General features: G+C 59.5%; 109 protein-coding genes, 4 tRNA genes, 1 pseudogene and 1 riboswitch (2 of these 115 cut by a window edge). Of the genes and pseudogenes, 32 read left to right on the top strand and 82 right to left on the bottom strand.

Going from position 1 to position 113,585, the window contains the following annotated elements; all coding sequences use genetic code 11:
• The 6 genes from QYH43_RS11900 to QYH43_RS11875 all read right to left on the bottom strand — a co-directional run.
• On the bottom strand, positions 1–4,348 hold the 5' portion of the coding sequence (locus QYH43_RS11900; protein ID WP_301157099.1) for an RHS repeat-associated core domain-containing protein. Its footprint begins 335 nt before the window's first position; the window shows 4,348 of its 4,683 coding nt (coding positions 1–4,348); its start codon is at positions 4,346–4,348; its stop codon lies beyond the left edge, outside the window.
• 181 nt (positions 4,349–4,529) lie between these two features.
• Complete coding sequence (locus QYH43_RS11895; RefSeq protein WP_301157098.1) at positions 4,530–4,964, bottom strand: sel1 repeat family protein; 435 nt, start codon at positions 4,962–4,964, stop codon at positions 4,530–4,532.
• Positions 4,965–5,336, bottom strand: a complete 372-nt coding sequence (locus QYH43_RS11890) for a hypothetical protein (RefSeq protein WP_007898892.1) — start codon at positions 5,334–5,336, stop codon at positions 4,965–4,967.
• Positions 5,333–5,674, bottom strand: a complete 342-nt coding sequence (locus QYH43_RS11885; RefSeq protein WP_095061695.1) for a helix-turn-helix transcriptional regulator — start codon at positions 5,672–5,674, stop codon at positions 5,333–5,335. Before QYH43_RS11885 ends, QYH43_RS11890 begins: the two co-directional genes overlap by 4 nt.
• A 115-nt stretch (positions 5,675–5,789) precedes the next feature.
• Positions 5,790–6,245, bottom strand: a complete 456-nt coding sequence (locus QYH43_RS11880; protein WP_095061689.1) for a YkvA family protein — start codon at positions 6,243–6,245, stop codon at positions 5,790–5,792.
• Between the two features lie 294 nt (positions 6,246–6,539).
• Entirely contained in the window at positions 6,540–7,256 is a 717-nt protein-coding gene (locus QYH43_RS11875; protein ID WP_095061687.1) for an FKBP-type peptidyl-prolyl cis-trans isomerase, read from the bottom strand.
• 268 nt (positions 7,257–7,524) lie between these two features.
• On the opposite strand from QYH43_RS11875, the gene QYH43_RS11870 reads away from it, so the two are divergent.
• Together QYH43_RS11870 and QYH43_RS11865 are read left to right on the top strand one after the other, a co-directional pair.
• On the top strand, positions 7,525–9,327 hold the full coding sequence (locus QYH43_RS11870) for a di-heme-cytochrome C peroxidase (protein ID WP_301157097.1): 1,803 nt from the start codon (positions 7,525–7,527) through the stop codon (positions 9,325–9,327).
• A 29-nt stretch (positions 9,328–9,356) separates the two neighbouring features.
• Positions 9,357–10,493 carry a catalase family protein gene (locus tag QYH43_RS11865; RefSeq protein WP_095061685.1) on the top strand — a complete coding sequence of 379 codons (1,137 nt, stop codon included), beginning with the start codon at positions 9,357–9,359 and terminating at the stop codon, positions 10,491–10,493.
• 188 nt (positions 10,494–10,681) lie between these two features.
• On the opposite strand, the gene QYH43_RS11860 is transcribed toward QYH43_RS11865, so the two are convergent.
• The 4 genes from QYH43_RS11860 to QYH43_RS11845 all read right to left on the bottom strand — a co-directional run bounded on the left by QYH43_RS11860 (position 10,682) and on the right by QYH43_RS11845 (position 11,222).
• Positions 10,682–10,758, bottom strand: a tRNA-Asp gene (locus QYH43_RS11860).
• 19 nt (positions 10,759–10,777) lie between these two features.
• Positions 10,778–10,853 (bottom strand) — tRNA-Val (locus tag QYH43_RS11855).
• Between the two features lie 198 nt (positions 10,854–11,051).
• Positions 11,052–11,128 (bottom strand) — tRNA-Asp (locus QYH43_RS11850).
• Positions 11,129–11,146: 18 nt separating this feature from the next.
• Positions 11,147–11,222, bottom strand: a tRNA-Val gene (locus QYH43_RS11845).
• 160 nt (positions 11,223–11,382) lie between these two features.
• On the opposite strand from QYH43_RS11845, the gene rdgC reads away from it, so the two are divergent.
• From rdgC to sugE, 3 genes are all read left to right on the top strand, one after another.
• Entirely contained in the window at positions 11,383–12,303 is a 921-nt protein-coding gene (rdgC, locus tag QYH43_RS11840; protein WP_007969735.1) for a recombination-associated protein RdgC, read from the top strand.
• A gap of 181 nt (positions 12,304–12,484) precedes the next feature.
• Positions 12,485–13,450, top strand: coding sequence for a bile acid:sodium symporter family protein (locus tag QYH43_RS11835; RefSeq protein ID WP_095061683.1), 966 nt, complete (start codon positions 12,485–12,487; stop codon positions 13,448–13,450).
• A 119-nt stretch (positions 13,451–13,569) separates the two neighbouring features.
• Positions 13,570–13,884: a quaternary ammonium compound efflux SMR transporter SugE gene (gene sugE / locus QYH43_RS11830; protein ID WP_027922462.1), complete on the top strand. Its 315-nt coding sequence runs from the start codon at positions 13,570–13,572 to the stop codon at positions 13,882–13,884.
• Between the two features lie 96 nt (positions 13,885–13,980).
• Here sugE and QYH43_RS11825 read toward each other — a convergent pair whose 3' ends face one another.
• Positions 13,981–15,855: an MFS transporter gene (locus QYH43_RS11825; RefSeq protein WP_301157096.1), complete on the bottom strand. Its 1,875-nt coding sequence runs from the start codon at positions 15,853–15,855 to the stop codon at positions 13,981–13,983.
• A 94-nt stretch (positions 15,856–15,949) separates the two neighbouring features.
• Positions 15,950–17,101, bottom strand: coding sequence for a TDT family transporter (locus QYH43_RS11820; protein WP_301157095.1), 1,152 nt, complete (start codon positions 17,099–17,101; stop codon positions 15,950–15,952).
• A gap of 243 nt (positions 17,102–17,344) precedes the next feature.
• On the opposite strand from QYH43_RS11820, the gene QYH43_RS11815 reads away from it, so the two are divergent.
• Positions 17,345–20,815: a PAS domain-containing hybrid sensor histidine kinase/response regulator gene (locus tag QYH43_RS11815; RefSeq protein ID WP_095061726.1), complete on the top strand. Its 3,471-nt coding sequence runs from the start codon at positions 17,345–17,347 to the stop codon at positions 20,813–20,815.
• 72 nt (positions 20,816–20,887) lie between these two features.
• Here QYH43_RS11815 and rmuC read toward each other — a convergent pair whose 3' ends face one another.
• Both rmuC and QYH43_RS11805 read right to left on the bottom strand, forming a co-directional pair.
• On the bottom strand, positions 20,888–22,252 hold the full coding sequence (gene rmuC, locus QYH43_RS11810; protein WP_301157110.1) for a DNA recombination protein RmuC: 1,365 nt from the start codon (positions 22,250–22,252) through the stop codon (positions 20,888–20,890).
• 175 nt (positions 22,253–22,427) lie between these two features.
• Positions 22,428–22,751 (bottom strand): hypothetical protein, encoded by a 324-nt coding sequence (locus QYH43_RS11805; RefSeq protein ID WP_095061730.1) that lies wholly within the window; start codon positions 22,749–22,751, stop codon positions 22,428–22,430.
• Positions 22,752–23,735: 984 nt separating this feature from the next.
• Between QYH43_RS11805 and QYH43_RS11800 the strand changes: the two genes are divergently transcribed.
• From QYH43_RS11800 to QYH43_RS11790, 3 genes are all read left to right on the top strand, one after another.
• Positions 23,736–23,960 (top strand): hypothetical protein, encoded by a 225-nt coding sequence (locus tag QYH43_RS11800; protein WP_007898912.1) that lies wholly within the window; start codon positions 23,736–23,738, stop codon positions 23,958–23,960.
• A gap of 274 nt (positions 23,961–24,234) precedes the next feature.
• Entirely contained in the window at positions 24,235–24,717 is a 483-nt protein-coding gene (locus tag QYH43_RS11795; protein WP_095060879.1) for a hypothetical protein, read from the top strand.
• 146 nt (positions 24,718–24,863) lie between these two features.
• Positions 24,864–26,132, top strand: coding sequence for an OmpP1/FadL family transporter (locus QYH43_RS11790; protein WP_095060877.1), 1,269 nt, complete (start codon positions 24,864–24,866; stop codon positions 26,130–26,132).
• A gap of 90 nt (positions 26,133–26,222) precedes the next feature.
• Here QYH43_RS11790 and QYH43_RS11785 read toward each other — a convergent pair whose 3' ends face one another.
• The 14 genes from QYH43_RS11785 to cobO form a co-directional block, all read right to left on the bottom strand.
• Positions 26,223–26,774, bottom strand: a complete 552-nt coding sequence (locus QYH43_RS11785) for a glutathione peroxidase (RefSeq protein ID WP_095060875.1) — start codon at positions 26,772–26,774, stop codon at positions 26,223–26,225.
• Between the two features lie 56 nt (positions 26,775–26,830).
• Complete coding sequence (locus QYH43_RS11780; protein WP_256580384.1) at positions 26,831–26,953, bottom strand: hypothetical protein; 123 nt, start codon at positions 26,951–26,953, stop codon at positions 26,831–26,833.
• Positions 26,950–28,158 (bottom strand): MFS transporter, encoded by a 1,209-nt coding sequence (locus QYH43_RS11775; protein ID WP_301157094.1) that lies wholly within the window; start codon positions 28,156–28,158, stop codon positions 26,950–26,952. Before QYH43_RS11775 ends, QYH43_RS11780 begins: the two co-directional genes overlap by 4 nt.
• 51 nt (positions 28,159–28,209) lie before the next feature.
• Positions 28,210–28,614, bottom strand: a complete 405-nt coding sequence (locus tag QYH43_RS11770; RefSeq protein ID WP_301157093.1) for a MarR family winged helix-turn-helix transcriptional regulator — start codon at positions 28,612–28,614, stop codon at positions 28,210–28,212.
• A gap of 118 nt (positions 28,615–28,732) precedes the next feature.
• Positions 28,733–29,464 carry an adenosylcobinamide-GDP ribazoletransferase gene (locus tag QYH43_RS11765; RefSeq protein WP_301157092.1) on the bottom strand — a complete coding sequence of 244 codons (732 nt, stop codon included), beginning with the start codon at positions 29,462–29,464 and terminating at the stop codon, positions 28,733–28,735.
• 2 nt (positions 29,465–29,466) lie between these two features.
• Positions 29,467–30,042: an alpha-ribazole phosphatase family protein gene (gene cobC, locus QYH43_RS11760; RefSeq protein ID WP_301157091.1), complete on the bottom strand. Its 576-nt coding sequence runs from the start codon at positions 30,040–30,042 to the stop codon at positions 29,467–29,469.
• On the bottom strand, positions 30,039–31,094 hold the full coding sequence (gene cobT, locus QYH43_RS11755; RefSeq protein ID WP_301157090.1) for a nicotinate-nucleotide--dimethylbenzimidazole phosphoribosyltransferase: 1,056 nt from the start codon (positions 31,092–31,094) through the stop codon (positions 30,039–30,041). Before cobT ends, cobC begins: the two co-directional genes overlap by 4 nt.
• Complete coding sequence (cobU, locus tag QYH43_RS11750; RefSeq protein ID WP_301157089.1) at positions 31,091–31,612, bottom strand: bifunctional adenosylcobinamide kinase/adenosylcobinamide-phosphate guanylyltransferase; 522 nt, start codon at positions 31,610–31,612, stop codon at positions 31,091–31,093. The genes cobT and cobU overlap by 4 nt, the downstream gene beginning before the upstream one ends.
• 123 nt (positions 31,613–31,735) lie before the next feature.
• Positions 31,736–33,187: a cobyric acid synthase gene (locus tag QYH43_RS11745; RefSeq protein ID WP_301157088.1), complete on the bottom strand. Its 1,452-nt coding sequence runs from the start codon at positions 33,185–33,187 to the stop codon at positions 31,736–31,738.
• Positions 33,184–34,176, bottom strand: a complete 993-nt coding sequence (gene cobD / locus QYH43_RS11740; RefSeq protein WP_301157087.1) for a threonine-phosphate decarboxylase CobD — start codon at positions 34,174–34,176, stop codon at positions 33,184–33,186. The genes QYH43_RS11745 and cobD overlap by 4 nt, the downstream gene beginning before the upstream one ends.
• Complete coding sequence (gene cbiB, locus QYH43_RS11735) at positions 34,169–35,077, bottom strand: adenosylcobinamide-phosphate synthase CbiB (protein ID WP_301157086.1); 909 nt, start codon at positions 35,075–35,077, stop codon at positions 34,169–34,171. Before cbiB ends, cobD begins: the two co-directional genes overlap by 8 nt.
• Positions 35,074–35,724, bottom strand: coding sequence for a 5,6-dimethylbenzimidazole synthase (bluB, locus tag QYH43_RS11730; protein ID WP_095060855.1), 651 nt, complete (start codon positions 35,722–35,724; stop codon positions 35,074–35,076). The genes cbiB and bluB overlap by 4 nt, the downstream gene beginning before the upstream one ends.
• Positions 35,721–37,103, bottom strand: coding sequence for a cobyrinate a,c-diamide synthase (locus QYH43_RS11725; RefSeq protein WP_095060853.1), 1,383 nt, complete (start codon positions 37,101–37,103; stop codon positions 35,721–35,723). The genes bluB and QYH43_RS11725 overlap by 4 nt, the downstream gene beginning before the upstream one ends.
• A complete protein-coding gene (cobO, locus tag QYH43_RS11720; RefSeq protein ID WP_095060851.1) occupies positions 37,100–37,711 on the bottom strand; it encodes a cob(I)yrinic acid a,c-diamide adenosyltransferase in 612 nt (203 codons plus the stop codon). Before cobO ends, QYH43_RS11725 begins: the two co-directional genes overlap by 4 nt.
• Before the next feature lie 81 nt (positions 37,712–37,792).
• Positions 37,793–38,026, bottom strand: a riboswitch (cobalamin riboswitch).
• A gap of 153 nt (positions 38,027–38,179) precedes the next feature.
• On the opposite strand from cobO, the gene QYH43_RS11715 reads away from it, so the two are divergent.
• Both QYH43_RS11715 and QYH43_RS11710 read left to right on the top strand, forming a co-directional pair.
• Complete coding sequence (locus tag QYH43_RS11715) at positions 38,180–38,764, top strand: hypothetical protein (protein WP_095060849.1); 585 nt, start codon at positions 38,180–38,182, stop codon at positions 38,762–38,764.
• Between the two features lie 66 nt (positions 38,765–38,830).
• Entirely contained in the window at positions 38,831–40,144 is a 1,314-nt protein-coding gene (locus QYH43_RS11710; protein WP_301157085.1) for a sorbosone dehydrogenase family protein, read from the top strand.
• Between the two features lie 28 nt (positions 40,145–40,172).
• Here the strand turns inward: QYH43_RS11710 and QYH43_RS11705 are convergent, their stop codons facing one another.
• From QYH43_RS11705 to QYH43_RS11680, 6 genes are all read right to left on the bottom strand, one after another.
• The gene (locus tag QYH43_RS11705; protein ID WP_301157084.1) at positions 40,173–40,826 is read right to left on the bottom strand and encodes an O-methyltransferase; all 654 of its coding nucleotides are present in this window, start codon (positions 40,824–40,826) and stop codon (positions 40,173–40,175) included.
• An 18-nt stretch (positions 40,827–40,844) separates the two neighbouring features.
• The gene (locus tag QYH43_RS11700) at positions 40,845–41,381 is read right to left on the bottom strand and encodes a C40 family peptidase (protein ID WP_095060843.1); all 537 of its coding nucleotides are present in this window, start codon (positions 41,379–41,381) and stop codon (positions 40,845–40,847) included.
• Between the two features lie 166 nt (positions 41,382–41,547).
• Complete coding sequence (locus QYH43_RS11695; RefSeq protein ID WP_095060841.1) at positions 41,548–42,195, bottom strand: NlpC/P60 family protein; 648 nt, start codon at positions 42,193–42,195, stop codon at positions 41,548–41,550.
• Between the two features lie 224 nt (positions 42,196–42,419).
• Entirely contained in the window at positions 42,420–43,124 is a 705-nt protein-coding gene (gene hda, locus QYH43_RS11690) for a DnaA regulatory inactivator Hda (protein ID WP_078470804.1), read from the bottom strand.
• Positions 43,125–43,307: 183 nt separating this feature from the next.
• Complete coding sequence (locus QYH43_RS11685; RefSeq protein ID WP_095060839.1) at positions 43,308–44,375, bottom strand: AI-2E family transporter; 1,068 nt, start codon at positions 44,373–44,375, stop codon at positions 43,308–43,310.
• A gap of 35 nt (positions 44,376–44,410) precedes the next feature.
• The gene (locus QYH43_RS11680; protein WP_301157083.1) at positions 44,411–45,469 is read right to left on the bottom strand and encodes a DUF2066 domain-containing protein; all 1,059 of its coding nucleotides are present in this window, start codon (positions 45,467–45,469) and stop codon (positions 44,411–44,413) included.
• 385 nt (positions 45,470–45,854) lie between these two features.
• Between QYH43_RS11680 and purM the strand changes: the two genes are divergently transcribed.
• The 5 genes from purM (at position 45,855) to QYH43_RS11655 (ending at position 49,768) form a co-directional block, all read left to right on the top strand.
• Complete coding sequence (gene purM, locus QYH43_RS11675; RefSeq protein ID WP_301157082.1) at positions 45,855–46,913, top strand: phosphoribosylformylglycinamidine cyclo-ligase; 1,059 nt, start codon at positions 45,855–45,857, stop codon at positions 46,911–46,913.
• Positions 46,913–47,563 (top strand): phosphoribosylglycinamide formyltransferase, encoded by a 651-nt coding sequence (purN, locus tag QYH43_RS11670; RefSeq protein WP_095060833.1) that lies wholly within the window; start codon positions 46,913–46,915, stop codon positions 47,561–47,563. Before purM ends, purN begins: the two co-directional genes overlap by 1 nt.
• An 8-nt stretch (positions 47,564–47,571) precedes the next feature.
• Complete coding sequence (locus tag QYH43_RS11665; RefSeq protein WP_095060831.1) at positions 47,572–48,285, top strand: DUF3108 domain-containing protein; 714 nt, start codon at positions 47,572–47,574, stop codon at positions 48,283–48,285.
• Positions 48,286–48,428: 143 nt separating this feature from the next.
• Positions 48,429–48,845, top strand: coding sequence for an OsmC family protein (locus QYH43_RS11660; RefSeq protein WP_095060829.1), 417 nt, complete (start codon positions 48,429–48,431; stop codon positions 48,843–48,845).
• A 62-nt stretch (positions 48,846–48,907) separates the two neighbouring features.
• Entirely contained in the window at positions 48,908–49,768 is an 861-nt protein-coding gene (locus QYH43_RS11655; RefSeq protein WP_095152612.1) for a pirin family protein, read from the top strand.
• Positions 49,769–49,947: 179 nt separating this feature from the next.
• Here the strand turns inward: QYH43_RS11655 and QYH43_RS11650 are convergent, their stop codons facing one another.
• The 4 genes from QYH43_RS11650 to QYH43_RS11635 all read right to left on the bottom strand — a co-directional run bounded on the left by QYH43_RS11650 (position 49,948) and on the right by QYH43_RS11635 (position 53,656).
• Entirely contained in the window at positions 49,948–50,676 is a 729-nt protein-coding gene (locus QYH43_RS11650; protein ID WP_095152611.1) for a dienelactone hydrolase family protein, read from the bottom strand.
• Positions 50,677–50,744: 68 nt separating this feature from the next.
• Complete coding sequence (gene htpG, locus QYH43_RS11645) at positions 50,745–52,649, bottom strand: molecular chaperone HtpG (RefSeq protein WP_095060883.1); 1,905 nt, start codon at positions 52,647–52,649, stop codon at positions 50,745–50,747.
• An 81-nt stretch (positions 52,650–52,730) separates the two neighbouring features.
• Positions 52,731–53,183 carry a PaaI family thioesterase gene (locus QYH43_RS11640; RefSeq protein ID WP_095060823.1) on the bottom strand — a complete coding sequence of 151 codons (453 nt, stop codon included), beginning with the start codon at positions 53,181–53,183 and terminating at the stop codon, positions 52,731–52,733.
• Complete coding sequence (locus QYH43_RS11635) at positions 53,180–53,656, bottom strand: PaaI family thioesterase (RefSeq protein ID WP_095060822.1); 477 nt, start codon at positions 53,654–53,656, stop codon at positions 53,180–53,182. Before QYH43_RS11635 ends, QYH43_RS11640 begins: the two co-directional genes overlap by 4 nt.
• A gap of 156 nt (positions 53,657–53,812) precedes the next feature.
• On the opposite strand from QYH43_RS11635, the gene QYH43_RS11630 reads away from it, so the two are divergent.
• Positions 53,813–54,058: a hypothetical protein gene (locus QYH43_RS11630; RefSeq protein WP_095060821.1), complete on the top strand. Its 246-nt coding sequence runs from the start codon at positions 53,813–53,815 to the stop codon at positions 54,056–54,058.
• A gap of 79 nt (positions 54,059–54,137) precedes the next feature.
• Here the strand turns inward: QYH43_RS11630 and QYH43_RS11625 are convergent, their stop codons facing one another.
• The 12 genes from QYH43_RS11625 to sdhC form a co-directional block, all read right to left on the bottom strand.
• Complete coding sequence (locus tag QYH43_RS11625) at positions 54,138–54,539, bottom strand: MAPEG family protein (RefSeq protein WP_095060819.1); 402 nt, start codon at positions 54,537–54,539, stop codon at positions 54,138–54,140.
• Positions 54,539–55,276 (bottom strand): DUF599 family protein, encoded by a 738-nt coding sequence (locus tag QYH43_RS11620; RefSeq protein ID WP_095060817.1) that lies wholly within the window; start codon positions 55,274–55,276, stop codon positions 54,539–54,541. Before QYH43_RS11620 ends, QYH43_RS11625 begins: the two co-directional genes overlap by 1 nt.
• Before the next feature lie 211 nt (positions 55,277–55,487).
• Positions 55,488–56,801 carry a branched-chain amino acid transport system II carrier protein gene (gene brnQ, locus QYH43_RS11615; protein ID WP_095152610.1) on the bottom strand — a complete coding sequence of 438 codons (1,314 nt, stop codon included), beginning with the start codon at positions 56,799–56,801 and terminating at the stop codon, positions 55,488–55,490.
• 408 nt (positions 56,802–57,209) lie between these two features.
• Positions 57,210–58,091, bottom strand: a complete 882-nt coding sequence (gene sucD, locus QYH43_RS11610; protein WP_095060813.1) for a succinate--CoA ligase subunit alpha — start codon at positions 58,089–58,091, stop codon at positions 57,210–57,212.
• Positions 58,091–59,257 carry an ADP-forming succinate--CoA ligase subunit beta gene (sucC, locus tag QYH43_RS11605; RefSeq protein WP_007919879.1) on the bottom strand — a complete coding sequence of 389 codons (1,167 nt, stop codon included), beginning with the start codon at positions 59,255–59,257 and terminating at the stop codon, positions 58,091–58,093. Before sucC ends, sucD begins: the two co-directional genes overlap by 1 nt.
• 196 nt (positions 59,258–59,453) lie before the next feature.
• On the bottom strand, positions 59,454–60,890 hold the full coding sequence (lpdA, locus tag QYH43_RS11600) for a dihydrolipoyl dehydrogenase (RefSeq protein WP_007998079.1): 1,437 nt from the start codon (positions 60,888–60,890) through the stop codon (positions 59,454–59,456).
• Positions 60,891–60,998: 108 nt separating this feature from the next.
• Complete coding sequence (odhB, locus tag QYH43_RS11595) at positions 60,999–62,216, bottom strand: 2-oxoglutarate dehydrogenase complex dihydrolipoyllysine-residue succinyltransferase (protein WP_095060811.1); 1,218 nt, start codon at positions 62,214–62,216, stop codon at positions 60,999–61,001.
• A 42-nt stretch (positions 62,217–62,258) separates the two neighbouring features.
• A complete protein-coding gene (locus QYH43_RS11590) occupies positions 62,259–65,090 on the bottom strand; it encodes a 2-oxoglutarate dehydrogenase E1 component (RefSeq protein ID WP_095152609.1) in 2,832 nt (943 codons plus the stop codon).
• 253 nt (positions 65,091–65,343) lie between these two features.
• Positions 65,344–66,048, bottom strand: coding sequence for a succinate dehydrogenase iron-sulfur subunit (locus tag QYH43_RS11585; RefSeq protein WP_008063297.1), 705 nt, complete (start codon positions 66,046–66,048; stop codon positions 65,344–65,346).
• 11 nt (positions 66,049–66,059) lie between these two features.
• Positions 66,060–67,832, bottom strand: coding sequence for a succinate dehydrogenase flavoprotein subunit (gene sdhA, locus QYH43_RS11580; protein WP_095060807.1), 1,773 nt, complete (start codon positions 67,830–67,832; stop codon positions 66,060–66,062).
• 3 nt (positions 67,833–67,835) lie between these two features.
• Positions 67,836–68,204, bottom strand: coding sequence for a succinate dehydrogenase, hydrophobic membrane anchor protein (gene sdhD / locus QYH43_RS11575; RefSeq protein ID WP_053156804.1), 369 nt, complete (start codon positions 68,202–68,204; stop codon positions 67,836–67,838).
• A complete protein-coding gene (sdhC, locus tag QYH43_RS11570; protein WP_032829628.1) occupies positions 68,198–68,572 on the bottom strand; it encodes a succinate dehydrogenase, cytochrome b556 subunit in 375 nt (124 codons plus the stop codon). Before sdhC ends, sdhD begins: the two co-directional genes overlap by 7 nt.
• A gap of 364 nt (positions 68,573–68,936) precedes the next feature.
• Here sdhC and gltA point away from each other — a divergent pair, with 364 nt between their 5' ends.
• Positions 68,937–70,226, top strand: coding sequence for a citrate synthase (gltA, locus tag QYH43_RS11565; RefSeq protein ID WP_095060805.1), 1,290 nt, complete (start codon positions 68,937–68,939; stop codon positions 70,224–70,226).
• Between the two features lie 1,098 nt (positions 70,227–71,324).
• Here gltA and QYH43_RS11560 read toward each other — a convergent pair.
• The 3 genes from QYH43_RS11560 to QYH43_RS11550 form a co-directional block, all read right to left on the bottom strand.
• A complete protein-coding gene (locus QYH43_RS11560) occupies positions 71,325–72,983 on the bottom strand; it encodes a cation acetate symporter (RefSeq protein WP_095060803.1) in 1,659 nt (552 codons plus the stop codon).
• Positions 72,980–73,291, bottom strand: coding sequence for a DUF485 domain-containing protein (locus QYH43_RS11555; protein WP_095060801.1), 312 nt, complete (start codon positions 73,289–73,291; stop codon positions 72,980–72,982). Before QYH43_RS11555 ends, QYH43_RS11560 begins: the two co-directional genes overlap by 4 nt.
• A gap of 284 nt (positions 73,292–73,575) precedes the next feature.
• Positions 73,576–74,427, bottom strand: a complete 852-nt coding sequence (locus tag QYH43_RS11550; protein ID WP_301157081.1) for a glycine betaine ABC transporter substrate-binding protein — start codon at positions 74,425–74,427, stop codon at positions 73,576–73,578.
• Between the two features lie 287 nt (positions 74,428–74,714).
• On the opposite strand from QYH43_RS11550, the gene QYH43_RS11545 reads away from it, so the two are divergent.
• A complete protein-coding gene (locus QYH43_RS11545) occupies positions 74,715–76,310 on the top strand; it encodes a beta (1-6) glucans synthase (RefSeq protein ID WP_301157080.1) in 1,596 nt (531 codons plus the stop codon).
• 126 nt (positions 76,311–76,436) lie between these two features.
• Here QYH43_RS11545 and QYH43_RS11540 read toward each other — a convergent pair whose 3' ends face one another.
• Positions 76,437–76,805, bottom strand: coding sequence for a hypothetical protein (locus tag QYH43_RS11540; RefSeq protein ID WP_301157079.1), 369 nt, complete (start codon positions 76,803–76,805; stop codon positions 76,437–76,439).
• 225 nt (positions 76,806–77,030) lie between these two features.
• Here QYH43_RS11540 and QYH43_RS11535 point away from each other — a divergent pair, with 225 nt between their 5' ends.
• Positions 77,031–78,329 (top strand): serine/threonine protein kinase, encoded by a 1,299-nt coding sequence (locus tag QYH43_RS11535; RefSeq protein ID WP_095060794.1) that lies wholly within the window; start codon positions 77,031–77,033, stop codon positions 78,327–78,329.
• Complete coding sequence (locus QYH43_RS11530) at positions 78,322–79,110, top strand: VacJ family lipoprotein (RefSeq protein ID WP_095060792.1); 789 nt, start codon at positions 78,322–78,324, stop codon at positions 79,108–79,110. The genes QYH43_RS11535 and QYH43_RS11530 overlap by 8 nt, the downstream gene beginning before the upstream one ends.
• A gap of 60 nt (positions 79,111–79,170) precedes the next feature.
• Here the strand turns inward: QYH43_RS11530 and QYH43_RS11525 are convergent.
• Positions 79,171–80,084: pseudogene (locus QYH43_RS11525) on the bottom strand (DUF808 domain-containing protein).
• Between the two features lie 134 nt (positions 80,085–80,218).
• On the opposite strand from QYH43_RS11525, the gene QYH43_RS11520 reads away from it, so the two are divergent.
• Entirely contained in the window at positions 80,219–80,824 is a 606-nt protein-coding gene (locus QYH43_RS11520) for a TetR/AcrR family transcriptional regulator (protein WP_095060787.1), read from the top strand.
• A gap of 113 nt (positions 80,825–80,937) precedes the next feature.
• Here QYH43_RS11520 and QYH43_RS11515 read toward each other — a convergent pair whose 3' ends face one another.
• Both QYH43_RS11515 and QYH43_RS11510 read right to left on the bottom strand, forming a co-directional pair.
• Positions 80,938–81,396, bottom strand: a complete 459-nt coding sequence (locus QYH43_RS11515) for a transposase (protein WP_301157078.1) — start codon at positions 81,394–81,396, stop codon at positions 80,938–80,940.
• A gap of 198 nt (positions 81,397–81,594) precedes the next feature.
• Positions 81,595–82,035, bottom strand: coding sequence for a heme-binding protein (locus tag QYH43_RS11510; RefSeq protein WP_301157077.1), 441 nt, complete (start codon positions 82,033–82,035; stop codon positions 81,595–81,597).
• 268 nt (positions 82,036–82,303) lie between these two features.
• Between QYH43_RS11510 and gcl the strand changes: the two genes are divergently transcribed.
• The 8 genes from gcl (at position 82,304) to QYH43_RS11470 (ending at position 92,013) form a co-directional block, all read left to right on the top strand.
• The gene (gene gcl / locus QYH43_RS11505; RefSeq protein ID WP_095061633.1) at positions 82,304–84,079 is read left to right on the top strand and encodes a glyoxylate carboligase; all 1,776 of its coding nucleotides are present in this window, start codon (positions 82,304–82,306) and stop codon (positions 84,077–84,079) included.
• A 136-nt stretch (positions 84,080–84,215) separates the two neighbouring features.
• On the top strand, positions 84,216–84,998 hold the full coding sequence (gene hyi, locus QYH43_RS11500) for a hydroxypyruvate isomerase (RefSeq protein ID WP_301157076.1): 783 nt from the start codon (positions 84,216–84,218) through the stop codon (positions 84,996–84,998).
• Positions 84,999–85,121: 123 nt separating this feature from the next.
• A complete protein-coding gene (locus QYH43_RS11495; protein WP_095061637.1) occupies positions 85,122–86,009 on the top strand; it encodes a 2-hydroxy-3-oxopropionate reductase in 888 nt (295 codons plus the stop codon).
• 177 nt (positions 86,010–86,186) lie between these two features.
• Positions 86,187–87,461, top strand: a complete 1,275-nt coding sequence (locus QYH43_RS11490) for a glycerate kinase (protein ID WP_301157075.1) — start codon at positions 86,187–86,189, stop codon at positions 87,459–87,461.
• Entirely contained in the window at positions 87,458–88,873 is a 1,416-nt protein-coding gene (gene pyk / locus QYH43_RS11485; RefSeq protein WP_301157074.1) for a pyruvate kinase, read from the top strand. The genes QYH43_RS11490 and pyk overlap by 4 nt, the downstream gene beginning before the upstream one ends.
• Positions 88,874–89,080: 207 nt before the next feature.
• Complete coding sequence (locus tag QYH43_RS11480) at positions 89,081–89,995, top strand: urea transporter (RefSeq protein ID WP_301157073.1); 915 nt, start codon at positions 89,081–89,083, stop codon at positions 89,993–89,995.
• Positions 89,996–90,016: 21 nt separating this feature from the next.
• Positions 90,017–90,841: an ion transporter gene (locus QYH43_RS11475; RefSeq protein ID WP_301157072.1), complete on the top strand. Its 825-nt coding sequence runs from the start codon at positions 90,017–90,019 to the stop codon at positions 90,839–90,841.
• A 173-nt stretch (positions 90,842–91,014) separates the two neighbouring features.
• Complete coding sequence (locus QYH43_RS11470) at positions 91,015–92,013, top strand: sulfate ABC transporter substrate-binding protein (RefSeq protein WP_095061647.1); 999 nt, start codon at positions 91,015–91,017, stop codon at positions 92,011–92,013.
• Positions 92,014–92,073: 60 nt separating this feature from the next.
• On the opposite strand, the gene QYH43_RS11465 is transcribed toward QYH43_RS11470, so the two are convergent.
• From QYH43_RS11465 to ccmA, 25 genes are all read right to left on the bottom strand, one after another.
• Entirely contained in the window at positions 92,074–92,478 is a 405-nt protein-coding gene (locus QYH43_RS11465; RefSeq protein ID WP_095061649.1) for a type II toxin-antitoxin system HicB family antitoxin, read from the bottom strand.
• Positions 92,478–92,690 (bottom strand): type II toxin-antitoxin system HicA family toxin, encoded by a 213-nt coding sequence (locus tag QYH43_RS11460; protein WP_095061651.1) that lies wholly within the window; start codon positions 92,688–92,690, stop codon positions 92,478–92,480. The genes QYH43_RS11465 and QYH43_RS11460 overlap by 1 nt, the downstream gene beginning before the upstream one ends.
• 118 nt (positions 92,691–92,808) lie before the next feature.
• On the bottom strand, positions 92,809–93,558 hold the full coding sequence (gene phnP, locus QYH43_RS11455; protein ID WP_301157071.1) for a phosphonate metabolism protein PhnP: 750 nt from the start codon (positions 93,556–93,558) through the stop codon (positions 92,809–92,811).
• On the bottom strand, positions 93,549–94,118 hold the full coding sequence (gene phnN, locus QYH43_RS11450) for a phosphonate metabolism protein/1,5-bisphosphokinase (PRPP-forming) PhnN (RefSeq protein ID WP_095061655.1): 570 nt from the start codon (positions 94,116–94,118) through the stop codon (positions 93,549–93,551). The genes phnP and phnN overlap by 10 nt, the downstream gene beginning before the upstream one ends.
• A complete protein-coding gene (locus QYH43_RS11445; protein ID WP_095061657.1) occupies positions 94,118–95,263 on the bottom strand; it encodes an alpha-D-ribose 1-methylphosphonate 5-triphosphate diphosphatase in 1,146 nt (381 codons plus the stop codon). The genes phnN and QYH43_RS11445 overlap by 1 nt, the downstream gene beginning before the upstream one ends.
• Positions 95,253–95,972, bottom strand: coding sequence for a phosphonate C-P lyase system protein PhnL (gene phnL, locus QYH43_RS11440; protein WP_095061659.1), 720 nt, complete (start codon positions 95,970–95,972; stop codon positions 95,253–95,255). Before phnL ends, QYH43_RS11445 begins: the two co-directional genes overlap by 11 nt.
• A 28-nt stretch (positions 95,973–96,000) precedes the next feature.
• The gene (gene phnK, locus QYH43_RS11435; protein ID WP_095061661.1) at positions 96,001–96,807 is read right to left on the bottom strand and encodes a phosphonate C-P lyase system protein PhnK; all 807 of its coding nucleotides are present in this window, start codon (positions 96,805–96,807) and stop codon (positions 96,001–96,003) included.
• Complete coding sequence (locus tag QYH43_RS11430) at positions 96,804–97,676, bottom strand: alpha-D-ribose 1-methylphosphonate 5-phosphate C-P-lyase PhnJ (RefSeq protein WP_301157070.1); 873 nt, start codon at positions 97,674–97,676, stop codon at positions 96,804–96,806. The genes phnK and QYH43_RS11430 overlap by 4 nt, the downstream gene beginning before the upstream one ends.
• Positions 97,669–98,745 carry a carbon-phosphorus lyase complex subunit PhnI gene (locus tag QYH43_RS11425; RefSeq protein ID WP_301157069.1) on the bottom strand — a complete coding sequence of 359 codons (1,077 nt, stop codon included), beginning with the start codon at positions 98,743–98,745 and terminating at the stop codon, positions 97,669–97,671. The genes QYH43_RS11430 and QYH43_RS11425 overlap by 8 nt, the downstream gene beginning before the upstream one ends.
• Positions 98,745–99,335, bottom strand: a complete 591-nt coding sequence (gene phnH / locus QYH43_RS11420; RefSeq protein WP_095061667.1) for a phosphonate C-P lyase system protein PhnH — start codon at positions 99,333–99,335, stop codon at positions 98,745–98,747. Before phnH ends, QYH43_RS11425 begins: the two co-directional genes overlap by 1 nt.
• Positions 99,335–99,784: a phosphonate C-P lyase system protein PhnG gene (phnG, locus tag QYH43_RS11415; RefSeq protein WP_095061669.1), complete on the bottom strand. Its 450-nt coding sequence runs from the start codon at positions 99,782–99,784 to the stop codon at positions 99,335–99,337. The genes phnH and phnG overlap by 1 nt, the downstream gene beginning before the upstream one ends.
• Positions 99,785–99,795: 11 nt before the next feature.
• Positions 99,796–100,500 carry a phosphonate metabolism transcriptional regulator PhnF gene (gene phnF, locus QYH43_RS11410; protein WP_177408863.1) on the bottom strand — a complete coding sequence of 235 codons (705 nt, stop codon included), beginning with the start codon at positions 100,498–100,500 and terminating at the stop codon, positions 99,796–99,798.
• Between the two features lie 39 nt (positions 100,501–100,539).
• Positions 100,540–101,322 (bottom strand): phosphonate ABC transporter, permease protein PhnE, encoded by a 783-nt coding sequence (phnE, locus tag QYH43_RS11405; RefSeq protein WP_301157068.1) that lies wholly within the window; start codon positions 101,320–101,322, stop codon positions 100,540–100,542.
• A gap of 101 nt (positions 101,323–101,423) precedes the next feature.
• A complete protein-coding gene (gene phnD / locus QYH43_RS11400) occupies positions 101,424–102,434 on the bottom strand; it encodes a phosphonate ABC transporter substrate-binding protein (protein WP_095152608.1) in 1,011 nt (336 codons plus the stop codon).
• A gap of 43 nt (positions 102,435–102,477) precedes the next feature.
• Positions 102,478–103,311, bottom strand: a complete 834-nt coding sequence (gene phnC, locus QYH43_RS11395) for a phosphonate ABC transporter ATP-binding protein (protein WP_095061677.1) — start codon at positions 103,309–103,311, stop codon at positions 102,478–102,480.
• Positions 103,312–104,246: 935 nt separating this feature from the next.
• Positions 104,247–104,663, bottom strand: coding sequence for a hypothetical protein (locus QYH43_RS11390; protein WP_301157067.1), 417 nt, complete (start codon positions 104,661–104,663; stop codon positions 104,247–104,249).
• A gap of 14 nt (positions 104,664–104,677) precedes the next feature.
• Positions 104,678–105,880 (bottom strand): c-type cytochrome biogenesis protein CcmI, encoded by a 1,203-nt coding sequence (gene ccmI, locus QYH43_RS11385; protein WP_301157066.1) that lies wholly within the window; start codon positions 105,878–105,880, stop codon positions 104,678–104,680.
• Complete coding sequence (locus QYH43_RS11380) at positions 105,877–106,347, bottom strand: cytochrome c-type biogenesis protein (RefSeq protein ID WP_095059050.1); 471 nt, start codon at positions 106,345–106,347, stop codon at positions 105,877–105,879. The genes ccmI and QYH43_RS11380 overlap by 4 nt, the downstream gene beginning before the upstream one ends.
• A complete protein-coding gene (locus tag QYH43_RS11375) occupies positions 106,344–106,880 on the bottom strand; it encodes a DsbE family thiol:disulfide interchange protein (protein ID WP_095059049.1) in 537 nt (178 codons plus the stop codon). The genes QYH43_RS11380 and QYH43_RS11375 overlap by 4 nt, the downstream gene beginning before the upstream one ends.
• Positions 106,877–108,865, bottom strand: a complete 1,989-nt coding sequence (locus QYH43_RS11370) for a heme lyase CcmF/NrfE family subunit (protein ID WP_301157065.1) — start codon at positions 108,863–108,865, stop codon at positions 106,877–106,879. The genes QYH43_RS11375 and QYH43_RS11370 overlap by 4 nt, the downstream gene beginning before the upstream one ends.
• Before the next feature lie 3 nt (positions 108,866–108,868).
• Positions 108,869–109,324, bottom strand: a complete 456-nt coding sequence (ccmE, locus tag QYH43_RS11365) for a cytochrome c maturation protein CcmE (protein ID WP_060541439.1) — start codon at positions 109,322–109,324, stop codon at positions 108,869–108,871.
• Positions 109,321–109,497, bottom strand: a complete 177-nt coding sequence (ccmD, locus tag QYH43_RS11360; RefSeq protein ID WP_007980758.1) for a heme exporter protein CcmD — start codon at positions 109,495–109,497, stop codon at positions 109,321–109,323. Before ccmD ends, ccmE begins: the two co-directional genes overlap by 4 nt.
• On the bottom strand, positions 109,494–110,249 hold the full coding sequence (locus tag QYH43_RS11355; protein WP_095059047.1) for a heme ABC transporter permease: 756 nt from the start codon (positions 110,247–110,249) through the stop codon (positions 109,494–109,496). Before QYH43_RS11355 ends, ccmD begins: the two co-directional genes overlap by 4 nt.
• 73 nt (positions 110,250–110,322) lie before the next feature.
• Positions 110,323–110,991, bottom strand: coding sequence for a heme exporter protein CcmB (gene ccmB, locus QYH43_RS11350; RefSeq protein ID WP_007980754.1), 669 nt, complete (start codon positions 110,989–110,991; stop codon positions 110,323–110,325).
• Positions 110,988–111,623: a cytochrome c biogenesis heme-transporting ATPase CcmA gene (ccmA, locus tag QYH43_RS11345; protein WP_095059046.1), complete on the bottom strand. Its 636-nt coding sequence runs from the start codon at positions 111,621–111,623 to the stop codon at positions 110,988–110,990. Before ccmA ends, ccmB begins: the two co-directional genes overlap by 4 nt.
• Before the next feature lie 199 nt (positions 111,624–111,822).
• Between ccmA and QYH43_RS11340 the strand changes: the two genes are divergently transcribed.
• Both QYH43_RS11340 and QYH43_RS11335 read left to right on the top strand, forming a co-directional pair.
• Positions 111,823–113,397, top strand: coding sequence for a flagellar hook-length control protein FliK (locus QYH43_RS11340; RefSeq protein WP_301157064.1), 1,575 nt, complete (start codon positions 111,823–111,825; stop codon positions 113,395–113,397).
• Positions 113,394–113,585, top strand: partial view of an EscU/YscU/HrcU family type III secretion system export apparatus switch protein gene (locus QYH43_RS11335; protein WP_301157063.1) — the 5' portion only. It continues 138 nt past the right edge of the window; 192 of the gene's 330 nt are visible here — the first part of the coding sequence; it begins with the start codon at positions 113,394–113,396; the stop codon falls past the right edge of the window. The genes QYH43_RS11340 and QYH43_RS11335 overlap by 4 nt, the downstream gene beginning before the upstream one ends.

Here is a 113,585-nt window from a genome sequence, read left to right as displayed (position 1 = left end):
ACTGCCTAAATGCTCCTCGCCTTGATACTTCCGGAACTGATGGCTCTCCCTCATTAGCCTTAGCGCCAGAAACATCATCCGGCACTGAGCATCCCGGCTTGTATGCACCCGGACAATTCCCACTCAACCCCAACGGATCCACCCACCCCGTCGGGTTCCGCGTGTACTGATACGAATTCAACCCACCCGCCAGCTTCAACGGATCTGGCGTCAAATAACGCCCGATGTCCGGGTGGTAATACCGATGCCGGTTGTAATGCAGCCCGCTTTCCGCGTCGAAGTACTGCCCCTGAAAGCGCAGCGGTTGTTCCAGCTGTTCACCGCCGCCATGGCTCAGTTGGCTGACTTTGCCGTAGGCGCTGTACTGCGCCGACCAGACGATTTCGCCGCTGTAGGCGGTGAGTTCTTGCGGGGTGCCGAGGTGGTCGAGTTGGTAGTAGAACGGGCAGGCTTTTTTCGGGCCTTTGCCGTCGAGCAGGGCCAGCGGGCGGAAGGTGCCGGGTTCGTAGACGTAGCTGCGGTAGTGGGTCGGGCTGCTTTCGGCGACGAGCTGGTCGCCTTGCCAGAAAAACTGGGTGGTCTGGCCGTCGACGGTTTTCTGGATGCGGCGGCCGAAGGCGTCGTAGCGGTAGGACGTTTCGCGGCCGTCGGCGGCGGTGTGGCGGATCAGACGGTGCTGGCTGTCGTAGGCGTATGCCGTGACTGACGTCGGCGTTGTGCCGCGGCGTTCGCGGATCAGGTTGCCGAAGGCGTCGTAGTCGTAGTGGCTGTCGCCGTTGCGAAGCAGGCGATTGCCGTCGAACGCCGTCGGGCCGGGGCGGTCGTGGATCAGCAGGTTGCCGGCCGGGTCGTGGGTGAAGTTTTCCGGCGGTTGTGCGCGGGTGTGGCGCACGCTGGTCAGGCGGTCGAGCGGGTCGTACTGGTACCGGCGCTGGCCGTGTCGTGTGTCGGACAGGGCGTCGAGGTTGCCGTTGGCGCTGTAGGCATAATCGCGGCGGTACAGCGATTGGCGGTTCTGGCTGACAGCATGCGCCTGCAAACGGCCCTGATCGTCGTAGGCGTATTCGCTGAGCAGCAGGCCTTGCTGGCGCTGCTGCTCGCGACCGTGGCTGAAGCTGTGCGCGGTCAACCGTGAACCGTTGAGGTCGATCGCCGTCAGCGCACCGTCCTGGCCATGCCGATATTCGAGCACGCTGGCGTCGGGCAGGCGCAAACGTTGAAGCCGGCCGCAGCTGTCATAACCGTAACGCAGGGTGCCCCAGCCCTGGTGTTCGGTGATCAAGCGGTCCTGGCGGTCGTACTCGAACTCCAGAGGATGGTCGTGGCCGTCGTCGACATTGATCAGCCGCCCAAGGCTGTCGTAGCGGTAACGAACCTCAATGCCGTCGGGCAGGGTCTTGAGCAGCAGGCGTCCGGCGCTGTCCCGCTCGTACGCCGTAACCAACGTAGAGCCGTCATCGCCGAACTCGGTTTTCTCCAGCAACTGGCCGTTGCGGTCGTAGGCATAAGCGGTGCGCCGCCCATCGAAGCCGGTTTCCTGTCGGATCAATCCGCCCGCCGTGTAGTCCAGGCGATAGCGCTCGCCGGACTCGTTCTCGATCTCGGTCAGCAGCATCTGCGCGTGGTCGTAGCGGTAGTTGAGCTGGGTGCCGTCGGGGTTGAGGCGGCGGCTGACCAAGTGCAGGTCGTCGGCGTACTCGTAGCGGGTGATGCGCCCGAGTTCGTCGCGTTCGGCGGTGACCTTGCCGTAGGCGTTGTAGCTGTAGGCGCGGTGGGCGCCGTTGGGCAGGGTCAGTTGCAGCAGGCGGCCGACGGCGTCCCACTCGTAACGGGTCAGTGCGCCGTGGGCGTCCGTTTGGGTAATCCGGCGTCCCAGGACGTCGTAGGAAAAACCCCGCTGACTGCCGTCCGGCAGGGTTTCTTCAAGCAGTTGCCCGAGGTCGTTCCAGACGAATTGATGGCCGCTGCGGTCCGGGTAGCGGATCGTCAGCAGCCGTCCCTGCTGGTCGTAGAAATAGCGGGTGATCTGCCCGTCGGGATCGGTGACGGCGCTGATGTCGCCCTGGGCATTGCGCTCGTAGGTCCACGTCGCCTGCCCGCGATAACGGGCGTGGAGGAAGCCGTCGCGGTATTCGTAGGACGTCGGTTCATCCAGCGGCGGAATCAGCGCAATCAGCCGTCCGACTTCGTCATAGCGGTATTCGGTGACGGCGCCGAGGGCGTCCTGCTCGGCGATCAAGCGGCCCTGTGCGTCGTAGGCCTTGTGCTGTTCGCCGCCGTCGAGCCCGACCTGACGCACCAGCCGCGCCCGCTCATCGTGCTGGTAAAGCTCTTCGCTGCCGTCACTGTTGTGCACCGTGACCTGGCCGTGGTCATCCCAGGTGTAACGCGCCTCCATCTGCGCAAACGAGGCCCAGTGGCGGATGCAGCGTGCCGCCTTGCCGGTGCGCTCCCACTCCCAGAAAAAACTCGCGCCCCCGGCCAGTTGCCGTTGCAGGATGACGTGCTGCTCGTCGTAGTCATAACGCTCGCTTTCACCCGCGGCGTTGCTGGCTTCGATCAGGCGCTGGCAGGCGTCGTAGCGGTAACTGACCAGGGTCTGTTCGGTGCGCCAGGCGTGTTCTTCGGTGGTGGCGCGTTGCCGCACTTGATAGTCGACGGCGATCAGGTGCCGCCGGTCGTAACGCAGCAACAGCGCACGACCGGCGCCGTTATCGAGACGTTGCAGACGATCCAGACGGTCGCGGGACACGCTCAGGCGGTTGCCGTAGGCGTCGCTGATCGCGCTCAGGCGGCCGTCGCGGAAGTGGTAGAAACGCGGCGTGTCGCCGGCCAGGGCGAGGATCAGTTCGTCCGCCACTTCACCCAGATAGATCGCCGCCCGCGACAGGCTGTTGTGGATCACCGGACGTTCGACGCTCGGTCGCGGAAACGGCGTGCGGCGGTTTTCCGGGTCGATCCAGATCACCTGGTCGCCGTCGATTTCCAGGCGCTGGGCCAGGGAATGGCTCCAGCCAAAACCCAGACCGCTGTCGAGTTCGACGGCGCTGCTGCGATAGAGGCGGGTGAAGTCGAACGGCAGGAGACCGTCGAGCGTACCGTCGGTGAGGGTCAGCAGTTCTTCGCCGGTGACCATCGACACCGGGCATTTGTTGGTGGTGGTGTTATCGACGGTGTCGGCGCTGTCGCCGTTGGGGTTGGTGGCCTGTTTCGGGGCATCCTCGTGGTGTTCGTTTGGCTTGAGCGTGGTGTTGCGTTTGGCATTCCAGCGCAGTTGCATCCGGCCTTTTTTAAGGCCAGCGGCCACACCGCGGGCGGCGACGGTTTTGTAGCGATCGACATAGCCGAGGAACTGCTGGATAAGGCCGAAGATCGCTTTGACGAAACCCTGAACGGCGCTCACCAACCGGGCGCCGTAGCGCGCCAGGCGCATCGCCAGATATGCCATCCCCGCCCCGGCCGCGGTGAAGGTGAGGACGACGCCGATCAACAAATCAATCAGCAGATCCACCACCACGACCGCCAGCGTCTCGGCGGCTTGCCCGGCCATCAGGCTCGGCGGCAGCATCTCCAGCCACAGACTGCTAGTGCGTAGCAGCAGGCACATCGCGGCCTCGTCGCTGACCAGCAGTTGCAGACTGGCCATCGTCGCCGGAAACTGTTGCGCCAGATCGGCCAGCTGACCCGCGCCACTGCCCAGGCGCTCGGCGAACTTGTGCGGGTTCTGGAGGATTTCCGAGAGCTCACCGAGGCGGTCCCACACCCCGATAATCGCCGTCCAACCTCCGGCCAGCAGCCCATTACCGGCCGCGGCAACACCCGACTGCGACCATTGCGGCTTGAAACCCGCCCACTCATTGCGCAACCAGCCTTCCAGCGACTGGGTCAGTGCCGCGTAAGACTTGAACAGCTCACCGACTTGCTCCGGGGTGACCTGACGCTGGACATGCACCTTATAAAACTTGCCCGGCGTGCCGCTGAATTGCCCTCGCCCCTGTTCATCCAGGGTGATGACGGTCCGCTCGCCTCCCTCCTGCGCCACCACCTCGACCTGAATGTTCCCCAGCGGAATGTCGTACACCGACTCGAACTGGCTCTCGATCAGCAGCGGGCCACTTTGCGGGCACTGCGCCACCGTCGAGAAAAAATCATCGTCACCGCTGCTGACCACCGTGCTGCTATCACCGAACTTGATCACCCGTTCCATGCCCATCAGCGAGGGCAGGTCCAGCGCGTGGCTGACCTTGTCGGTAGTGCGGTTCAGGAAGCGCCCGAGTTGTTCGCGGTACAGGTTCAGGGTCTGTGGGAAATGGTCGAGCTCTTGCTCGATGCGGGCGATCTGATCCATCAGCGCACCGCACAGCGGGAGAATTCAAGGAAAACCGGGGCAAGCATGAACACTCCCTCGCACAGAAAAATGAGTGCGAGGGACTTTGCGGAGGATCCGCGAGGAAAGAAGTCAGGAAAGGATGATGTTGCTGTAGGGCAATTCGCTAAAGGAGAAACGTGGCGTAGGGACCGCTCTCACATCAGGTCGATTTGTCAGACGAGTCCGTGAAACCTGTAGCGTTGCGGGAAGCCAATTCTTCCAGTTTGATCGGCGCCAATGGATGTCCGGCTTTCGCCGCGATGGTCCAGAACAGTGCCGCTTCAGCAGGATCCGGCGCCCTGCTCGGTGTTCCCGCCAGGCTGATCACGCCGATCTGATACGCCGCCTTGCCATCGCCCGCCAAGGCCGCCAGGCGCAACAAGCGCACGCCCTCCTCACGAGCACCGAGGCCAACGCCGCGAAACGTCAGGATGTGCCCATAGAAGCTCTGAGCGCCGACATCGCCCAGGTTGGCCATGCGTGCGAACTGGCCTTCAAGCCAACTCCAGCCGCGCGGTTGACGGACAAACCACGACCAGTGAAACAGCCTGCGAGCGAGCCAGTAACCGACTCGCGCCTTCAATTGCAGAAACACTCAGGCTTCTGCCGATTCCGGGTATTCGTATTCAAATACCCGCACCACTTCCGAGGCATGCCAGGATGCCGCGGCAACACCGTCGGACGGGCCGGAAAAACGCCCCAGGCGCTCAACACACTCGAAGAACCCGGTACGCGGTAAACGGCTTGCTCCCTGGCTGATCACCAGCGAACTGCGCAACGGCTGTTCGGCCCGGGCGTCGAGTGCAGCCAGATGCTCAAGGGCCGCCGTCAGGGTTTGCATGGCCGGGGTCGGCAACTGCAAACGCTCCAGCAACGCCCGATAAGTCAGAAGATGGCGCTGGCGCCGCGCCTGATCCAGTTCGCCCAGCAATCCATCCCAATGTTGACGACTGATGCGTACGCTCACGATTCATCCCTCCACCCAGGCACCGTCAACTCCCAGGCCAGGCTGCGGCGAATCGCTGCGTCGGGCAGGCGCTCGCCACTTTCGATCATGGCCAGGTAAGACGGGCTGATGCCTACCGTGCGGGCCAGCGCCTCGATGGCGATGCCCTTCCCTTCGCGCAAACTGCGTAATTGATCCAGCCCCGGAAGAACCTGATCGGGTGCTGCTGCTTGAAGCTTCGCGGCTTCAGGCGACGGTTGCTCCTTGATGCCTGCCGCTTTCAACAACGCCTGATATTGAGCCCATGGCAGAACCGCATACTCGGGCTCGCCTTCGCGTGTAATTATCTGAATATCCATGACTACCCCGTAGGACAACAACACTTAGCGAGTCGGCACTTTTCCCTAGAAGTGTAATCCTAACAGCGGCCAAGGTCGCGAGGGGCATCAATCTGTGGGCGAGACGGCATCGAATTCAGTTTTTTTTCGGGCCTTGAAGGTGCAGTTGTGCCGGGGTGTCAGGCAAACGCTCGACTACCGCAAGCTTCTCGGGCATCTGACGCTTGCGCCAGGCACGGAAGGCGTTGAGTTCATCGTCGAGAACCTTCATCAGCCAGGCCAGCACGGCGATGTCATCGATCATGCCGAAGAGGGGAAGAAAATCCGGAATCGCATCCACCGGGCTGAGGAAATACATCAAGCCTGCGACGACCGAGACCAGTGCCTTTGGGCTTATGGCTCGATATTCACCTCGCCAATAAGCCAGGCAGAGTGCCTGCAACAGGCGCAGGTCGTCCTTGATTTTACCCAGGCGATTGCCTTCGCTAGCGCCTTTGCTGGCAACAGCGAACAACAAAGTCGGCAAACGCCCGCGTGCCAGCAAGCGCCCAGCCAGCGGCAGGAAACGAGCGAAACTCCAGGGTGTTTTCATCATTCCTCCCGTTGAAATGTTATCCACACAAATTGTGGATAACCTTGTGAACAGAGCTGATTTTCAGGGCTGGAAGCCCCGTTTCACAAGGGCTCGGCTCAGATCGGGCGTTTTTTGCCCATCCAAAAAATCCCATAATTTCATTGACTTGGCAGGCCGACGCGGCTACCCCCACCGTCTACATTGGCTATGACTGCCGCCTGGAGCATCTGTTCGCTTTTGTTTACCCGTACCGAACGCCAGATGCAACAACGCCCCGCATAAGCGAGGCGTTGTTCTTGAAGCAGTCGCTGATTACTTGGCAGCGGCGTCTTCTTTTGCCGGATCCTTGATCGCCAGCAGTTCCAGGTCGAATACCAGCACCGAGTTGGCTGGAATCGCCGGGCTTGGGCTTTGCGCGCCGTATGCCAGGTCAGCAGGAATGTACAGTTTGTACTTCTCGCCAACGTGCATCAGTTGCAGGCCTTCTACCCAACCCGGAATCACACCGCTGACTGGCAGATCGATCGGGCTGCCGCGCTCGACGGAGCTGTCGAATACGGTGCCATTGGTCAGCTTGCCGGTGTAGTGAACGGTCACTACGTCAGTCGGCTTAGGCTGAGCACCGTCGGCTTTCTTGACGACTTCATACTGCAAACCCGATGCAGTAGTGGTCACGCCGGTTTTCTTGCCATTTTCTTCGAGGAATTTCTTGCCGGCGGCTGCCGACTCTTCGCTCATTTTGGCCATACGCTCTTCAGCACGCTTTTGCAGCGCGGCGAACGCTTCAACCAGTTCATCATCTTTGAGCTTCTGCTCTTTCTTGCCGACGGCATCTTCGATGCCCTGGGCGACAGCTTTGGAATCCAGGTCATCCATGCCTTCCTGAGCCAGGCTCTTGCCCATGTTCAGGCCAATGCCATAGGAAGCTTTTTGCGCCGGAGTTTTCAGCTCTACGCTGGTCTGCGAGTCACAACCCGCGAGTACCAGGCTAACCAGGGCTACCGCCGCCGCCAACCGATGCTGTTTCATGCTATTTCCTTGTTCATGCGCCTAAAGGGCAATCGAGTAAAGCCGCGAGCTTATCAGGCCGCCACGACCAATGGCTACCGGCATGAGAGCTGGAAACCTCTGATAAGTTCAGGTGTTTAAAAGCTTTTCAGGAATCTGGCGATGAAGCTTCTTTTATCTTTCTCCCCTGTAGGCAATTTCTGAACCTACAGCATCTGGCGTAATGGCCTCTTGCCGCTCCGTGGACGCTCAGGCATAAACGAACGATAACTCGACAAGGATGGTCATCTTGCGCCTATTTTTCCGCCTGTTAGCTCTGCTGGCAGCCCTGCTCGGACTCGTTCTTGCAGTGGTGCTCTATTACGTCGCCAACCCGAAACTACCGGTCTGGTCGCCCGCGCAGCAGGTGCATTACCTGGAGCAATGGAGTGCCACCGACCGCGAAACCTACTACTTCACACCTCAGGGCACCCAAGTCAAAGGGTTGCATTACGACTGGTTCACTGCCCTCGAACTGCCCTTTTCGCAACAACGATTTGCCTCGCCTGAATACCTCGCCCGCTTCGGCTTTCTGGTTGATCCCAACCAAAAACCGACGCAGAACAACCCCGGCAACCTCCCCGTAGGCTTTTCCCGCCACCAGAATCCAGACAATACGGATATGTTTCTGGATATCACCTGTGCGGCCTGCCATACCGGCGAATTGCGATTCCAGGGCCAAGCCGTGCGCATCGACGGGGGCTCGGCGCAACATGTCCTGCCTTCCAGTGTTCCTACGCTCAGAGGAGGCAGTTTCGGACAAGCCCTTGTAGCGAGTCTGACCTCGACATATTACAACCCGTGGAAATTCGAGCGTTTCGCACGCAACGTACTGGGTCAGGACTACGACGCTCGGCACAAGGAACTGCGCAAAGCATTCAAATCCTCACTCGACACCTTCTTGAAAGTCGCCTGGAACGACACCCATCGCGGGCTCTATCCGACCGAAGAAGGCCCAGGTCGCACCGACGCGTTCGGGCGTATTGCCAACGCCAGTTTCGGTGATGCGATTTCCCCCGCCAACTACCGCGTAGCCAACGCCCCGGTTGATTATCCGCAACTGTGGAGCATGTGGACGTTTGACTGGGTGCAGTGGAACGGCTCGGCACAACAACCCATGGCCCGCAACATCGGCGAGGCATTAGGTGTCGGCGCCACGCTGAATTTCTTCGACAAGAACGGTCAGCCGCTGATGGGCGAAACGCGTTATCCCTCCAGCGTTCGCGTACGCGATTTGCACCTGATCGAAGAAACCCTGCAACGACTCGCGCCACCGGCCTGGCCGGAAAATCTGCTAGGGGCAGTCGACAAACCGCTGGCGGCGAAGGGTCGCGCGCTGTTCGCCGAGACCTGTGCAGGCTGCCACGTTCCGCGCACGACCCAAGGCGAAGGACGACAGGTGCAACACCTGAAAATGCTCCCCGTGGACGCCATCGGTACCGACCCGACGGCAGCCAACAACATTGCCGACCACCGCTTCGACCTGACGCCATTGCAATGGAATCAGGCAGAGTTGGCGGAACTGGACGTTGAGCCAAAACCCACCGAACCACTGGACATGAGCAAAATGTCCGTCGCCAAAGGGCTGGCTTACGTCACGGCATTTGTATCGAACCGGGCCTACCGCGAGGCCAACATCACCCCCGCCGAGCGACCTGCAATGGACGGTTTCGGCTTGCCGATCGGTGTGCGCGAACTGCGCGCCTACAAGGCCCGCCCATTGGCAGGCGTCTGGGCGACACCACCGTTTCTGCACAACGGCTCGGTACCCAGCCTCTATCAATTGCTGTCGCCCCAGGATGAACGCTCGACCTCTTTCTACAAAGGCACATTCGAGTACGACCCGAGGCATCTGGGGTATCGCACAGAAGCCTTTACCAACGGTTTCGTGTTCGACACAAGGATCACCGGCAATCACAACAGCGGTCATGAGTTCCGCGCCGGCAAACGCGGCAATGGCGTGATCGGTCGCTGGCTGCAGCCAGAAGAACGCTGGGCACTGCTGGAGTATCTGAAAGTGTTGGGCGGTCCGCTGGAAGCGCAACTGCCATGACCCCCGACCATCGTCAAAAGGAGTTTCCCATGCTGAAAACACTTTGGCTGCGTCTGGGCGCTTTTCTCGGCAAATTGCTGCTGTGGCTGGTTGCTCTCGGGCTGCTCGCCTGGGCCCTGAGCAGTGCCTGGTATGTCTGGCAGCATCGCGGACCGGTTTCGGCGCAGGAGTTGATTCCTGACGGTGAAGCGGCGATGACCCAAGACGTCATCCAGACAGCTGTACGCATCGTTGACCAACACCGAGAAAGCACCCGCTATCTGCGTGACGCCCACGCCAAAGCCCACGGCTGCGTGAAAGCTGAAGTCCAGGTTCTGGCGGAACTGCCGAGCGAGCTGCGCCAAGGTGTCTTCAGCGAACCGGGCAAAACCTGGCAAGCGACGATGCGCTTGTCCAACGGCAACGCGTATCCCCAGTTCGACAGCATTCGCGATGCCCGAGGGATGGCGATCAAACTGCTCGATGTGCCGGGGAAACAATTGCTGACCGATCAACCGGGGCGGGGCGAACAGGATTTCGTGATGTTCAGCCATCCGAATTTCTTTGTCAGCGATGTCGCCGAGTATCGTCAGAACGTCGCCGCTCAGGCAGATGGCAAGAAAATCATGGCGTTCTTTCCCGGCTGGGATCCACGCAGCTGGCAAGTTCGGCATCTGTTTATCGCCTTGGCGACGCTGACCCCTGCTCCACCGAGTCCGACGCAGACCACCTACTTTTCAGTTTCGCCCTATAAGTTCGGTGAGGCCAACGCCAAATTTCGGGTCATGCCCGACCCGGAAAACTGCCCGGTCTACAGCCTTGCGGAGCAAAACCGCAATCTGCCGAACTTCCTGCGCAGCGCCCTGAATCAACAGCTGTCGACCGATCGGGTACCGGCCTGTTTCGTTCTGCAGATCCAGCGCCAGGATGCGAACAAGTACATGCCGATTGAGGACACGAGCATCGAGTGGAAAGAAAGCGATGTACCGTTCGAGACCGTCGCACGCATCAACGTGCCCGCACAGGATTTCGACACCCCGGCGCTGAACCTGCAATGCGATAACCAGTCGTTCAACCCATGGTTTGGCATTGAGGCCCACCGGCCCATTGGCGGCATCAACCGCCTGCGCAAAGCGGTTTACGAAGCGGTCAGCGATTACCGGCATGCGCGCAATGGCGGGCAGTAATCCTGTAGGAGCGAGCTTGCTCGCGAAGGGTGGAGCGAAAACGCTTAATCCAGAGGCCTAGCGTCGGCCTTGAGTTTTTCGCGAGCAAGCTCGCGCCTACAAAAAAGCCAAACGCCAGACAGCAAAAAGCCCGCATTTAGCGGGCTTTCTGTGGTGACCTGGCGTTCAGTGTTCCAGGTTACCGAATATGGCGCAGCGGACGGGACTCGAACCCGCGACCCCCGGCGTGACAGGCCGGTATTCTAACCGACTGAACTACCGCTGCGCGTAGCGTTGAAAGTAAGTGGTGGGTGATGACGGGATCGAACCGCCGACATTCTGCTTGTAAGGCAGACGCTCTCCCAGCTGAGCTAATCACCCTTTACCTTCGTTGCGGGGCACATTATGCCACAGGTTTTTATAAAGTGTTGATTTAATTGAAGTTTTTTTCAAATAAATCTAAAACCGGTGAAACAACGCGACCTGCAGGAACAACGTACAAACTTGGAGCAGAAAAAAACCCGCGTTAGCGGGCTTTTCCGTGGTGACCTGGCGTTCAGCGTTCCAGGTTACCGAATATGGCGCAGCGGACGGGACTCGAACCCGCGACCCCCGGCGTGACAGGCCGGTATTCTAACCGACTGAACTACCGCTGCGCGTAACACTTGAACGAATGGTGGGTGATGACGGGATCGAACCGCCGACATTCTGCTTGTAAGGCAGACGCTCTCCCAGCTGAGCTAATCACCCTTCGCTTCGGTGTGGCGCGCATTCTACGGAGCGACCCAACCTCTGGCAAGCACTTTTTTAAATAATTTTCTCAGGCCTTCCAAAGGCTTAGAGAAGGGTTGGCCTATGGCACGGCGAAGACAATAATGCCCTCCTTTGCATATAAGGAGAGACTTACCCCATGTGGTTCAAAAACCTGCTTATCTATCGCCTGACCCAAGATCTGCCTGTTGATGCCGAGGCGTTGGAAACTGCACTGGCCACCAAACTGGCGCGTCCATGTGCAAGCCAGGAGTTGACCACCTACGGTTTCGTCGCGCCGTTCGGCAAAGGCGAAGACGCTCCGCTGGTGCATGTCAGCGGCGACTTCCTGCTGGTTTCCGCTCGCAAAGAAGAACGCATCCTGCCGGGCAGCGTCGTGCGTGACGCGGTCAAGGAAAAGGTCGAAGAGATCGAAGCTGAGCAAATGCGCAAGGTCTATAAGAAGGAACGCGATCAGATCAAGGATGAAATCATCCAGGCCTTCCTGCCTCGTGCCTTTATCCGCCGCTCGTCGACCTTCGCTGCCATCGCACCGAAACAGGGTCTGATCCTGGTCAACTCGGCCAGCCCGAAACGCGCTGAAGACCTGCTGTCCACCCTGCGTGAAGTGATCGGCACCCTGCCGGTACGTCCGCTGACCGTAAAAATGTCTCCAACCGCGACCATGACCGAATGGGTCACCACCCAGAAAGCCGCGGACGACTTCTTTGTGCTGGACGAGTGCGAACTGCGCGACACCCACGAAGACGGCGGCATTGTGCGCTGCAAGCGTCAGGACCTGACCAGCGAAGAAATCCAGCTGCACCTCAGCACTGGCAAAGTGGTCACTCAGTTGTCGCTGGCCTGGCAGGACAAACTGTCGTTCGTGCTCGACGACAAAATGGTGGTCAAGCGCCTGAAGTTCGAAGACCTGTTGCAGGATCAGGCGGAACAGGACGGTGGCGATGAAGCCCTCGGCCAGCTGGACGCCAGCTTCACCCTGATGATGCTGACCTTCGGCGACTTCCTGCCGGCGCTGGTTGAGGCGTTGGGTGGGGAAGAGACGCCGCAGGGCATTTAATGCACTGATTGGCGATGCCTGTAAAAGATCGCAGCCTTCGGCAGCTCCTACGTTGATTCGGTTGGCCGCAAATAATGCGGATTGACCTGATTCCTGCAGGAGCTGCCGCAGGCTGCGATCTTTTTTTGTAAGCCGCGTATGCTTAGCTCCCTAACGCTTTCACTCTAATAAGGAACAAGCCATGCGCGCACTGGCTGCTTTAAGTCGCTTTGTCGGCAACACTTTCGCTTACTGGGTTCTGATTTTCGCCGTCGTGGCTTTCCTGCAACCGGCATGGTTTCTCGGCCTCAAAGGCGCCATCGTGCCCTTGCTGGGGCTGGTGATGTTCGGCATGGGCCTGACCCTCAAACTCGAAGACTTCGCCGAAGTCGCGCGCCATCCGTGGCGTGTGGCGCTGGGCGTGGTTGCGCATTTTGTGATCATGCCCGGTGTGGCGTGGTTACTCTGCCAGGCTTTTCATTTACCACCGGAAATCGCGGTCGGCGTGATTCTGGTCGGGTGCTGCCCGAGCGGTACGTCTTCAAATGTGATGACCTGGCTGGCGCGCGGGGATCTGGCGCTGTCGGTGGCCATCGCTGCGGTCACCACCCTCCTCGCTCCGTTGCTCACACCGGCGCTGATCTGGCTGCTGGCCTCGGCCTGGTTGCCGGTCTCGTTCATGGAGCTGTTCTGGTCGATCCTGCAAGTGGTCCTGCTGCCAATCGTGCTGGGCGTGGTTGCCCAGCGTGTGCTCGGCGACAAGGTTCGTCATGCCGTGGATGTATTGCCGTTGGTGTCCGTGGTCAGCATCGTGATCATCGTGACGGCCGTGGTCGCCGCCAGCCAGGCGAAGATCGCCGAATCCGGTCTGTTGATCATGGCGGTCGTCATGTTGCACAACAGCTTTGGCTACCTGCTGGGTTACTTTACCGGCCGCGTATTCAAGCTGCCGCTGGCTCAGCGTAAATCCCTGGCACTGGAGGTCGGCATGCAAAACTCCGGATTGGGCGCCGCTTTGGCCAGTGCGCATTTTTCGCCGTTGGCGGCGGTGCCGAGCGCGCTGTTCAGCGTCTGGCACAATATTTCGGGGGCACTGCTCTCGACGTATTTCCGCCGCATGAGCGAAAAAGAAGATCGTGAAGTCGCAACCCGGCAGGCGACTGACTGATTTGCAAACTTGATCCCCCGGTTAATGCTGGGCACTATATTGCGCAACGCGAGGACGACCTTGCGGCTCAATCGAGTCATTAATCTGGGGACGGCCCCGTCAATCGATGGAGGTCTCTCTTGTCCTGGATCATTCTGTTTTTCGCCGGCCTGTTCGAAGTGGGCTGGGCCGTCGGCTTGAAATACACCGACGGTTTCAGCCGCCCGCTCCCCACTGCATTGACCGTTGCGGCCATGGCTATCAGCCTTGGCTTGCTGGGCCTGGCCATGAAGGAATTGCCGCTGGGCACGGCTTATGCGATCTGGACCGGTGTCGGCGCTGTCGGCACGGTGATCGCCGGGATCATTCTGTTTGGCGAGTCGATGGCGTTGTTTCGGCTGGCCAGTGTGGCGTTGATCATTGCCGGGCTGGTTGGGCTCAAGGTCAGCGCTTAGGCCACTGACGCTATCGCTAGCAGGCTAGCTCTCACATTGGAATGCATTCCCCTGTGGGAGCTAGCCTGCTAGCGATGAGGTCCGCACAGACACCTATTATCTGACTGCCCCGCGCAACTCACCGACCAATGCCTGCAACTTCACCGGCTCTGCCACCTCGAACGCCACCGCCGGCCCCGCCACCAACGTCACCCGCGACCACAACCGGCGAAACCATCCCTTGCCCGGATCACGGCTGAAGAAGCTCCCCCATAACCCCTGCAAGGCCAATGGAATCACCGGCACCGGCGTCTCCTCGAGAATCCGCGTGAGGCCGCCCTTGAACTCACTGATCTCGCCATCAGTCGTCAGTTTGCCCTCAGGGAAGATGCACACCAGTTCGCCATCCTTCAGATACCGGGCAATTCGGGTGAAGGCTTTTTCGTAGATCTGGATGTCTTCGTGACGCCCCGCGATCGGAATCGTCCCGGCCGTGCGAAAGATGAAATTCAGCACCGGCAGGTTGTAGATTTTGTAGTACATCACAAAGCGAATCGGCCGACGCACCGCGCCACCGATCAACAGGGCATCGACGAACGACACGTGATTGCACACCAGCAATGCCGCGCCTTCATCGGGGATCAGATCGAGATTGCGATGTTCCACGCGGTACATGGAATGGCTGAGCAGCCAGATCATGAAACGCATGGTGAACTCGGGGACGATCTTGAAGATGTAGGCGTTGACGCCGATGTTCAGCAACGACACCACCAGAAACAGCTGCGGGATCGACAGCTCGACGACACTCAGTAAAACGATCGAGACAATGGCCGAAACCACCATGAACAACGCGTTGAGAATGTTGTTGGCGGCAATCACCCGCGCGCGCTCCTTCTCGGCGGTGCGCGACTGGATCAGTGCATACAGCGGCACAATATAGAAACCACCGAAAACGCCGAGCCCAAGGATGTCGAACAGCACCAGCCAGGTGTGGCCGAAGCCGAGAATTTCGATCCAGCCATGCCCCGTGGCGCTGTCCGGAATTCCACCGGAATGCCACCACAACAGTAAACCAAACACGGTCAGGCCAAACGATCCGAAGGGCACCAATCCGATTTCGACTTTGCGTCCGGAGAGCTTCTCGCAGAGCATCGAACCCAGGGCAATGCCCACCGAGAACACCGTCAGGATCAACGTCACCACGGTTTCGTCGCCGTGCATCCACTCCTTGGCGTAGGCCGGGATCTGCGTCAGATAGATCGCCCCGACAAACCAGAACCACGAGTTGCCGACAATCGACCGTGACACGGCCGGGGTTTGCCCCAGCCCCAGTTTCAACGTGGCCCAGGACTGACTGAAAATATTCCAGTTCAGGCGCATTTCCGGCGAAGCGGCTGCGGCCCGGGGAATGCTGCGGCTGGCGAGGTAACCGAGCACGGCGATGCCGATGATCGCGGTGGAAACGATGGGCGCGTAATGACCCGACGACATCATGATCCCGGCGCCGATGGTGCCGGCCAGAATGGCCAGGAACGTGCCCATTTCCACCAGACCGTTGCCCCCCACCAACTCATCTTCCCGCAAGGCCTGGGGCAGGATCGAATACTTCACCGGCCCGAACAGTGCCGAGTGGGTACCCATGGCGAACAGCGCCACCAGCATCAGCGACAGCTGATCGAACAGGAAGCCGACCGCACCGACCGCCATGATGGCGATCTCACCGAGCTTGATCAGTCGGATCAATGCGTCCTTGGCAAACTTTTCCCCGAACTGCCCGGCCAGGGCTGAGAACAGAAAAAACGGCAGGATAAACAGCAGCGCACACAGATTGACCCAGATCGAGCGATCCCCTTCGATGGTCAGCTTGTACAGAATGGCCAGGATCAACGACTGTTTGAAGACGTTGTCGTTGAATGCCCCCAGCGACTGAGTGATGAAGAACGGCAGGAAGCGCCGGGTGCGCAGCAAGGTGAACTGTGAGGGGTGACTCATTCCATGTGTCCCTGATGTGGGTAAGAGTGGCCTGGATTCTTTTATTGGAATAGCAATCGTCGATCCAGGCCACACATTACCTAATCTTTACCGTTTATTTCTTTAATCCTGCAATGCATGGCGTGACAAACAACTCACCGCGCCACGCGCCCAGCACCGTGCGCTTGCCAACGATCAGCCACATCAGCGCCAACAACGCCACCAGCACACACCCCGCGACACTGAAAAACGTCAGATTCAAGGTACTGGCCAGTTTCAGCGTCGCCAGCGAATACACACCCAGCGGAAAGGTGAAGCCCCACCAGCCAAGATTGAAAGGAATCCCGTCGCGCAGATAACGCACGGTGATCAGCACCGCCATCAGCATCCACCACAAACCGAAGCCCCACAGCGTAATGCCGGCCACCAACCCCAACCCGGCAGCGACTTCACCGACACCCGGCAAGCCATTGGCCGCGAAAATCAGCGGCGCGTCCCCGCCCAGCAGCAACATGCCCAAGGCACCCGTGCCGATTGGACCGAGCGCCAACCAACTCGACGCGGCCATGTTTTCATGGGGCAGTTTATGCAACGCCATGCGCAGCAACAGTATCGTCAGGATGCTGAACGCCACCGGCAGGGAAAATGCCCACAGCACGTAGCTGGTCACCAACACCACCAGTTGCGAATGGGCGTCGGCCAGGTGCGGTGCCAACAAGCCACCGCTGGCCGCCGCCACTTCGGCCGCGACCACAGGAAGCAACCAGACCGCGGTCATCTGATCGATGCTGTGCTCCTGACGGGTGAACATCATGTAAGGGATCAACACGCCGCAGGCCAGTGACATCGCCACGTCGAGCCACCACAACATTTCTGCGAGGTGAATCACGCCGTCACCCCAGCGAGGAACGCCGAACACCAGGAAACCGTTGATGATGGTTGCCAGCCCCATCGGGATGGTGCCGAAAAACATCGAAACCGTGGAATGGCCGAAAATTCGCCGCGCCTCGTCAAAAAACATGACCCAACGCGCTGCGTAGAGCGCTGTGAACGTGAGGAACAAGACGATATTGAACAGCCAAAGCGCTTCGGCGATGGCATGCAGACCGGGTATTGCAACCGGTAGTTGCGCCAGCGCCAACGCCAGCACGCCGGTGCCCATGGTGACGGCGAACCAGTTCGGGGTGAATTGGCGAATCACTTCGCGCGGGTGCTGCAAGTGGGTGAAAGGCTTGATGCCGGGCTTGATGCTATTGGCGCATGTCATGGCGAACTCCTGTCCTCATGTGAGGTAGAGCCCATGCTAGATCCAAAAAGAATATCTATATAACGGGTAATATCTCTATAACTTATCTATTTCACAGATATAACATTGATCTTATGCGTCCAGCACAAAAAACCTGTGACACCCTGCCACGCCACGACCTTGGTCGACACTGACTAACCGGGGCGGCCGTGCGAGACTGTCTGTCCGGGCGGGAGGCCCGGAAGTCTTTTGCCGGGAGTTTCCATGTCGCTGTCCACCGGGCTGATTGCCGCCGTCGCCCTGGCCTATATGGCCATCATGTTCGCCATCGCCTTCTACGGCGACCGTCGCAGCGCGCCGTTGCCGCCGCGAGTGCGGGCGTGGGTTTACAGCCTGTCGCTGGCGGTCTATTGCACCAGCTGGACCTTTTTTGGCGCCGTGGGTCAGGCTGCCGAACAACTCTGGTCATTCCTGCCGATCTACCTCGGGCCGATCCTGTTGCTGCTCGGGGCGCCGTGGGTCCTGCAAAAAATGGTGATGATCAGCAAGCAGGAGAACATCACCTCCATCGCTGACTTCATCGCCGCACGCTACGGCAAATCCCAGTCATTGGCGGTCGTGGTGGCGCTGATCTGCCTGGTCGGCGTGCTGCCTTACATCGCCCTGCAGCTCAAGGGCATCGTGCTCGGCGTAAACCTGTTGATCGGCGCCGGGGCCGATGCCATGGGGACCCGCGCCCAGGACACTGCGCTGATCGTGTCGCTGGTATTGGCGCTGTTTACCATCGTGTTTGGTACCCGCAACCTCGACGCCACGGAGCACCACCGCGGCATGGTGCTGGCGATTGCCTTCGAATCATTGGTCAAGCTGTTCGCCTTTCTCGCCGTCGGGGCGTTCGTGACTTACGGTCTGTACGATGGTTTCGAAGACCTGTTCGACCAGGCCATGCTTGCGCCGCGCCTTGAAGAATACTGGAAGGAAACCATCAACTGGCCGTCGATGGTGGTGCAGACCGGCGTCGCGATGATGGCGATCATCTGTTTGCCACGGCAGTTCCACGTTACGGTCGTGGAGAACATCGAGCCGCAGGATTTACGCTTGGCCAAATGGGTATTCCCGGCCTACCTCGCCCTGGCGGCATTGTTTGTCGTGCCTATCGCCCTCGCCGGCCAGATGATGCTGCCCAGTTCGGTGTTGCCAGACTCGTTCGTGATCAGTCTGCCACTGGCTCAGGCACATCCGGCGCTGGCCCTGCTGGCGTTTATCGGTGGTGCTTCGGCGGCTACCGGCATGGTGATTGTGGCCAGCGTGGCGCTGTCGACCATGGTCTCCAACGACATGCTGTTGCCGTGGTTGCTGCGACGCAACAATGCCGAACGTCCCTTCGAAGTGTTCCGTCAGTGGATGTTGTCGGTACGCCGCGTCAGCATCGTGGTCATTCTGCTGCTGGCCTACGTCAGCTATCGCTTGTTGGGCTCCACCGCGAGCCTGGCGACCATCGGCCAGATCGCCTTCGCTGCCGTGACCCAATTGGCCCCCGCCATGCTCGGCGCCCTGTACTGGAAACAGGCCAACCGCCGCGGTGTGTTTGCCGGCCTTGCTGCCGGCACCTTCCTGTGGTTCTACACCTTGGTCCTGCCAATTGCCGCCCACGGCCTCGGCCTGTCGTTGAGCAGTTTCCCCGGCCTCGCATGGCTGCACTCAAACCCGATGAACCTGCCGATCACCCCGCTGACCCAAGGCGTGGTGCTGTCCCTGGCCGGCAACTTCACGCTGTTCGCCTGGGTCTCGGTGTTGTCCCGCACCCGGGTTTCCGAGCACTGGCAGGCCGGCCGTTTCATCGGCCAGGAGATCAGCGCCCGCCCCAGCGCCCGTTCGCTGCTGTCGGTGCAAATCGATGACCTGCTGCAACTGGCCGCACGTTTTGTCGGCGAAGAACGCGCTCGCCAGAGCTTCATCCGCTTCGCCTATCGCCAGGGCAAAGGCTTCAATCCAAACCAGAACGCCGACGGTGAATGGATCGCCCACACCGAACGATTGCTGGCCGGTGTGCTTGGGGCATCTTCGACACGCGCTGTAGTAAAAGCCGCCATCGAAGGTCGGGAAATGCAACTGGAGGACGTCGTACGAATCGCCGACGAAGCCTCGGAGGTGCTGCAATTCAATCGCGCCCTGTTGCAAGGGGCCATCGAGAACATCACCCAAGGCATCAGCGTGGTCGACCAGTCGCTGAAGCTGGTGGCCTGGAACCGTCGTTACCTGGAATTGTTCAACTACCCCGACGGTTTGATCAGCGTCGGCCGGCCAATTGCCGACATCATCCGCTACAACGCCGATCGCGGACTGTGCGGCCCCGGTGAAGCCGAGGTGCACGTCGCCCGCCGCCTGCACTGGATGCGCCAGGGGCGTGCGCATACTTCCGAGCGGCTGTTCCCCAACGGACGGGTGATCGAACTGATCGGCAACCCGATGCCTGGCGGCGGCTTCGTCATGAGTTTCACCGACATCACCCCGTTCCGCGAGGCTGAGCAAGCCCTGACCGAAGCCAACGAAAGCCTCGAGCAGCGAGTCACCGCACGCACCCATGAACTGTCGCAACTCAACGTCGCCCTGACCGAAGCCAAGGGCACCGCCGAGGCGGCGAACCAGTCTAAAACCCGTTTTCTGGCAGCGGTCAGCCATGACTTGATGCAACCGTTGAACGCGGCGCGGCTGTTCTCTGCCGCCCTCTCTCATCAGGGTGATGACCTGTCGCGCGAAACACAGAAACTGGTGGCGCATCTCGACAGTTCACTGCGTTCGGCCGAAGACTTGATCAGCGACCTGCTGGACATTTCCCGCCTGGAAAACGGCAAGATCAATCCGGACCGCAAGCCTTTTGCCCTCAACGAACTGTTTGACACCCTCGGTGCAGAGTTCAAGGCACTGGCGCAGGAGCAAGGGCTGACATTCCGTGTTCGTGGCAGTGCACTGCGCGTCGACAGCGACATCAAGCTGCTGCGACGGATTCTGCAGAACTTCCTGACCAACGCTTTCCGCTATGCCAAAGGCCCGGTGTTACTGGGTGTGCGCCGACATAAGGGCGAACTGTGCCTGGAAGTCTGGGACCGCGGCCCGGGCATTCCGGAAGATAAGCAGCGGGTGATTTTCGAAGAGTTCAAACGCCTCGACAGCCACCAGACCCGTGCCGAAAAAGGACTGGGGCTAGGCCTGGCGATTGCCGACGGCCTGTGCCGCGTCCTCGGTCATACCTTGCGCGTGCGCTCGTGGCCGGGACGCGGCAGTGTGTTCAGCGTGAGCGTGCCTTTGGCTCGATCACAGGTTGTCATGCCGGCAAAGCCCCTGGAACTCAACGGAAAGTTACTCAACGGGGCGCAAGTGCTGTGCATCGATAACGAAGACAGCATCCTGATCGGCATGAACAGTTTGCTCACGCGCTGGGGCTGTCAGGTCTGGACCGCTCGCAACCGTGATGAGTGTCTGAAGTTGCTTGATAAGGGCGTGCGCCCGCATTTGGCGCTGGTGGATTATCACCTCGATCATGGCGACACCGGGACAGAACTGATGGCCTGGTTACGCACCCGATTGGGCGAGCCGGTGCCGGGCGTGGTGATCAGCGCCGATGGTCGGCCGGAGACAGTGGCTCAGGTGCATGCGGCGGGGCTGGATTACCTGCCAAAACCGGTGAAGCCTGCGGCGTTGAGGGCATTGTTGAGTCGGCATTTGCCGTTGTAACGATCGCAGCCTTCGGCAGCTCCTACATAGATCGGCACTGTAGGAGCTGCCGCAGGCTGCGATCTTTTGATTTCATTCCGGCAACTCGACCAAGCCGTCCACATCCGTCATCGCCCGTTCCAGCAAATCCGCTGGCAGGCTCTTACTGGCGCGTGCCCCCAGCAACTTGAGCTGTTCGCTACGACTGACCAGATTGCCGCGGCCTTCTGTCAGCTTGTTGCGTGCCGAGCTGTAGGCCTTGTCCAGTTGCTGCAGGCGATTGCCGACTTCGTCCAGATCCTGAATGAACAGCACGAACTTGTCGTACAGCCATCCCGCGCGCTCAGCGATCTCCCGAGCATTCTGGCTTTGGCGCTCCTGCTTCCACAAACTGTCGATCACCCGCAGGGTCGCCAGCAAAGTGGTCGGGCTGACAATCACGATGTTGCGGTCAAACGCTTCCTGAAACAGTGTTGGCTCAGCCTGCAATGCAGCGGAAAACGCCGCTTCAATCGGCACGAACAGCAAAACGAAATCCAGGCTGTGCAAGCCGTCGAGACGTTTGTAATCCTTGCCGGCCAAGCCTTTGACGTGATTACGCAACGACAGCACATGCTGCTTGATCGCAATCTGGCCGATGGCCTCGTCTTCGGCTGCTACATATTGCTGGTAGGCGGTGAGACTGACTTTGGAGTCGACCACCACCTGCTTGTCGCCCGGCAGATAGATGATCACGTCGGGCTGGAATCGCTCGCCATCCGGGCCTTTGAGATTGACCTGGGTCTGGTATTCGCGGCCCTTTTCCAACCCCGCGTGTTCAAGCACCCGCTCCAGAATCAATTCACCCCAGTTGCCTTGGGTCTTCTGCCCTTTCAAGGCACGTGTCAGGTTCGTCGCTTCGTCGCTCAGGCGCAGGTTCAACTGCTGCAAACGTTCCAGTTCCTTGGCCAGGGAGAAACGTTCGCGGGCCTCGGCCTGGTAGCTTTCTTCGACGCGTTTTTCGAATGACTGGATGCGTTCTTTCAGGGGATCCAGCAATTGCCCAAGGCGTTGCTGACTGGTTTCGGCAAAACGCTGCTCGCGCTCATCGAAGATTTTCCCCGCCAGCTCGGCGAACTGTGCGCGCAGCTCGTCTCGCGAGCCTTGCAGGTCGTTGAGGCGTTGTTGATGGCTGTCCTGCTGTTCACGCAGTTCGGCGTTCAGCGAGGCTGTCTGGGCATCCAGACGGCGCAACTCGGCTTCTTTGCCGGCGCGTTCGAGGTTCCAGGCATGGGCGGCGTCGCGAGCGTCATCACGTTCGATCTGCAACAACTCGACTTCCCGGCGCAGGGCGGCCAGGTCTGCCTGCTTGGCAGCGTTGGCTTGAGTCAGATCACCGATTTCATCGCGGCACGAATCAAGCTGCGCGTTCAGTCCGTCCTGGGCCAGTTGCGACATGGCCAATCGCTCTTGCAGCAGCGCGACGTCTGCCTGCGCAGTACCCGCTCGACGTTGAAGCTGCCAGGCCAGTACCAACAACGGCAGCGCTGCACCCGCCAGACCAAGCAATACGCTGGTCAAGTCCATCGCCATAACCACTCCCGCCATCCCGATAAAGCTTGAAGGTTAACCAAGGCGCCAGGTCTTGGACAGCTCAGTCTTCGATCAGCCCCAACTCCTGTTGCGCACGACGATCCCCTGCCCGAGCCGCCTGACGCAAAAGGTCCTGGCCGATCCGGCGATCCCGTGCGTTCCCGCATTCACGGCACATCAACTGACCGAGACGACTTTGTGCGGACACCACGCCTTCACGGGCCGGTTGCTTGAGCAATCGGCCGGCGATGTGTTTGACGTTAGGGTTTTCACCCAGCCGCGGGCTATCCAAAAGCCACTCGGCCACACGCATTGAAAAGCGTTTGGTAGGAGAAACAGAAGGAGGTGTCGAGGATGTGGAATCAGAGGCTGAGCGAAACTTCATAAAGCACTGTGGGGCAGATCGGAAGGCGCGCAACTTTACTCTCTTTTTCTGACAGGTAAAGCTGAAAATAACCCGGCAGGCCCGTCCTAGAGCAAGCGCTCGGGACAATCCACAGAAGCTGTGGATAACTCAGTGGACAACCGCCCGCGAACCCCCGCAAAGCCCTGTGGAATGGGGCTCGCAGTCAAACTGACGATTTTTTCACCAGTAAAAAAAAGCGATGTTTTTCATTGACTTAAATTTTGCTAGCAGGCAGCCATCAGGCTTGAACGTGAGATGACAGAGCGGTGACAGACTCTGCAACTAATGTGCACAAGTCCCTTTGTGATGGTTATATCCATGCACTTTTTCGGCGCACTGGGCACGATGTCTGGGGATAACACTCGACAAACGGTCGAATCATGCAATTTTTTGCGTTACAACTTCGATGACCAGTGGTCGGATTGTCTAGCGATTCAGAGCGATATCACGGGGGTATGCCCTGGCAGGATCGGCCTGCCAGAAAACCGTCTGTAACTTCTTTTGCTATCACCCTTCCCTTCGCTACTTCAATCCGTTAGTATCCGCGGCGTTAGTACCAAGCTGAAAGTCAATTCTGGTCGAACAAATCCCCCCGGTCAGCCTTCCCGAAGGAAGCTTCCACCGAACAAGCGGGATCGACCACCTCGATGGTTTCCAGGTAAAACTTGCGTCAACACAGCCTTTGAATCGAAAGCAAAGGGTGTTGCCAGGCTCACTTACTCTGACCGAACCAACCTGCAAATTGATCAGGATCTTCACCCCGGGCCCAGAACCTTTGCCCTTGATGTGTTGCCTGCCCTCCTAAGTACCTACCTGCCGGCCCAAGCGCGCAAATAATTCAGCGCTTCAAACTGGCTGCTTTGTTCCAGTCGGGTTCTTCGTTCGATCAATGGTGATCGACGTTACTGGAACGTTTTAACGTTGCACGGTTCTTATCCGTGTCATTTGCAGGAACACCCAATAATGTCTACTCAAATCCATACTCAGGATGCCATTCGCACCCTAACCAACGCTTTTGCACCAATGAACTGCCTGATCATGGCCGCTCGCAAAGGCTGCTTCAGCTTCACGCTGGTTAACGAACACGGCATCGCCCGTCACAGCGAGCGTCTGTACCCCGATCAATACTCCAGCGCCGAACCGCTGCAGGCCGTGATCGAGCGTACCCGTCAGGCACTGGTTGCCTGATACGCCAGAAAGGCTGGAAACCCAAAGGCCCCGCTCAAAAAGCGGGGCTTTTTATTGCCCGATGTTTCCCTTTTTTAAGGTTCAGGCTAAGCACAAACCGGTATAACGGTTATAACTCGCAGCCAGAAATATTTTAAAAACAGGCCTTTACAGCGCGAATATGACACTACACTTCAACTCAAGCGGCTTGACCCGCTTGCGGCGAGCCTGAGTCGATTCACTGCTGCCAAAGCCCTTCAGGCATCGCCGTCCATATTGAGGTTTCGAGGGTTTTATGGGTATCGCTGCCAGCGAACTGTGCCGTTATGTCATTCGTCCCACCCTGATTTATCTGGGACGTCATAGCGCTACTGCCGAATCCCTGCTGCTGGGCATCGCCGCCAGCCAGTCCGCCCTGGGATCCGCCCTTCATGACCGCCGCGGACACGGCCTGTACCGTATCGCCGAACCTCGCCACCAGGCCCTTTGGGACCATTACCTGGCACTGGACCCGGAGCGTGCAAGCCTGGTCCGCGGACTGGCCAGCCAACACGCCTTTCTCAGTGGTCCGCACCTCGAATTGACCGTCAACCTGCGTTACGCCACTGCCATCGCTTGGCTGCTGGTAGAAGAACAGAACACTCCCCTCCCCGCCGCTGACGATTTGTTGGGTATGGCCAGAATCTGGCGCCAGACATTTCAACCCCAAGGTCGTCTGCGTGATTTCACCTGCGCCTGGCAAACTTGTGTTTCACCCATGAATCAGGTTGCCTGCTGAAAAATCCTGTATCCAAAATTCGCGCAACGCGCCGCCATTTGGTCGGATTGTCCTACAAAACCGCTCTAAATCAAGCATTACAGCCTATGGCGCTGGGACGAAAATGTTGGTAATTTTCGCCCCGGTGATCACCAGGAGTTCTAATAATGAAAAAAGTAATGCTCAAAACCACCCTTAGCCTCGCCGCTGCCATGGCATCCACCCAGATCTTTGCGAGTGGCTTTGCCATCAACGAACAAAGCATCAGCGGGATGGGTACAGGTTTTGCCGGGCGATCTTCCGTTGCCGATGATGCATCCACTATTTTTGGTAACCCTGCCGGCATGTCTCGCCTCAAGCGCGAACAAGTCACCGGCGGTGTTGCAATGCTCGACGCGCATACCGATATCAGCGACGCCAGCTCCTCTCCGAAAAGCGGCAGCAACGATGGCGACATGGTTCCCTTCATCGCTGTCCCTATGGGCTACTACGTCAAGCCAATCGATGACCAGTGGGCCGTCGGCGTAGGCATTTACGCTCCGTTCGGCCTGGTGACCGATTACGAGAACGGCTTTGCCGGCCGTTACTTCGGCACCAACAGCGAAGTCAAAGTCGTCACCATCCAGCCGACCGTCAGCTACGCCTTCAACGACAAGGTATCGATCGGTTTCGGTCCGACCATCAACCGCATCGAAGGCACCCTGGAATCGGATATCTCGCTGCACCCACGCTTTGCGGACGGTAACGTCAAGATCAAGGGTGACGACACCGCGCTGGGCTACAACATCGGTATCCTGGTTCAAGCCACCGACAGCACCCGCGTCGGCCTGACCTATCACTCGAAAGTGAAGTACACGCTCGAAGGTGACACCAAGGTCAACTACGGCTTCCTGACCAATCTGCGCCAAAACCCGAACCAGAAGTACGATGCTTCGCTGGATGTGACCACGCCTGAGTCGGTTGACTTCTCGGTTACCCATCAGCTTGACGACCAGTGGACCCTCTACGCAGGCAGCACCTGGACTCGCTGGAGCCGCCTGAAAGAAATCAGCGTCGAGAACAGTGGCGTACCAGCTGGCTTGCAACCTGCGTTCGGTACCATCACCGAAGAGCAGAACTGGCACGACACCTGGGCTCATGCCATCGGAGCTTCCTACCAGATTGACAAGCAATGGGTCCTGCGTACCGGTTTCTCCGTTGACCAGTCACCGACCAACAACGAAAACCGCTCCCCACGCATCCCGACTGGCGACCGCAAGATTTTCAGCCTGGGCGCTGGCTGGAGCCCGACCGACGACCTGACCATCGACGTGGCGTACTCGTACCTGGTTGAAGAAGACGTCAAGGTCAACAACGACAACGACCGCCAAACCTACAACGCCAAGTATGAAAACTCGGCCAACGGTTTCGGTGTCGGTGCGACCTACCGCTTCTGATGATTCCCGGCGAGCCTGAACGGCTCGCCGCCGGATTCAAAAAAAGCCCCGCTCTCTTGCACAGAGGCGGGGCTTTTTAGCGGGCGCTTATCAGGGTTTCGACGCCAGGGCTTTCTCCACCGCAGCGATGAACTCCGGATCATCAGGCTTGGTCAGGCTGGAAAAGCTGGCGACGACCTTGCCCTGGCGATCGACCACGTATTTGTAGAAATTCCACTTCGGTGCGCTGCTCTGTTCGGCAAGCACCTTGAACAGGTGTGTCGCCTCGTCGCCACGAACCTTTTGCGGCTCGGTCATGGTGAAGGTCACGCCGTAGTTCACGTAGCAGACCTTGGCGGTTTCGGCGCCGTCGCCGGCCTCCTGCTTGAAGTCATTGGACGGCACGCCGATCACTTCCAGGCCTTGATCCTTGAAACGCTGGCTCAGCGCCTCAAGGCTTTTGAATTGCGGGGCAAAGCCACAGAAGCTCGCGGTATTGACCACCACCAGCGGCTTGCCGGCGAAGCGTTCGCACAAGTCGATCGTTTCCTTGGCCCGAAGCTTGGGTAGCGAGCCTTGCAAAAGCTCAGGGCAACTTGCCGCTTGAGCCCACCCGGTAAATGCGACCAGTAACGCGGGAACTGCCAGCCAGCGTATCGGCATATCGGGATATCCTTGAGAAGTCGTCAGCGGTGGAAGTTACTCGCCCTCACAACCGGCTAGCAAGTCCCCATGCCCAACTGCATCAAGGCCAACCCACCCTGCTGCCAGCCCCACCACACGGCGGCGAGCAGCAACGCGCAAACAGCAATAATCGTGATGCGTGGCCAAAGGCTGTTCATGTCGCACTCATTCGGGTTTGAAGACGCTCTACCGGCCGCTCACGCACCGGCCAGTTCAAGGCGGCGGCCAACAGACTCAGAAGAATCGCCACCTGCCAGATCAAGTCATAGCTCCCCATGCGGTCGTACACCACCCCGCCCAACCAGCCGCCGAGGAACGAGCCGAGCTGGTGAAACAGGAAAACAATCCCACCGAGCATGGACAGGTTTCGCACGCCAAACAAGGTGGCGACCGTACCGTTAGTCAACGGCACCGTCGACAACCACAAGAACCCCATGGCCATGCCGAACAGATAGGCGCTGGTGGTCGTCACCGGTGCCCAAAGAAACAGTGCGATGACCACCGCCCGCAACAGATACAACCCCGTGAGCAAACGGGGTTTGGACATACGTCCGCCGAGCCAGCCGGCGGTGTAGGTTCCGAAAATGTTGAACAGGCCGATCAACGCCAACACCGTGGTGCCGACTGTCGCCGGAAGGTGCTGATCCACCAGATAGGCCGGCAAATGCACGCCGATAAACACCACCTGAAATCCGCACACGAAGAAGCCGAACGCCAGCAACCAGAAACCGGAATGTGAACAGGCCTCACGCAACGCCTCGCCCAGGGTTTGTTCGTGCCCGAGCACTGGCAAAGGCTTGTCCTTGAGCATCGTCACCAACGGTACGATCAGCGCGATCAACAGACCCAGCGCCAGCAAGGCTGCCGACCAACCCAGCCAGCCGATCAAACCCAAGGTGCCGGGCAACATGGCGAACTGGCCGAACGAGCCCGCAGCACTGGCGATGCCCATGCCCATGCTGCGTTTCTCTGGCGGTACCGCGCGGCCGACCACGCCCAGAATCACCGAGAACGATGTACCGGACAGACCCATCCCGATCAACAGGCCCGCGCTCAGGGATAAGGTCATCGGCGAGTCGGAAAGCCCCATGCAAATCAGCCCTGCCGCGTACAGGACGCCACCGATCAGCACCACTTTCGCCGCACCAAAACGGTCGGCCAACGCACCGGTAAAGGGTTGGGCCAGGCCCCAAATCAGGTTTTGCAAGGCTATGGCAAAGGCAAAGACCTCACGCCCCCAGCCGAACTCGGCGCTCATCGGCGCCAAAAACAGCCCGAAACCGTGACGAACGCCCAGAGACAACGCAAGGATCAGCGCACTCCCCAACAAAACCCAACCGCACGTACGCCACATCGATGTCATCTTATTCTCCGGTAGCGGGTATATACCCGCTTGAGGTCGGAAAAACCGGCATCACGCCAGTTCATCCAGCAGTTTCAGCAAGATTTCCCGTTTCTCGGCACCCAGGCGATCAATCAACCGCTGTTGCGCCGCCTCCCAGGCCGGCAAGGCCGCTTTCAGGCGCTCGGCGCCTGTGTCGGTGAGCAGAACGATGCGATTGCGCATGTCCTCACCCTCGACCAGCGTAACCAGGCCTTCGCCCTCCAGCACGCGCAAATTGCGTCCCAGGGTGCTGCGATCGAGGCCCATCGCTTCGGCCAGCACGGAGATACTCGGCTGATTCAGGCGTTGCAGATTGCACAGCAAAGAATACTGCGCAACGTTGATCCCGAAGCCGTCGAGAGCGCCGTCGTAGTGCCTGCTGACGCCACGGGCGGCGCGACGCAGGTTGATGCATAAACATTGGGAATCGAGCATAGTGCGTGTATATACCCGCGAGTCGGTTAAATCAAGTTACATGGATTCTTTTCTGTGACTGGGGTGGAGCTTGGTCGATCGCCATCGCGAGCAAGCTCGCTCCTATAGTTGATCGCAATCAGACCAGCGCCAAGCCTGCCAGCACTGCAACTTCCAGCAACTCCAGCATTGCGCCCGCTGTGTCACCGGTCGTCCCGCCCAGGCGCCGCAGCATCACCTGACGCAACCAGACAAAACCCAACGTCGCCAGCACCACCGCCACCACGCCGTTCAACCCGGCGATCAACACGCAGACCACCGCGCTGAGTGCCAAAACCCGCTTGCCCGCAGAGCGCGGAAGATGATCAGCCAACGCTTGCCCCAGACCACCAGGCCGCACGTAAGGCGTCGTCAGAAATATGCCCAGCAACGCACTGCGACCGATCAATGGAACAATCAGCAACGCCAGCGCCTGTTGCTGTTCGATCAATGCCAGCAGCGCCGCGAACTTGAGCAGCAACACCAACACCAACGTGACGACCGCAATCGGCCCGCTGCGGGGGTCTTTCATGATGGTCAAGGTGCGCTCGCGGTCGCCGAAACCACCGAGCCAGGCATCGGCGCTATCTGCTAGACCATCCAGATGCAGTGCACCACTGAGCAAGACCCAAACGGTGAGCAACAGCGCCGCATGCAGCAACAGCGGCGTTCCGAGCAGCAACCCGTTCAGCGCCCAAAGAATCGCACCGAACAACAACCCCACCAGCGGGTAAAACAGCAATGACCGTCCCAACGCCTGAGGCTCAGGCATGCCCGGCAAACGAATCGGCAGGCTGCTGAGGAATTGCAGGGCGATCCAGAATGGCAACATGGTCAGACGACTTCCCTTAACACGCCACCGGACGTCACCGTCAGCGAGAACAACGCACCATGCCCGACCTCAACGTTGAGCAGTTGCTCACGCGGCAAGCCACGCGCCTGGGCCAGCAACAAACGCATGACGCCGCCATGACTGATCAGCAACAAGCGCTCGCCAGCGTATGAAACCTGTAGCCGCGCCACCGCCGTCAGCACTCGCCTGGAAAAATCCGCGACCGGCTCACCTTGAGGCGGCGTAAACGCATAAGGATCGGCCCAGAACCGGCCCAGACCCTCTGCATCGGTTTCCATCAACACCGCAGCGCTTTGCCCTTCCCAGTCACCGAAATGCAGCTCTTGCAGGTCTTTGTCCAGGCTCACGGGCACAGACAGTTGCGCACCGAGTTCTTGCGCGAATCGCGCACAACGCTGCAACGGCGAACTGACCAGGCGATCCCAGGGTCGTTGCTCGACCACTGCCGCACGCATCTGCGCCCAGCCCTTGTCGGTCAGCGCATCGTCGAGGCTGCCGCGCAGGCCACCGCCCAGTTCGGTTTCACCGTGACGCAACAGATCCAGGCGCAGGGTCATACCGGACGATCCGCCACAGCCGCTTCGGCGAAGGTCGCCATCTGCCCGTGGAGGTCGCATGCCAGACGCAACAACGGAACTGCCAGCGCGGCCCCACTGCCCTCACCCAGACGCAGGCCGAGGTCGAGCAGCGGTTCAGCGTGCAGGGTTTCCAGTACATGCCGATGACCCGGCTCGGCGCCGCGATGACCGAACAACAGCCATGGGCGACACTGCGGGTTCAAGCGCACCGCGACCAGCGCCGCGACGCTGCAAATGAAGCCGTCCACCAGCACCGCGATTCCTTCCTGGGCACAAGCCAGATAAGCGCCCACCAACGCGGCAATCTCAAAACCGCCCAGATTGAACAGCGTCTGCAACGCATCGCCCCGCTGCGCCCCGTGTATCGCCAAGGCGCGCTCGATGACCAGCGCCTTGTGGCTGACACCGGCGGCATTCAGTCCGGTTCCCGGCCCGGTCAAATGCGCCACCGCGCAATCGAGCAATGCACACGCCAACGCACTGGCGGCGGTGGTGTTGCCGATGCCCATTTCACCGCCGATAAACAGTTGTGTGCCTACCGCTTTGGCCCGTTGCGCACTGTCGCGACCGGCCTGCAAGGCGAGTTCGCCCTGAGCCACGGTCATCGCCGGACCCTGGACGAAATTCGCCGTGCCAGGACCGATGTTCAGGTGCCGCACACCCGGCAGACTGAGTGATAGCGTAATCGTGCCGAGATCGACCACTTCGAGGGAAGCGCCCAACTGCCGCGCCAATACGCTGATCGCCGCGCCACCACTGACAAAGTTGTGCAGCATCTGCCCGGTGACTTCCTGAGGGAACGCCGAAACCCCTTCGGCGACCACGCCATGATCACCGGCAAAAATCGCGATCCACAGTTGATCCAGACTCGGCTTGACCTGCCCCTGCAGACCCGCCAGCTGTATCGCCACCGACTCCAGTTGACCGAGGGAACCGGCCGGTTTGGTCAGTTGCTGCTGTCGTGCTTGCGCCTGCTCGAGTGCTTGCGCATCGACAGGTTTGCAAGGGTTCAGCCACCAGGCGTGGGTCATAACGCAGTTCCTTTCAAAGTCAGGGGCAGGCCGGCGACGGTGAGGATGACGCGGTCACAGCGCTCGGCCAGGGCTTGATGCAGCCAACCGGCTTCATCGACATAACGGCGAGTCAATTCGCCCAGTGGCACGACGCCCATCCCGGTCTCGTTGCTGACAAAAATGATTTCCCCCCGCAACGATGCCAGGCAGTCCAGCAAGGACTCACGCTCGGCGCCTAAACGCTCGGCATCGTCCTGCATCAGCAGATTGGTCAGCCACAAGGTCAGGCAATCCACCAGCAGGCAACGCTCGGCGCTCGCGTTCTCACGCAGCACCCGCGCCAGTTCCAGCGGTTCTTCGATCAACGCCCATTCGACGGGACGACGGGCGCGGTGATGGGCCACGCGATCGCTCATTTCCCCGTCCAGCGGTTGGCTGGTGGCGATGTAGGTCACGGCCAGCGCGCTGTCGGTGGCGAGTTTTTCGGCCAGGCGACTCTTGCCGGAGCGAGCGCCGCCGAGGATCAGTTGGAGCATGGTTTTTTTCCTAGAATCTTCGTTGAGGCGACTTCAGTCATCGCGAGCAGGCTCGCTCCCACAGGGTTATGTGGTGTTCTCTGCGGGAGCGGGCTTACCCGCGATGAGGCCTTGAAAGGCATCTCAAATCCCGCAGAGCCGACGCAGTAATTCGGTATCCAGATGCGTCTCCACCAGGTCCGCCAGCCGCTCGATATCCCGCTCACGCAAGCCGTGGTAATCCACCTCCTGCACATCCTGCAAACCCGCCCAACGCAACAGTGCGCTGCACGCTGCCGGCGACTCGAACAGGCCGTGCAGATAAGTGCCGAAAACCTGCCCGTCGATACTTTGCGCACCGTCGCAACGACCGTCATCCAGCAACACCGCCGCATTTTCCAGCGCGGGGCCGGTGGTCACGCCTGCATGAATTTCATAACCCGTCACCGGCGCATCTTCCAACGCCAGACGACCACGCACATTGCGTAGTTGCTTGTGCTCTTCGAGCACGGTTTCGAACGCCAGCAATCCCAAGCCTGCGCTGGAACCCGGGGCGCCTTCGAGCCCCAGTGGGTCGTGCACGTGCTCACCGAGCATTTGCAGACCGCCGCAAATCCCCAAGACCTTGCCGCCGTAACGCAGATGCCGGGCGATGGCACTTTCCCAGCCATTGGCACGCAGAAACGCCAAATCGCTGCGCACACTTTTCGAACCGGGAAGGATGATCAGGTCGGCCGGTGGCATCGCCTGGCCCGGGCCGATGAATTGCAGATCGACTTGCGGATGCAGACGCAAGGGATCGAAATCGGTGTGATTGCTGATGCGCGGCAGTACCGGCACCACCACTTTCAGCACTTGCTCAGCCTTGTCGGTCTGGCGCTGATCGATGCCGTCCTCGGCTTCCAGGTGCAGGTCCATCACGTAGGGCAGGACGCCAATCACCGGTTTTCCGGTCCGCTCTTCCAGCCAGTCGAGCCCCGGTTGCAACAGGGCAATGTCGCCACGAAAACGGTTGATGATGAAGCCTTTGATGCGCGCCTGTTCGCTCGGTGACAGCAGTTCCAGCGTGCCCACCAGATGCGCGAAGACCCCGCCGCGATTGATGTCGGCAATCAGCAGCACCGGGCAATCCACCGCTTCGGCAAAGCCCATATTGGCGATGTCGCCGGCCCGCAGATTGATCTCGGCCGGGGAGCCCGCGCCTTCGACCATCACCACCGGATACGCCGCGCTCAACCGTTCGTGGGACGCCAGCACCGCTTGCATGGCGATGGTTTTGTAGTCGTGATAGGCGACGGCATTCATGCTTGTGACGGCGCGACCATGAATGATCACCTGCGCGCCGGTGTCGCTGTTCGGCTTGAGCAGCACGGGGTTCATGTCGGTGTGTGGCTCAAGATTAGCCGCCTGGGCCTGCACCGCCTGCGCACGACCGATCTCGCCACCGTCGGCGGTCACCGCACTGTTGAGTGCCATGTTCTGCGGTTTGAACGGCACCACGCTGACACCTTGACGGGTGACCCAGCGGCACAGCGCGGTTACCAACGTACTTTTACCGGCGTCCGAGGTGGTGCCCTGCACCATCAACGTCGTCATGGGTTTTCCTTGGCGAAAGCTTCGAATGCAGCGGCCAGGCGTGCGAAATCGGCTTCGGCGCCCGGCAAGCCGAAACGCAGGCTGCTGTTGTGTGTGAACAGACGCAGCAGAATGCCGCGCCGGGCCATGAATTCATAAAGGACTTCGGCACGATCAGTGATCAGCCACTGGAACAAGGCGCAGCCGCCCTGAGGGTTGAATCCGTGTTGCTTCAGCAGCGAGGCCAGGCGCTCACTGGCCACTTCGGCGCGTGCCCGCTGGCGCGCATGGCCTTCGGTATCACGCAAACATGCCTGCCCTATTGTTCGCGTCGGCCCGCTCACCGCCCACGGCCCTACTTGTTCGGCGAGCAATTTGAGCAACTTGCGCTCCGCCAGGACGAAACCCAATCGCACCCCGGCCAGACCGAAAAACTTGCCGAAGGAACGCAGCACGATCAATCCGACCTGATGGGCAAACGGCGCGAGGCTCAGCTGCGGTGTGTTGTCCATGAACGCCTCATCCACTACCAGCCAGCCACCGCGCTGGGCCAGCCGCGCGTGCCAGTCGAGCAAGCGATCAGGCGTCAGGTTCAACCCCGTGGGATTGTTTGGATTGACCACCACCAGCACGTCGAAACTGTCGATAAAGAAGTCGACTTCCTGTTCCACCACTTCGCGCACGATGTAGCCGTTGCGACGCCACGCTTCGGCATGTTCGGCATAACACGGTGACAGCACGCCGACTTTGCCTGCGCGACGCAAACGCGGCAGCAGCTGGATGGCCATTTGCGACCCGGCCACTGGCAATGCCTGCAATGTGCCGTAGTAATCACAGGCAGCGTGCTCCAGACCGTCGTCGGCTTCCGGCAGCCGCGCCCAGGCCCGCATTGGAATCTCCGGCACCGGAAACGGCCAAGGCGCCAGACCGGTCGACAGGTCCAGCCACTCACCTTCCTCTATGCAATATTCGAGCGCGGCCTTGCGCAATCTTCCACCGTGCTCAAGCATAAAATTCGGCCCCAATGCAGAGAATCAGCAACCATAACCATACCCCGCGCTGGACCAATTGCCAGCCTCGGTCGATGGAGTCGGCGTCCGCTGGCGGGCCTTCGCCCAGTTGAGGACGCTGATGCAGTTCACCGTGATAAATCGCCGCCCCGCCCAACTCGACACCCAGCGCTCCTGCCCCTGCCGCCATCACCGGACCGGCATTCGGGCTGTCCCAGGTCGAGCCCTGAAGGCGCCAGCACTTCAGCGCCAGCCGGGTTTTGCCCAGCAACGCGTAGGTCAATGCCACCAACCTTGCGGGAATGTAATTAAGCACATCGTCGATCTTCGCCGCCGCCCAGCCAAAACGCTCAAAGCGTTCATTACGATAGCCCCACATCGCATCCAGCGTGTTGCTCAAACGGTAGAGCACCACGCCGGGAGCACCGGCCACGGCAAACCAGAACAGCGCTGCGAACACCGCGTCGCTACCGTTCTCCAGTACCGATTCGGTGGCGGCGCGGGCGACTGCGGTTTTATCCAGATCGCTGGTCTGGCGGCTGACCAGATAGCCCACGCGTTTGCGGGCTTCCTCAAGATCATCACTGCGCAGCGCCTTGGCCACGGGCTCGACATGTTCACCGAGGCTGCGCATGCCGAGTGCGCAATACAGCGCGAGAATCTCGACGATCCAGCCGACATAAGGCGCCCAGGAAAATGCAGTCGCCAACAAGGTCAGCGGCAACACGGCGATCACCCACGCCGTGACGCCATGGCTGCGCCAGCCGCGACCTTCACCGTTGAAACGTTGTTCGATGCGGTCGGCAAAACGGCCGAACGCCACCAGCGGATGCCAGCGCTTGGGTTCACCCAGCAGCGCATCCAGCGCAACCGCGGCGACACTCAACAACGCCACACTCATTGACTCACTCCCCAATAATTTTCATACAACAGTTCACTCAGCGGACGCGCCTGCGCCCAGCCTTCGAGCACCAGCATCGGCGCCGGATAAAATGCCTCGACCGGCCCCAGGCACAGCACCGCCAGCGGCTTCGCACCCGCCGGCAACTGCAACAAATCCGCCAGGGCTTGTGGCTCGAACAGCGACACCCAACCCATGCCCAGTCCTTCGGCGCGGGATGCCAGCCACAGGTTCTGGATCGCGCAGGACAACGAAGCCATGTCCATTTCCGGCAACGTGCGCCGACCGAAAACATGGCGCTCTCGATCCTCCGTCAGCGCGGCGACCAGCACCTCGGCACAATCGTTGATGCCTTCGACCTTGAGTTTCATGAACTCGTCGCTGCGCTCACCGAGGGCTTCGGCGGTGCGGATGCGCTCTTCTTCCACCAGTTGCTGAATCTGTCCGCGCAAGGCCCGATCGCTGATACGGATAAAGCGCCACGGCTGCATCAGCCCCACGCTGGGCGCCTGATGCGCGGCTTCGAGCAGACGTCGGAGCAGTTCTGGCTCGACCGTGCCACCGCTGAAGTGACGCATGTCGCGACGTTCGGCGATGGCGCGGTAGACCGCTGCGCGCTCGGTTTCGGAGAAGGTGTTGTCAGTCATGACCGCTTCGCTGGCAAGCCAGTTCCTACAGGATTGAGGTGGTCCCTTGTAGGAGCTGGCTTGCCAGCGAAGGCGTCCTGAAGGTCGGGCGCAAAAAGCGCGGCAATCGCTGAGGGATTGGACGGAAAATAAAAGTGCACATAAGAAGCAGTCATCCGCCCCTCACGATAAACCGCCTCGGCCCCTCGCCCGCCGTTAGGGCTCAAGCCCCGGGCAATCGGCGTCAGCTCAGTGGTGGTCAGCGAGTGATGATACGTGTGTCCGCGCAACGACCCTTCCGGCAGCTCGACCGCTTGCAACGCCAGCGCGGCCAGGCGTTTTTGCATCACCGCATCACCGGCCAGCAAGCCAACCAGTTCGGCGCGAACACCGTCGACATCGGTCAACGAATCGAGCAGATAAAGCATGCCGCCACACTCGGCGAGCAATGGCTTGCCTGCCCCGTGGTGTGCACGGATCGCGTCAAGCATCGCGGTGTTTTTCGACAGCGCAACATGGTGCAATTCCGGATAACCGCCCGGCAGATAGAGACTGTCTACCTCCGGCAACACGCTATCGCGGATCGGCGAGAAGAATGACAACTCGGCGCCCATCGCCCGCAACAGGTCCAGGCTCGCGCCGTAGGTGAACGCAAAAGCTTCGTCCCGGGCCACGGCGATACGCACACCGGCCAGCAACGGTTCGACGTCAATCACATCCGGCGCCGCGAACGCCACTGCGGGCGGCAGCGCCACCTCGCAACTGCTGGCCAAGGCATCGGCGGCGGCATCGAGACGCACATCGAGATCGTTCAATTCACTGGCCTGCACCAGGCCGAGGTGCCGACTCGGCAATTCGATTCCGGTTTCCCGGGACAAGGCGCCGTACCAACGCAGTCCCTCGGTCAGGCTGCCTTCGAGCAACTGCGCATGGCGCAACGTACCGACGCGGTTGGCCAGCACACCGGCAAACGGCAAGTCCGGCTGATAGCGCGCCAGCCCCAGCGCCAGTGCGCCGAAGGTCTGGGCCATGGCGGTGCCGTCAATGACGCCCAACACCGGCACACCGAAGTGCCGCGCCAGGTCAGCGCTGGACGGCGTTCCGTCGAATAAACCCATGACGCCTTCGATCAGGATCAGGTCGGCTTCGCCAGCGGCTTCCCACAACAGACGGCGACTTTCCTGCTCGCCCACCATCCACATGTCCAGTTGATACACCGGCGCACCACTGGCACGCTCGAGAATCATCGGGTCGAGAAAGTCTGGCCCGCATTTGAACACGCGAACCTTGCGCCCCTGGTTGCGATGCAAACGGGCGAGCGCGGCGGTGACGGTGGTCTTGCCCTGACCGGAGGCCGGCGCGGCGATCAGTACCGCCGGGCAATGACGTGGTTGATTCACAGCTCGACGCCTTTCTGCGCTTTGATGCCGGCCTGGAAGGCGTGCTTGAGCATGCCCATTTCGGTGGCGGTGTCGGCCATCTCGATCATTTCCGGCTTGGCGGCGCGGCCCGTGACGATCACATGCTGCATCGGCGGTCGCGCCTGCAAATCGCTGAGCACCTGATCGAGATCGAGGTAACCGTGCTTGAGGGCGATGTTCAATTCATCTAGCACCACCAGGCCGACGGACGGATCGCGCAGCAGTTCGCGGGACACTTCCCAGGCCGCTTCGGCGGCGGCGATGTCGCGCTGGCGATCCTGGGTTTCCCAGGTAAAGCCCTCGCCCATCACATGGAAACGCACTTGCTCCGGGAAACGGCGGAAGAACAACTCTTCGCCCGTGCTGTTACGCCCCTTGATGAACTGCACCACACCGCATTGCATGCCGTGGCCCATGGCGCGCGCGAGCATGCCGAACGCCGAACTGCTCTTGCCTTTGCCGTTACCGGTCAGCACCAGCAACAGGCCGCATTCATTCGGGGAATTGGCGATGCGTTCGTCGATCACCGCTTTTTTGCGCTGCATGCGCGCCAGGTGGCGTTCGTCACGATCGGGGGTGTCAGTCATGGGGAAGCTCTCCGTTGAGGCGGGAATAACGGCGGGCAGGCACAAAAAAAGAAGGCAACAAGCCTGGCATCGCCCACCGTGATGCCGTTGAATGAATCAGGCCGGTCTCCGGGCTCATGAGCGGTTTGCACCCGACTGCGCGCCTTCCCATATCGACCCTCGATACAGTGGCTCAAAGCTCAGTCTTCACTCATTTACCGTTGCGGGGGCAGCGCCGGGATCATGACCTTCAACAGTTTGAAGAGCTCATTCACCGGCTTCCCTGTTTCACTCTGTCGACCCAAGCCACAGAGCACCTGAAACAAGCCGCGAAGGTTAGAGGGTTGGGGGTGGAGCGTCAATTAAAGCCGGGACGTCGGATGGGAATATCGACTGGCGCTCAATATTCTGACGCCAATCTTGTGCCTCGCCCCCAGCAGTGATATCAAATAGCCACAAACCCACAACACAATAACAAGGGTGAGCCCCATGCAAGGCATGATCATCAGCAATCCAAAACTGGAATTCCTGCGCCCGGTACTGGAACGCTGGTTCGACTGTATTGACCGCTACAATGCCGTGCGCGGCGACGGTGACGCGCCCTACTGGCACGACGAAAAAGCCAATCTGGGACTGCTTTCAGCCGCCGCCTGGATGGCCGAAATGGTCACGCTGCAACACACGCAAACGCGCAAGCAAACCGAAGACGGCGAGCGCAACAGTCGCGCCGATCTGCTGCTTGCCTCGCCCGAAACCCGTGCCTATTTCCAGGCGACCCAGCGCTGGCCGCGGGTCAACAGTCTCGATCTGACCCAGGCGTTGCTCGACATCACCAGCGACGCCAAACGCGTGAGCCACGCCAGCGACCTGAGACTCGGCTGCCTGTTCGCTGCACCGCAAAAAGCCCAGCAAGGTGCTACGCCAGAAGAGCTCCAGGACATGGTCGATGACCTGCAAAAAATAAACACCTGCGCCGTTGCCTGGTATTTCCCTTACGCCTATCGCAAATTGCGCAACGAAGCCGGCCACTATCATCCCGGTATTGCCGTGCTTTTGAAGGAAGCGCACGGCTGAAGGTTGAACCATCAAAAGGCAACACTTCTCTATGATGAGAACAAGGCATTCATAGGGAAGATCAGTATGCGCACAGCCCCGTTCGTTTTCGTTATCGCCCTCACTGGAGGGCTCGTCGCCTGTGGCGAGACCTCCAGCCTGCAAGTCTCCGACGGCACCGGCCCATCTCCCCAACTGCCCGAACCCAGTAAAACCCTGATCCCGACAGTCAACATCGCACCCGCCATCGGCTGGCCTGCGGGCGTGAAACCCATTGCCGCCGCAGGCACTCAAGTGACGGCTTTTGCCGAAGACCTTGATCACCCGCGCTGGCTCTATGTACTGCCAAACGGCGACGTGTTGGTGGCCGAAACCAACGCCCCGGCCAAACCCGATGATGGCAGTGGCATCAAGGGCTGGATCACCAAGAAAGTGATGGGCCGCGCCGGGGCCGGCGTGCCGAGCGCGAACCGCATCACCTTGCTGAGGGACAAGGATCACGACGGTATCGCCGAAACCCGCAGCGTGTTTCTGGAGAACCTCAATTCACCGTTCGGTATGACACTGGTCGGCAATGACTTCTACGTGGCCGACACGGACCGCCTGCTGCGCTTTCACTATGAGCATGGCGATACCGAAATCAAGTCGCCACCGATCAAAGTGGTCGACTTGCCGGGAGGCCCGTTGAATCACCACTGGACCAAAAATGTCATCGCCAGCAAGGATGGCCGCAAGCTCTACGTCACCGTGGGCTCCAACAGCAACGTCGCCGAAAACGGCATGGATAAAGAGGAAGGTCGCGCCGCGATCTGGGAAGTGGATCGCACCACCGGCAACCAGCGGATTTTCGCTTCAGGCTTGCGCAACCCCAATGGCCTGGCCTGGGAACCGCAAAGTGGCGCCCTATGGACCGCCGTCAACGAGCGCGATGACATCGGCAGCGACCTGGTGCCCGATTACATCACCTCGGTGCAGGATGGCGCCTTCTACGGCTGGCCGTTCAGCTATTACGGCCAGCACGTCGATGTTCGCGTCGAGCCGCAAAATCCAGATCTTGTCGCCAAGTCCCTCAAGCCGGACTATGCCGTCGGCCCACACACGGCCTCACTGGGCCTGTCGTTTGCCGAAAACAGCAAACTGCCAGCACCGTTCACCCAAGGTGCATTCATTGGTCAACACGGCTCATGGAATCGCAAGCCGCACAGTGGTTACAAAGTGATTTTCGTGCCGTTCAACGGAGGCAAACCGAGCGGGCAGCCGATTGATGTACTGACCGGATTCCTCAATGACGAAGAAAAAGCCATGGGGCGACCAGTGGGTGTGGTGATTGATCAGCAGGGGAATTTGCTGGTGGCCGACGATGTAGGGAACAAGGTGTGGCGGGTGTCGGCTGTAAAATAGACAGCAAAAGATCGCAGCCTGCTGATGACTACCGTTTGCGGCAGAGCGTCAATCCATCGCCTATCGGCAACAGGGACAGATCCACTCTCGCGTCATCTTTCAACGCTCGATTAAGCGCCTGGATCGCACGGGTGTCTTTGCTCTCGGGATTTGCCTCAAGAACCCGGCCACTCCACAGGGTGTTATCGAACACCGCCAGCCCACCGACCCGCAACAGACGCAGCGCATGCTCCAGGTAGGCGGGATAGTTGGCCTTGTCGGCATCGATGAAAATCAGATCGAATTGACCTGGTTGGTCCAGCTTGCCAAGCGTCTCCAGCGCAGGCGCCAGACGCAGGTCGATTCGCCCGGCCAGCCCTGCCTCGAGCCAGTAACGGCGGGCGGTGGCATTGTAATCACCCGGAACGTCGCAACAGATCAGTGAACCGTCATCCGGCAATGCCATCGCCATGCACAGGGCGCTGTAACCGGTGAAGGTGCCGATTTCCAGCACACGCCTGGCGCCGGTGAGTTTCACCAGCAGTGCGAGAAACTGCCCTTGCTCCGGCGCCACTTGCCAGCGCGCCATGGGCAGTGCCTGGGTTTCATCGCGCAGGCGCTTGAGCAGCGGCGTTTCGCGCAAAGAGACGTCGAGCAGGTATTGATACAACGCATCATCGAGATTGAGCGTGCGAGCGGTCATGACCACAACCTCTGGCGATTATCGATTGCGCGCCAGATGCTCCGGTTGCAGAACGCGCTTGGCGCTGAGATAGGCTTTCTGCCAATAGTTCTTGGACAAGCTGTCGAGCTTCACGGTGCCGCCGGTGGCGGGTGCATGGACGAAGCGTCCCTCGCCGACATAAATCCCGGCATGATTGACCTGGGAAGCGCCATTGGTGGCGAAGAAGATCAGGTCACCCGATTGCAGACCTTCCTTGCCGACGTTGGCCGCTTGCATCGTGATCATCTCGCGGGTGGTGCGCGGCAAGGAAATACCGGTAACGTCACGGTACACATAACCGATCAGACCACTGCAATCAAAACCCGAATCCGGTGTATTGCCACCCCAACGATAAGGCGTGCCTACGAGACCAAGGGCGCGAAACAGTACGTCTTCCGCTTCGGGCGAAAACGCTTGGGATGGACCGAAAACGATGGGAGCGCGAACCACCGGCGCAGGAGGCGGCGTACGGCTGGCACAGGCGCTGAGCAGCGCTGCGAGGAACATGATTGCGAGGCGGGCCGACATCGTCATAAGCAGAACATCCTGATCTGGCTGCGGCTTTTTTCTGCTCGGAGCGCAGAAAAGAAAACCGCCTGCGTGTGACGCAGGCGGTTTGCCATCATTAATAGATCAGAATTCTAGCGGCTATCCGGCAAACTTCAAGTAAGACTTTAAGTTCACCTTACAAATTGTCCGCTTATTTGCGAGCAGTCACGATTGGCGACGCGTTTGGCGCCATTGCCAGAGCACGTTTGGCTTCGATGAAGGTCTTGCTCCAGTAGCTGTCGCCCAGGCTATCGATCCGCACGCCACCGCTACGACGGCTGCTGGAATGGATGAACTGGTTGTCGCCGAGGTAGATCCCGGCATGACTGACGCGACCGCGACGGCCGTTGGTTGCGAAGAACAACAGGTCGCCCGGCTCAAGCTTGCTGCGCGAGACCAGAGGGGCGTCAACGTTGATCATTTCGCGAGTGGAACGAGGCAGGTTCATGCCCGCTTCTTCGCGGAACAGGTAACCGATGAAGCCACTGCAATCGAAACCGGCTTCAGAGGTGCCGCCGAAACGGTAACGGGTACCGATCAGGGACATGCCACGTTCAAGGATGCTGTCGGCCAGAACCGGCAATTGATACGACTTGCCGCCGGCGAAATCGGCGAGTTCTTTTTCGTTCGCCTGTTCTTCTTGCTCCAGCGCTTCCTGATAAAGAGAAGAAGACTGGGCTGTAGCGGAGTTCTTGACCTGCTGTTGCGATGCTTGCTGAGTCACTGGTGTGTGAGCAGCGCAACCGAACAACAGGGTAACGAGTGCGAGAGGCACGAGGGGTGCGAAGCGATTTAGCATGGGCACGACCGTGGCTGATAGTTGTAAAGAAGCCGAGACTATGCCCGCTATCAACCTCATTTGCAAATTCAATCGATCTTTATGTGACTTCTCGGTTTCTCGTTAACATCTAAGCGCTTAAGCCCATTTTGAACATTCACGCTGCCTGTCACTCGACAGGAAAGCGGATTTTTTTGGCGCCTGAAATATGCCAAACCCGCTAAACCTCTCAGTTTCAGCGGGTTTTACCAGCCCAGGGTTTCTTTCAAAAACGGGATCGTCAGCTTGCGTTGAGCCTGAAGAGAGGCCTGATCGAGACGTTCAAGCAGCTCGAACAGCGCACTCATGCTGCGGGTGCCCCGCGTCAGAATGAAATGCCCCACTTCGTCAGTCAGGTGAAGACCACGACGGGATGCGCGCAATTGCAACGCGCGCAACTTGTCTTCATCGGAAAGCGGACGCATCTGAAAGATCAGCGCCAAGGTGAGTCGGGATTTGAGATCCGCCAGTTTCACCGGCAACTCTCGGGGAGAGGTCGATGCGGCAATCAGCAGGCGTCGACCACTGTCACGCAAGCGATTGAACAGATGGAACAGCGCCTCTTCCCAGTCCGCCTTGCCGGCGACCGCCTGCAGGTCATCCAGACAGACCAGTTCGTACTGTTCGAGGTTGTCGAGAATTTCTATACCACGATCCAGCAGTTCGGCCAGCGGCAGATACACCGCCGGCTCCCCCATCTGCTCGAAGCGCAGACAGGCCGCTTGCAACAGGTGCGTACGCCCTACCCCATCCTTGCCCCAAAGGTAGATCAGGCTTTCGGTCCAGCCGGCGTCGGCTTCGCAAAGCCGCTCGACATAGCCGAGTGCAGCGGCGTTGGCGCCTGGGTAGTAATTGATAAAGGTGGCGTCGTCACGCAGACGCACACCTAGGGGCAGCTGAATCGGTTTCATGCTGACTGAACAGTTCCAAAGGAACCGTTAGTGGCCTCTGTGTAAAGTTTGCGAAGTTTATACCCGTGGCGCTGGTCGCACAATGCGACAGACCACAAGCAAAATCAAAGGTTTGCGTTAACGCTACGGTTTTATGACCGTTTGTTTGGCGGTCAGTGCGACCGCCACCCACTCATCATGTCGCTACGGTCCCTCGCCACTGGCGTAGATATCAGAGTCTTTATACAAATCATGGACATGACGCACCAGCACCATGATCACTGCGGCCACGGGTAGCGCCAGCAGCACACCGGTAAAGCCGAACAACTCCCCGCCAGCCAGAATCGCGAAAATTACCGCGACCGGGTGCAACCCGATCCGGTCGCCGACCAGCAACGGCGTCAGCACCATGCCCTCCAGCGCCTGACCGACCATGAACACCGCCACGATACCCAGCATGGGATACAAATCACCGCCAAACTGAAACAGGCCGGCGATCAATGCCGCGCCGATGCCGATGATGAATCCCATGTACGGCACAATTGCCGCCAGACCGGCAATCATACCGATCAACAGCCCCAGCTCCAGACCGACCAGCATCAGCCCCGCTGCGTAAATCACGCCCAATGCGACCATCACCATCAACTGCCCGCGAACGAACGCGCCGAGTACTTCGTGGCATTCGCCTGCCAGGGAGACCGCACGCTCCTCGCGATCACGAGGTAATAGATTGCGGATTTTGACCATCATCACGTCCCAATCCCGCAGCAGGTAAAAACTCACCACCGGGATCAGCACCAGATTCGCCATCAAGCCTATCAACGCCAGGCCCGAAGCCGTCGCCTGGCTCAATACCACGCCGACGATGTCCGTGGTTTGGCCCATGTGTTCACTGATCGCGGCCTTGAGTTTGTCGAACTTCCAGAATCCGTCCGACAACCCGAATTTGGACTGCGCCCAAGGCAATGCCGTGTGCTGCAACCAATCAAGCATTTGCGGCGCCAGTTCATACAACCGGAACAACTGCTTGACGAGCATCGGCACCAGCACCAATAGCAGCGCAGTAAAAATCAGCGTGAACACGGCAAACACCGTCACCACGCCCCAAGTCCGCGACAGACCGGCCTTTTCCAGGCGGTCTACCAGCGGATCGAACAGATAGGCCAACAGTAGCGCCACCAGAAAAGGCGTCAGAATCGGATGCAACAACCAGACAAACACGCAAAGCAGGACCACCCCACCCAGCCAGAACCAACGCCGAGAATCGGCCATGTACCACTCCTGCTTCTATATAAGGAACGAAAGACTTACCAACGAAAACGCAACTGCGGTACAGGAGCGGCGACTGGCGCTACGGCGGGCGCCGAACCTTGGGCAACAGGCTGGACAGGAGCCACTGGCGCGGGTGCTTGCTCGACCGGCATTTCCTGCAGTTTTGCCAGCGACATCTGCGCTCTCAACTGATCGGCGCTACCGTTGACCCGGTAAAGAATCCGCTCGCCATCGACACTTTGCAGACGCCCGCCGAAGGGCTCAAGCAACCGCCCAAGCGCCGCATATCGCTCAAGGTTCATGCCCTGTACTTCCATTAATTGCTGACCCGAAGCACCAGGTTTGGCAACGAATCGTGGTGCCAGGCGCTGATTGACCGCCAACATCACCGCATCGGCCAATGCTGCCTGATCGACCCCCTGTACGGTGCCGGCCTCCTTTTGATCACCCAGCCACAGCCGCCAATTGGCCTGCCACTGCCCACCTTCCTCATGCGCGTGCACCGCCAGCAAGGCATCGGCGTTGTAGCGCTCCGAAGCACCTTGCAACGGTGCTGGGTCAGTGCCTTCCAGATTGGGTGCCGTGGCGACGATCTGCTCATTCAGGTCCGCCAGCGGCAAGCGCAGCGGCAACCCACGATGCTGGGCGGCCCGACGCAGCGGCGCGGCGCTGGCCTGGCCGTCACCTACCAGGCTCGAACCTTCTGTGGAGTCATTCAACCACCAGGCCAGAATCGACGGCCGATTGGCACCCCACATCGCCAGCCCCGCCCGGCGCAGAGCCTGCTCAGTCGTACCCGGATCGAAATCGACTTTCAGCACGTCCGGCGGCCCGGCTTCAAAGCCGTACTGGCTGATGATTTGTTGCGGATCTTTGCGAACCGTCGCCAGCCCCGGGTTTTGCGCAGCCTTGGGGTCACCGGTCAGGCGCAGCACCAAGGTGTCCAGCGCACGCTGAGTCGCCTGTTCACGCTCCTCGGGTGACTGGCCATTTACTGGTTCACGCACCTGATAAAGGCCTTTGACGGTTTCGGCATGACTCACAAGGCTGAACAATGACAAACAGCCCACAAACAAGAATTTACAAAAACGCATGGAAGATTCCTGACGACAAGAGCGGCTGAAACAGACCGCATGAAGACGATAGAGCAAGGCTGTGACCCTCGCCCGACGCAAAACATTCACACGCCCCGGGTAAGTTTTTCGCACTGTCATAACGATAGACGGTTAATCGCGATACTTTATACAGCCATGCAGGTTACTAACGACACTGGGCAATAACGGTTTTTTTTCAGCTGAAATGGCCCTGCTGTCGGCCTGAGGATGGCCGCTGCCGCTCAAGCCTGATAAAATCGCGCGCCTTCGCAGACCGGCAACAGCCGGGTACCCTGAAATACGCGCATGGCTCCCTCCTTCGTGTTTTTTGGCGGTCCCGCTAGACTCGGTCGTTACCCAGAAATCCCCCCTAAAGGCCTGGATCATGAGCAAGCAACCCTCCCTGAGCTACAAGGACGCCGGTGTAGACATCGACGCCGGTGAAGCATTGGTCGAACGCATCAAGAGCGTCGCCAAGCGCACTGCGCGCCCGGAAGTCATGGGCGGCCTGGGCGGTTTCGGCGCCCTCTGCGAAATCCCGGCCGGCTACAAGCAGCCTGTGCTGGTTTCCGGTACTGACGGCGTCGGCACCAAGCTGCGCCTGGCACTGAACCTGAACAAGCACGACACCATCGGCATCGACCTGGTCGCCATGTGCGTCAACGATCTGGTGGTGTGCGGCGCCGAGCCGCTGTTCTTCCTCGACTACTACGCCACCGGCAAACTGAACGTCGACACCGCCGCTCAGGTGGTGACCGGCATCGGTGCTGGCTGCGAACTGTCGGGTTGCTCGCTGGTTGGCGGCGAAACCGCTGAAATGCCGGGCATGTACGAAGGCGAAGACTACGACCTGGCCGGTTTCTGCGTCGGCGTCGTGGAAAAAGCCGAAATCATCGACGGCTCCAAGGTTGCTGCCGGCGATGCCCTGCTCGCCCTGCCATCTTCCGGCCCGCACTCCAACGGTTACTCGCTGATCCGCAAGATCATCGAAGTGTCCGGTGCCGACATCGAAAACATCCAGCTCGACGGCAAGCCGCTGACCGACCTGCTGATGGCCCCGACCCGCATCTACGTGAAGCCGCTGCTCAAGCTGATCAAGGAAACCGGCGCAGTCAAAGCCATGGCCCACATCACCGGTGGCGGCCTGCTGGACAACATCCCGCGCGTTCTGCCAAAAGGCGCACAAGCGATCGTTGACGTGGCGAGCTGGAACCGCCCAGCGGTATTCGACTGGCTGCAAGAGAAAGGCAACGTCGACGAGAACGAAATGCACCGCGTGCTGAACTGCGGCGTGGGCATGGTCATCTGCGTGGCTCAGGAGCACGTTGAAACTGCTCTGAACGTCCTGCGTGAAGCGGGCGAACAGCCATGGGTCATCGGCCAGATCGCCACCGCTGCCGAAGGCGCAGCCCAGGTTGAACTGAAGAACCTCAAGGCTCATTGATGTCTCAGACCTGTGATGTCGTGGTGCTGCTCTCCGGCACCGGCAGTAACTTGCAGGCCTTGATCGACAGCACGCGGACCGGCGACAGCCCGGTCCGCATCGCTGCGGTGGTGTCCAACCGCGCCGACGCCTACGGCCTGCAACGCGCCAAGGATGCGGGTATCGACACCCGCACCCTGGATCACAAGGCTTTCGAAGGTCGCGAGGCCTTCGATGCCGCGCTGATCGAACTGATCGACGCCTTCAACCCAAAACTCGTGGTACTGGCCGGTTTCATGCGCATTCTCAGCGCCGGGTTCGTACGCCACTATCAGGGTCGCCTGCTCAATATCCATCCTTCGCTGCTGCCCAAATACAAAGGGTTACACACTCATCAGCGGGCTCTGGATGCCGGCGACGCCGAACATGGCTGCTCTGTGCACTTCGTCACCGAGGAACTCGATGGCGGACCACTGGTCGTACAAGCAGTAATACCGGTAGAGTTAGATGATTCGCCGCAGAGTCTGGCGCAGCGGGTCCATGTTCAGGAACACCTGATCTACCCGTTGGCCGTGCACTGGTTTGCCGAAGGTCGTCTAGCCCTCGGCGAACAAGGTGCTTTACTGGATGGACAGTTACTCGCGGCCAGCGGCCACTTGATTCGACCCTAGGAGATTTTATGCGTCGCGCCCTGCTCTTCGCTTGCGCCTTGCTTGCCTTGCCCTTTGCACAGGCGGCAGACCTTCAACCGTTCTCCGCCAGCTACACCGCCGACTGGAAACAGTTGCCCATGAGCGGCACCGCCGAACGCAGCCTCGAAAGCCTGGGCGACGGCAAATGGAAGCTCAGCTTCAAGGCGTCGATGATGATCGCCAGCCTGTCCGAAGAAAGCACCCTGACCTTGGACAAGGACACCCTGCTGCCCCATTCGTATCACTTCGAACGTGGCGGCCTGGGCAAAGCCAAGAAAGCCGACCTGGATTTCGACTGGACCACCAAGATGGTCACTGGCACCGATCGCGGTGACCCGGTCAAGATCCCACTCAACCGCGGCATGGTCGACAAATCCACCTACCAGCTGGCGCTGCAGCATGACGTAGCCGCCGGCAAGAAAAGCATGAGCTATCAAGTGGTTGATGATGGCGAAGTCGATACTTATGACTTCCGCGTGCTGGGTTCGGAAAAAGTCGACACCAAGGCTGGCCAGATCGAAGCGATCAAGGTCGAGCGCGTACGCGACCCGACACAAAGCAAGCGCATCACCGTTCTGTGGTTCGCCAAGGATTGGGATTACTTGCTGGTTCGCCTGCAACAGGTCGAGACCGACGGCAAGGAGTACAACATCATGCTCCTGAACGGTACGGTCAACGGTAAAGCGGTCAAAGGCAGCTAAGCCGGCTCGATAAGAGAAGCCCCGCAAACGCGGGGCTTTTTTTCGCCTGTTGAAAAAACCGGAACGCGTTCCCTCAAGCAGGCTCTATACCTTCAAGGTCTTTTTTGATCGAATGACTTTTCCTGTCGCCTGCGAGGTTTGCCATGACTGTTACCGTCAACACCGTCTCTGCCGAAGGTTTTCGCCACAGCGTACAAATCGACGATCACGAACTCTTTGCCGACGTACCCACCACGGCAGGGGGTGAAGGCTCCGCACCAGAACCCCACGACTATTTCGATGCCGCGCTCGGCGCCTGCAAAGCCTTGACCCTGAAGCTGTACGCCAAGAAGAAAGACATCCCGCTCACGGGCGTCGGTGTCGAGGTCAAACGCGACAACAGCCAAGAACAGAAAGGCAAATACGCACTGCACGTCAAACTCACCCTCAAGGGTGTACTCACCGACGCCCAGCGCGATGAACTGCACCGCGTGGCTGATCGCTGCCCGATCCACAAGCTGATGACCACCTCCGAAGTCAGCATCGAAACCCATCTGTCCGAAGGCGCGTTCAGCCAATAGCGGCAAGGGCTGCGCAAGCGGGTTATGCTCGACGGCATCACCCGCTCAGCCTGGAATGCACCATGAACACTCCGCTCGTGATCCGCCCTCGCGCCGAAGATGTCGAAGGCCAGCCGATTCTTCGCCCGTTGCCGTCGGCCAAGTGCCGCAGCGTCGGGCCATTCGTGTTTTTCGACCACATGCTGGAAACCCGTTATCCGGCCGGCAAAGGCATGAACATTCGCCAGCACCCGCACATCGGCCTCTCCACCCTCACCTACCTGTTCCAGGGGCAGATTCAGCACAAGGACAGCCTCGGCTCAGATCAAGTGGTCGGGGCGGGCGACGTCAGCTGGATGACGGCCGGCAGCGCCATTGCCCATGTTGAACGCACACCTGAGGCGCTGAAAGAAAGCGGCTTCACGATGCACGGCTTGCAGATCTGGCTGGCCTCGCCCAAGGACCATGAACAAGGTCCTGGCCATTACAGCCACCATCCGGCGTCCACGCTTCCGGTCAGCAACAACCTCGGCGTGAAGATTCGCATGATTGCCGGGACAGGCTTTTGCCTGGAATCACCGGTGCCGGTGCTTTCACCTACGTTGTATGCCGAATTGAACCTGCAAACAGCGACAACGTTGCTGATTCCGACCGAGCACGAAGAACGAGCGCTGTATGTGTTGAGCGGTGAGGTGCAACTGGATGGCGAGCCAATTGAGCCGCACACGTTAGTGGTGTTGCCAGGCGGCGAAGAAATGACTGTGTTCGCCGAAAGCGACAGTCATGCCGTTGTGTTCGGCGGTGCACCGCTGGATGGACCAAGACGGATCAATTGGAATTTCGTGGCGAGCGATCCAGCGGCCATCGATGAGGCGCGCCGTCGCTGGGCGGCCGGGGATTGGCCGACGGTGCCGGGGGAAGTTGAGCGGATCGAATTGCCCTGATGTTTGCAGCGCCTGTCATTGCCTCATCGCTGACAAGCCAGCTTTTACAGTTGACCGGCTCATTCCCGAAATTGCGTGCGGCACAATCCCTGTAGGAGCTGGCTTGCCAGCGATGGCGATCGTGAGGATCGCTATCGCCAGCAAGCCGGCTCCTACAGGTTTCGTTGCTCAGCGCTTATTCAATCCTTGAACACTTCATCCAGCAAATTATGCATCGACGTAAACGCCCGAGCGGCGACTTTGGCGTCGTACATCATCATCCCCGGTACATTGGCGTGCGGATCGGTGAACGAGTGGAACGCACCGCCGTAGCTCAGCAACTGCCAATCCACACCCGCCGCATTCATTTCATCTTCGAACGCCGGCAATTGCTCCTTCGGCACCAAAGGATCGGAAGCACCGTGCAGCACCAACACCTTACCCTTGATGTTTTTCGCATCAGCCGGATTCGGTGTGTCCAGCGTGCCATGGAACGAAACAGCCGCCTTCACCGGCGCACCGGTACGAGCGAACTCCAGCGCACAGCAACCGCCGAAGCAGAAACCGAAAGTCGCCAGTTTCGACGTATCAACGGCCACCTCACCCTGGCTTTGCAGCTGTTCGAACGCCACCTGCATGCGCTTGCGCAGCAACGGGCGGTCATTCTTCAACGGCATCATCGCCGCGCCCGCCTCGTCATTGTTGGTCGGACGAACCGATTGCCCGTAGAGGTCCGCGATCAGCACCACGTAGCCTTTGGCCGCCACCGACTTGGCGATCTCCTCGGCACCGGCGCTGACGCCCATCCAGTTCGGCGCCATCAACAGACCCGGACGCGGGCCTTTATGGTCGACATCGAAGGCCAGGCGGCTTTCGTAATCTCGTCCATCAATCTGATAGGCAACGGAACGTACAGTAATTTGGCTCATTTCTGACTCCTGATTGTTGAACACCAGAATGAAAAAAACCCGCCGAAGCGGGTTTTTCTACAACACAGTTAAGCCGATAGTTCGACCAGCAGCTTGTTCAGACGGCGCACGTACGCCGCCGGGTCTTTCAAGCTGTCGCCGGCTGCCAGAGCCGCCTGATCGAAGAGGATGTGCGACAGGTCGCCGAAGCGCTCGTCGCTCTGCTCGTTGTCGAGCTTCTCGATCAGCGGATGAGCCGGGTTGAATTCGAAGATCGGCTTCGAATCCGGAACCTTCTGACCGCTGGCCTCCAGGATCTGACGCATCTGCAAGCCCAGGTCCTGCTCACCGATGGCCAGAATCGCCGGGGAGTCGGTCAGACGATGGGAAACCCGCACTTCAGCAACGGATTCGCCCAAGGCGGCTTTCAGACGCTCAACCAGACCTTCTTTGGCCTTGGCGACTTCTTCCGCAGCCTTCTTGTCCTCCTCCGAGTCCAGGTTGCCGAGGTCCAGGTCACCGCGCGCCACGTCGACAAAGCTCTTGCCGTCGAAATCGCTGAGGTAGCTCATCAGCCACTCGTCGATGCGGTCGGTCAGCAGCAGCACTTCGATGCCTTTCTTGCGGAAGACTTCCAGGTGCGGGCTGTTTTTCACTTGCGCGTAGGTTTCGCCGGTCAGGTAGTAAATCTTGTCCTGACCTTCCTTGGCGCGTGCCAGGTAATCCGCCAGGCCGACAACCTGTTCGCCGTCGTCACCGTTGGTCGATGCGAAACGCAGCAGGCCAGCGATTTTCTCTTTGTTGGCGAAGTCTTCTGCCGGGCCTTCTTTCATAACCTGGCCGAAGTTTTTCCAGAAGCCTTTGTATTGCTCAGGCTCGTTCTTCGCCAGTTTTTCCAGCATGTCCAGAACGCGCTTGGTCAGTGCCGACTTCATGGAGTCGATGATCGGGTCTTTCTGCAGGATTTCCCGCGACACGTTCAGCGACAGGTCGTTGGAATCGACCACGCCCTTGATGAAGCGCAGGTACAACGGCAGGAAGGACTCGGCCTGATCCATGACAAATACACGCTGCACGTACAGCTTCAGGCCTTTCGGCGCTTCACGCTGGTACAGGTCGAACGGCGCACGGGTCGGCACGTACAACAGCGAGCTGTATTCCAGCTTGCCTTCGACCTTGTTGTGGCTCCAGCTCAGCGGATTTTCGAAGTCGTGAGCGATGTGCTTATAGAACTCCTGGTATTCCTCGTCCTTGATCTCGGTACGCGGACGGGTCCACAGAGCACTGGCGCGGTTGACGGTTTCCCATTCAACGGCCGGCTGCTCTTCGCCTTCGGCAGCGGCCACTTCTTTCGGCAACTCGATCGGCAAAGCGATGTGATCGGAGTACTTCTTGATGATGTTGCGCAGACGCCAGCCATCGGCGAATTCGTCTTCAGCAGATTTCAGGTGCAGGACGATGCGAGTGCCACGGTCGGCCTTTTCGACGGTAGCGACTTCAAAGTCGCCTTCGCCTTTGGACGACCAGTGCACACCTTCGCTGGCAGCAGCGCCGGCACGACGGCTGTACACGTCAACCTTGTCGGCGACGATGAAGGCGGAGTAGAAGCCAACACCGAATTGACCGATCAGGTGCGAGTCTTTTTTCTGGTCACCGCTCAGGTGCTTCATGAAATCGGCGGTGCCAGATTTGGCGATGGTGCCCAGATGGGTGATCGCGTCTTCGCGGCTCATGCCGATACCGTTGTCTTCGAGGGTGACGGTTTTAGCGTCCTTGTCGAAGCTCACACGGATTTTCAGTTCGGCGCCACCTTCCAGCAGCTCTGGCTTGGCCAGGGCTTCGAAACGTAATTTATCGACAGCGTCAGAGGCGTTCGAGATCAATTCGCGAAGGAAAATTTCCTTGTTGGAATACAGCGAATGGATCATGAGGTGCAGCAGTTGCTTCACCTCGGTCTGGAAGCCCAGGGTTTCCTTTTGAGTTTCCACACTCATGGTCATCAAACTCCAATCAGATGGCATAAGCCGCGACCTGAATGATCGACGGCGGGTTGTCCTCAGAGTTTGGGGCACCAATCAGGATTTCAAGGGCTCTTCGACTTTGAAATGCGCGCGGGCCGTGGCAATGGGTTCGGCCTCGGTGCTTTGCCAGGCGGTAATCGCCACATTGGCGACCCTGCGACCCTGGCGACACACCTGGCAACGGGCCCAGGTATCGCGAAATTGCCCGGCCCGCAGGTAGTCCAGGGAAAAGTCGATAATCTTCGGTACGCCGGGCGATCCGGTTGCAATCAGCAGGTGCAACGCGGCGGACAATTCCATGAAACCGGCGATCACACCGCCATGAATGGCCGGCAGCAGAGGGTTGCCGATGTTGTCCTTGTTGGCCGGCAGACGAAACAGCAATTCGTCGCCCACCCGTGAGCATTCGACGCCGATCAACGTGGCGTACGGAATCAACTGCAACAGTGAGCTGTAGTCGCCCCGCTCATGAGCCGCTTGCAGTTGCTCCTGAAGGCTAATAGTCATTTCGTGTCTCCGGCAATGACGCCACCAAAGCCCTTGGTGCCTTTAATACCCTTGCCCATGCGCATGAACGTGCCCACCACATGGGCGATGGGATGCTCCGGATCGTCCTGATAGGCGAAGCCGCGCGCAAAGATCACGTCGGTGGTCACCCGGTAGCACTGGGCAAAACCGTAGACGTCTTTATGGGGCTCGGCGGCGTGCATGTAGTCGATGCGCAGGTCGAGGGTCGGACACACTTCGAATTCCGGCAGCACGCACAGTGTCGACATGCCACAAGCCGTGTCCATCAACGAGGTCAAGGCGCCGCCATGAATGACGCCGGTTTCGGGGTTGCCGACAATTTGCGGACTGTACGGCAGAACAACCGTCAGACCTTCATTGTTGGCGCTATGAACTCGCAACCCGAGTACCTGGCAATGCCGCAATGCCGACAGGAATCGTGTAGCACGCTCAAAAACGGGGTTTTCAGCCATTTGATAAAAACTCTTGAAGTGTTGGCCCGACGCCGTAGAAATCCCGGTAAAAGTTCCGCGTTAAAACAAACTTATATATCTGCAAAAATCGTGGAACTTAACCCGAACGCCCATGCTCTTAAGGCCAGTAGATATTTTCCATAAGGAGAAACACCCATGCGTAAGACTTTAGCTATTGCCTTGATGTTGACCGCTTCCCTCGGTCTCGCTGCCTGCGATAAAAAATCCGAGGACAAAGCTCAAGATGCCGCCAAACATGCTGAGCAAGCTCAGCAGGACATGAACAAAGCTCAGGATAAAGTGAACGACGCTGCGAAAGAAAACGCCGAAGCTGCCAAAGCTCAGGCTGAATCGAACGCAGCAGCGGCTAAAGAAGCCGCTCCGGAAGCACCTAAGAACTAAATCGGTTTTTAGCGTGATAAAAGAAAACCCGCCAAGTGCGGGTTTTCTTTTGCCTGGAGCTTTTATTGTCGCGTTAGCGCTAGAGCAAAATCGTTCGAAAAGTCGGACTAACCATCAGTAACAACGAACAGACCAATCCCACCACCCAAACCAGACTGCGCTGCCAGGCCAGGTCTTTCCAGTAACAGACCAGGTAGATCACTCGCGAAATCACGAAGATGATCGCCAGCAAATCGATGAGCCATCCTGCCGTTTGAGTGGTATGCGCCATCAACACGCCTACCGCAAACAACAAGAACGCTTCGAAACTGTTCTGATGGGCCGCCACCGCGCGGGCGCCCAAACCAGTGAGTTGTGCCTGCTGTTCGCGTGGCTGGTGATTGTTGTAACCACCCTGCTCTTTCATCGCTTTGGTCACGGGCATACGCGCCACGAAGATCAGCAAGGCCGAGATAAACACACACCAGAACGGAATACTCATCAAGCCGCCTCTTTATTTGCTTCGGGCAACGGTGCCTCTGTAGGGGTATAGACCATCACGTCGAGAACGTCGGAGTGAAACTCGCGGCGATACAACACGAAGACCACACCGGCACTCATCAACATGAACAACCAGGGACTGACAAACCAGGCCAGCATGGTCATGCCGAAGTAATAGGAACGCAGCCCAAAGTTGAACTGGTTGGCGGCCATCGAAATAACCCGCGCCGCCCGGGACGCGAAGGCTTTGCGTTCCTGTTCGGACACGTGGCGCTCACCGACCATCGGTGCCGAACCGACCAGAATCGCCGCAAAGTTGTACTGGCGCATGCACCAACTGAAGGTGAAGAACGCATAGACGAACACCAGCGCCAGGCACAGCAGCTTGATCTCCGACATGCCCTGGGACGCCTGTTGCACCATCGGGATGTCGGCCAGCAATGAGACTGCCCGCTCGGAAGCGCCGAGCACCGTGAGAATACCCGCCAGGATGATCAATGTGCTGGAGGCGAAGAATGACGCGTTTCGCTCAAGGTTGCCGATCACGCTGGCGTCAGCGATGCGGTTGTCCCGCAACAGCATGCGACGCATCCAGTCTTCGCGGTACAGGTGCAGGACACTGGCCAGACATGCCGTGTCGCGGCCCTTCCAGCCCGCATAGCGGGTGTAACCGCCCCAGCAGATGACAAACCATACGGCGGCAAGAATGTGGATCAGATTGGCTTGGATGAACGACATGCAGGTCCTTGTGATGTGTTAACGGTGTACATAAACCCTGTGTAAGAGCGAGCTTGCTCGCGAAGGTCGCTCCTACAATCGATTGGGCAATGCTTCGACGTTAGCGCAACGGAAAAGACACCGCACGCCTCACAAAAAAAATGCCCCGTATCGATTGATACGGGGCATTTCTGTTTCTGCTCAAGACCCGCTTGTGGCGGGCCGTTGAAGCTTAAGCCAAGGCTTCGGCGCGTTTGCCCAGCAGGCGATCGCAAACCACGGCAATCACCAACGTCATCACCGATGGCACCAGCCAGGCCAGACCTTGCTCGCTCAGCGGCAGATGGGTCAGTTGAGCTGGCATCCAGTCCGCCAGGCCCGCACCCTTGAGTGCATCGATCAGACCGAAGATGAACGACACCAGCATCACCGGACCGACGATACGGCCCTGCTCATGCCAGAAGTCCTTGCAGAAGCTCAGCGCTACCAGCGCGATGCACGGCGGGTAGATCGCCGTCAGTACCGGGATCGAGAACGCAATGAGCTTGGTCAGCCCCAGGTTGGACACCAGCAACGAGAACGCCGCAAGGATGATGACCAATGTCTTGTAAGACAGCGGCAGTACACGGCTGAAGTACTCGGCGCAGGCACAGGTCAGGCCGACCGCCGTAACCAGGCAAGCCAGGGAAATCAGCACCGCGAGGAAACCGCTGCCCAACGAACCGAAGGTATGCTGGACGTAAGCGTGCAATACCGCCGCGCCGTTGCTCGCACCGGCGGCCACTTCATGGCTGCCCGAACCGAGGCGGAACAGGCTGATGTAAACCAGCGCCAGACCGACGCCGGCTATCAACCCGGCAATGATCGCGTAACGGGTGATCAGCGCTGGTGACTCTACGCCACGGGAACGGATGGCGTTAACGATGACGATACCGAACACCAGTGCGCCGAGGGTATCCATGGTCAGGTAACCATTGATGAACCCCTGGGAGAACGGTGCTGCGACGTACTCGGGCGTGGCAAGGCCAATGTCACCCGCTGGCAAAGCAAATGCCGCGATGCCGAGAACGGCCAGAGCGATGATCTTCAGTGGTGCGAGGAAACGGCCAACGGTATCCAGCAAACGGCCCGGATAGAGCGAGATGAAGAACACCAGCAGGAAGTACACCGAACTGTAGAGGAACAGCGCCAACGGGCTTTCGCCGGTCAATGGCGCAAGGCCCACTTCGAACGATACGGTTGCGGTACGCGGCGTCGCAAACAGCGGGCCGACCGAGAGGTAGCATACCGCCGCCAACAGACCACCAGCGACTTTACCGATCGGGCTGCTCAGCGCATCCATGGCTCCGCCGACCTTGGCCAGCGCCACCACGGTGATCACCGGAAGACCGACCGCCGTGACCAGGAAACCCAGCGCCGCCATCCAGACATGAGGTCCGGACTGTAAACCGACGATAGGCGGGAAGATGATGTTGCCAGCCCCGACGAACAGGGCAAACGTCATAAAACCAAGTGCCAGGATGTCCTGGCCTTTCAACACTTTCATTAAGGAAATACCACACTACTGAATCGGAATTTAGAGAGGGATTTCCCTATGGGTGAGGGAAATGCTGTCAGTCCGTATAAGACCAACCCTTTAAGCGCGTTGCTGCCTTGTGGGCTGCGGACGCAAAAATGGCGCGTAGCCTAACGAATTTGCCCGATAAGCGCACTGTTACGGGGCGAACATTCCGATCTGCGACACCTCTATGTCGCGTTTACGTACGTAATTATCATTTAGACGATAACTATAGGAGCTGGCTTGCCAGCGATGACGGTATATCTGACACACCGGGCAGCCTGAATCGCCAGCAAGCCGGCTCCTACAGATCCCAGAGCCTGCATGAATCCCGGAAACGACAAAGGCCACCCGAAGGTGGCCTTTGTTTGGTGAAGCGTCAGCTAAGCGCGAGGCTTACTTGACAGCCCAACCGGTCAGCTCGGACAAAGCCTTGCCGATGTCTGCCAGCGAACGCACGGTTTTAACGCCTGCGTCTTCCAGGGCAGCAAACTTCTCGTCTGCAGTGCCTTTGCCGCCAGAGATGATTGCGCCAGCATGGCCCATGCGCTTGCCCGGAGGAGCAGTCACACCAGCGATGTAGGAAACAACCGGCTTGGTCACGTGTGCCTTGATGTAGGCAGCAGCTTCTTCTTCAGCCGAACCGCCGATCTCACCGATCATTACGATCGCTTCGGTCTTCGGGTCTTCCTGGAACAGCTTCAGGATGTCGATGAAGTTCGAACCCGGGATCGGGTCACCGCCGATGCCGACGCAAGTCGACTGACCGAAACCGGCGTCAGTGGTCTGCTTCACAGCTTCGTAGGTCAGGGTGCCGGAACGGGAAACGATACCGACCTTGCCTGGCAAGTGAATGTGACCTGGCATGATGCCGATCTTGCATTCGCCTGGAGTGATCACGCCTGGGCAGTTAGGGCCGATCAGGATAACACCCAGCTCGTCGCACTTAACTTTAGCGTCCAGCATGTCCAGGGTAGGAATGCCTTCGGTGATGCAGACGATCAGCTTGATGCCGCCGAAAGCAGCTTCCAGGATCGAATCTTTGCAGAAAGGAGCCGGAACGTAGATCACGCTGGCGGTAGCGCCAGTGGCAGCTACTGCGTCTTTAACGGTGTTGAACACTGGCAGACCCAGGTGCTCGGTGCCGCCTTTGCCTGGAGTTACACCACCAACCATCTTGGTGCCGTACTCGATGGCTTGCTGGGTGTGGAAACTACCTTGCGAACCGGTAATACCCTGGCAGATAACTTTGGTGTCTTTATTGATCAGGACGCTCATTATTTGCCCTCCGCAGCTTTGACAACTTGTTGAGCAGCGTCGGTCAGGCTGGTAGCAGCGATGATGTTCAAACCGCTTTCTGCCAGTACTTTAGCGCCCAGTTCAGCGTTGTTGCCTTCAAGGCGAACAACAACCGGGATTTTCACGCCGACTTCTTTCACAGCGCCGATGATGCCTTCGGCAATCATGTCGCAACGAACGATGCCGCCGAAGATGTTGACCAATACTGCAGCGACGTTAGTGTCGGACAGGATGATCTTGAACGCTTCGGTAACGCGTTCTTTGGTAGCACCGCCGCCCACGTCAAGGAAGTTGGCTGGTTTGCCGCCATGCAGGTTGACGATGTCCATGGTACCCATGGCCAGGCCAGCACCGTTGACCATGCAACCGATGTTGCCTTCCAGTGCTACGTAGTTCAGTTCGAACTTGGCAGCGTGCGCTTCGCGCGGATCGTCTTGCGACGGATCGTGGAAAGTCTTCAGCTTAGGCTGACGGTACATGGCGTTGGCGTCGATGTTGATCTTGGCATCGAGGCAGTGCAGATCGCCGTCAGCCTTGATCACCAGCGGGTTCACTTCCAGCAGAGCCAGGTCGTGATCCTTGAACAGCTTGGCCAGACCTACGAAGATCTTGGCGAACTGAGCAACCTGCTTGCCTTCCAGACCCAGCTGGAATGCCAGCTCGCGACCCTGGAATGGCTGAGCGCCAACCAGTGGATCGATAGTGGCCTTCAGAATTTTTTCTGGAGTGTCGTGAGCGATTTTCTCGATGTCCACGCCACCTTCGGTGGAAGCCATGAACACGATACGACGGCTCGAACGGTCAACGACAGCGCCCAGGTACAGCTCTTTAGCGATATCAGTGCACGATTCAACCAGGATCTTGGTGACTGGCTGACCATTGGCGTCAGTCTGGTAAGTCACCAGACGCTTGCCCAGCCACTGCTGTGCGAAGGCTTTGGCGTCTTCTTTGCTGCGAACCAGCTTAACGCCGCCCGCTTTACCGCGACCACCGGCGTGGACCTGGGCTTTGACAACCCACTCGCTGCCGCCGATTTTGTCGCAAGCTTCTGCTGCTGCTTCCGGGGTGTCTACCGCGTAACCGGTGGAAACTGGCAGGCCGTACTCAGCGAACAGCTGCTTACCCTGATACTCGTGAAGATTCATGCTTATTACCGTCTTCGTTAGGTACTGCGCATTCGGTGCTGCACTCATTCAAGTGCCGCACCACCTTTGACTGCTGCTTGCGTAGCCTTTCCGGACAACCGGTGCAGCTACGCAAGACTGCGTCCAGCGGATATTCCGCGGTGAGTCTTGCGTGCAAGGCTCACGACGGGCCATTCCGCCGTGGTTTCTTATTGTCTTAACGCTTCTTGCGGTTGGCGATGTGAATGGCGCCGCCATTCACTGCCAAAGCTGCTTCGTGCAAGGCTTCAGACAGGGTCGGATGGGAGAAAACCATCATGCCCAGGTCTTCAGCGCTAGTGCCGAATTCCATACCGATCGCGCCCTGCTGAACCAGTTCTGCAGCGCTTGGGCCAATCACGTGGACGCCCAGCACGCGGTCTGTCTTGGCATCTGCGATGACCTTGACGAAACCACCGGTGTCGTTGGCAGCCATGGCACGGCCAGAGGCTGCGAACGGGAAGGTGCCGACGTTAACTTCAACGCCTTCAGCTTTCAAGGCCTGCTCGGTTTTACCGACCCATGCGATTTCCGGGTGAGTATAAATAACCGAAGGGATCAGGTCATAGTTCATCTGGGCCTTGTGGCCCTTGATGCGCTCGACAACCATGATGCCTTCTTCCGACGCCTTGTGCGCCAGCATCATGCCGCGAACCACGTCACCGATGGCGTAAACGCCCGGTACGGTGGTAGCGCAGTGATCGTCAACGTGCACGAAACCGCGCTCGTCCAGGGTCACGCCGCAGTCGGCAGCCAGCAGATCAGTGGTCACCGGACGGCGACCAACGGCTACGATCAGCTTGTCGAAAGTGATGTTCTGTTCGCCTTTGGCATCGGTGTAGTTCACAACGACTTCGTCGCCGTTCACTTTGGAACCGGTGACGCGAGCGCCCAGCTTGATGTCCAGACCCTGCTTGGTCAGGGTTTTCAGCGCTTCCTTGGAAACAGCGGTGTCCGCTGCCATCAGGAAGGTGTCCAGGGCTTCCAGGACAGTCACTTCTGCACCCAGACGCGACCAGACCGAACCCAGTTCCAGACCGATCACGCCAGCGCCGATCACGCCCAGACGCTTCGGTACGGATTGGAATTCCAGGGCGCCAGTCGAATCGACGATCACATTCTGGTCAACCGGAGCTGGCGGAATGTCGATCGGACGCGAACCTGGAGCCAGGATGACGTTTTCGGCTTCGATGATTTCTACCGAGCCGTCTGGCTTGGTGACTTCGACTTTCTTGCCGGCCAGCAGCTTGCCGTGACCCTGGATCGAGGTCACACCATTGGCTTTGAACAGGGTCGCAACGCCGGAGGTCAGGCCTTTGACGATGTTGGCTTTACGGCCAACCATCGCTGGCACGTCCATGGTCACGCCAGCGTGATTGATACCGTGGATCGCGAAACCGTCCTGGGCTTCGTGGAATTTCCACGAGCTGTCCAGCAGGGCTTTGGATGGAATGCAGCCGACGTTCAGGCAAGTACCGCCCAGAGCCAGTTTGCCTTCCTTGTCGGTGTACTTCTCGATGCAGGCAGTGCTGAGGCCGAGTTGGGCGGCCTTGATGGCAGCCACGTAACCGCCAGGGCCCGCGCCGATCACTACTACGTCAAATTTCTGCGACATTCAAAAAATCCTCTTTAGCAATAAAGCTACAAGCCGCAAGTTGCAAGCCTCAAGCCCACTCGCTCGCCTTGAGCTTGGGGCTTGTCGCTTGCAGCTTGCAGCTGCTCTTTAGATATCCAGCAACAGACGAGCCGGATCTTCCAGCAGGTTCTTGATGGTCACCAGGAAGGTCACAGCTTCTTTGCCATCGATCAGACGGTGATCGTAGGACAGGGCCAGGTACATCATCGGGCGAATAACGACCTGACCGTTGATGGCCATAGGACGCTGGATGATGTTGTGCATGCCCAGGATGGCTGCTTGTGGCGGGTTGACGATCGGGGTCGACATCATCGAACCGAAAGTACCGCCGTTGGTGATGGTGAAAGTACCACCGGTCATTTCGTCCATCGACAGTTTGCCGTCGCGGGCTTTCTTGCCGAAGGTGGCGATGCCGCCTTCGATTTCAGCCAGGCTCATCAGTTCGGCGTTACGCAGAACCGGTACAACCAGGCCGCGATCGCTGGAAACTGCAACGCCGACGTCAGCGTAGCCGTGGTAAACGATGTCGCCGCCGTCGATCGAAGCGTTGACAGCCGGGAAGCGTTTCAGCGCTTCGGTGGCCGCTTTCACGAAGAACGACATGAAGCCCAGGCGCACGCCGTTGTGGGACTTCTCGAACAGGTCCTTGTACTTCGAACGCAGTGCCATGACTTCGGTCATGTCGACTTCGTTGAAAGTGGTCAGCATCGCCATGTTCGATTGAGCTTCAACCAGACGCTTGGCCACGGTGGCACGAACGCGGGTCATCGGTACACGCTTCTCGATGCGGTCGCCAGCGGCGAACACAGGAGCGGCAGCCGAAGGAGCAGCAGCCTTGGCAGGCGCGGCAGCCGGAGCGGCTTTCTTGGCGGCAACAGCTGCAACCACGTCTTCCTTGGTCACACGACCGCCTTTGCCGGTGCCGGCAACGGAAGCGATGTTGATGCCGTTTTCTTCAGCCAGCTTACGGGCAGCCGGTGCAGCAACAGGATCGTCTTCGCCTTCGGTGGCTGGCGCAGCGGCTTGTGCAGCAGCAGGAGCCGCGGCAGCAGGAGCGGCAGCAGCGCCGCCCGCTTCGATCGAGCCCAGGACTTCGTCGGACAGAACGGTTTCGCCTTCGTTCTTGACGATAGCGCCCAGCACGCCGTCAGCAGTAGCCAACACTTCCAGCACAACCTTGTCGGTTTCGATGTCGACGATCAGGTCGTCGCGCTTGACCGCGTCGCCCGGTTGCTTGTGCCAGGTGGCAACGGTGCCATCGGCAACCGATTCCGGGAAAGTGGGGGCTTTGATTTCGATAGCCATTATCTGTGGGTCCTTAAATTCGGTTTCAGGTGCGCGAAGGCGTTAAACAGTAAAGGCGTCTTGCAGCAGTTTTTCCTGCTGCTCAGCGTGCATCGATGCGTAACCGCATGCCGGTGCAGCAGAAGCCTCACGGCCCGCGTACTCAAGTACGAGAGACTTGTCGAGGTTGCTGATGCTGCGACGCATATGGTGTTGGCTGCAGTACCACGCCCCCTGGTTCATCGGCTCTTCCTGACACCAAACGGCAGCTTTGACGTTGGTATAAGGAGCCAGGACTTCTTTCAAGTCGTCCTCAGGGAATGGATACAGCTGCTCGATACGCACGACGGCGATGTCGTCACGACCTTCGGCACGACGTTTTTCCAGCAGGTCGTAGTAGACCTTGCCGCTACACAGAACAACGCGTTCGACCTTTTTCGGGTCTTGGGCATCGATTTCCGGGATCACGGTCTGGAACGAACCTTCGGCCAGATCTTCCAGCGTCGAGATGGCCAGCTTGTGGCGCAGCAGCGACTTCGGTGTCAGAACGATCAATGGCTTGCGCAGCGGGCGAATGACCTGGCGACGCAGCAAGTGATAGATCTGTGCCGGCGTAGTCGGCACGGCTACCTGAATGTTGTGCTCGGCGCACAGCTGCAGGTAACGTTCCAGACGAGCCGAGGAGTGCTCCGGCCCCTGACCTTCATAACCGTGCGGCAGCAACATGGTCAGACCGCACAGACGGCCCCACTTGTGCTCGCCACTGGTGATGAACTGGTCGATAACCACCTGGGCACCGTTGGCGAAGTCGCCGAACTGGGCTTCCCAGATCACCAGCGCATCAGGCGTGGTGGTCGAGTAACCGTATTCGAACGCCAGTACGGCTTCTTCGGACAGGAACGAATCGTACAGGTCGAAACGTGGCTGGCCGTTGTACAGGTTCTGCAACGGGATGTAGGTGCCCGCGTCTTTCTGGTTGTGCAAGACAGCATGACGGTGCGAGAACGTACCGCGGCCGATGTCCTGGCCGGTCATGCGGATCGGGTGACCTTCGAACGCCAAGGTCGCGTACGCCATGGTTTCGGCGTAACCCCAGTTGATCGGCAGGCCGCCGGCTTGCATCTTCTGACGGTCTTCGTAGATCTTCGCGACCTGGCGCTGAACCACGAAGCCTTCCGGAATTTCCAGCAGCTTGGCGGACAGTTCCTGCAGGGTCTTCAGATCGAAACGAGTGTCGTGACGCGCGGTCCAGGCGTGGCCCAGATACGGACGCCAATCCACGAACAACTCTTTGTTCGGCTCTTTGACCAGGCTCTTCACTACGTGCAGACCGTTGTCCAGCGCGTTGCGGTATTCGTCGACTTTCGCCTGAACACGCTCTGCGTCCAGCACACCGCCCTGGGTCAGACGATCGGCATACAGCTCACGGGTGGTGCGCTGTTTGGTGATCTGCTGATACATGATCGGCTGGGTGCCGCTTGGCTCGTCGGCCTCGTTGTGGCCGCGACGACGGTAGCAGACCAGGTCGATCACCACGTCACGCTTGAACTGCATGCGGTAGTCGATGGCCAGCTGGGTCACGAACAATACGGCTTCCGGATCATCACCATTCACATGGAGGATCGGCGCCTGGATCATTTTCGCAACGTCGGTCGCGTACTCGGTGGAACGCGAGTCCAGCGGGTTGCTGATGGTGAAACCGACCTGGTTGTTGATCACGATGTGCACGGTGCCGCCGGTTTTGAAACCGCGGGTCTGCGACATCTGGAAGGTTTCCATGACCACGCCTTGACCGGCGAATGCCGCGTCACCGTGGATGGAGATCGGCAGAACCTTCTCACCGGTTGGATCGTTACGACGATCCTGACGGGCGCGAACCGAACCCTCGACCACCGGGGAAACGATTTCCAGGTGGGACGGGTTGAACGCCATGGCCAGGTGAACTTCACCGCCAGCGGTCATCACGTTGGACGAGAAGCCCTGGTGGTACTTAACGTCACCGGAGCCCAGCTCGACCTTCTTCTTGCCTTCGAACTCGTCGAACAACTCGCGCGGGTTCTTGCCGAAGGTGTTGACCAGCACGTTCAGACGACCACGGTGGGCCATGCCGATAACGATTTCCTTGGTGCCGTAGGAACCGGAACGCTGGATCAGCTCGTCGAGCATCGGAATCAGGCTTTCGCCGCCTTCCAGACCGAAACGCTTGGTACCCGGGTACTTGGTGCCCAGGTATTTTTCCAGGCCTTCACCGGCAGTCACGCGCTCAAGCAGGTGGCTCTTGATGTCGGCGGAGTACGTCGGACGGCCGCGCACGCTTTCCAGACGCTGCTGGAACCACTGGCGCTGTTCGGAATCGGTGATGTGCGTGAATTCAGCGCCGATGGTGCGGCAATATGTCTGCTGCAACGCTTCGTGAATTTCGCGTAGGCTCGCTTCCTCTTTGCCGATGAACAGGTCGCCGGCACGGAAGGTCGTATCAAGATCGGCATTGGTCAAGCCGTAATGATTGATCGACAGGTCTGCAGGTGCAGGACGCTGCCACAGCCCCAGCGGGTCAAGCTGGGCTGCCTGGTGGCCACGCATACGGTAGGCCTGGATCAATCGCAGCACTTCAACTTGCTTCTTCTCGTGCTCACTGCTCACGCTGCCGGCGGAAACCGGTTGGGCGCGGCGCTGGTTCTTTGCCAGCAAGACGAAATGATCGCGAATTGTCGAGTGCGAAACATCGGTGGCAGAGTTGCCGTCAGCAGGCAACTTCTGGAAGTAGGTGCGCCACTCTTCTGGCACAGCGTTAGGGTCGTGCAGGTAGAGCTCGTAGAGCTCTTCCACATAGGCAGCGTTACTACCGGATAGGTAGGCGCTGTTCCACATGCGCTGCATCACGCTTTCTTGCATGCTTGGTCACCCTCGGTTAGGGGAACACCACCGGTGTCGACACCGAGCAAACTTGCAGAAGTCCGAATGCAGCGACCAAAACAAGCCACTAGGATCACACTGATAGTCCGGGTACCAGCCCGGATGCCCCTGCTTGTCTCATTTCTTCAAAATAAGAGCTGCAGCCTTTTAAGCTGCTGCTCAGGTTAAAACTACGGCGCCGGTTGAAGCCTGCGCCGTAGCATCTACGGGTACAACGGATACAGCAGCTGAATCACACGCCGCTAGACAGCAACATGTTACGGATGTGACCGATGGCCTTAGTCGGGTTCAGGCCTTTCGGACATACGTTGACGCAGTTCATGATCCCGCGGCAGCGGAATACGCTGAACGGGTCATCCAGCGAAGCCAGACGCTCGGACGTCTTGGTGTCACGGCTGTCTGCCAGGAAGCGATACGCTTGCAGCAGAGCAGCTGGACCCAGGAATTTGTCCGGGTTCCACCAGAAGGACGGGCAAGAGGTCGAGCAGCAAGCGCACAGGATGCACTCGTACAGACCGTCGAGCTTTTCACGCTCTTCAGGGGACTGCAGACGCTCGATGGCCGGAGCCGGCGTGTCGTTCTGCAGGTATGGCTTAACCTTCTCGTATTGCTTGTAGAAGATGCTCATATCGACGACCAGGTCACGGATAACCGGCAAACCTGGCAGAGGACGAACGATCAACTTGTTACCTTTTACGACAGCAGACAGCGGCGTGACGCAGGCCAGGCCGTTCTTGCCGTTGATGTTCATGCCGTCGGAACCGCAAACGCCTTCACGGCAAGAGCGACGATAGGAGAAACCTTCGTCCTGCTCTTTGATCAGGGCCAGCACGTCCAGCACCATCAGGTCTTTACCACCGGTATCAACCTGGAATTCCTGCATGAACGGCGCGGCGTCCTGATCAGGGTTGTAACGATAAACGCTGACTTGCAACATGGCGGCCACCCTTAATAAGTCCGAATCTTAGGTTCAAAAGTCGGAACAGTCTTCGGCGAGAAGTTCACGGCACGCTTGGTCACGCGCTTGTCACCCGGGAAGTACAGGGTGTGGCACAGCCAGTTTTCATCGTCACGATCTTCGAAGTCTTCACGGGCGTGAGCGCCGCGGGACTCTTTACGTACTTCGGCAGCGATGGCGGTAGCTTCGGCTACTTCCAGCAGGTTCTGCAGCTCAAGTGCTTCGATACGTGCAGTGTTGAACGCCTGCGACTTATCGTTGATCTTGACGTTGGCGATGCGCTTGCGCAGGTCCGCCAGCTGGGCAATACCCTTCTGCATGTATTCGCCAGTACGGAATACACCGAAGTAGTTCTGCATGCAGTTTTGCAGCTCGCGACGCAGGGTTGCCACGTCTTCGCCTTCGGTACGGCTGTTCAGAGCGTTCAAGCGCGACAGGGCAGCTTCGATATCGGCTTCGGTAGCGTCGTCGTATTCGATGCCATCGGTCAGTGCTTTTTCCAGGTGCAGGCCGGCAGCGCGGCCGAATACCACCAGGTCGAGCAGCGAGTTGCCGCCCAGACGGTTGGCACCGTGAACCGATACGCAAGCCACTTCACCCACTGCGAACAGGCCAGGGATGATTTCGTCGACGCCTTCGCCGTTCTGGGTGATCGCCTGACCATGAATGTTGGTGGCAACGCCGCCCATCATATAGTGGCAGGTCGGAACAACCGGAACCGGTGCAACAACCGGGTCAACGTGTGCGAAAGTCTTCGACAGTTCGCAGATGCCTGGCAGACGGCTGTGCAGCACTTCCTCGCCCAGGTGGTCGAGTTTGAGCATTACGTGGTCGCCATTCGGACCGCAACCGTTGCCGGCGATGATTTCTTTAACCATCGAGCGAGCAACAACGTCACGACCGGCAAGGTCTTTCGCGTTCGGAGCATAACGCTCCATGAAACGCTCGCCGTGCTTGTTGATCAGGTATCCACCTTCACCACGGCAACCTTCGGTAACCAGTACACCAGCGCCGGCGATGCCGGTCGGGTGGAACTGCCACATTTCGATGTCTTGCACTGGGACGCCGGCACGCAGCGCCATACCAACGCCGTCACCGGTGTTGATCAGGGCGTTGGTGGTCGAAGCGTAGATACGACCTGCACCGCCGGTAGCCAGTACGGTGGCCTTGGCACGGATGTAGGTGGTTTCGCCGGTTTCGATGCAGATGGCGATCACGCCGACGAACTCGCCTTCGCTGTTCTTCACCAGATCGACAGCGTAGTACTCGTTCAGGAACACGGTACCGGCTTTCAGGTTGCCCTGATAAAGGGTGTGCAGCAGAGCGTGACCGGTACGGTCGGACGCAGCGCAAGTACGCGCAGCCTGGCCGCCTTTACCGTAGTCCTTGGACTGACCGCCGAATGGACGCTGGTAGATACGACCTTGCTCGGTACGCGAGAACGGCATACCCATGTGGTCCAGCTCGTAAACGGCAGCCGGGCCTTCCTGACACATGTATTCGATAGCGTCCTGGTCACCGATGTAGTCGGAACCCTTGACGGTATCGTACATGTGCCAGCGCCAGTCATCGTTCGGGTCAGCGGACGCGATGGCACAGGTGATGCCGCCCTGGGCGGAAACAGTGTGCGAACGGGTCGGGAAAACCTTGGTGATCACGGCAGTCTTGTGACCACCCTGTGCCAGTTGCAGCGCTGCGCGCATGCCGGCACCGCCACCACCAATAATGATGGCGTCGAAAGAAATCGTTGGAATGTTAGCCATGAATCAGATACCCCAGAGAATCTGCACGCCCCAGACGAAGTAAGCGAACATCGCAACGCCGCAGACTGCCTGGAAAAGGAAACGTATAGCCGTCGCGGACTTGCCGAACGCCATTGGCGTCAGGTAGTCGGTCGCGATGGTCCACATGCCGACCCAGGCGTGAGCGCCGAGGGCAACAAGGGCCAGGAGGCTGAAGATACGCATCCCGTTGTGGGCGAACAGTTCATGCCACTGGGCGTAATCGATGCCAGGGTTGGCCGCGATGTATCCGATCAGGAAGATGAAGTAAGCCGCGAGAACGACCGCAGACACACGTTGCGCCATCCAGTCATAGAGGCCCGAACGCGAGAGGTTCGTGACGTTAGTTACCATATCCAAACTCCTGCCAGAACGATTACCACCACGGAAACGGCGATAACGATTTTCGAGCCCAGTTTGCCGCCTTCCAGCGTCTCACCGATGCCCATGTCCATGATCAAGTGGCGCACACCGGCTACCAAGTGATAAAGCAGAGCGGACAGGATGCCCCATGTCACTAGCTTGGCTAGCGGACTGGTCAGACACGCTTTCACCTGACCGAAGCCTTCCTCGGAGCTCAGCGACTTGTCCAATGCATAAAGCATGATGGCAAGGCACACGAAGAGGATGACACCGGAGATTCGGTGAAGGATGGACGTGTAAGCAGTGACTGGGAGTTTGATGGTCCTTAGGTCTAGGTTTACAGGTCGTTGGCTTTTCACGGCTTTTTTTTCACACTGAAGAGCCCCTAACAATCAGGGCAAAGTTGTTGGGGAGTGCACTGGTCAGGTAACCACCACCCAGGGATGCGACCCCCAATGAAAGCAAGCCCAAAAGCCCTTGGCGGTCGGTGGCCGAGTATAGACAGTTAGGCTACTAATGACAACGCAATCACCTAACCCAAACAGCTGATTGCGCAACTGACATAAAAGGCGTAAATGGCAGCCAATTTCGAGAAAAATGTCTGGTTAAAGCCTTTGGGAGCAAGACTTTAGGCAAATTGACATTCGAATTTATCTCACTATAGTGGTGCGGGCCCTGCGTGGGGGGTCTGTCTGATGATTTCAAGCATAAATAGGAGGCCACATGGCTGACAAAAAAGCGCAGTTGATCATCGAGGGCGCAGCCCCCGTCGAGCTGCCCATTTTAACCGGCACCGTTGGTCCCGATGTTATCGATGTTCGGGGTCTGACGGCCACGGGCCGCTTCACCTTTGACCCAGGTTTCATGTCGACCGCTTCGTGCGAGTCGAAGATCACCTATATTGATGGTGACAACGGCATTCTGCTGCACCGCGGCTACCCGATCGAACAGCTGGCTGAAAAGTCGGACTATCTGGAAACCTGCTACCTGCTGCTCAATGGCGAACTGCCGACCGCAGAACAGAAGGCCCAGTTCGTCAGCACCGTGAAGAACCACACCATGGTTCACGAGCAGCTGAAGACCTTCTTCAACGGCTTCCGTCGCGACGCCCACCCGATGGCCGTCATGTGCGGCGTAGTTGGCGCCCTCTCGGCCTTCTACCACGACTCCCTGGACATCAATAACCCGCAGCATCGCGAAATTTCCGCGATCCGCCTGGTTGCCAAGATGCCTACCCTGGCAGCGATGGTTTACAAGTACTCCATGGGCCAACCCATGATGTACCCGCGCAACGACCTGTCGTACGCGGAAAACTTCCTGCACATGATGTTCAACACCCCGTGCGAGATCAAACCGATCAGCCCGGTACTCGCCAAGGCCATGGACCGGATCTTCATCCTCCACGCCGACCACGAGCAGAACGCTTCGACCTCCACCGTCCGTCTGGCTGGCTCTTCGGGTGCCAACCCGTTCGCCTGTATCGCCGCCGGTATCGCTGCACTGTGGGGCCCTGCCCACGGCGGTGCCAACGAAGCCGTACTGACCATGCTCGATGAAATCGGCGATGTTTCGAACATCGACAAGTTCATCGCCAAGGCCAAGGACAAGAACGATCCGTTCAAACTGATGGGCTTCGGTCATCGCGTTTACAAAAACCGCGACCCGCGCGCCACCGTGATGAAGAAGACCTGCGACGAAGTGTTGAAGGAACTGGGCATCCAGAACGATCCGCAACTCGAACTGGCCATGCGCCTGGAAGAGATCGCCCTGACCGACCCGTACTTCATCGAACGTTCGCTGTACCCGAACGTCGACTTCTACTCGGGGATCATCCTCAAGGCGATCGGCATTCCAACCAGCATGTTCACCGTGATCTTCGCCCTGGCGCGGACCGTCGGCTGGATCTCCCACTGGAAAGAAATGCTCTCCAGCCCGTACAAGATTGGCCGTCCGCGTCAGTTGTACACCGGCTACGAGTCGCGTGATATCTCCAAGCTGGAAGACCGCAAGTAAGATCTGTCTTGCTGTAGCGTGTTGAGTTGCACCGGGAACGGCCTCTGCTTTTTATATAAAGAGCAGGAGGCCGTTTTTGTTTGTGCGCCTTTTTGATGGTGTACATATCCGTTTCTGCGGTTACGGCCACTATTGGTTCCGCCCTTACGGCGGGTCACTTTGGAAAAGCCCCAAAGTAACCAAAGGGCTCTTGCCCCTGACATTCGGTGCCTCGCCGCGGCTCGGCATTCCCTCGCTCCGGTCCTGCTCCGTGGGCCCGCCGCCATCGGCCATCCATGGCCGGGGGCGGCTAAACCGGCATCCATGCCGGCTTGCCCACTGCGCAGAACCTCCTCTCGGCCTCACGAGGGGGCGTACACCGCAAAAGCGCCCGAGGCGGCCTACCGGCCGGCCTGGTTCTGATGTGTACGCGCTCTCCCTGTAGGAGCTGTCGAGTGCAACGAGGCTGCGATCTTTTGACTCTGTTTTTTTAAAGGCAAGATCAAAAGATCGCAGCCTTCGGCAGCTCCTACGGAGTGATACATCCGCGAAATCAGGCCGGCAGGCAGGCCGCCATCGCTGGCAAGCCAGCTCCTACAATGGATCAGCGTACACCCACGCTCTTCACCACTCATCAGGCCGAGCGTTAGCTCGCCTTCCGCTTTTGATCCACCCGCCCCCTCGGGAGGCTGAGTGGAGGTGTTTATCCGGGGATTGGCGCACAGCGCCGTTCGACGCAATCGAGCTCATTGCATGTAGGTCGAAGCGAAGCCGACCGGAGGGCAATGCCCCCGGATGAATACCGGAGCGAAGGAACGCCGAGCCTTAGCGAGGGGCCGTACGTAAGGGGCGAGACCTTTTGGTTCCTTTTGGGGCGTTTGCCAAAAGGGACTCGCCGTAAGGGCGAAACCATAAGCCGCCGTCACCTGAATAACGGATATGTACCCAATCAACCAAGAACCTGGTCGGCCCGAAGGCCGCCATCGCTGGCAAGCCAGCTCCTACAGTAAATCGGCAACATCCAAAAATTCCGGCCGATTACCGCCCAATAAAAAAATGCCCCGATCTCTCGACCGGGGCATTCCATTCAACACATCTTAAACAGTCAAACCCAAACCCTTAGTGCGAAACAGCCCCACTCGCGCCCAGGCCAGTCTGCGAACGAACAAACTGCGGGAAGAACAGCGCCCGCTCATTGTCAGCCGCGGTCGACTTGTCAGTAATCGAGAAGAACCAGATCCCGACAAAGGCAATCAGCATCGAGAACAGCGCCGGGTACTCATACGGGAAGATAGCCTTCTCGTGATGCAGGATCTGCACCCAGATGGTCGGACCAAGCACCATCAGGCCTACAGCACTGATCAGGCCCATCCAGCCGCCGATCATCGCACCGCGGGTGGTCAGCTTCTTCCAGTACATGGAAAGCAGTAGGACCGGGAAGTTGCAGCTCGCCGCAATGGAGAACGCCAGGCCCACCATGAACGCAATGTTCTGGCTCTCGAACAGGATACCCAGACCAATTGCCAGCACCGCCAGCGCGATGGTGGTGATCTTCGAGACGCGGATCTCATCCTTCTCGTTGGCTTTGCCTTTCTTGATCACGCTGGCGTACAGGTCGTGGGACACCGCCGAAGCACCGGCCAGGGTCAGACCGGCAACCACTGCCAGAATGGTCGCGAACGCTACCGCCGAGATGAAGCCCAGGAAGATACTGCCGCCTACCGCGTTAGCCAGGTGCACCGCCGCCATGTTGTTGCCGCCCAACAGCGCGCCAGCAGCATCTTTAAAGGCCGGGTTGGTGCTGACCAGCAGGATCGCGCCGAAGCCGATGATGAAGGTCAGGATGTAGAAGTAGCCGATGAAGCCGGTTGCGTACAACACGCTCTTGCGAGCTTCTTTAGCGTCACTCACGGTGAAGAAGCGCATCAGGATGTGTGGCAGGCCAGCGGTACCGAACATCAAGGCCAGACCGAGGGAGAACGCCGAGATCGGATCTTTCACCAGGCCGCCCGGGCTCATGATCGCTTCAGCTTTCGGGTGAACCTTGATCGCTTCGGAGAACAGCATGTTGAAGTCGAAGTTGACGTGCTTCATCACCATCAGCGCCATGAACGAAGCGCCGGACAGCAACAGAACCGCCTTGATGATCTGCACCCAGGTGGTCGCCAGCATGCCGCCGAACAACACGTACATGCACATCAGGATACCGACCAGGATCACTGCAACGTGGTAGTCGAGACCGAACAGCAGCTGAATCAGCTTGCCGGCACCCACCATTTGCGCGATCAGGTAGAACGCCACCACCACCAGCGAGCCGCACGCGGACAGCGAGCGAATCTGGGTTTGGCCCAGGCGATAGGACGCCACGTCGGCAAAGGTGTACTTGCCCAGGTTACGCAAGCGCTCGGCGATCAGGAACAGAATGATCGGCCAGCCCACCAGGAAGCCGATCGAGTAGATCAGGCCGTCGTAGCCGGAGGTGAACACCAGCGCGGAAATACCCAGGAAGGATGCTGCCGACATGTAGTCACCGGCAATCGCCAGACCGTTCTGGAAACCAGTGATCTTGCCGCCAGCGGCGTAGTAGTCAGAGGCCGAGTTGTTTTTCTTGGACGCCCAGTAAGTGATGCACAAGGTTGCGCCGACGAACGCCACGAACATAAGGATCGCGGCGACGTTCAGCGGTTGTTTCTGCACGGCGCCGGTCAGGGCGTCAGCCGCCCAGGCGCCCGGTGCGAAGGCTGCGATGCTCAACAGAGCCATTAGACGCCGGATCATTGCTGAGCCTCCTTGAGAATCGCATTGTTCAGGTCGTCGAACTCGCCGTTGGCGCGTTTTACATAGATGCCGGTCAGGATGAAGGCCGAGAGAATCAGGCCGACACCGATCGGAATGCCCCAGGTTATCGATGACTCAGGGCTGATTTTCGCCCCCAGTACATGCGGCCCGTAAGCAATCAAAAGGATGAATCCGGAGTAAAGCCCTAGCATGATCGCTGAAAGAATCCAGGCGAATCGTTCCCTCTTGCTAACCAGCTCCTTGAAGCGCGGGCTGTTTTGAATCGAGAGGTAAATGCTGTCGTTCATTGTTTTTATCCTCGCAGCACAGATTAAGTTGGAACGGTATCCACTCTATGCGGCTGCGGGGCAGGTTCCAGACGACCTTAGTCTTAGAACGCCATGACATATCTGCCAATTGCAGGAACGAGCTTGCTCGCGATGAATTTGGAGGCACCGAGTTTTTCCCGGCGGCACGCGTTAACGTTCACGCCCATCGCGAGCAAGCTCGCTCCTACAGAAAAGAAAAAGGGCCACTAGGCATAGAATGCCCAGCGACCCTGGAAGAGACTGACCTGAAGCATCAACTCAGATTATTTAATCCAGTCAGCCACACGCTCCGGGTGTTTAGCGACCCAGTCCTTCGCCGCCGCTTCAGGTTTGGTGCCATCCTGGATCGCCAGCATGACCTCGCCGATTTCGTCTTTCGACGCCCACTGGAAGTGCTTCAGGAACTTGGCCACTTCCGGCGCTTTGGTTGCCAGCTCTTTGCTGCCGATGCTGTTGACGGTTTCAGCAGCGCCATACACGCCTTTCGGGTCTTCCAGGAAACGCAGTTTCCACTTGGCGAACATCCAGTGCGGCACCCAACCGGTCACGGCGATGGATTCGTTTTTCTTCTCGGCGCGCGTCAGCTCGGCAATCATGCCGGCGCCGGAACTGGCCTTGAGTTGATAACCGGTCAGATCGTAATCCTTGATCGCCTGTTCGGTCTTGAGCATTACGCCTGAACCGGCGTCGATACCCACGATGCGGTTCTTGAAGGTGTCATCGGTTTTCAGATCGCCGACTGTCTTGGCTTTCACATACTCCGGTACGATCAAACCGATTTTCGCGTCTTTGAAGTTGGGGCCGTAATCGACAACCTGATCCTTGTTCTTGGTCCAGTAGTCACCGTGCGTCACTGGCAACCAGGCCGACAACATGGCGTCGAGTTTGCCGGTCGCCACGCCTTGCCACATGATCCCGGTGGCGACGGCTTGCAGCTTCACGTCATAACCGAGTTTCTGCTTGATCACTTCGGCGGCCACGTGAGTGGTCGCAACGCTGTCGGACCAGCCGTCAACATAACCGATGCTCAGGGTCTTGCTCTCGGCATTGGCGAATGTGGAGCCAACCGCAAGTACCAGAGCGGCACTCGCGCCTAAAAGTCGTCGCATCTTCATCGTTACTTCCCCGAAAGTGCTGCGCTCGACGGGTGCCGAGCCGCGTCAACGTATTGTTATGGTGCACAGCGCCTCCATCACGCCTCACCGCAAACTCGCTCCAACATCAGCGGAGTACTGACACAGCGATCATCAACCTCACGCTCTTGGCGACCTGCTCTGCCAGCGACCTCAATCCATCGAGAAACGACATCAGAAAGCCATTAACCCTGAGCGCGACAAACACTGCGGCCAATCCGCCCGAACTTTGCATGTCAAAATCATGCAGGCCACCAAGCGCGCGATAAATGCAGGTAACATGCGCCGCTTTGCTCCCACACGGCCTGACCATGTCCGCGACTTCCCGCTTCCCTTTTGCTGCTTATTTTTTCGCTTGTCTGCTGGGGCTGTTTGCGCTCTGCGGCTTTTGGTACGGGCTCGGTAAACCGGTGATTCTGCCGGACGTGGCCAGTGCCACGCACAAATTGCAATGCGCCTCCTACACCCCATTCGATAAAGATCAGTCGCCGTTCGATGTGCCGTTCAATCTGCGCCCGGAGCGCATGGACGCCGATCTTGCACTGCTGTCCAAAAGTTTCGAATGCATCCGCACCTACTCCATGACTGGCCTCGAAGCCCTGCCGGACCTGGCGCGCAAGCATGGCTTGAAGCTGATGATCGGCGCCTGGGTCAACAGCAATCCGGTGGACACGGAAAAAGAGGTCGATTTGCTGATCGCCTCGGCCAATGCCAACGCCGATGTGGTGAGCGCAGTGATCGTCGGCAACGAAGCCCTCCTGCGCAAGGAAGTTACCGGACCACAACTGGCCAAGCTGATCAACAAAGTCAAAAACCAGGTCAAACAACCTGTCACCTATGCCGACGTCTGGGAGTTCTGGCTCAAGCATCCGGAAATCGCCCCCGCCGTGGACTTCCTGACCATCCATTTGCTGCCCTACTGGGAAGACGATCCATCGAACATCGATGCCGCCCTGCAACATGTGGCCGAGGTACGCCAGGTGTTCGGCAACAGGTTCGCGCCCAAGGACGTGATGATTGGCGAAACCGGCTGGCCGAGTGAGGGCCGTCAGCGTGAAACCGCGCTGCCGAGCCGGGTTAACGAAGCCAAATTCATTCGCGGCTTTGTCACCCTGGCCGAGCAGCAAGGCTGGCATTACAACCTGATCGAAGCCTTCGACCAGCCGTGGAAACGCGCCAGCGAAGGTGCGGTCGGCGGTTACTGGGGATTGTTCGATGCTGACCGCCAGGACAAAGGAGTGCTGGCCGGGCCGGTGACGAACGTGCCGTACTGGTCGCAATGGCTGGTGGCGGGTGGTTTGATTTTCCTTGGCATTCTGCTTGTTGGCGGTCGGGTTCGCAGTACCCGTTCGGCACTGGTTCTTCCGTTGTTCGCCGCAGTCGCCGCCTGCTCGTTGGGCGCCTGGGGCGACCTGGCGCGGGTCACCACTCGTTTCAACAGTGAATGGCTATGGGTCGGCTTGCTGACCGTATTGAATCTGCTGATCATTGCCCACGCGGCGCTGACGCTGAGCTCACGCACCGGATGGCGTGAAAGCGCTTTCAACTTTTTGGAGCGCCACGCTGGATGGCTCGTCGCAGCTTCCGGTTTTGCAGCGGCAGTGATGATGCTGGAACTGGTGTTCGATCCGCGCTATCGCAGCTTCCCGAGCGTGGCGTTTATCGTGCCGGCACTCGTCTACCTGTGCCGCCCGGTGAGCGTGCCGCGTCGGGAGATTGCGCTGCTGACGTTCATTATTGGGGCCAGCATTGCACCGCAGTTGTTTCGTGAAGGGCTGCAGAATCAGCAGGCTTGGGGTTGGGCGCTGGTGAGTGTGTTGATGGTGGCTGCGTTGTGGCGGTGTTTGCGGGTTCGCAAGGCTTAAATTTGCAGCGCAGCTTGCGGCCCCATCGCGAGCAAGCTTGCTCCTACATTTGATTTTTGTCGCACGCCAATTTTGCGTTCGCTATAGATCTACTGCAGGAGCGAGCCTGCTCGCGATGGCAATCTATCAGGCGCTACGTGACGCCCGAACCAACCGCAACCCCGCAATCACCACCGCAAACACCGCCAACGTCGTGTTGTACAACGCCAGCGCAGGCAACCCACAAATCAGCGCCAGCACCGCCAGCCACCACCCTGCCCGACCCGGCACAACGAAGCCAACGATCGCAGCCGCCAATGCGGCCCAACCCAGGACGGCGAAGTGAATCATCAGGCCCAGGTTCGACCGTATCTGGCATTCCCAGCGGCTTGACTCATCAACGCAAATGCCCACCCACTGCGCATCTTCCATGAAGCCATAACGTGCGCCATAACTGGCGGCCAGCCAGACGGGCAGCAAAACAAGCAGCAGGATCACGGGCAGGCGGCGGGACATGAATTACTCCAATGGGTGAAAAACGGCGGCCAGCTTAATCGCCCTTATGCTATTCGCAAGCTATAACAACAGTTTGCTAGTCATTCAATCGCTGCAAAGTGTATCGTCCAGCTACTATTACTTCGAAATCAGGCGTGTTTGGTGCCGACGCTTGGCACTTAGGCGCAAATCCGGTGGTCATAGCCTGCGACATTCAATCGGCACCTTCTTCTAAGGGATCTAGTCATGCTCCGTTCCTTGCGCTTCGCCGCCCTGTTTGGCGGCCTTATTTTGAGTGCGTCCGCACTGGCGGTCGATATCGACGCCGCCAGTTATGGCTATCCCCTCACCAATCCGTTTGAAGCGACCATCGCGACAACACCACCGGACTTGCGCCCGGAACTGCCGCTGGACGATGACATCGACCAGTCGACACTCAGCGTCACCCTGCGCCCGGAGCGGGCCTTCGAGCTGCCGGCGAATTTCTGGCCGGTGACGAAACTCGAATACCGACTCGCCACGCAGGACCATGCCGCACCGTTGATTTTCCTGATCGCCGGCACTGGCGCGCGCTATGACAGCAGCCTGAACGAATACCTGAAGAAGCTTTACTACAAGGCCGGCTACCACGTGGTGCAATTGTCGTCGCCGACCAGCTTCGACTTCATCAGCTCCGCTTCACGCTTCGCCACGCCGGGCATCACCAAGGAAGATGCCGAAGACATGTATCGGGTGATGCAGGCCATACGGGCACAAAACCCGAATCTGCCGGTCACCGACTACTACCTGACCGGTTACAGCCTGGGTGCACTGGATGCTGCTTTTGTGGCGCACCTGGACGAAACCCGCCGCAGCTTCAACTTCAAGAAAGTCCTGCTGCTCAACCCGCCGGTGAACCTCTATACCTCGATCACCAACCTGGACAAGCTGGTGCAAACCGAGGTCAAAGGCATCAGTACTTCCACGACCTTCTATGAGCTGGTGCTGGACAAACTGACCCGCTACTTCCAGCAGAAGGGCTACATCGACCTCAACGATGCCCTGCTCTACGACTTCCAACAGTCCAAGCAGCATCTGAGCAATGAACAGATGGCCATGCTGATCGGCACATCGTTCCGCTTCTCCGCCGCCGATATCGCTTTTACCTCGGACCTGATCAACCGCCGCGGCCTGATCACGCCACCGAAGTTCCCGATCACCGAAGGCACCACCCTCACGCCGTTCTTCAAGCGTGCGCTGCAATGCGACTTCGATTGCTACATCACCGAACAGGTCATTCCGATGTGGCGCGCCCGCACCGACGGCGGCAGCCTGCTGCAATTGATCGACCAAGTCAGCTTGTATGCTCTGAAGGACTATCTGCGCGACAGCCCGAAAATTGCCGTCATGCACAACGCCGATGACGTGATTCTTGGACCAGGCGACCTGGGTTTCCTGCGCAAGACATTCGGCGACCGCTTGACCGTTTATCCGCTGGGCGGCCATTGCGGCAACCTTAACTACCGCGTCAACAGCGACGCCATGCTGGAGTTTTTCCGTGGCTAAATATCTCCTGCTTGTCACCGCGCTACTCTGTGCAGGCGTCGCCAATGCCGAAGACAGCAAAACCAACGCCCCCGTCGTGGTCGACAGTGACGGCTTCAAGGAACCGTTGAGTGAACTCAAGTTCAACCCGGGCCTGGATCAGCGCGAGTTCGAGCGTTCAACGCTCAATGCGCTGAACGTCTACGACCCGCTGGAAGAGTGGAACCGTCGTGTCTACCACTTCAACTATCGGTTCGACCAATGGGTGTTCCTGCCCGTAGTCAACGGCTATCGCTACGTCACCCCGAGCTTCTTGCGCACCGGTGTCAGCAACTTTTTCAATAACCTCGGCGATGTGCCGAACCTGTTGAACAGCTTGCTGCAGCTCAAGGGCCAGCGCTCGATGGAGACCACCGCGCGACTGTTGCTCAACACCACCATTGGCGTCGCCGGTCTGTGGGACCCGGCAACCGCCATGGGCTTGCCGCGCCAGAGCGAAGACTTCGGCCAGACCTTGGGTTTCTATGGCGTACCGGGCGGCGCTTACATCGTACTGCCGATCCTCGGCCCGTCGAACCTGCGGGACACCGGTGGGTTGCTGGTGGATTACACCGCAGACTCCGCGATCAACTTCCTCAATGTTCCCGAAGTCAGCTCCAACCATCCGGAAGTCTGGATCCTGCGCGGCATCGACAAGCGCTACCAGACCAGCTTCCGCTACGGTCAACTGAACTCACCGTTTGAGTATGACAAAGTGCGTTACGTGTACACCCAGGCGCGCAAGTTGCAGATTTCCGAGTAATTCCAACGGTAAAAAATGTGGGAGCGAGCCTGCTCGCTCCCACATTGTTATGTGCTGTCTTCAGCCTTTCAGCGCTTTCCAGATCTTGCCGACAACCATCACACCGGCCAACACCACCGCACCCGCCACAATTCCCGCCGCCGCATTCAGCAACATCGGTACGATAAACCCTGCACCGCCCGCCCCTGCGCTGACACTTTCAATCCAGTGATGCACCACAGGCACACCGTGGGTCAGGATGCCGCCGCCGACCAGGAACATCGCCGCCGTGCCAATCACCGACAGGCTTTTCATCATGTAAGGCGCCGCCCGCAGAATGGCACCGCCGATGCTTTTCGCCATTTGCCCGGGCTTTTGGGTCAGCCACAGGCCCAGATCATCGAGCTTGACGATGCCCGCCACCAGGCCATAGACGCCGACCGTCATGATGATTGCGATGCCCGAAAGCACGATCACTTGCTGGGTCAACGGCGCATCGGCCACGGTGCCGAGGGTGATGGCGATGATTTCCGCCGAAAGATGAAGTCGGTGCGCACGGCGCCTTTGATCTTGTCTTTCTCGAAGGCCACCAAGTCCGTGGCGGGATCGGCCACGGCTTCGACCAACTGCGCATGCTCGGCGGCATCCTCGGCCTTGCTGTGCAGAAACTTGTGGGCGATCTTCTCGAAACCCTCGAAGCACAGGTAAGCGCCACCAATCATCAGCAACGGGGTGACCGCCCACGGAACGAACGCACTGATCGCCAATGCCGAAGGCACCAGGATCAGTTTGTTGATGAACGACCCCTTGGCGACCGCCCAGACCACCGGGATCTCACGCTCGGCGCGCACGCCGCTGACTTGCTGGGCATTGAGCGCCAGGTCGTCGCCGAGCACGCCGGCAGTCTTCTTGGCGGCCATTTGAGTCATCAACGAAACGTCGTCCAGTACGGTGGCGATGTCGTCGATCAGCACCAATAAACTGCTTCCTGCCATGAGTCGGGTTTCCTTCTTGAATAAATGCGATGCAGCATAGCGCGGCGCAACAGGCTACGGTGCATTCTTGAGCGCCGCGCGAGCCCGGTGATACCATGCGCAACCGCCAGAACAGGCAAGGAACCACCGGCTTTATGAGCACAATCCGCGAGCGCAACAAACAACTGATCCTGCGTGCCGCCAGTGAAGAATTTGCCGACAAAGGCTTCGCTGCGACCAAAACCAGCGATATCGCAGCCAAGGCGGGATTGCCCAAGCCCAACGTCTACTACTATTTCAAATCCAAGGAAAACCTCTACCGCGAGGTCCTGGAAAGTATCATCGAGCCGATTCTCCAGGCTTCCACGCCTTTCAATCCGGACGGCGTACCCAGTGAAGTGCTCAGCGGCTACATCCGCTCGAAAATCCGTATCTCCCGCGACCTGCCCTTCGCCTCCAAGGTGTTCGCCAGCGAAATCATGCACGGTGCACCGCACCTGAGCAGCGACCTGGTCGAACAGCTCAACGGCCAGGCCCGACACAACATCGAGTGCATCCAGACCTGGATCGACCGCGGGCAAATCGCCCCCATCGACCCTAATCACCTGATGTTCAGCATCTGGGCCGCGACCCAGACCTACGCCGATTTCGACTGGCAAATCAGTGCCATCACCGGCAAGGCCAGGCTGGATGAAGAAGATTACGAAGCGGCGGCGCAGACGATTATCCGGTTGGTGTTGAAGGGGTGTGAGCCGGATTGATGGACCGCGGTGCCTTCAATCGCTAGCAGGCTAGCTCCCACACTGGATCTGTGGCGCTCATAAAACCCTTGTGGGAGCTAGCCTGCTAGCGATGAAGACAACTCGATATCAGCTCAAACCCAGATAGCATCCCACAGCGGGTAGGCGCCAAGTTTCTCAACCAGCCCGGCCCGCAAAGGATTGGCCACGACATATCGCGCTACCCTCACCAGATCTTCCTCTCGTCGCAGTGCCCGATCATGAAAGCCTTTCTGCCAGAGAGTGACCTTGCGGCCAGTAAACTGATTTACCGCTTTGGTGCTCATCGACTTGGTCTTCTGCATGAGGCCACACAATGATCCCTGCTGTAACTCAACCAGCCAATGAAAATGATCGGGCATGACAACCCAGGCCAATGAATTCGCCATGCCTTGATGCTGCGCATTTCTAAACTGATCCACGACCAAACGACCCAGGACAAAATTCTTGAATATCGGTTTTCGTCCAAACGTGTTGGTGGTCAATAGGTAAATTCGGTGGGTTTCAGCATAGCGACCGCGCCGTAGGCGATGTGAAGCAGGTGAATCAGGCATTCCTTTGCCTCCTCCATGAATTGATCATGAGAAGGCTAGTTCGGCTGATTCGATCGAGACGTACAGACTTTTGGCAGGATGTGTCTGGGAAACAGCAATCGCTAGCAGGCTAGCTCCCACAGTTGATCACCGATACTCAGATAATCCCCTGTGGGAGCCAGCCTGTTGGCGATAGCGGTAGATCAATCAATACAAAACTTAAGCCACAACCCCCGCATCCGCCTTCAACCCCAACGCCTCAATGGCAGTGATCGCACACTGTTCATCAACGTCGGACAAATCCCCACTGATCCCTACCGCCCCCAGCACAGTGCCTGCCTGATCGCGAATCAACACACCGCCCGGTGCCGGCACGACGCTGCCCTGCCCCAGGCTGTTCAACGCGGCAATAAACGCTGGACGCTGCTGTGCATCCAGTGCCAATAGGCGTGAGCCCTTGCCCAGCGCGATGGCGCCCCAGGCTTTGCCGATGGCGACTTGTGGGCGTATCAGGCTGGCGCCGTCTTCGCGTTGCAGGGAAATCAGATGCCCGCCGGCATCCAGTACTGCGACGGTCAAGGGAGCCGCGGAGATTGCACGCCCGGCGGTGATGGCCTCGTTGACCAGGTTGACTGCGACTTTCAAGGTTAAAGCGCTCATGGTGCCGTCCTCATTTTGTTTTTGGGAAAGTCGTGGGGCTGCGCCGTTGTGCCGCAGACCGATGCAACAAATAGAACACAATGAGTTATTTTTTTGTATACAATAATTCTCGAAAAGCGCCGCATGCGACGAAAAGCCACAGTAGAACGGGCTTCCGACGAATGAAACAAGCGCTTGAGAAAATGGATTGACCTGCGCCGTCCGCCGTGAATACACTCTGCGCAAAGCCACTTGTATACAATTACAAAACGTAAAGAGGCACAAAACCATGAGCAAAATGAGAGCAATCGAAGCCGCCGTTCTGGTGATGCGCCGTGAAGGGGTTGATACCGCTTTTGGCATCCCGGGTGCCGCCATCAACCCGCTGTACTCCGCCCTGCAAAAGGTCGGCGGCATCGATCACGTACTCGCTCGCCACGTTGAAGGCGCCTCGCACATGGCCGAGGGCTACACCCGCACCAAGGCCGGCAACATCGGCGTGTGCATCGGGACTTCCGGCCCTGCCGGTACCGACATGGTCACCGGGCTCTACAGCGCCTCGGCCGACTCGATTCCAATCCTCTGCATTACCGGCCAGGCACCCCGCGCCCGTATGCACAAGGAAGACTTCCAGGCTGTCGACATCACCACCATCGTCAAGCCAGTGACCAAGTGGGCAACCACCGTCATGGAACCGGGCCAGGTGCCTTACGCGTTCCAGAAAGCCTTTTATGAAATGCGCTCCGGCCGTCCAGGCCCGGTGCTGATCGACCTGCCGTTCGACGTGCAGATGGCCGAAATCGAATTCGACATCGATGCTTACCAGCCGCTGCCTTTGGCCAAGCCGAGCGCTAGCCGCGTTCAGGTTGAAAAAGCCTTGGCCATGCTGGATCAGGCCGAGCGTCCATTGCTGGTCGCCGGTGGTGGCATCATCAACGCCGATGCCAGCGATCTGCTGGTCGAGTTCGCTGAACTGACGGGCATCCCGGTCATCCCGACCCTGATGGGCTGGGGCACCATCCCGGACGATCACCCGCTGATGGTGGGCATGGTTGGCTTGCAGACTTCGCACCGCTACGGCAACGCGACCATGCTCAAATCCGACGTGGTTCTGGGTATCGGTAACCGTTGGGCCAACCGTCATACCGGTTCGGTCGATGTGTACACCGAAGGCCGCAAATTCATTCACGTCGACATTGAAGGCACTCAGATCGGCCGCGTGTTCACGCCGGACCTGGGTATCGTTTCCGACGCCGCTGCCGCACTGACCGTGTTCATCGAAGTCGCTCGCGAATGGCAAGCCGCCGGCAAACTCAAAAACCGCAGCGCCTGGCTGCAAGACTGCCAGCAGCGTAAAGCCAGCCTGCAGCGCAAGACTCACTTCGACAACGTGCCGGTGAAACCGCAGCGCGTTTACGAAGAGATGAACCAGGTGTTCGGCAAAGACACTTGCTACGTCAGCACCATCGGTCTGTCGCAGATTGCCGGCGCGCAGTTCCTGCACGTCTACAAGCCGCGTCACTGGATCAACTGCGGTCAGGCGGGCCCTCTGGGCTGGACCATTCCGGCAGCACTGGGTGTGGTCAAGGCTGATCCGAACCGTAAAGTCGTGGCCCTGTCGGGTGACTATGACTTCCAGTTCATGATCGAAGAATTGGCGGTGGGCGCGCAGTTCAAGCTGCCGTACATTCATGTTGTCGTGAACAACTCGTACCTGGGTCTGATCCGTCAGGCGCAGCGCGGTTTCGACATGGACTACTGCGTGCAGCTGTCCTTCGACAACCTGAACGCGCCGGAACTCAACGGCTACGGTGTGGACCACGTCGCAGTTGCCGAAGGCCTCGGCTGCAAGGCACTGCGTGTGTTCGAACCGTCCCAGATCCAGCCTGCCCTGCGCAAGGCTCAGGAACTGATCGAAGAGTTCAAGGTGCCGGTGATCGTCGAGATTATCCTGGAACGTGTGACCAACATTTCCATGGGTACCGAGATCAACGCCGTCAACGAATTCGAAGACCTGGCGCTCGTTGGCAACGACGCACCGACTGCGATTTCGTTGCTCGATTAATAGCTGCTCCTTCCCCCGTAGGAGCCGGCTTGCTGGCGATAGCGGTGTATCAATCGACATTGATATGACTGACTTAACGCCATCGCCAGCAAGCCGGCTCCTACAAGGGGGCCTTACATATTTACGGGAGACCACCATGCCGCGTTTCGCAGCCAACCTGTCCATGCTGTTCACTGAACAGGACTTTCTTGCCCGTTTCGAAGCGGCCGCCAAGGCCGGCTTCAGTGGTGTCGAGTACCTGTTCCCTTATGACTTCAGCTCTGCCGAAATCAAGGCCCAGCTCGACGCTCACGGCCTGACCCAAGTGCTGTTCAACCTGCCGGCCGGTGACTGGGCCAAGGGCGAGCGCGGTATCGCGTGCCTGCCGGACCGTATCGAAGAGTTCCGCGCCGGTGTCGACCTGGCCATCGCCTACGCAAAGGTGCTGGGCAATACGCAGATCAACTGCCTGGCCGGTATTCGTCCGCAGGGTTTTGACGATGCCACCGTCGAGAAAACCTTCGTCGACAACCTCAAGTTTGCGGCCGACAAGCTGCAAGCGGCAGGTATCAAGCTGGTGATGGAAGCGATCAACACGCGTGACATCCCGGGTTTCTACCTGAACAACACGGCGCAAGCCCTGTCGATTCGCGAGCAGGTCGGCAGCGCCAACCTGTTCCTGCAATACGACATCTATCACATGCAAATCATGGAAGGCGATCTGGCCCGCACTCTGCAATCGCATCTGGGCGAGATCAACCATGTACAGCTCGCGGACAACCCGGGGCGCAACGAACCAGGCACCGGTGAAATCAACTACCGCTTCCTGTTCGAACACCTGGACCGCATTGGTTACCAGGGTTGGGTCGGTTGCGAATACAAGCCGCTGACCACCACTGAAGCGGGCCTGGGCTGGTTGAAAACCCATAACGCGATCTGACACAAATCCCTGTAGGAGCCGGCTTGCCGGCGATGGCATCACCGCGGTGTATCAGACAGACCGTGTCGCCTGGATCGCCAGCAAGCCGGCTCCTAACAAAACAAATACAACGAGGATTTTCTCATGGCTAAAATCGGATTTATCGGCACCGGCATCATGGGCCACCCAATGGCGTTGAACCTGCAGAAAGCCGGTCACAGCCTGTTCCTGTCGGCGCACCACGATGCTGCGCCTGCCGATCTGGTCGCCGCTGGCGCCATTGCCCTGGCGAACCCGAAAGAAGTCGCCCAGGAAGCCGAATTCATCATCGTCATGGTGCCGGATACCCCGCAGGTCGATGACGTGCTGTTCCGTGCCGACGGCATCGCTGCTGGCGTAGGCAAAGGCAAAATCGTGATCGACATGAGCTCGATCTCGCCGACCGCCACCAAGGCGTTCGCTGCCAAAATCAACGAAAAAGGCGCTCAGTACCTCGACGCGCCAGTGTCCGGCGGTGAAGTCGGTGCCAAGGCTGCGACCCTGAGCATCATGGTCGGCGGCGATACCGATGCCTTCGAACGCGCTCTGCCGCTGTTCCAGGCCATGGGCAAGAACATCACTCTGGTCGGTGGCAATGGCGACGGTCAAACCGCGAAAGTCGCGAACCAGATCATCGTGGCGCTGAACATCCAGGCCGTGGCCGAAGCCCTGCTGTTCGCTTCGAAAAACGGTGCCGATCCAGCCAAGGTGCGTGAAGCACTGATGGGTGGTTTCGCGTCCTCGAAGATCCTTGAAGTGCACGGCGAGCGCATGATCAAAGGCACCTTCGACCCAGGCTTCCGCATCAGCCTGCACCAGAAGGACCTGAACCTGGCCCTGCAAGGTGCCAAAGAGCTGAACATCAACCTGCCGAACACTGCCAACACCCAACAGGTGTTCAGCACCTGCGCGGCCATCGGTGGCAGCAACTGGGACCACTCGGCACTGATCAAAGGCCTGGAACACATGGCGAACTTCTCGATTCGCAAGTAGGAGCAAGCTTGCTCGCGACAAAATCGCCTCGGTGTATCTGAAGCACCGAGGCGCCTGGATCGCTGGCAAGCCAGCTCCTACAGAGGCCGATGAAACCCTGTAGGCGCTGGCCTGCCAGCGATCCATTCAGCACTGCTCCAACGTCAATCCCAATAACAAGAATTCCGGGAGTCCGTCATGTCGGTCGATCCGCAACAATTGCTGCGCGAGCTGTTTGCCACAGCCATCGACGCGGCGCACCCGCAACAAGTTCTCGAAGCCCATTTGCCTGCCGACCGCAGCGGTCGCGTGATCGTCATTGGCGCCGGCAAAGCCGCAGCTGCCATGGCCCAAGTGGTCGAGCGCTGCTGGCAGGGTGAAGTGTCCGGCCTGGTGGTGACCCGTTATGGTCACGGCGCACCGTGCGAAAAAATCGAAGTGGTCGAAGCCGCTCACCCCGTTCCCGACGCAGCCGGTCTGGCCGTCGCCAAACGCGTGCTGGAACTGGTCAGTGACCTGAACGAAAGTGACCGCGTGATCTTCCTGCTTTCAGGCGGTGGCTCTGCCCTGCTGGCACTGCCGGCCGAAGGCATCACCCTGGCCGACAAGCAGTCCATCAACAAAGCCCTGCTCAAGTCCGGCGCGACCATCGGCGAGATGAACTGCGTGCGCAAGCACCTCTCGGCGATCAAGGGTGGCCGTCTGGGCAAAGCCTGCTGGCCTGCCACTGTTTATACCTATGCGATTTCCGATGTACCGGGCGACCTCGCCACGGTCATCGCCTCCGGCCCGACCGTGGCCGACCCAAGCACCTCTGCCGAAGCGCTGGCGATCCTCAAGCGCTACAACATCGAAGTGCCAGCCACCGTGCGCAACTGGCTGCAAAGCCCGGAATCGGAGACGGTCAAACCCGGCGATCCGAGTCTGGCGCGCAGCCACTTCCAGTTGATTGCCCGCCCACAGCAATCGCTTGAAGCCGCGGCGGTGAAGTGCCGTCAGGCCGGTTTCAGCCCGCTGATCCTCGGTGACCTGGAAGGCGAGTCGCGAGACGTGGCGAAAGTCCATGCCGGTATCGCGCGGCAGATCGTCCTGCACGGTCAACCGCTGGCCGCACCGTGCGTGATTCTCTCGGGCGGTGAAACCACCGTGACCGTGCGCGGCAATGGCCGTGGCGGGCGCAACGCCGAGTTCCTGCTGAGCCTGACCGACAGCCTCAAGGGCTTGCCCGGCGTCTACGCACTGGCTGGTGACACCGACGGCATCGACGGTTCCGAAGACAACGCTGGCGCCATCATGACCCCGGACAGCTACGCCCGCGCCGCCGCCCTCGGCCTGAGTGCCAGCGACGAGCTGGACAACAACAATGGCTACGGCTACTTCGAGGCGCTCGATGCACTGATCGTCACCGAGCCGACCCGCACCAACGTCAACGACTTCCGCGCCATTCTGATTCTCGAGAGCCAAAAATCATGACGCCTGATAAAAAGGTCAAAATCCTCGCTACCCTCGGCCCGGCCATCAACGGGGTCGACGACATCCGTGAGCTGGTGCAGGCCGGGGTGAACATCTTTCGCCTGAACTTCAGCCATGGTGACCACGCCGACCACGCCCTGCGTTATCAGTGGATCCGTGAAGTCGAACGTCAGCTGAATTATCCGCTGGGCATCCTGATGGACCTGCAAGGCCCGAAACTGCGGGTCGGCAAATTCGCCGAAGGCAAGGTGCAACTGGTGCGTGGCCAGGCCCTGCGCCTGGACCTGGATGCAACGCCTGGCGATGAGCGCCGGGTCAACCTGCCGCACCCGGAAATTATCGCCGCGCTGGAGCCAGGCATGGACCTGCTGCTGGACGACGGCAAGCTGCGCCTGCGCGTGGTCACGAAGTACGACGACGCCATCGACACCACCGTGCTCAACGGCGGCGAGTTGTCGGACCGCAAAGGCGTGAACGTGCCACAAGCGGTACTCGACCTCAGCCCGCTGACAGCCAAAGATCGCCGCGACTTGAGCTTTGGTCTGGAGCTCGGCGTGGACTGGGTGGCGCTGTCATTCGTGCAACGCCCGGACGACATTCGCGAAGCCCGTACGCTGATCGGCGACAAAGCCTTCCTGATGGCGAAAATCGAAAAGCCGTCGGCGGTGGAACAACTGCGCGAGATCGCCGAATTGAGCGACGCGATCATGGTCGCCCGTGGTGACCTGGGCGTGGAAGTGCCGGCCGAGAGCGTGCCGCAGATCCAGAAAAACATCATCAGCACCTGCCGCGAACTCGGCAAACCGGTGGTGGTCGCCACTCAGATGCTGGAGTCGATGCGCTTCTCTCCCGCGCCAACCCGCGCCGAGGTAACCGATGTGGCCAACGCCGTGGCCGAAGGTGCGGACGCGGTGATGCTGTCGGCAGAAACCGCGTCCGGCGAGTACCCGCTTGAAGCCGTGCAAATGATGAGCAAGATCATCCGTCAGGTCGAAAGCGGCCCGGATTATCAGGCTCAACTGGACGTCAGCCGGCCGAAAGCCGAGGCGACGGTTTCCGATGCGATCAGCTGCGCCATCCGCCGTATCAGCAACGTGCTGCCGGTGGCGGTGCTGGTGAACTACAGCGAATCGGGTACGTCCAGCCTGCGTGCGGCGCGGGAACGGCCAACGGTGCCGATCCTCAACCTGACGCCGAACCTGCAAACCGCGCGTCGCCTGACGGTGGCGTGGGGCGTGCACTCGGTGGTCAATGATCGTCTGCGCCAAGTGGATGAAGTGTGCTCGACAGCGCTGGAGATTGCCCAGGCCCAAGGCATGGCACAGCGCGGCGATACATTATTGATCACCGCCGGTGTGCCGTTTGGACAGCCGGGGTCGACTAACTCACTGCGCATCGAGACGTTGATCTAAGCATCAGAACTTGATGTGAGCGCTAACACTTGTGGCGAGGGGGCTTGCCCCCGTTCGACTGCGTAGCAGTCGTCGTTGGGCATGACGGGTTCCACAGAGAAACCGCATGTACCGATATCGGGGCCGCTTCGCGACCCAACGGGGCAAGCCCCCCTCGCCACAATATTTATGCAAGACCTTTGATGTCCCACTGCCCCAGACTTCGCCATGCCTGCCAATCACTTCAACTCCCACTGCCCCGACTGGGCCGAAGCGCTGCTCAACGGTTTCAGTCAAATATTCCTCCAGCGCCATCCGCTCTGCGGACTGTTGTGCCTGTTGGCCATCCTGCTCACCGCGCCAGTGCTGTTTGCCGGTGCGCTGCTCGGTGGCGTCGCCGGATTGCTCACTGCGCAACGTCGCGGCTATGCCAAGGCGGATCGCCAGGCCGGGCTATTCAGCTACAACGGGGTTTTGCTCGGTTTGTTGCTGAGCCTCTATTTCCCTTGGTCAGCGATGCTGCCGCCGCTGATTCTGGCCGCGGGCGGTCTGAGTGCGATGGTTACGCAACAGTGGCTCAAACGCACCTGGCTCAACCAATACCTGTCTGCCTACACGGCTCCGTTCGTGGGGATGGGCTGGTTGCTGCTGTGTTTCGCCGAACCGTCCACGCCAGCGACGATGCCCGAATTGAACACCCTGAACCTGCTTGCTGCTGCGTTCAAGGGACTCGGTCAGGTGATGTTCCTCGACCATCCATTGGCCGGTGCGATGATCGCCTTCGGCCTGTTGATCGCTGATCGCCGCGCGTTTTGCTGGGTGGTGCTTGCAACGTTTATCGGGCTCGGCTCAAGCCTGCTTCATCACGACACGAGCGCCGCGCTGCTCGGCCTTGGCGGTTACAACGCCGTACTCGCTGCCCTCGCCTTCAGTGCGCAACGTCAACACCCTTGGCTGCCATTGCTCGGCATCGTACTGGCGCTGCTGTTGACACCGCTTTTTGCCGCCCTCGGCCTGGCCACACTGACCGCACCTTTCATCCTCGCCTGCTGGCTGATCCGCGCCGGCATTCAGATGCTGGGCGCAGCCTCTGTCGATAGCGAGCCTTGCGCTCACGGGGGCAATCAACCTAGGCTGCGCTGATCTGCAGCCCAGGCCATTTGAATGAACAGCAACGACACGTGGCGTCATCGCCTCTACGTGATTATTTTCCAGACCGACACCGTCGCCGGTCGACGCTTTGACACCAGCCTGCTGCTGATCATTTTCGCCAGCCTGGTGGTAGTGATTCTGGACAGCATCGATGACGTTCATCAGAACTACGCCAGCCTGCTGGCGTACATCGAATGGGGCTTCACGGTGATCTTTCTGGGCGAGTACATCCTGCGGTTGTACTGCTCACCCAAACCGCTGCGCTACGCGTTCAGCTTCTATGGGCTGGTGGATCTGCTGGCCATCGTGCCAGGGATCCTGGCGTTGTATTACAGCGATGCGCAGTACCTGCTGATCATCCGCGTGATCCGGATGCTGCGGATCTTTCGCGTGCTCAAGCTCGGCCCCTACCTCAAACAAGCCCACTACCTGCTGGATGCCCTGCGCGGCAGCAAACAGAAAATCCTCGTGTTCCTGCTCAGCGTCTGCACGCTGGTGACGGTGTTCGGCACGCTGATGTACGTGGTCGAGGGCCCGCAACATGGCTTTACCAGCATTCCCAAGGGCATTTACTGGGCTATCGTGACGTTGACCACCGTCGGTTACGGCGACATCGTGCCCAAGACCGCGCTGGGTCAGGTGATCTCCTCGATGGTGATGATCACCGGTTACTCGATCATCGCCGTGCCTACGGGGATTTTCACCGCCGAACTGGCGACGGCCATGCGTGGCGGTCAACTGAATCACGATTGCCCGGTGTGCACGAAAGACAACCATGAAACCGAGGCGTCTTTCTGTTCACGTTGTGGTAATGCGCTGTTTAGAAAAATGGAATAAGCAAAGTTCTTTTTAATATTTAAAGGACTATGCGTCCCCGGCTATAGTCGCTGGCTTATTGATATCTAACAAATCACCCGCAGGAGCTGCCGCAGGCTGCGATCTTTTGATCCTTGAAGGCAAAATCAAAAGATCGCAGCCTGCGGCAGCGCCTACATAAAAAGGAATGCGCAGTGAAAAAACTCTTTGGCGCCTCACTTCTCGCCGCTGGCCTGGCGCTGGGCAACATCGCCCACGCCGCACCGACCCTGCTTAACGTTTCCTACGACGTGATGCGCGATTTCTACAAGGACTACAACACTGCGTTCCAGAAGCACTGGCAAGCCGAGCACAACGAAAACATCACCTTGCAGATGTCTTTCGGCGGCTCCAGCAAACAGGCGCGTTCGGTCATCGACGGCCTGCCCGCTGACGTGATCACCATGAACATGGCGACCGACATCAACGCCCTGGCGGACAACGGCAAACTGGTCCCGGAAAACTGGGTCACCCGTCTGCCGAACAACAGCGCGCCGTTCACCTCGGCCACCGTGTTCATTGTGCGCAAAGGCAACCCGAAAGCCCTGAAAGACTGGCCGGACTTGCTCAAGGATGGCGTACAGGTCATCGTCCCGAACCCGAAAACCTCCGGCAACGGTCGCTACACCTACCTGTCAGCCTGGGGCTATGTGCTGAAAAACGGCGGTGACGAGAGCAAGGCAAAAGACTTCGTCGGCAAGCTGTTCAAGCAAGCACCGGTTCTGGACACCGGTGGCCGCGCCGCTACCACCACCTTCATGACCAACCAGATCGGCGACGTGCTGGTGACCTTTGAAAACGAAGCGGAAATGATTGCCCGCGAGTTCGGCCGCGATCAGTTCGAAGTCGTCTACCCAAGCGTCTCCGCCGAGGCTGAGCCGCCGGTGTCGGTGGTCGACAAAACCGTCGACAAGAAAGGCACCCGCGCCGCCGCCGAGGAATACCTCAAGTACCTGTGGTCGCCGGAAGGCCAGGAAATCGCGGCCGCCAACTACCTGCGTCCGCGTGACCCGGCCGTGCTGGCCAAGTACACCGATCGTTTCCCGAAAGTCGACTTCCTGTCGGTCGAAAAGACCTTTGGCGACTGGCGCACCGTGCAGAAAACCCACTTCAATGACGGTGGTGTTTTCGACCAGATTTACACCGGTCAGTAAGCGCTGAGCGACAATGAAAAAGGCGACCTGCACAGGTCGCCTTTTTTTGTGGTCAACGACTCAATGTCGAACCAGCTTCTCCATCGCCGCATCCGCCAAAAACGAGGAACGGCTTTTGACATTGTGCTCTCGTACATAACGGTCTATGCGCTGAATCACGTAGCCGGGCAGCGTGACGTTGACCTTCTCGGTCTTGCCCATATACGGCGAGATATCCAGCTCCAGCATGCCCCACCCCATGTCGGCGAACTCCGGATTGCCACGATGCAAGGCCGCTGAAGTCGGCATCGGAATCGTTTCTCCATCTGCCGCCATTTCCTGCAGCATGATGTGGGCAATTTCGACCGCAGCGTTGTAAGCATCTTCAAAGGTATCCCCGGCGGTCACTGCACCGGGAATATCAGGGATCTGGATACCGATGGCGGTGTGCTCGTCGCCCCACTCGATACAGATTGGATATTGCATTATGGATCTCCTGCATAACTGGCCAGCGGGCAGTACAACCCGGCTCGCCTCCTGATGCTCTTGACCGTCCCCACCGGCAAATCCTTTTTGGGATGGGGAACGGGAATCGTGTACGGGTTGTAACGGTGCGTGAAGATGTGATGACTGCCAGTGACCCGATCCAGGGTCCATCCCGCCTCCATCAGTTCCTTGATCAATAGCCTGCTCTGCACCACCAGCCTCCTTGCTCCGGCCCGAATAAAAGTAACCCTAGAGTTATCTTTACTCAAGCACAAAAACACGAAGGGAGACGTTCGGTTGTTTTACAGATCGTGACCGATACAGATCTTTTTACAGCTCACACCCATCAAACCCGACACTGACATTGCCCGGCAATTCTTCGCGATGCTCAACCAACCACGCATCCAACGTATGCCCGACATGGGTCAACACCGCTGACGTTGGCCGCAGTTCGTCAATGCACTGCAACGCCAGGTTCAGGTCGTTGTGATTGCGCGGCGCCTGAGGTTGCGGTGGCAGGGAGCAGTCCAGCACCAGCACATCCAGCGGTTCGCGCAGTAGCCAGTCCAGGGTGGACGGTGGCAGGCCCACGGTGTCAGTCAAATAGGCAATGCGCCGTCCCTCGCCTTCGAACAGATACCCCAGGGTCGGTTTGGAGTGCAGCAACGGCAACGCGGTAACGTTCAGCGTGCCGAAGGTGCGTGTTTCAAAGGCCCCGAACGGCTGGCTGAAATCGAGAATGCCGGGGTGTTTGTAGAGGTCGGCCAGGCCTTCCGGGTCCACCGGGCCGTGCACCGGAATCACCAGGCCCTGGCCCCAACGCAGATGCAACAAGCCCTGGGCGTGATCGGCGTGGTAGTGAGTCTGCAAAATGCCGTTGAAGCTGCGCGGCGCAAAGCGCTCGCACAGCTCTGGCATGCCGCTGTCGATCAACCAGCGCTGATCGCCGCACTCGATCAGCGCACTGCAGGGTCGACGCTGCAAACGCTGATCCTTACGCGCCCGATCGCAAGCCACGCACTCGCAGCCGTAGACCGGGACTTGCCGGGCATCACCGGTGCCGAGCAACGTCAAGCGCATATCGCGGGTTCGTCGATGCAGGCGAGCAAGCGTTCCACCGTATTTTCCAGTGCCCCGGAGTTATCGAGGACATGCACCATCGGGTCGTTGCCGGCCAGTACGCTTTGGTTGAATCGGGCGTTGCGCGCCAACCGTGCGTCTATTTCCGCCACGGACTCCCGTCCTCGTGCCAGCAAGCGCTCGCGCAACACCGCTTGATCCACGGTCAGCAGCACCACAAGCATGTGCGGGTAGCGCTCACGGGCATTGTGCAAATGCCCGCGCGAGCCATTGACCAGCACATCTTGTCCCGCCTTCAGCCAATCGTCGATTTCCCGCGGGATGCCGTAGGACAAACCGTTGGCGTGCCAGCTCAGGGCAAACGCGCCTTGCGCCTCCATCTCGGCGAACTGCTGCGGGCTGACACCCAAGGCCGCCTCGCCCACCGCCTCCGCCGAACGGGTGATGACCCGCCGCACGATGCGGCAGCCTCTTTCGGCCAACCGGCCTCGCGCCGCGTCCAACAGGCTGTCCTTGCCCGACCCGGAAGGTCCGATGAGATAGATCAACCTGCCCGACATCAGTACACCCTCTTTGCTTGCCGCCAAACTTGTTGAACCGCCGTCAGACCGTCGTGACTGCGTGCTTGCACCAGATCAGCCCGCAGGCCCGCTGCAATTTCGCCACGATCATGCAAACCCGCAGCGCGGGCCGGGTTCAGGCTGACCATGCGCACCGCTTCGGCCAGGCCGATGCGATTGTTCTGCGCTGCCAGCGCGAACGTTGATTGCAACAGGCTCGCCGGGTAGTAATCGCTGGACAGGATATCCAGTAAGCCTTCGGCCGCCAGCTCTGCGGCGGCCACGTTACCCGAGTGCGATCCGCCGCGCACGATGTTCGGTGCGCCCATCAACACTTTCATGTCCCGTTCCCGGCATCCGCGCGCCGCCTCGACCGTGGTCGGGAACTCGGCGATGGTCATGCCGTAGCGCGCCGACTCCTCGACGTGGGCCAGGGTCGCGTCATCATGACTGGCCACCGACAGGCCAAGGGCCAGACAGTGCTCGACAATTGCCGCACGATACCGGTCGCTGTACTGCCGCGAGTTGGCCATTTGCAGGGCGATGAAGTCATCCATCTGCGTCGTGGTCAGGTGGTACTTGCCCATGTAGTACTCACGGTACTTGGATTCCAGCACAAACTGGCGCTGGCCCGGCGAGTGGTCCATCACTGACACCAGTTGCACCAGCGGGTTTTCCACCAGATCGCGGAACACACTCAAGGTGTCCGGGTGGCACAGCTCGCAGCGCAAGTGCAACCGGTGTTCGGCCCGGGTCAGGCCGGCATCGGACGCTTTGGTAATCGCCTCCAGCATCGCCGGCAATTTCTGCATGCGATTGCCCTTGGGGTTAACGTCGCCGATGGACACCGCATCGAACACCGTGGTGATGCCCGCCGCGATGATCTGTGCATCGTGGCTGAGCACCGCCGGTACCGACGGCCAGTCCACACCGGGGCGCGGGGTCATGTGACGTTCCAGGTTGTCGGTGTGCAGCTCCACCAGACCCGGCAGCAGGTAATCACCATGCAGATCCTGCGCCTGAGGCAGGCGGCTCGGGCCTTCGCAGACTTCAGCGATCACGCCGTCGCGCAGCACCACGGTGCCGTAGAACACACGGTCAGCGGTGACCAGTTGGGCATTGCTGAGGATCTGTTCAACGGGCATCGGCGTATTCCTCTTGGCTGACTGCGGCTGGGGTCATGTCGAGATGGCGGTCGGCAACCGCTTCGCGGGCGATGCGATCGTGGAAAATGCCGATCAGTGCGGCCCCTGCAACTTTTGCTTCATTCATCAGTTCCAGCACCACCTGGCGATTGTTGTCGTCGAGTGATGCGGTGGGCTCGTCGAGCAACATCACCGGCCACGCCACCATGAAACCTCGGGCGATGTTGACCCGTTGCTGCTCGCCACCGGAGAACGTGCCGGGAGCCAGTTGCCACAGGCGTTGCGGAATGTTCAGACGGCTGAGTAGCGATTCGGCACGCGCTTGCGCCTGCTCTTTCGCCCAGCCCCGGGCCAGCGCCGGTTCCATCACCACGTCAAGGCACGCGACCCGCGGGATCACTCGCAAAAACTGGCTGACATAACCCAACGTGCGCTGACGCACTTGCAGGATGTCCCGGGGTTCGGCGCCCACCAGCTCCAGCCATTGGCCATCGTGCTGCACGCGAATGCTGCCGCCTGCGGGCAGATAGTTGCCGTACAAGGTGCGTAGCAAGGTGCTTTTACCGGCGCCGGATTGACCGTGCAGCACCAGGCATTCACCGGCCGCCACACTGAAATCGATCCCGCGCAGTACGTTGAGGACCACGCCGTGCTGCTGATGCAGGGTGAAGGTTTTCGAGAGGTCACGGACCTCGATCAAGGTATTCATCGCTCGGTTTCCACTATTGAACGGGGCTTCACGGCTGCAACACCGAAGACACCAGCAGTTGCGAATAAGGGTGTTGGGGATCGTCGAGGATCTGATCGGTCAGCCCGGTTTCCACCACCCGCGAGCGGCGCATCACCATCAGGCGGTCGGCCAGCAGACGTGCCACCGCCAAGTCGTGGGTGACAATCACCACCGCCAGATCCAGTTCCCGCACCAGTCCGCGCAGCAGGTCGAGCAAGCGCGCCTGCACCGAGACATCGAGGCCACCGGTCGGCTCGTCCATGAACACCAACCGTGGGCTCGACACCAGATTGCGGGCGATTTGCAGGCGTTGCTGCATGCCGCCAGAAAAGGTCCGGGGCAAATCGTCAATGCGCTGCGGATCGATTTCCACCTGACTCAACCAGTCGAGACCGGCCCCGCGCAGCTGCTGATAATTGCGCACACCCTGGGCCATCAGACGTTCGCCGATGTTGGCGCCAGCGGACACGCCCATGCGCAAACCGTCACGCGGGCTCTGCTCGACGAACCCCCATTCGGTACGCAGCAAGGTGCGGCGCTCGGCTTCGCTGGCGCTGTACAGGTCCAGCCATTGGTCCTGTTTGTCGCGGTAACCGATGCTGCCGCGCTGCGGCGGCAGGCGGCCGCTGAGCAGTGAGAGCAAGGTGGATTTGCCCGAGCCGGACTCGCCGACAATTCCCAAAACTTCACCGGGATACAAATCGAAGTTGACGTCCTGGCAACCTTTCTCCGGGCCGTACAACAGCGACAAATCACGCACTCGCAGCAGCGGTTCAGTGGACACGGTCACATCGTTTTTCAGCGCCTGGTTCATTGGCCCTGCTCCTGCTGGCTGACGCGCTGTGCGCAGTAATAAGTGTCGGAACAGACGAAGCTCTGGGTGCCGGCGTCGTCGAGAATCAACTCATCGAGGAACGACTCACGGCTGCCACAAATCGCGCAGCACGCTTCCCATTTCTGCGCTTCGAAGGGGTGATCCTCGAAGTCGAGGCTGGTGACTTTGGTGTACGGCGGCACCGCGTACAGACGCTTCTCGCGGCCAGCGCCGAACAGCATCAGCGCCGGGCTCATGTCGAGTTTCGGGTTGTCGAATTTGGGGATCGGCGACGGGTCCATCACGTAGCGCTCGTCCACCATCACCGGGTAGGCGTACGCCGTGGCGATGTGGCCGAAGGTGGCGATGTCTTCGTAAAGTTTGACGTGCATGACCCCATAATCGTTGAGGGCGTGCATGGTCCGGGTCTCGGTTTCCGACGGCTCGATAAAGCGCAGCGGCTCCGGAATCGGCACCTGGTAAACCATGATCTGGTCGGCGTGCAGCGGCGTTTCCGGGATGCGGTGACGGGTCTGGATCACCGTCGCGTCCGGCGTACTTTCGGTGGTGGCGACGCCTGCGGTGCGGGCGAAGAAGCGGCGGATCGATACGGCGTTGGTGGTGTCGTCGGCGCCCTGATCGATGACCTTGAGCACGTCATCGTCACCGAGAATCGCGGCGGTCAACTGCATGCCACCGGTGCCCCAGCCGTAAGGCAACGGCATCTCGCGACCACCGAACGGCACCTGATAACCGGGGATCGCCACGGCCTTGAGCAAGGCGCGGCGGATCATGCGTTTGGTCTGTTCATCGAGGTAGGCGAAGTTGTACGCCGCATCGCGCACGGGTGCCTGGCTCATGTCATTCATGGTTTTGGCCCTCGGCAGGCTTGCGCAGTTTGCGGATCAGTTCCAGTTCGGCCTGGAAGTCGACGTAGTGAGGCAGCTTGAGGTGCGAGACAAAACCGGCGGCCTCGACGTTGTCGCAGTGCATCAGCACGAATTCTTCCTGCTGCGCCGGGGAAACAACTTCTTCGTTGTATTCGTCGGCGCGCAACGCACGGTCGACCAGAGCCATGCCCATGGCCTTGCGCTCGGCGTGTCCGAAGGCCAGGCCGTAGCCGCGAGTGAACTGCGCCAGCTCAGTGGCCGAGCCAACGAACTGGTTGACCATCTCGCACTCAGTGACTTCGATGTTGCCCAGGTTGATCGGAAAACCCAGCTCTTCAGGGTCGATCCAGACCTCGACTTCGCCGATGCGGATTTCACCCGCGAAGGGGTGGTTGCGGCCATAACCGCGTTGGGTCGAATAGCCCAGCGCCAACAGGAAACCTTCGTCGCCACGGGCCAGGGCTTGCAGGCGTTGAGCGCGACTGGCGGGCAACTCCAGCGGGTCGCGGGTGATGTCGGCCACGTTTTCGCCGCTGTCGGATTCGGTCTTGATCAGGCCTTCCTGCGCCAGCAAACCGAGGACTCGCGGGCACGCATCGAGACTGGCATTCGGCGTGGTTTGCGGTCCCGGGTATTCGCCTTCGGCCAGCAAGGCAAAGTCCAGCAGACGGTGGGTGTAATCGAAGGTCGGCCCCAGCAGTTGCCCGCCCGGTACGTCCTTGAAGGTCGCGGACAAGCGTCGGCTGAGCTGCATGTTCTGGGTATCGATCGGCAGGCTCGGGTTGAAGCGCGGCAACGTGGTGCGGTAGGCGCGCAGCAGGAAGATTGCTTCCACCAGATCCCCCGCCGCTTGCTTGATCGCCAGCGCGGCGAGTTCTTCGTCGTACAGCGAGCCTTCGCTCATCACCCGCGCCACTGCCAGCGGCAGTTGCTGACGGATCTGCTCGACACTCAACTCAGTGACCGCGGTATCGCCCCGACGTTTTTTCGCCAGCAGGCGGTGGGCATTGTCGATGGCCTGTTCGCCACCCTTGACGGCTACGTACATCAGGCACGCTCCTCTGCGATGCGGGTACTGCGCGGCAAACCGATCAGGTCGTGGCCGGCAGTGAAAAACAGGTCGAGGCCACGGGGGAATTCGTTGCGGCGTTCACGTTCGCGCCACAAGCCATCGGCTATCGGCAGCGCCACGTCGTGTTCGCTTTCAATCCCCGGCCCTCGCCACTTCAGCCCTGCCCCGCCGCCGAGGCTTGGCAGCTGAATGAGCACGGTGCAGGACTGGTCGGGATAACGATCATTGCCGGTATCGAAACCGCTCAGGTCGAGCAGGTCTTCAGAGGCAAGCAAAGCGAATCTCGCGTCTTCACGCCGGGTGGTCAGCGGGCAACCACAGTGGAACGCCAGGTTGGCGCGGATCAGCGGCGTATCGAATGACGGCGCGAGCCACAGCGGTGTGTCGACATCGAGCATTGCCAGGCAGAGTGCATAAGTCGCGGGGGCCAGGCCTTCGAGTCTCGGTGCGACCTGTAGGGTCTGGATCAATCCGGGGCCGGCCAACGCCTTGAGTGCCGCGCGAAATCCACGCTGGGCATCCAGCACCGGGTCGGCAAACGCCGGTTGCAACAACTGTGCGCTCATCAGTTTTCTCCTCGCACGAGGGTGAAGAATTCGACTTTGGTGGCGGCGGTTTCCGCCTCTTTTTGTGCCCGGCGCTCAGCTTGAGCTGCCGCCAGCGGCGTGATCATGTCCGCCAGCCAGTGCCGCTGCTGCACGCCCTGCAAATGCGCGTCGGCCAACGCGGCGAGTTCGGCATGGGCCTTGTCGCGCCCCGCCAGATAGCTGTAGCCCGTACGGCCATCGGCCAGGCGCACCACGCAGCGGGTCACGCTCATTTCACCGACGTTGAACGGCGCGCCATTGCCACCCATGCGGCCACGGACCAGGGTCATGCCGACTTCCGGGGCGCGGATCAGTTGGTATTCAATGTCGCGCAACGCATCTTCAAAGGGCTGCAATTCACTGCGACGGGCGCGGGCCAGCACACCAATCCAGTGCTGCCGTTCGGCGTGAGGAACAGGGTTTTGCATGGCGTTCTCCATCAGGTGACGACCTGGTACTGGAAGCGATCCGAACGGCTGGTGGACTGGGCCAGCTCCACGGCACGGCCGTCGCGATCGCGGGAAAGGGTGAAGACACTCAGCGCCGGCAGATGCCGGGGCATCATCAGCAGCGCGGCTTCTTCGCGGTTGGGCAATCGGGCGCCGATCAGGCTCTGGGTACGGGTCAGTGGCAGGTCCCGTTCGCTCAGGTATTTGCGCAGAGAGCCACCGGTGTAGTCGGCCAGCAGCGGCGCGTGAGTGGCGCAATAGCGATGGCGGATCAGGCTGACCGGTTGGTTGTCGAGCTTGCGCAAGGTCTGCAATTCGATCATCGGCGCCATTTCGGCGATGCCCAGATGTTGGGCTTCTTCGCGACTGGCAAAGCAGTAGCGACGTTTGAGCAGTAGCGCCTCGACGCCATGCCCCTGGGCTGACAAAGACTGGCTGTAGGCGCTCTCGGCGGTCATCGAGTAAATCAGCGGCCGTTCCAGCACCTGGGTGCCTTTGCCCTGGCGGCGCAACAGGCTGCCTTCGAACACCAACTCATCGATGGCGCGGCGCAAGGTGTGACGATTGACACCGAAGCGCTCGGCCAACATCACCTCGCCCGGCAGGAAGTCTCCGGCGCGGTACTCCGCCAGCTCCCGCCGCAGGATGTCGGCCAATTCGCGGTACACCGGCTCATCTTGTCTAGACAACTGCATGCTTTAAAAAAAGCGCCCGCGGGCACCCCTCCGAAAAAGTCAGATGAACTGCTTGCGCAGGCGTTGCGACAGGATGTCGATCAGGCTGACGATGACGATGATCACCAGCAGCACCGCGCAGGTCTGCGTGAACTGGAAGGCGCGGATGTTCTCCCACAGGATCACGCCGATACCGCCAGCGCCGACCATCCCCACCACCGTCGCCGAACGCACGTTGGCTTCGAAGCGGTACAGCGCGTAGGACACCCACAGCGGCATCACTTGCGGAATCACCCCGTAGATCACCTCTTGCAAGGCACTGGCACCGGTGGCGCGAACACCTTCGACCGGGCCCGGATCAATCGCTTCGACGGCTTCGGCGAACAGTTTGGCGAGTACGCCGGTGGTGCTGATCCATAGCGCCAACACCCCGGCAAACGGCCCCAGCCCGACAGCCACCACGAACAACATGGCGAAGACCATTTCGTTGATCGAGCGGAACGCATCCATCACCCGGCGCAGCGGTTGGTGGATCCACCACGGTGTGATGTTTTCCGAGCAGAGAATGCCCAGCGGCACCGAGCAGACAATCGCCAGCACCGTGCCCCACAGGGCGATTTGTACGGTGACGAGCATTTCCTTGAGGTACATGCGCCATTCATGGAAATCCGGCGGGAAGAAGTCCCCGGCGAACGTCGCCATGTTTCCCGAGTCGAGGTACAGCGCCATCGGATTCATTTCAGCGCCGTGCCAGGCCCAGGCCAGTAGGACCAGAAACAGGCCCCAACCGGCGTATTGCGGCCAGGTACGCTTGCCAACCGCTTCAGCGTGCAGAGTGGTCATGAGGGTTCTCTAAAAAGCGTTTAAAGAGGCGATTCACATATGTCATGGCGGGTACAAAACCCGTAGGAGCAAGCTTGCTCCCACACTTACCGAGGCATGGATCAACCGGCGTTGGCGGTCTTTTTATCGCTCTTCTCGAGCAAGGTGATGCGCTCTTGCAGCTTCGCCAGCTCGGCATCGATCTCGGCCAGTTTTTTGGTTTTATCGGCCGCATCAAGCTTGGTGTCCGCAGTGATCGTGGTGCGTTGCTTGAACAACTCGAGCTGACGAATCGGCAGCAACTGGTCGTCGCTGGACTTCAGGAACTTGCCCAGTTGCATGCCCTTGAGCACCGCTTTCTCTTCGTCGGTGTCGCCGTAGCTGAAGATGAAATCGCGGATCTTGGTCTTCTCGCTGTCACTCAGCGCTTTGCTCCACACCAACGGGTCGGCAGGGATCAGCGGCGACTTCCAGATCACTTTCAACAGCGCAGCTTTATCGGGCTGGGTGACTTCCAGGCGATCCCAGCTTTCGGTGTTGAACGTCGCCACATCCAGTTGCCCCTTGGCCACGCTCAAGGCGTTGACCTCATGGCTGGAATTGAGCGTGCGCTTGAACGCGGTGGCGGCATCGACGTTGTTCTTGGCGAACACGTAGTAGCCCGGCACCAGATAGCCCGAGGTGGAGTTCGGATCACCGTTGCCGAAGGTCAGGTTCTTGGCGTCTTTGAGCATGTCGTCGACCGAGTTGATCGGGCTGTCTTTGCGCGCGATCAACACGCTCCAGTAACCGGCAGCGCCACTGGCTGCAGCGGTCTGGGCGAAGATCTCGCCGTTGGAACGGTCCACGGCTTCGATGGCGGCCTTATTGCCCAGCCACGCCACATCGACCTTGTTGAAACGCATGCCCTGGATCAGGCCGGCATAGTCGGAAGCGAATGTGGCGTTGATCTTCAAGCCGGTCTGCTTCTGCATGTCATCTAGGAATGGCTGCCAGACGCTCTTGAGATTTTGCGACGACTCGGTGGACATGATGCCGAAGTTGATGGCTTTTTCTTCAGCCTGGGCGGTGCCCATCAAACAACCGGTGAGCAGTGCTGCACCAGCAAAAACGCGACCGATACGGTTCAACATGGAAAGGTTTCCTGAGAGTGAACGGTTGGGGAGTCCGGAGTGATCAAACACGCGCCAGCACCAGCCGGGGTGCAGCTTCGTTGTGACGGGAAGGCTCGGAGCACATGAGGCTGGTGTCGATGTCAGCACCGTACAAATCGTTGAGGAACGCGCCACTGAGCTCAGTACCCGGCCCATCGAAATGAATCCGACCGGCCTTGAGCGCCACGGCGCGCGGGCAATAGCGGGTGGCGTAGTCGACCTGATGCAGGGTCACCACCACGGTCTTGCCGTCGCGGCGATTGATGTCGGCGAGGATTTCCATAACCTTGCGCGCCGATTCCGGGTCGAGAGAGGCGATCGGCTCGTCCGCAAGGATGACTTCGGCACGCTGGGTCAGTGCACGGGCAATCGCCACGCGTTGCTGCTGCCCACCGGACAAGGTCGAGGCCCGCTGCGCGGCGAGGTCAGCCAGGCCGACGCGGGCCAGGGACTCCATGGCGAACTGTTTTTCCTCGGCATTGAACAGGCCCAGGTTGCCACGCCAGCGCGGCATGCGGCCCAGGCAACCGAGCAGCACGTTGTCGAGCACGCTCAGGCGATTGACCAGGTTGAACTGCTGGAAGATGTAGCCGATGTCGGCGCGCAAGCGGCGCACCTTGCCATTGAGCCGTCCGCTCGCCTGTACTTCCCGCCCCAGCACTTTGACGCTGCCACCGTTGTTTTTATCGCAACAGGCCAGGCCCGCGAGATGCCGCAACAAGGTGGATTTGCCGGAGCCGGACGCGCCGATCAGCGCGACCATCTCACCGGCCGCGATGGTCAGTTCGAGGTCGACCAGTGCGGTTTTACGCGCAAAGGTCTTGTTCAGATGATCGACATGGATAGCTGCGTTCATGGGCTTCTCTGTCTGGTTGAACAGCCGTCCGTGGCCGTATTTGAGTTCAACAGACTTTAGGCACGGGGCATGTCAGCCCTATGACTTGCACATGTCACTGGGTGAATCATTTGATGAAGGTTTTGTGAAAGGTTGAGCTGGAGGGCTGGCGTGTTTGGTCGCGGTTGTGACCGGATTGGGTGTCCACTGGCGAACCCGGCAGACTTGACTCAGACCGGTATTCGCCCTGGTTTTTCATGAGGGGGCATATACCGCAACCGCGTCAGAGGCGGCCTACCGGCCGGTCTGGTTCTGATGCGTGCGTGTTTCCCTGTAGGAGCTGTCGAGTGCAACTAGGCTGCGATCTTTTGACTCTGTTTTTTACAGGCAAGATCAATAGATCGCAGCCTTCGGCAGCTCCTACGGAGTGATACATCCGCGAAATCAGGTCGTCTGTCAGGCCGCCATCGCTGGCAAGCCAGCTCCTACAGTTGATTGGCGTACACCACGCTCCTCACCACTCATCAGGCCGAGCGTTAGCTCGCCTTCCGCTTTTGATCCACCCGCCCCTCGGGAGGCTGAGTGGAGGTGTTTATCCGGGGATTGGCGCGCAGCGCCGTTCGACGCAGTCGAACTCATTGCATGTAGGTCGAAGCGAAGCCGACCGGAGGGCAATGCCCCCGGATGAATGCCGGAGCGAAGGAACGCCGAGCCTCAGCGAGGGGCCGTACGTAAGGGGCGAGCGTTTTTTGCTTACTTTTTTAGGCGCTTGTAAAAAAGTGAGTCGCCGTAAGGGCGAAACCATAAGCCGTCGTTACCGCAGGAATGGATATGTACCCGGTCAACCAAAGTCAGGCCGCCTTCGCGAACAAGCCCATTCCCAAAGAGTTCACACGCGGCCCGAAAAACACTTTCAACGCCCACAAAAAAGGCGACCCGAAGGTCGCCTGTCTGCGTTACTGCTCGAACTGCCGCCCCAACCCGCCCGGCACCCCGTGGATATCCGTCTCCTCCCAAGGCCCTTTCGGACTGATCGAACGGCTCCAGCCATTATCCCAACGGTAGTAAGTCCGCTGGCGATAAAAGGTATTGGGCTGGTCATCAAGCACATAAACCCCCAGCTTCTGATCCCAATGACTGTTCCCGCCCGGCGGCGGCGCGAAGCTGGCCGAGGTACGCGGCATCGGCTTGGCCGGTTTGGCCGGGACGCTCGGTTTGCTCGGTTTGCTCGGGGTGGGCGACGTCGATGGCGTAGGTCTTGGCTGCGACGGCGGCATCGGTGCCGGGGCTGGCTGTTCCGGCGGCCGCTGGACCGCACAAGCGCTTAACCCCAAAACAGCGCTGAGCAGGGCAATACGAGCAATGGCGGTCATGGTGGCGTTTCCTGTTATTTGTCCGGGCTGTCGATGGTCAGTGTTTGCGGCGCGGTGGTACTGCTGGCCAGGGGCTGGCTGCGACCGATCCATTCACCGGCGGTGGGTTTGCCGGCGCGGGAAATGCGCGCAACCAGTTGGACTTCAGGGAAGTTCGACAGTTTCAATTGCGGCATCATCGCATCGGCGTCACCCAACTCGACCGTCACCGGCAAATCGGCCACGGTCATACGCTTGACCGCCAGGGGTGCCGGAGGACCGGAAACAGCACGGGCGAAGATGAAGACGCTGTCGCCGGGCTGGACCTTGGCTTTGAGCTCCGCTGCCAGATCGACGCTGACCTTGAGCACTGCCGCGGCCTTGGCTGCCGGTGCTTGCGCGACCTTGCCGCCACTGTCCTGCAGTTTCTCGGTGGCGCGGGTAATCCCGCCTTGCAGGGCCTCCCGGGAATTATCCTCTGCCGGCAATTGGGCCAGCAGGCGATTCCAGTAATCGATGGCGTCCTGATAACGCTCACTTTCAAAAGCGGCAATGCCGAGCAGGCCAAGGCTGGTGACCTCTTTCGGATCCGCCTTGAGCGCTTCATCGGTCAGGGCCTGGATCTTGTCAGACCATTTCTTGCCGTCGGCAAAGTACAGGGCCTGAGCCCATTGGCCAAGCAACTCCGGCTCGCGACCCGCCAGGCTCACGGTGCGCTCGAACATCTTCGCCGCCTCCGCAGGGCGATCCTGAGCCATGTAGGTACGACCGAGGAAATACACACCTTCGGCGGAATCCGGTTGAGCCGCCACCGTACGCTCCAGGCGCTTGGTCATCTCTTCCATCGACTGCGGCGCATGGGCGAATTCGCGAGTGAGCTCGACTTTGTCGCTGGCACCAAAATGCAGGTACAACCCCAGGCCCAACACCGGCACCAGAATCGCCGCCAGCAAAGGCAAGGGTTTGCCCAAACGCGACACCCGCGGCGCTTCGACGCCCTCGGTGTCCGCCAGCAACTCGCGGGCGGCTTCGGCGCGACCGGCGTCCATCTGCGCCGCATCAAGAACGCCTTCTTCCTGCTGAGCCTGCAACTCAGCCACGCGTTCCTGATAAAGCGCTACGTTCAGGGCGGTACGATCCTCTTCGCGCTGGGCACGACGACTGCGCAGGACCGGAATCAACAGAAAACTCAGGGCAACCAGAAGCAGCAGACCTGCAGCGAGCCAGAAATCAATCATTCTTGGTTTTTATCCAACAGGTTGTCGAGGCGCGAACGTTCCTCGGGAGACAGCTCATCCTTGATGTCGGCGCGCTGCACGCGACGACGGCGGACGATCACCGCGATAATCACGACGCCGCCCAGCAACAGGCCGGCGGGGCCGAACCAGAGCAACGCGGTCTTGGCATTCAGGGCGGGTTTGTAACGGACAAAATCACCGTAGCGATCGACCATGAAGTCGATGATCTGCTGGTTGTCCTTGCCCTCGCCGAGCATGCGGAAAATCTCTTTGCGCAAGTCAGCGGCAATCGGTGCGTTGGAATCGGCAATGTCCTGGTTCTGACACTTGGGGCAACGCAGCTCCTTGGTCAGCTCGCGAAAACGCTCGCGATCACCTTCCTTGGCGAACTCGTAGGTGTCGATGGCCGCGTGGGCCACGCCGGCCATGCTCAAACCCAGAACAGCGGCAGCAATCCAGCGCTTCATGGCTTGGCCTCGTCGACCAGCGCCTGATACTTCGCCGCCAGTTTTTCGCGCCAGACCTGCTCGTCGATCACCCCGACGAACTTGTCGCGGATGATGCCCTTGGCGTCGATGAAGAAGGTCTCCGGTGCGCCATACACGCCGAGGTTCAGGCCCAGCGAGCCATCGTCATCGCGGATGTCCAGTTGGTACGGGTTGTGGAAATCCGCCAGCCACTTCAAGGCGTCAGCATTGACGTCCTTGTAGTTGATGCCATAGATCACCACGCCCTGCCCGGCCAGTTTGTTCAGCACCGGGTGCTCGACCCGGCAGGAAATGCACCAGGTGCCCCACACGTTGACCAACGCCGGTTTACCGAGGATGTCGGCCTTGGTCAGGGTCTTGTCGCCCTGCACCGCGGGCAAGGAAAATTCCGGGAACGGCTTGCCGATCATCGCCGAAGGCAGTTCGGCCGGGTCCAGGTACAGACCGCGATAAAGGAACACCGCCACCACCAGAAAAATCGCCAGTGGCAACACCATCAACCAACGTTTCATGCAGTCGCTCCCGACAGGCCCAGCGCTTCACGCACACGGCTTTTCACCTTGACCCGATAACGACGATCGAGCGCCGCCAGCAATCCACCCAGACCTGTCAGCAGACCGCCGAACCAGATCCAGCGCACGAACGGTTTGACGTGCACGCGCACGGCCCACGCGCCATCGCCCAACGGTTCGCCAAGGGCGACATAGAGGTCACGGGTGAAACCTGCGTCGATCCCGGCTTCGGTCATCACCGAATTTTGCACGGTGTAGAGGCGTTTTTCCGGGTGCAGCACGCTGATTTCCTTGCCATCGCGGATGACGCGAACGGTGCCCTTGTCCGAGGTGAAGTTCGGGCCTTCGTAATGCTTGGCGCCTTCGAACACGAACTGATAACCGCCCAGGTCCATGGATTCGCCCGGCGCCAAGCGCAGGTCGCGCTCGGCACTGTTCTGGCTGGACAGCACGACACCCAGCGCACATACGGCAATGCCCAAATGCGCGACCTGCATGCCCCAGTAGCTGCGGGTCAGGGTCGGCAAACCTTTGATCAGGCCTTTGTGGCGAGTCTTGTCGAAAATATCACGCGCACCCGCCAGCAACACCCAGGCTGCAAGCATGAAGGTCGCGAGGACCGCCCAGTTGAAATCGCCGTAGGCGACGCCTGCGACGACCGCCAGCGCAGCGCTGCCGAGCAGGACGGGCGTGAGCATGCTCACCAGCCATTTCACCGGTGTGTCTTTCCAGCGCACGATCACGCCGACGGCCATCACCATCATCAGCAACGCCATCAACGGAATGAAAAGTGCGTTGAAGTACGGCGGGCCGACCGACAACTTGGCGCCGGTCATGGCATCGAGAATCAGCGGGTACAACGTGCCGAGCAGGATCATCGACGCCGCGACAACCAACACCAGGTTGTTGCCCAGCAGCAGGGTTTCCCGGGACCACAGGTTGAAACCGACCTGGCTCTTGACCACCGGTGCGCGCAAGGCGAACAGCGTCAGCGATCCGCCGACGACGAACAGCAGGAAAATCAGGATGAACACGCCGCGCTCCGGATCGGAGGCAAACGCATGCACCGACGTCAGCACGCCGGAGCGCACGAGGAAGGTGCCCAGCAAGCTCAGCGAGAACGCGGCGATGGCCAGCAACACGGTCCAGCTCTTGAACACGCCACGTTTTTCCGTGACCGCCAGCGAGTGAATCAGCGCGGTGCCCACCAGCCAAGGCATGAACGAGGCGTTTTCCACCGGGTCCCAGAACCACCAGCCGCCCCAGCCGAGTTCGTAATAAGCCCACCACGAACCGAGGGTGATGCCGATGCCGAGGAATGCCCAGGCAACGATGGTCCACGGACGCGACCAACGGGCCCATGCGGCGTCCAGACGACCGCCCATCAACGCGGCGATGGCGAAGGCGAAGGCGACCGAGAAACCGACGTAACCCATGTACAGCATCGGCGGATGAACGATCAGGCCGATGTCTTGCAACAGCGGATTGAGGTCGGCGCCGTCGGTGGGCATTTGCGGCAGGATGCGTTTGAACGGGTTCGAGGTGAGGATCAGGAACAGCAGGAAACCGGTACTGATCATGCCCATCACCGCCAGCACACGGGCCAGCATGACTTGCGGCAACTGCCGGGAGAACACCGATACCGCGAAGGTCCAGCCACCGAGAATCATGGCCCACAGTAGCAACGAGCCTTCGTGGGCACCCCACACGGCGCTGAACTTGTAGTACCAGGGCAGCGCGCTGTTGGAGTTGTTGGCCACATAGGCGACGGAGAAGTCATCGACCATGAAGGCGTACGTCAGGCAACCGAAGGCGAACAGCAAAAACGCGAACTGCCCCCACGCGGCCGGCTGGGCCAGGCTCATCCACAAACGGTCACCACGCCAGGCACCCACCAACGGCACCACGGCCTGAACCAGCGCGAAACACAGCGCCAGGATCATGGCCAGGTGGCCCAACTCGGGAATGAAAATTCCAGCTGTCATCAGTTAGCCCTCTTTCGCGGGAGTGGGTGCCGACTGGCCGCTGTCTTTCAGGGCTTTGGTCACTTCCGGCGGCATGTACTTTTCATCGTGCTTGGCCAGCACTTCATCGGCCACTACCACGCCATCGGCGTTGATCTTGCCCAGGGCGACAATGCCCTGCCCTTCGCGGAAAAGATCCGGAAGAATGCCGCGATAGGTGATGGTCACGGATTTGTTGAAGTCGGTGACGACGAACTTCACGTCCAGCGAGTCGCCGGAGCGTTGCAACGAACCCGCCTCGACCATGCCGCCCGCACGGATGCGCGTGTCTTGCGGGGCTTCGCCGTTGGCGATCTGGGTCGGTGTGTAAAACAGATTGATGTTCTGCTGCAGGGCGCTCAGGGCCAGGCCGACGGCAGCGCCGACACCCACCAGGATCGCGAGAATGATGATAAGACGCTTTTTGCGCAGCGGATTCACTTGCCGTTCTCCCGGCGCAGACGACGCGCCTCTTGTTGCAGATACCGCTTGCGGGCCAGGATCGGCGCCGCCACGTTGAGGGCCAATACCGCCAGGCAGATGCCATAGGCTGACCAGACATACAGGCCATGATGGCCCATGGCGATGAAGTCGCCGAATGAAGCAAAACTCATCGAGCGACCTCCAGGCTGCTTTCCACTTCGGCTTTCACCCAACTGGCCCGCGCTTCACGCTTGAGCACTTCAAGGCGCATGCGCAGCAACAGGACCGCACCGAAGAAACAATAGAAACCCAGCGCCGTCAGCAGCAATGGCAGCCACATCTCGGCGGGCATCGCCGGTTTTTCGGTGAGGGTGAAGGTCGCGCCCTGGTGCAGGGTGTTCCACCACTCCACCGAGTACTTGATGATCGGAATGTTGATCACACCGACAATCGCCAGCACCGCGCAGGCCTTGGCCGCACTGTCACGATTGCTGATGGCGTTGCCCAGTGCAATAAGACCGAAGTACAAAAACAGCAGAATCAACATGGACGTAAGTCGCGCATCCCAGACCCACCACGAGCCCCAGGTCGGCTTGCCCCAGATCGCCCCGGTGACCAGCGCCACGGCGGTCATCCAGGCGCCAATCGGCGCTGCGCATTGCAGGGCGACGTCGGCCAGTTTCATCTTCCACACCAGCCCGACGATACCGCACACCGCCAGCATCACGTAGATGGACTGCGCCAGCATGGCGGCCGGAACGTGGATGTAAATGATGCGAAAGCTGTTGCCCTGCTGGTAATCCGGCGGCGCAAAGGCGAGGCCCCAGACCACGCCAACACCGATCAGCAGCAACGCCGCAACGCTCAGCCAGGGCAGCATTCTGCCGCTGATGCCGTAAAACCATTTGGGCGAGCCGAGTTTGTGAAACCACGTCCAGTTCATACTGTTTCCATCACGGTTGCTCTTTACTGTGAAGAGCCAGGGTCTTTACTGATCAAAATTTGACCAGACCTCATTATTCGCCGACGCTGATCTTCAGGCCAGCAGCTATTGCAAAAGGTGTAAGGGTTATCGCCAGGGCGGTCAGGCTACCAAGCCACAGCAGATAACCGGTCGCCGGCATTCCCTGCAATGCCGCCTGCAAGGCGCCACTGCCGAGGATCAACACCGGGATGTACAGCGGCAGAATCAACAATGCCAGCAACAGCCCACCGCGCTTCAAACCGACCGTCAGCGCCGCGCCCACCGCACCGAGCAGGCTCAACACCGGTGTACCGAGCAACAACGAAAGCAGCAACACCGGCAGACAAGCGGCAGGCAAACCGAGCATCAACGCCAGCAGGGGTGCGAGCAGAACCAGTGCCAGGCCGGAAAACGCCCAGTGTGCCAGCACTTTGGCCAAAACCAGAAGAGCCAGGGGGTGCGGCGAAAGGACCCACTGTTCGAGCGATCCATCTTCGAAATCACTGCGGAAAAGCCCGTCCAGCGAGAGCAAAACCGATAAAAGGGCCGCGACCCAGACCAGACCCGGAGACAAGGTTTGCAACAATTGAGACTCGGGGCCGACCGCCAACGGGAACAGCGAAACGACGATGGCGAAAAACACCAACGGATTGGCCAGTTCCGCCGGACGGCGGAACAGCAGGCGAGCCTCACGGGCGACCAACAGGCCGAACACACTCATACGGCCCAATTCCCCAGGTCAATGTCGCGATAACCGGCCGGCATCCGGCTCAGCGTGTGGTGAGTGGTCAGGACCACCATACCGCCGCGCTCGCAGTGGGCGGCCAGGTGTTCTTCGAGTTGCGCCACGCCTTGCTTGTCGAGGGCGGTGAAGGGCTCGTCGAGAATCCACAGCGGCGGGCTGTCCAGATACAGTCGCGCCAGTGCGACGCGGCGCTGCTGACCGGCGGACAAGGTATGGCACGGCACATCCTCGAAACCACGCAGGCCAACGGCCGCCAGCGCCTGCCAGATCGCCTCATGGGTCGCCGGATGATGCAAGGCGCAGAGCCAAGTAAGGTTCTCTTCCGGCGTCAGCAGGTCTTTGATACCGGCAGCATGGCCGATCCACAACAGATTGCGCGCCAGTTCCGTGCGTTGCTCGTTCAGTAGCTGACCGTTGAGCAGCACTTGACCGGCGGTCGGCTGCATCAATCCCGAAAGCAAACGCAACAGGCTGGTCTTGCCGCTACCGTTGGGGCCGCTGATCTGCACCATTTCGCCACTGGCCAGTCTCAAATCGAGATTTTCGAAGAGCAGCCGAAGGTCTCGCTCGCAGGCAAGGGCAACGGTTTGCAGGACAGGACTGGTCAAGGGTTCACGGGCCTTATACGGTTCAAGTCGGCTCTGGCGCGGCCGTTAAAGAGATGCAGCATAAATGCAATGACGGCTCGATCTAGAGAGCTGCGTCAAACATTTGCAAAGTTTCCGTCATTTTTGGATACAACGGCGCCGCATTATACATGCCATGCCTTACTCTAAAGAGTGCATTTTCCTCAGGTTGTGACCGCGTATGACAGGCGAAATGAACATCCTCCCGCTGCCGCAGCCCACCCCGGCGACTTCGCGTGCGCAGGCAATCAGTGGCGAGTTGCTCAAACTGCTGACGCCCATCGAAGGTCTAATCACTGAAGGCCAGACTGCCAAGGCTGAAGTGCTGTCGCTCAAGCAGGCGGACCAGACCTTTCAACTGCTGTTAAAAGTCACCCTCGACAGCGGCCGTCAGACCACGGTCCAGACCACCAGCAACCAACCGCTGGCTCAAGGCACCAGCATGCTCGTCACCCAGCCTTCGGCGGGCAACCTGGCGGTGACCGTGCAACAGGCCATCGCCTCCAGCGTCGCCACCCTCACCCGCATCGACACCGCGCAACTGCCCCCGGGCACGTTGCTGCAAGGCAAAGTATTGACGTCTCAAGTGCTGCCGCAAGTGCCGGGTCAGCCCGCGGTGTTTCGCTCGATGGTCAGCCTGCTCAATACCGCCCTGAGCGGTAGCACCCTGAGCATCGACAGCGAGCAACCGTTGCGCATCGGCACCTTGCTCAGCGCCCAGGTGCAGGATAACCAGACACTGAAATTCGTACCGCTGAGCAGTCGCCAGAAGCAATTGGCCGTGACCCAGCAATTGGTCAGCCAGCAAAGTCGCCAGGGCTCGCTGGATGGATTGCTCAAGCTCCTGCAAAACCTGCCGCCCTCCGAGCAGACCTCCAGCGGTCTGCGCGCAGCCGTCGACAAACTGCTCGCCGGCCTGCCTGATGCGCAGCAACTCAGCACACCCAAAGGGCTCGCGTTAGCCTTGGCCAGCAGCGGCGCATTCCTCGAGTCGAAACTGCTGAGCGGCCAGAATCCAGCACTGGCACCGGACATGAAAGGCGACCTGCTCAAACTGATCGGGCAACTGACGCCGGGGCTGCCGACAAGCACCAATCTCGGCGCAATCATCGCCGCCAACACCCTGGCCCAGGCCATGCCGAGTTTCGTGCGCAATGCCCTCGGCATGCTCGGCCAGGTCAGCGCCAAGCCATCGCCGACGAGTTTCCCTTTGCCCGAGCGCTTGCTGCAAAGCGCCGAGGGCGAAGGCGATCTCGAACACCTGCTGCGCCTGGCAGCCGCCGCTGTTTCACGCCTGCAAAGCCACCAGCTCTCAAGCCTGGAACAGACCGGCGTCACCGCCGACGGACGGCTGATGAGCACCTGGCAGCTGGAAATCCCGATGCGCAATCTGCAGGACATCGTGCCGTTGCAGGTCAAGTTCCAGCGCGAAGACGCCCCCGAGAAAGAACAGCCCAAAGAACGACGCGAAGAACGCGAACCCAAACAACAGTTGTGGCACGTGGAGCTGGCCTTTGCCATGGAGCCGTTGGGACCGTTGCAAATACAGGCACAGCTGATCAACGGCAGCCTGTCCAGCCAGCTCTGGGCCGAGCGCCCGTACACCGCCAGCCTGATCGAAAGCAATCTGACGGGCCTGCGCGAACGCTTGCTGGGCGCGGGCCTGAACGTCGGCGACCTGGATTGCCACCTCGGCACACCGCCCCAAGGCCCACAAACCCGCCTCGAACAACGCTGGGTCGACGAAACCGCATGAACAATACCAACGCCCCACGCCAGGCCATCGCCCTCAAATACGACGGCACCCACGCCCCCACCCTCACCGCCAAGGGCGACGAAGAGCTGGCGGAAGAAATCCTGCGCATCGCCCGCGACTGCGAAGTGCCGATCTACGAAAACGCCGAGTTGGTGAGGTTATTGGCGCGCATGGAACTGGGGGACAGC

The organism is Pseudomonas sp. C32, from assembly GCF_030417915.1.
In the GTDB taxonomy this organism is placed as follows: Bacteria; Pseudomonadota; Gammaproteobacteria; order Pseudomonadales; family Pseudomonadaceae; genus Aquipseudomonas.
This window is presented reverse-complemented; position numbering and strand designations above follow the sequence as displayed.

Excerpts from the sequence above, each read along its gene's own strand:
- QYH43_RS11555 (WP_095060801.1), bottom strand. The coding sequence starts at position 73,291 with ATGAACGACAGCATTTACCTCTCGATTCAAAACAGCCCGCGCTTCAAG.
- odhB (WP_095060811.1), bottom strand. The coding sequence starts at position 62,216 with ATGGCTATCGAAATCAAAGCCCCCACTTTCCCGGAATCGGTTGCCGAT.
- QYH43_RS11780 (WP_256580384.1), bottom strand. The coding sequence starts at position 26,953 with ATGAACAGCCTTTGGCCACGCATCACGATTATTGCTGTTTGCGCGTTG.
- QYH43_RS11475 (WP_301157072.1), top strand. The coding sequence starts at position 90,017 with ATGAACAGCAACGACACGTGGCGTCATCGCCTCTACGTGATTATTTTC.
- QYH43_RS11885 (WP_095061695.1), bottom strand. The coding sequence starts at position 5,674 with ATGGATATTCAGATAATTACACGCGAAGGCGAGCCCGAGTATGCGGTT.
- gcl (WP_095061633.1), top strand. The coding sequence starts at position 82,304 with ATGAGCAAAATGAGAGCAATCGAAGCCGCCGTTCTGGTGATGCGCCGT.
- cobT (WP_301157090.1), bottom strand. The coding sequence starts at position 31,094 with ATGACCCACGCCTGGTGGCTGAACCCTTGCAAACCTGTCGATGCGCAA.
- QYH43_RS11545 (WP_301157080.1), top strand. The coding sequence starts at position 74,715 with ATGCAGGTAACATGCGCCGCTTTGCTCCCACACGGCCTGACCATGTCC.
- QYH43_RS11770 (WP_301157093.1), bottom strand. The coding sequence starts at position 28,614 with ATGCTCGATTCCCAATGTTTATGCATCAACCTGCGTCGCGCCGCCCGT.
- phnK (WP_095061661.1), bottom strand. The coding sequence starts at position 96,807 with ATGAACCAGGCGCTGAAAAACGATGTGACCGTGTCCACTGAACCGCTG.
- QYH43_RS11705 (WP_301157084.1), bottom strand. The coding sequence starts at position 40,826 with ATGACCGCTCGCACGCTCAATCTCGATGATGCGTTGTATCAATACCTG.
- cobC (WP_301157091.1), bottom strand. The coding sequence starts at position 30,042 with ATGACCCTGCGCCTGGATCTGTTGCGTCACGGTGAAACCGAACTGGGC.
- htpG (WP_095060883.1), bottom strand. The coding sequence starts at position 52,649 with ATGAGTGTGGAAACTCAAAAGGAAACCCTGGGCTTCCAGACCGAGGTG.
- QYH43_RS11875 (WP_095061687.1), bottom strand. The coding sequence starts at position 7,256 with ATGAAACAGCATCGGTTGGCGGCGGCGGTAGCCCTGGTTAGCCTGGTA.
- phnE (WP_301157068.1), bottom strand. The coding sequence starts at position 101,322 with ATGACCACTCTGCACGCTGAAGCGGTTGGCAAGCGTACCTGGCCGCAA.
- purN (WP_095060833.1), top strand. The coding sequence starts at position 46,913 with ATGTCTCAGACCTGTGATGTCGTGGTGCTGCTCTCCGGCACCGGCAGT.
- brnQ (WP_095152610.1), bottom strand. The coding sequence starts at position 56,801 with ATGAAAGTGTTGAAAGGCCAGGACATCCTGGCACTTGGTTTTATGACG.
- lpdA (WP_007998079.1), bottom strand. The coding sequence starts at position 60,890 with ATGTCGCAGAAATTTGACGTAGTAGTGATCGGCGCGGGCCCTGGCGGT.
- QYH43_RS11745 (WP_301157088.1), bottom strand. The coding sequence starts at position 33,187 with ATGACGACGTTGATGGTGCAGGGCACCACCTCGGACGCCGGTAAAAGT.
- phnH (WP_095061667.1), bottom strand. The coding sequence starts at position 99,335 with ATGAGCGCACAGTTGTTGCAACCGGCGTTTGCCGACCCGGTGCTGGAT.
- hyi (WP_301157076.1), top strand. The coding sequence starts at position 84,216 with ATGCCGCGTTTCGCAGCCAACCTGTCCATGCTGTTCACTGAACAGGAC.
- sucD (WP_095060813.1), bottom strand. The coding sequence starts at position 58,091 with ATGAGCGTCCTGATCAATAAAGACACCAAAGTTATCTGCCAGGGTATT.
- QYH43_RS11355 (WP_095059047.1), bottom strand. The coding sequence starts at position 110,249 with ATGAACTGGACGTGGTTTCACAAACTCGGCTCGCCCAAATGGTTTTAC.
- QYH43_RS11820 (WP_301157095.1), bottom strand. The coding sequence starts at position 17,101 with ATGACATGCGCCAATAGCATCAAGCCCGGCATCAAGCCTTTCACCCAC.
- QYH43_RS11640 (WP_095060823.1), bottom strand. The coding sequence starts at position 53,183 with ATGACTATTAGCCTTCAGGAGCAACTGCAAGCGGCTCATGAGCGGGGC.
- QYH43_RS11465 (WP_095061649.1), bottom strand. The coding sequence starts at position 92,478 with ATGCAATATCCAATCTGTATCGAGTGGGGCGACGAGCACACCGCCATC.
- phnF (WP_177408863.1), bottom strand. The coding sequence starts at position 100,500 with ATGCAGTTGTCTAGACAAGATGAGCCGGTGTACCGCGAATTGGCCGAC.
- purM (WP_301157082.1), top strand. The coding sequence starts at position 45,855 with ATGAGCAAGCAACCCTCCCTGAGCTACAAGGACGCCGGTGTAGACATC.
- phnN (WP_095061655.1), bottom strand. The coding sequence starts at position 94,118 with ATGTCGGGCAGGTTGATCTATCTCATCGGACCTTCCGGGTCGGGCAAG.
- QYH43_RS11425 (WP_301157069.1), bottom strand. The coding sequence starts at position 98,745 with ATGTACGTAGCCGTCAAGGGTGGCGAACAGGCCATCGACAATGCCCAC.
- phnD (WP_095152608.1), bottom strand. The coding sequence starts at position 102,434 with ATGTTGAACCGTATCGGTCGCGTTTTTGCTGGTGCAGCACTGCTCACC.
- pyk (WP_301157074.1), top strand. The coding sequence starts at position 87,458 with ATGACGCCTGATAAAAAGGTCAAAATCCTCGCTACCCTCGGCCCGGCC.
- QYH43_RS11535 (WP_095060794.1), top strand. The coding sequence starts at position 77,031 with ATGCTCCGTTCCTTGCGCTTCGCCGCCCTGTTTGGCGGCCTTATTTTG.
- bluB (WP_095060855.1), bottom strand. The coding sequence starts at position 35,724 with ATGACTGACAACACCTTCTCCGAAACCGAGCGCGCAGCGGTCTACCGC.
- QYH43_RS11660 (WP_095060829.1), top strand. The coding sequence starts at position 48,429 with ATGACTGTTACCGTCAACACCGTCTCTGCCGAAGGTTTTCGCCACAGC.
- phnL (WP_095061659.1), bottom strand. The coding sequence starts at position 95,972 with ATGAATACCTTGATCGAGGTCCGTGACCTCTCGAAAACCTTCACCCTG.
- phnP (WP_301157071.1), bottom strand. The coding sequence starts at position 93,558 with ATGCGCTTGACGTTGCTCGGCACCGGTGATGCCCGGCAAGTCCCGGTC.
- cobO (WP_095060851.1), bottom strand. The coding sequence starts at position 37,711 with ATGACTGACACCCCCGATCGTGACGAACGCCACCTGGCGCGCATGCAG.
- QYH43_RS11540 (WP_301157079.1), bottom strand. The coding sequence starts at position 76,805 with ATGTCCCGCCGCCTGCCCGTGATCCTGCTGCTTGTTTTGCTGCCCGTC.
- QYH43_RS11795 (WP_095060879.1), top strand. The coding sequence starts at position 24,235 with ATGGGTATCGCTGCCAGCGAACTGTGCCGTTATGTCATTCGTCCCACC.
- sdhA (WP_095060807.1), bottom strand. The coding sequence starts at position 67,832 with ATGGCTAACATTCCAACGATTTCTTTCGACGCCATCATTATTGGTGGT.
- QYH43_RS11805 (WP_095061730.1), bottom strand. The coding sequence starts at position 22,751 with ATGAAGTTTCGCTCAGCCTCTGATTCCACATCCTCGACACCTCCTTCT.
- QYH43_RS11590 (WP_095152609.1), bottom strand. The coding sequence starts at position 65,090 with ATGCAAGAAAGCGTGATGCAGCGCATGTGGAACAGCGCCTACCTATCC.
- QYH43_RS11680 (WP_301157083.1), bottom strand. The coding sequence starts at position 45,469 with ATGCGTTTTTGTAAATTCTTGTTTGTGGGCTGTTTGTCATTGTTCAGC.
- QYH43_RS11785 (WP_095060875.1), bottom strand. The coding sequence starts at position 26,774 with ATGCCGATACGCTGGCTGGCAGTTCCCGCGTTACTGGTCGCATTTACC.
- sdhD (WP_053156804.1), bottom strand. The coding sequence starts at position 68,204 with ATGGTAACTAACGTCACGAACCTCTCGCGTTCGGGCCTCTATGACTGG.
- QYH43_RS11630 (WP_095060821.1), top strand. The coding sequence starts at position 53,813 with ATGCGTAAGACTTTAGCTATTGCCTTGATGTTGACCGCTTCCCTCGGT.
- QYH43_RS11685 (WP_095060839.1), bottom strand. The coding sequence starts at position 44,375 with ATGGCCGATTCTCGGCGTTGGTTCTGGCTGGGTGGGGTGGTCCTGCTT.
- gltA (WP_095060805.1), top strand. The coding sequence starts at position 68,937 with ATGGCTGACAAAAAAGCGCAGTTGATCATCGAGGGCGCAGCCCCCGTC.
- cobD (WP_301157087.1), bottom strand. The coding sequence starts at position 34,176 with ATGCTTGAGCACGGTGGAAGATTGCGCAAGGCCGCGCTCGAATATTGC.
- QYH43_RS11765 (WP_301157092.1), bottom strand. The coding sequence starts at position 29,464 with ATGTTGCCATTCTGGATCGCCCTGCAATTCCTCAGCAGCCTGCCGATT.
- cbiB (WP_301157086.1), bottom strand. The coding sequence starts at position 35,077 with ATGAGTGTGGCGTTGTTGAGTGTCGCCGCGGTTGCGCTGGATGCGCTG.
- QYH43_RS11560 (WP_095060803.1), bottom strand. The coding sequence starts at position 72,983 with ATGATCCGGCGTCTAATGGCTCTGTTGAGCATCGCAGCCTTCGCACCG.
- QYH43_RS11490 (WP_301157075.1), top strand. The coding sequence starts at position 86,187 with ATGTCGGTCGATCCGCAACAATTGCTGCGCGAGCTGTTTGCCACAGCC.
- QYH43_RS11520 (WP_095060787.1), top strand. The coding sequence starts at position 80,219 with ATGAGCACAATCCGCGAGCGCAACAAACAACTGATCCTGCGTGCCGCC.
- ccmD (WP_007980758.1), bottom strand. The coding sequence starts at position 109,497 with ATGAGTTTTGCTTCATTCGGCGACTTCATCGCCATGGGCCATCATGGC.
- phnG (WP_095061669.1), bottom strand. The coding sequence starts at position 99,784 with ATGCAAAACCCTGTTCCTCACGCCGAACGGCAGCACTGGATTGGTGTG.
- QYH43_RS11700 (WP_095060843.1), bottom strand. The coding sequence starts at position 41,381 with ATGACGATGTCGGCCCGCCTCGCAATCATGTTCCTCGCAGCGCTGCTC.
- phnC (WP_095061677.1), bottom strand. The coding sequence starts at position 103,311 with ATGAACGCAGCTATCCATGTCGATCATCTGAACAAGACCTTTGCGCGT.
- QYH43_RS11775 (WP_301157094.1), bottom strand. The coding sequence starts at position 28,158 with ATGACATCGATGTGGCGTACGTGCGGTTGGGTTTTGTTGGGGAGTGCG.
- sucC (WP_007919879.1), bottom strand. The coding sequence starts at position 59,257 with ATGAATCTTCACGAGTATCAGGGTAAGCAGCTGTTCGCTGAGTACGGC.
- ccmB (WP_007980754.1), bottom strand. The coding sequence starts at position 110,991 with ATGAGTGTGTTCGGCCTGTTGGTCGCCCGTGAGGCTCGCCTGCTGTTC.
- QYH43_RS11340 (WP_301157064.1), top strand. The coding sequence starts at position 111,823 with ATGACAGGCGAAATGAACATCCTCCCGCTGCCGCAGCCCACCCCGGCG.
- QYH43_RS11800 (WP_007898912.1), top strand. The coding sequence starts at position 23,736 with ATGTCTACTCAAATCCATACTCAGGATGCCATTCGCACCCTAACCAAC.
- QYH43_RS11880 (WP_095061689.1), bottom strand. The coding sequence starts at position 6,245 with ATGAAAACACCCTGGAGTTTCGCTCGTTTCCTGCCGCTGGCTGGGCGC.
- QYH43_RS11635 (WP_095060822.1), bottom strand. The coding sequence starts at position 53,656 with ATGGCTGAAAACCCCGTTTTTGAGCGTGCTACACGATTCCTGTCGGCA.
- QYH43_RS11825 (WP_301157096.1), bottom strand. The coding sequence starts at position 15,855 with ATGAGTCACCCCTCACAGTTCACCTTGCTGCGCACCCGGCGCTTCCTG.
- QYH43_RS11650 (WP_095152611.1), bottom strand. The coding sequence starts at position 50,676 with ATGAGCCAAATTACTGTACGTTCCGTTGCCTATCAGATTGATGGACGA.
- QYH43_RS11865 (WP_095061685.1), top strand. The coding sequence starts at position 9,357 with ATGCTGAAAACACTTTGGCTGCGTCTGGGCGCTTTTCTCGGCAAATTG.
- QYH43_RS11585 (WP_008063297.1), bottom strand. The coding sequence starts at position 66,048 with ATGTTGCAAGTCAGCGTTTATCGTTACAACCCTGATCAGGACGCCGCG.
- QYH43_RS11815 (WP_095061726.1), top strand. The coding sequence starts at position 17,345 with ATGTCGCTGTCCACCGGGCTGATTGCCGCCGTCGCCCTGGCCTATATG.
- ccmI (WP_301157066.1), bottom strand. The coding sequence starts at position 105,880 with ATGATTGATTTCTGGCTCGCTGCAGGTCTGCTGCTTCTGGTTGCCCTG.
- QYH43_RS11620 (WP_095060817.1), bottom strand. The coding sequence starts at position 55,276 with ATGTCGTTCATCCAAGCCAATCTGATCCACATTCTTGCCGCCGTATGG.
- QYH43_RS11510 (WP_301157077.1), bottom strand. The coding sequence starts at position 82,035 with ATGAGCGCTTTAACCTTGAAAGTCGCAGTCAACCTGGTCAACGAGGCC.
- QYH43_RS11430 (WP_301157070.1), bottom strand. The coding sequence starts at position 97,676 with ATGAATGACATGAGCCAGGCACCCGTGCGCGATGCGGCGTACAACTTC.
- QYH43_RS11790 (WP_095060877.1), top strand. The coding sequence starts at position 24,864 with ATGAAAAAAGTAATGCTCAAAACCACCCTTAGCCTCGCCGCTGCCATG.
- QYH43_RS11710 (WP_301157085.1), top strand. The coding sequence starts at position 38,831 with ATGCGCACAGCCCCGTTCGTTTTCGTTATCGCCCTCACTGGAGGGCTC.
- hda (WP_078470804.1), bottom strand. The coding sequence starts at position 43,124 with ATGAAACCGATTCAGCTGCCCCTAGGTGTGCGTCTGCGTGACGACGCC.
- QYH43_RS11835 (WP_095061683.1), top strand. The coding sequence starts at position 12,485 with ATGCGCGCACTGGCTGCTTTAAGTCGCTTTGTCGGCAACACTTTCGCT.
- QYH43_RS11445 (WP_095061657.1), bottom strand. The coding sequence starts at position 95,263 with ATGCCCGTTGAACAGATCCTCAGCAATGCCCAACTGGTCACCGCTGAC.
- QYH43_RS11695 (WP_095060841.1), bottom strand. The coding sequence starts at position 42,195 with ATGCTAAATCGCTTCGCACCCCTCGTGCCTCTCGCACTCGTTACCCTG.
- rdgC (WP_007969735.1), top strand. The coding sequence starts at position 11,383 with ATGTGGTTCAAAAACCTGCTTATCTATCGCCTGACCCAAGATCTGCCT.
- QYH43_RS11515 (WP_301157078.1), bottom strand. The coding sequence starts at position 81,396 with ATGCCTGATTCACCTGCTTCACATCGCCTACGGCGCGGTCGCTATGCT.
- QYH43_RS11370 (WP_301157065.1), bottom strand. The coding sequence starts at position 108,865 with ATGACAGCTGGAATTTTCATTCCCGAGTTGGGCCACCTGGCCATGATC.
- QYH43_RS11495 (WP_095061637.1), top strand. The coding sequence starts at position 85,122 with ATGGCTAAAATCGGATTTATCGGCACCGGCATCATGGGCCACCCAATG.
- QYH43_RS11390 (WP_301157067.1), bottom strand. The coding sequence starts at position 104,663 with ATGACCGCCATTGCTCGTATTGCCCTGCTCAGCGCTGTTTTGGGGTTA.
- QYH43_RS11375 (WP_095059049.1), bottom strand. The coding sequence starts at position 106,880 with ATGAAACGTTGGTTGATGGTGTTGCCACTGGCGATTTTTCTGGTGGTG.
- cobU (WP_301157089.1), bottom strand. The coding sequence starts at position 31,612 with ATGCTCCAACTGATCCTCGGCGGCGCTCGCTCCGGCAAGAGTCGCCTG.
- QYH43_RS11380 (WP_095059050.1), bottom strand. The coding sequence starts at position 106,347 with ATGAAGCGCTGGATTGCTGCCGCTGTTCTGGGTTTGAGCATGGCCGGC.
- QYH43_RS11715 (WP_095060849.1), top strand. The coding sequence starts at position 38,180 with ATGCAAGGCATGATCATCAGCAATCCAAAACTGGAATTCCTGCGCCCG.
- QYH43_RS11665 (WP_095060831.1), top strand. The coding sequence starts at position 47,572 with ATGCGTCGCGCCCTGCTCTTCGCTTGCGCCTTGCTTGCCTTGCCCTTT.
- QYH43_RS11480 (WP_301157073.1), top strand. The coding sequence starts at position 89,081 with ATGCCTGCCAATCACTTCAACTCCCACTGCCCCGACTGGGCCGAAGCG.
- QYH43_RS11655 (WP_095152612.1), top strand. The coding sequence starts at position 48,908 with ATGAACACTCCGCTCGTGATCCGCCCTCGCGCCGAAGATGTCGAAGGC.
- QYH43_RS11550 (WP_301157081.1), bottom strand. The coding sequence starts at position 74,427 with ATGAAGATGCGACGACTTTTAGGCGCGAGTGCCGCTCTGGTACTTGCG.
- QYH43_RS11625 (WP_095060819.1), bottom strand. The coding sequence starts at position 54,539 with ATGAGTATTCCGTTCTGGTGTGTGTTTATCTCGGCCTTGCTGATCTTC.